This window comes from Chelativorans composti (genome assembly GCF_039541695.1).
Taxonomy (GTDB): domain Bacteria; phylum Pseudomonadota; class Alphaproteobacteria; order Rhizobiales; family Rhizobiaceae; genus Chelativorans; species Chelativorans composti.
Genome location: NZ_BAABGS010000021.1, coordinates 1 through 112301 on the forward strand (window position 1 = coordinate 1; position 112301 = coordinate 112301).

103 protein-coding genes and 1 pseudogene (1 of these 104 running past the window's edge) are annotated in these 112301 nt (G+C 62.9%); 60 read left to right on the forward strand and 44 right to left on the reverse strand.

What is annotated here, in order from left to right; all coding sequences use genetic code 11:
• Positions 1-102: 102 nt before the first annotated feature.
• The 4 genes from ABD906_RS08475 to ABD906_RS08490 form a co-directional block, all read right to left on the reverse strand.
• Complete coding sequence (locus tag ABD906_RS08475; protein WP_345099078.1) at positions 103-915, reverse strand: TrmH family RNA methyltransferase; 813 nt, start codon at positions 913-915, stop codon at positions 103-105.
• Between the two features lie 7 nt (positions 916-922).
• Positions 923-2140 (reverse strand): choline ABC transporter ATP-binding protein, encoded by a 1218-nt coding sequence (choV, locus tag ABD906_RS08480; protein ID WP_345099079.1) that lies wholly within the window; start codon positions 2138-2140, stop codon positions 923-925.
• Entirely contained in the window at positions 2137-2994 is an 858-nt protein-coding gene (gene choW, locus ABD906_RS08485) for a choline ABC transporter permease subunit (RefSeq protein ID WP_345099080.1), read from the reverse strand. Before choW ends, choV begins: the two co-directional genes overlap by 4 nt.
• 216 nt (positions 2995-3210) lie before the next feature.
• On the reverse strand, positions 3211-4158 hold the full coding sequence (locus ABD906_RS08490; protein ID WP_345099081.1) for a choline ABC transporter substrate-binding protein: 948 nt from the start codon (positions 4156-4158) through the stop codon (positions 3211-3213).
• Between the two features lie 356 nt (positions 4159-4514).
• On the opposite strand from ABD906_RS08490, the gene ABD906_RS08495 reads away from it, so the two are divergent.
• Together ABD906_RS08495 and ABD906_RS08500 are read left to right on the forward strand one after the other, a co-directional pair.
• A complete protein-coding gene (locus ABD906_RS08495; protein WP_345099082.1) occupies positions 4515-5600 on the forward strand; it encodes a DUF2333 family protein in 1086 nt (361 codons plus the stop codon).
• Between the two features lie 16 nt (positions 5601-5616).
• Positions 5617-7293 (forward strand): formate--tetrahydrofolate ligase, encoded by a 1677-nt coding sequence (locus ABD906_RS08500; RefSeq protein ID WP_345099083.1) that lies wholly within the window; start codon positions 5617-5619, stop codon positions 7291-7293.
• Here ABD906_RS08500 and ABD906_RS08505 read toward each other — a convergent pair.
• From ABD906_RS08505 to rnk, 3 genes are all read right to left on the reverse strand, one after another.
• Positions 7272-7835, reverse strand: coding sequence for an ATP-binding cassette domain-containing protein (locus ABD906_RS08505; protein WP_345099236.1), 564 nt, complete (start codon positions 7833-7835; stop codon positions 7272-7274). The genes ABD906_RS08500 and ABD906_RS08505 overlap by 22 nt on opposite strands.
• Positions 7832-8980: an ABC transporter transmembrane domain-containing protein gene (locus ABD906_RS08510; RefSeq protein WP_345099084.1), complete on the reverse strand. Its 1149-nt coding sequence runs from the start codon at positions 8978-8980 to the stop codon at positions 7832-7834. Before ABD906_RS08510 ends, ABD906_RS08505 begins: the two co-directional genes overlap by 4 nt.
• A 345-nt stretch (positions 8981-9325) precedes the next feature.
• Entirely contained in the window at positions 9326-9754 is a 429-nt protein-coding gene (rnk, locus tag ABD906_RS08515) for a nucleoside diphosphate kinase regulator (RefSeq protein ID WP_345099085.1), read from the reverse strand.
• Positions 9755-9929: 175 nt separating this feature from the next.
• Between rnk and ABD906_RS08520 the strand changes: the two genes are divergently transcribed.
• The 3 genes from ABD906_RS08520 to ABD906_RS08530 all read left to right on the forward strand — a co-directional run bounded on the left by ABD906_RS08520 (position 9930) and on the right by ABD906_RS08530 (position 14403).
• Positions 9930-10775, forward strand: a complete 846-nt coding sequence (locus ABD906_RS08520; protein WP_345099086.1) for a phosphatase PAP2 family protein — start codon at positions 9930-9932, stop codon at positions 10773-10775.
• A 274-nt stretch (positions 10776-11049) separates the two neighbouring features.
• Positions 11050-13239, forward strand: a complete 2190-nt coding sequence (locus tag ABD906_RS08525; RefSeq protein ID WP_345099237.1) for an anthranilate synthase — start codon at positions 11050-11052, stop codon at positions 13237-13239.
• A gap of 285 nt (positions 13240-13524) precedes the next feature.
• Entirely contained in the window at positions 13525-14403 is an 879-nt protein-coding gene (locus tag ABD906_RS08530) for a cation diffusion facilitator family transporter (protein WP_345099087.1), read from the forward strand.
• Positions 14404-14511: 108 nt separating this feature from the next.
• Here ABD906_RS08530 and ABD906_RS08535 read toward each other — a convergent pair whose 3' ends face one another.
• A complete protein-coding gene (locus tag ABD906_RS08535) occupies positions 14512-14913 on the reverse strand; it encodes a YciI family protein (RefSeq protein WP_345099088.1) in 402 nt (133 codons plus the stop codon).
• A 1226-nt stretch (positions 14914-16139) separates the two neighbouring features.
• On the opposite strand from ABD906_RS08535, the gene leuA reads away from it, so the two are divergent.
• The 5 genes from leuA to ABD906_RS16105 all read left to right on the forward strand — a co-directional run bounded on the left by leuA (position 16140) and on the right by ABD906_RS16105 (position 20779).
• Positions 16140-17846 carry a 2-isopropylmalate synthase gene (leuA, locus tag ABD906_RS08540; RefSeq protein WP_345099089.1) on the forward strand — a complete coding sequence of 569 codons (1707 nt, stop codon included), beginning with the start codon at positions 16140-16142 and terminating at the stop codon, positions 17844-17846.
• A gap of 106 nt (positions 17847-17952) precedes the next feature.
• A complete protein-coding gene (locus tag ABD906_RS08545) occupies positions 17953-18753 on the forward strand; it encodes an alpha/beta fold hydrolase (protein ID WP_345099090.1) in 801 nt (266 codons plus the stop codon).
• A gap of 127 nt (positions 18754-18880) precedes the next feature.
• A complete protein-coding gene (locus ABD906_RS08550; protein ID WP_345099091.1) occupies positions 18881-19444 on the forward strand; it encodes a hypothetical protein in 564 nt (187 codons plus the stop codon).
• A gap of 530 nt (positions 19445-19974) precedes the next feature.
• Entirely contained in the window at positions 19975-20208 is a 234-nt protein-coding gene (locus tag ABD906_RS08555; RefSeq protein ID WP_345099092.1) for a hypothetical protein, read from the forward strand.
• A gap of 274 nt (positions 20209-20482) precedes the next feature.
• Positions 20483-20779 carry a DUF3955 domain-containing protein gene (locus ABD906_RS16105; protein ID WP_378188518.1) on the forward strand — a complete coding sequence of 99 codons (297 nt, stop codon included), beginning with the start codon at positions 20483-20485 and terminating at the stop codon, positions 20777-20779.
• Here ABD906_RS16105 and ABD906_RS08560 read toward each other — a convergent pair.
• The gene (locus tag ABD906_RS08560) at positions 20742-21674 is read right to left on the reverse strand and encodes a metallophosphoesterase family protein (RefSeq protein WP_345099093.1); all 933 of its coding nucleotides are present in this window, start codon (positions 21672-21674) and stop codon (positions 20742-20744) included. The two genes, ABD906_RS16105 and ABD906_RS08560, sit on opposite strands and share 38 nt — an antisense overlap.
• A gap of 113 nt (positions 21675-21787) precedes the next feature.
• Here ABD906_RS08560 and ABD906_RS08565 point away from each other — a divergent pair, with 113 nt between their 5' ends.
• A complete protein-coding gene (locus tag ABD906_RS08565; RefSeq protein WP_345099094.1) occupies positions 21788-22264 on the forward strand; it encodes an NUDIX domain-containing protein in 477 nt (158 codons plus the stop codon).
• A gap of 61 nt (positions 22265-22325) precedes the next feature.
• On the opposite strand, the gene ABD906_RS08570 is transcribed toward ABD906_RS08565, so the two are convergent.
• The gene (locus ABD906_RS08570; protein WP_345099095.1) at positions 22326-22811 is read right to left on the reverse strand and encodes a tRNA (cytidine(34)-2'-O)-methyltransferase; all 486 of its coding nucleotides are present in this window, start codon (positions 22809-22811) and stop codon (positions 22326-22328) included.
• Positions 22812-23455: 644 nt separating this feature from the next.
• Between ABD906_RS08570 and ABD906_RS08575 the strand changes: the two genes are divergently transcribed.
• From ABD906_RS08575 to ABD906_RS08585, 3 genes are all read left to right on the forward strand, one after another.
• Positions 23456-25333 carry an ABC transporter ATP-binding protein gene (locus tag ABD906_RS08575; protein ID WP_345099096.1) on the forward strand — a complete coding sequence of 626 codons (1878 nt, stop codon included), beginning with the start codon at positions 23456-23458 and terminating at the stop codon, positions 25331-25333.
• Positions 25330-27210 carry an ABC transporter ATP-binding protein gene (locus ABD906_RS08580; RefSeq protein ID WP_345099097.1) on the forward strand — a complete coding sequence of 627 codons (1881 nt, stop codon included), beginning with the start codon at positions 25330-25332 and terminating at the stop codon, positions 27208-27210. The genes ABD906_RS08575 and ABD906_RS08580 overlap by 4 nt, the downstream gene beginning before the upstream one ends.
• A 190-nt stretch (positions 27211-27400) precedes the next feature.
• A complete protein-coding gene (locus ABD906_RS08585; protein WP_345099098.1) occupies positions 27401-27583 on the forward strand; it encodes a DUF1059 domain-containing protein in 183 nt (60 codons plus the stop codon).
• Between the two features lie 161 nt (positions 27584-27744).
• Here ABD906_RS08585 and ABD906_RS08590 read toward each other — a convergent pair whose 3' ends face one another.
• From ABD906_RS08590 to ABD906_RS08600, 3 genes are read right to left on the reverse strand one after another with little or no spacing between them, the layout of a single operon-like run.
• Positions 27745-28992, reverse strand: coding sequence for a CCA tRNA nucleotidyltransferase (locus tag ABD906_RS08590; protein WP_345099099.1), 1248 nt, complete (start codon positions 28990-28992; stop codon positions 27745-27747).
• Positions 28989-29618, reverse strand: coding sequence for a CoA pyrophosphatase (locus ABD906_RS08595; RefSeq protein ID WP_345099100.1), 630 nt, complete (start codon positions 29616-29618; stop codon positions 28989-28991). Before ABD906_RS08595 ends, ABD906_RS08590 begins: the two co-directional genes overlap by 4 nt.
• 14 nt (positions 29619-29632) lie before the next feature.
• Positions 29633-30235 carry a DUF1285 domain-containing protein gene (locus ABD906_RS08600; RefSeq protein ID WP_345099101.1) on the reverse strand — a complete coding sequence of 201 codons (603 nt, stop codon included), beginning with the start codon at positions 30233-30235 and terminating at the stop codon, positions 29633-29635.
• A 177-nt stretch (positions 30236-30412) separates the two neighbouring features.
• On the opposite strand from ABD906_RS08600, the gene ABD906_RS08605 reads away from it, so the two are divergent.
• From ABD906_RS08605 to ABD906_RS08625, 5 genes are all read left to right on the forward strand, one after another.
• Complete coding sequence (locus tag ABD906_RS08605) at positions 30413-31435, forward strand: AAA family ATPase (protein WP_345099102.1); 1023 nt, start codon at positions 30413-30415, stop codon at positions 31433-31435.
• 113 nt (positions 31436-31548) lie between these two features.
• Complete coding sequence (locus tag ABD906_RS08610) at positions 31549-32448, forward strand: DUF58 domain-containing protein (protein WP_345099103.1); 900 nt, start codon at positions 31549-31551, stop codon at positions 32446-32448.
• Positions 32445-35282, forward strand: a complete 2838-nt coding sequence (locus tag ABD906_RS08615) for a DUF4159 domain-containing protein (RefSeq protein ID WP_345099104.1) — start codon at positions 32445-32447, stop codon at positions 35280-35282. The genes ABD906_RS08610 and ABD906_RS08615 overlap by 4 nt, the downstream gene beginning before the upstream one ends.
• A 1-nt stretch (position 35283) precedes the next feature.
• Positions 35284-37356 (forward strand): hypothetical protein, encoded by a 2073-nt coding sequence (locus ABD906_RS08620; RefSeq protein WP_345099105.1) that lies wholly within the window; start codon positions 35284-35286, stop codon positions 37354-37356.
• Positions 37357-37501: 145 nt separating this feature from the next.
• Positions 37502-37924 (forward strand): VOC family protein, encoded by a 423-nt coding sequence (locus tag ABD906_RS08625; RefSeq protein ID WP_345099106.1) that lies wholly within the window; start codon positions 37502-37504, stop codon positions 37922-37924.
• Between the two features lie 88 nt (positions 37925-38012).
• Here ABD906_RS08625 and ABD906_RS08630 read toward each other — a convergent pair whose 3' ends face one another.
• The 3 genes from ABD906_RS08630 to ABD906_RS08640 all read right to left on the reverse strand — a co-directional run bounded on the left by ABD906_RS08630 (position 38013) and on the right by ABD906_RS08640 (position 39618).
• Positions 38013-38495 (reverse strand): hypothetical protein, encoded by a 483-nt coding sequence (locus ABD906_RS08630; RefSeq protein ID WP_345099107.1) that lies wholly within the window; start codon positions 38493-38495, stop codon positions 38013-38015.
• Positions 38496-38505: 10 nt separating this feature from the next.
• On the reverse strand, positions 38506-38928 hold the full coding sequence (locus tag ABD906_RS08635) for a hypothetical protein (RefSeq protein ID WP_345099108.1): 423 nt from the start codon (positions 38926-38928) through the stop codon (positions 38506-38508).
• A 165-nt stretch (positions 38929-39093) separates the two neighbouring features.
• Positions 39094-39618 (reverse strand): GNAT family N-acetyltransferase, encoded by a 525-nt coding sequence (locus tag ABD906_RS08640; RefSeq protein ID WP_345099109.1) that lies wholly within the window; start codon positions 39616-39618, stop codon positions 39094-39096.
• A gap of 254 nt (positions 39619-39872) precedes the next feature.
• Here ABD906_RS08640 and ABD906_RS08645 point away from each other — a divergent pair, with 254 nt between their 5' ends.
• Positions 39873-40853 carry a glutathione S-transferase family protein gene (locus tag ABD906_RS08645; RefSeq protein ID WP_345099110.1) on the forward strand — a complete coding sequence of 327 codons (981 nt, stop codon included), beginning with the start codon at positions 39873-39875 and terminating at the stop codon, positions 40851-40853.
• A gap of 12 nt (positions 40854-40865) precedes the next feature.
• Here ABD906_RS08645 and ABD906_RS08650 read toward each other — a convergent pair whose 3' ends face one another.
• Positions 40866-41126, reverse strand: a complete 261-nt coding sequence (locus ABD906_RS08650; RefSeq protein WP_345099111.1) for a hypothetical protein — start codon at positions 41124-41126, stop codon at positions 40866-40868.
• 109 nt (positions 41127-41235) lie between these two features.
• Between ABD906_RS08650 and hemF the strand changes: the two genes are divergently transcribed.
• The 6 genes from hemF to ABD906_RS08680 all read left to right on the forward strand — a co-directional run bounded on the left by hemF (position 41236) and on the right by ABD906_RS08680 (position 46534).
• Positions 41236-42150: an oxygen-dependent coproporphyrinogen oxidase gene (gene hemF / locus ABD906_RS08655; RefSeq protein ID WP_345099112.1), complete on the forward strand. Its 915-nt coding sequence runs from the start codon at positions 41236-41238 to the stop codon at positions 42148-42150.
• A gap of 163 nt (positions 42151-42313) precedes the next feature.
• Positions 42314-42616 carry a DUF6665 family protein gene (locus ABD906_RS08660; RefSeq protein WP_345099113.1) on the forward strand — a complete coding sequence of 101 codons (303 nt, stop codon included), beginning with the start codon at positions 42314-42316 and terminating at the stop codon, positions 42614-42616.
• A gap of 370 nt (positions 42617-42986) precedes the next feature.
• Entirely contained in the window at positions 42987-43547 is a 561-nt protein-coding gene (gene petA, locus ABD906_RS08665; protein ID WP_345099114.1) for a ubiquinol-cytochrome c reductase iron-sulfur subunit, read from the forward strand.
• 22 nt (positions 43548-43569) lie between these two features.
• A complete protein-coding gene (locus ABD906_RS08670; RefSeq protein WP_345099115.1) occupies positions 43570-44856 on the forward strand; it encodes a cytochrome b in 1287 nt (428 codons plus the stop codon).
• 24 nt (positions 44857-44880) lie between these two features.
• Positions 44881-45708, forward strand: coding sequence for a cytochrome c1 (locus tag ABD906_RS08675; RefSeq protein WP_345099116.1), 828 nt, complete (start codon positions 44881-44883; stop codon positions 45706-45708).
• A gap of 280 nt (positions 45709-45988) precedes the next feature.
• Positions 45989-46534 carry an adenine phosphoribosyltransferase gene (locus ABD906_RS08680; RefSeq protein WP_345099238.1) on the forward strand — a complete coding sequence of 182 codons (546 nt, stop codon included), beginning with the start codon at positions 45989-45991 and terminating at the stop codon, positions 46532-46534.
• A gap of 45 nt (positions 46535-46579) precedes the next feature.
• Here the strand turns inward: ABD906_RS08680 and ABD906_RS08685 are convergent, their stop codons facing one another.
• From ABD906_RS08685 to ABD906_RS08695, 3 genes are all read right to left on the reverse strand, one after another.
• Complete coding sequence (locus ABD906_RS08685) at positions 46580-47062, reverse strand: MaoC family dehydratase (protein WP_345099117.1); 483 nt, start codon at positions 47060-47062, stop codon at positions 46580-46582.
• Positions 47059-47532 (reverse strand): MaoC family dehydratase, encoded by a 474-nt coding sequence (locus tag ABD906_RS08690; protein ID WP_345099118.1) that lies wholly within the window; start codon positions 47530-47532, stop codon positions 47059-47061. Before ABD906_RS08690 ends, ABD906_RS08685 begins: the two co-directional genes overlap by 4 nt.
• 117 nt (positions 47533-47649) lie before the next feature.
• Positions 47650-48621, reverse strand: a complete 972-nt coding sequence (locus ABD906_RS08695) for a magnesium transporter CorA family protein (protein WP_345099119.1) — start codon at positions 48619-48621, stop codon at positions 47650-47652.
• Positions 48622-48785: 164 nt separating this feature from the next.
• Here ABD906_RS08695 and ABD906_RS08700 point away from each other — a divergent pair, with 164 nt between their 5' ends.
• The gene (locus ABD906_RS08700) at positions 48786-49460 is read left to right on the forward strand and encodes an outer membrane protein (protein ID WP_345099120.1); all 675 of its coding nucleotides are present in this window, start codon (positions 48786-48788) and stop codon (positions 49458-49460) included.
• Between the two features lie 81 nt (positions 49461-49541).
• On the opposite strand, the gene ychF is transcribed toward ABD906_RS08700, so the two are convergent.
• The 3 genes from ychF to ABD906_RS08715 form a co-directional block, all read right to left on the reverse strand.
• Positions 49542-50645, reverse strand: coding sequence for a redox-regulated ATPase YchF (gene ychF / locus ABD906_RS08705; protein WP_345099121.1), 1104 nt, complete (start codon positions 50643-50645; stop codon positions 49542-49544).
• Positions 50646-50789: 144 nt separating this feature from the next.
• A complete protein-coding gene (pth, locus tag ABD906_RS08710; protein ID WP_345099122.1) occupies positions 50790-51527 on the reverse strand; it encodes an aminoacyl-tRNA hydrolase in 738 nt (245 codons plus the stop codon).
• A gap of 41 nt (positions 51528-51568) precedes the next feature.
• Positions 51569-52186 (reverse strand): 50S ribosomal protein L25/general stress protein Ctc, encoded by a 618-nt coding sequence (locus ABD906_RS08715; protein ID WP_345099123.1) that lies wholly within the window; start codon positions 52184-52186, stop codon positions 51569-51571.
• A 316-nt stretch (positions 52187-52502) separates the two neighbouring features.
• Here ABD906_RS08715 and ABD906_RS08720 point away from each other — a divergent pair, with 316 nt between their 5' ends.
• Entirely contained in the window at positions 52503-52889 is a 387-nt protein-coding gene (locus ABD906_RS08720) for a DUF488 domain-containing protein (protein WP_345099124.1), read from the forward strand.
• 8 nt (positions 52890-52897) lie between these two features.
• On the opposite strand, the gene ABD906_RS08725 is transcribed toward ABD906_RS08720, so the two are convergent.
• On the reverse strand, positions 52898-55837 hold the full coding sequence (locus ABD906_RS08725; protein ID WP_345099125.1) for an autotransporter family protein: 2940 nt from the start codon (positions 55835-55837) through the stop codon (positions 52898-52900).
• 606 nt (positions 55838-56443) lie between these two features.
• Between ABD906_RS08725 and ABD906_RS08730 the strand changes: the two genes are divergently transcribed.
• Positions 56444-56668 carry an ECs_2282 family putative zinc-binding protein gene (locus tag ABD906_RS08730; protein WP_345099126.1) on the forward strand — a complete coding sequence of 75 codons (225 nt, stop codon included), beginning with the start codon at positions 56444-56446 and terminating at the stop codon, positions 56666-56668.
• A gap of 178 nt (positions 56669-56846) precedes the next feature.
• Here ABD906_RS08730 and ABD906_RS08735 read toward each other — a convergent pair whose 3' ends face one another.
• The 8 genes from ABD906_RS08735 to lgt all read right to left on the reverse strand — a co-directional run bounded on the left by ABD906_RS08735 (position 56847) and on the right by lgt (position 65313).
• On the reverse strand, positions 56847-57779 hold the full coding sequence (locus ABD906_RS08735) for a ribose-phosphate pyrophosphokinase (protein WP_345099127.1): 933 nt from the start codon (positions 57777-57779) through the stop codon (positions 56847-56849).
• A 205-nt stretch (positions 57780-57984) separates the two neighbouring features.
• Positions 57985-58554: a hypothetical protein gene (locus ABD906_RS08740; protein ID WP_345099128.1), complete on the reverse strand. Its 570-nt coding sequence runs from the start codon at positions 58552-58554 to the stop codon at positions 57985-57987.
• A 49-nt stretch (positions 58555-58603) separates the two neighbouring features.
• Positions 58604-59755: a M24 family metallopeptidase gene (locus tag ABD906_RS08745; RefSeq protein ID WP_345099129.1), complete on the reverse strand. Its 1152-nt coding sequence runs from the start codon at positions 59753-59755 to the stop codon at positions 58604-58606.
• Positions 59755-60540: a peptidoglycan editing factor PgeF gene (gene pgeF / locus ABD906_RS08750; RefSeq protein ID WP_345099130.1), complete on the reverse strand. Its 786-nt coding sequence runs from the start codon at positions 60538-60540 to the stop codon at positions 59755-59757. The genes ABD906_RS08745 and pgeF overlap by 1 nt, the downstream gene beginning before the upstream one ends.
• Before the next feature lie 414 nt (positions 60541-60954).
• Positions 60955-61737, reverse strand: coding sequence for an omptin family outer membrane protease (locus ABD906_RS08755; protein WP_345099131.1), 783 nt, complete (start codon positions 61735-61737; stop codon positions 60955-60957).
• Positions 61738-62196: 459 nt separating this feature from the next.
• Positions 62197-63180 (reverse strand): omptin family outer membrane protease, encoded by a 984-nt coding sequence (locus ABD906_RS08760; protein WP_345099132.1) that lies wholly within the window; start codon positions 63178-63180, stop codon positions 62197-62199.
• Positions 63181-63365: 185 nt separating this feature from the next.
• Positions 63366-64433, reverse strand: a complete 1068-nt coding sequence (locus ABD906_RS08765) for a class I SAM-dependent methyltransferase (protein ID WP_345099133.1) — start codon at positions 64431-64433, stop codon at positions 63366-63368.
• 22 nt (positions 64434-64455) lie between these two features.
• Positions 64456-65313 (reverse strand): prolipoprotein diacylglyceryl transferase, encoded by an 858-nt coding sequence (lgt, locus tag ABD906_RS08770; RefSeq protein WP_345099134.1) that lies wholly within the window; start codon positions 65311-65313, stop codon positions 64456-64458.
• A gap of 197 nt (positions 65314-65510) precedes the next feature.
• Between lgt and ABD906_RS08775 the strand changes: the two genes are divergently transcribed.
• From ABD906_RS08775 to ABD906_RS08810, 8 genes are all read left to right on the forward strand, one after another.
• Positions 65511-65792, forward strand: coding sequence for an accessory factor UbiK family protein (locus tag ABD906_RS08775; RefSeq protein ID WP_165278634.1), 282 nt, complete (start codon positions 65511-65513; stop codon positions 65790-65792).
• Positions 65793-66123: 331 nt separating this feature from the next.
• Positions 66124-66624 (forward strand): type III secretion system chaperone family protein, encoded by a 501-nt coding sequence (locus ABD906_RS08780; protein ID WP_345099135.1) that lies wholly within the window; start codon positions 66124-66126, stop codon positions 66622-66624.
• Positions 66625-66951: 327 nt separating this feature from the next.
• Entirely contained in the window at positions 66952-67305 is a 354-nt protein-coding gene (locus ABD906_RS08785; RefSeq protein WP_345099136.1) for a tRNA-binding protein, read from the forward strand.
• Positions 67306-67793: 488 nt separating this feature from the next.
• Entirely contained in the window at positions 67794-68045 is a 252-nt protein-coding gene (locus ABD906_RS08790; RefSeq protein ID WP_345099137.1) for a GlsB/YeaQ/YmgE family stress response membrane protein, read from the forward strand.
• Positions 68046-68306: 261 nt separating this feature from the next.
• Positions 68307-68828, forward strand: coding sequence for a SixA phosphatase family protein (locus ABD906_RS08795; RefSeq protein WP_345099138.1), 522 nt, complete (start codon positions 68307-68309; stop codon positions 68826-68828).
• Between the two features lie 26 nt (positions 68829-68854).
• Complete coding sequence (locus tag ABD906_RS08800) at positions 68855-69400, forward strand: hypothetical protein (RefSeq protein WP_345099139.1); 546 nt, start codon at positions 68855-68857, stop codon at positions 69398-69400.
• A gap of 88 nt (positions 69401-69488) precedes the next feature.
• The gene (gene uvrB, locus ABD906_RS08805; protein ID WP_345099140.1) at positions 69489-72419 is read left to right on the forward strand and encodes an excinuclease ABC subunit UvrB; all 2931 of its coding nucleotides are present in this window, start codon (positions 69489-69491) and stop codon (positions 72417-72419) included.
• 352 nt (positions 72420-72771) lie between these two features.
• The gene (locus ABD906_RS08810) at positions 72772-73305 is read left to right on the forward strand and encodes a cytochrome b (protein ID WP_345099141.1); all 534 of its coding nucleotides are present in this window, start codon (positions 72772-72774) and stop codon (positions 73303-73305) included.
• Between the two features lie 171 nt (positions 73306-73476).
• Here ABD906_RS08810 and ABD906_RS08815 read toward each other — a convergent pair whose 3' ends face one another.
• Together ABD906_RS08815 and ABD906_RS08820 are read right to left on the reverse strand one after the other, a co-directional pair.
• Positions 73477-74463, reverse strand: coding sequence for a hypothetical protein (locus tag ABD906_RS08815; protein ID WP_345099142.1), 987 nt, complete (start codon positions 74461-74463; stop codon positions 73477-73479).
• A 167-nt stretch (positions 74464-74630) separates the two neighbouring features.
• Positions 74631-74846 (reverse strand): hypothetical protein, encoded by a 216-nt coding sequence (locus ABD906_RS08820; protein WP_165278626.1) that lies wholly within the window; start codon positions 74844-74846, stop codon positions 74631-74633.
• A 331-nt stretch (positions 74847-75177) separates the two neighbouring features.
• Here ABD906_RS08820 and ABD906_RS08825 point away from each other — a divergent pair, with 331 nt between their 5' ends.
• From ABD906_RS08825 to ABD906_RS08840, 4 genes are all read left to right on the forward strand, one after another.
• Positions 75178-76398, forward strand: a complete 1221-nt coding sequence (locus ABD906_RS08825; RefSeq protein WP_345099143.1) for an NAD-dependent epimerase/dehydratase family protein — start codon at positions 75178-75180, stop codon at positions 76396-76398.
• Positions 76399-76429: 31 nt separating this feature from the next.
• Positions 76430-77233, forward strand: a complete 804-nt coding sequence (locus tag ABD906_RS08830; RefSeq protein WP_345099144.1) for a glycosyltransferase — start codon at positions 76430-76432, stop codon at positions 77231-77233.
• Positions 77230-78132 (forward strand): NAD-dependent epimerase/dehydratase family protein, encoded by a 903-nt coding sequence (locus tag ABD906_RS08835; RefSeq protein ID WP_345099145.1) that lies wholly within the window; start codon positions 77230-77232, stop codon positions 78130-78132. The genes ABD906_RS08830 and ABD906_RS08835 overlap by 4 nt, the downstream gene beginning before the upstream one ends.
• A gap of 79 nt (positions 78133-78211) precedes the next feature.
• Positions 78212-78598, forward strand: a complete 387-nt coding sequence (locus tag ABD906_RS08840) for a hotdog domain-containing protein (protein WP_165278622.1) — start codon at positions 78212-78214, stop codon at positions 78596-78598.
• 173 nt (positions 78599-78771) lie between these two features.
• Here ABD906_RS08840 and ABD906_RS08845 read toward each other — a convergent pair whose 3' ends face one another.
• The 3 genes from ABD906_RS08845 to ABD906_RS08855 all read right to left on the reverse strand — a co-directional run bounded on the left by ABD906_RS08845 (position 78772) and on the right by ABD906_RS08855 (position 81980).
• On the reverse strand, positions 78772-80079 hold the full coding sequence (locus ABD906_RS08845; protein ID WP_165278621.1) for a CNNM domain-containing protein: 1308 nt from the start codon (positions 80077-80079) through the stop codon (positions 78772-78774).
• 87 nt (positions 80080-80166) lie between these two features.
• Positions 80167-80886: an extensin-like domain-containing protein gene (locus tag ABD906_RS08850; protein ID WP_345099239.1), complete on the reverse strand. Its 720-nt coding sequence runs from the start codon at positions 80884-80886 to the stop codon at positions 80167-80169.
• 203 nt (positions 80887-81089) lie between these two features.
• Positions 81090-81980: an EamA family transporter gene (locus ABD906_RS08855; protein ID WP_165278620.1), complete on the reverse strand. Its 891-nt coding sequence runs from the start codon at positions 81978-81980 to the stop codon at positions 81090-81092.
• A gap of 298 nt (positions 81981-82278) precedes the next feature.
• Here ABD906_RS08855 and greA point away from each other — a divergent pair, with 298 nt between their 5' ends.
• From greA to ABD906_RS08875, 4 genes are read left to right on the forward strand one after another with little or no spacing between them, the layout of a single operon-like run.
• Positions 82279-82752: a transcription elongation factor GreA gene (greA, locus tag ABD906_RS08860; RefSeq protein ID WP_165278619.1), complete on the forward strand. Its 474-nt coding sequence runs from the start codon at positions 82279-82281 to the stop codon at positions 82750-82752.
• A 10-nt stretch (positions 82753-82762) separates the two neighbouring features.
• Positions 82763-83866: a glycosyltransferase gene (locus ABD906_RS08865; RefSeq protein WP_165278618.1), complete on the forward strand. Its 1104-nt coding sequence runs from the start codon at positions 82763-82765 to the stop codon at positions 83864-83866.
• Positions 83863-84627 (forward strand): glycosyltransferase family 25 protein, encoded by a 765-nt coding sequence (locus tag ABD906_RS08870; protein ID WP_165278617.1) that lies wholly within the window; start codon positions 83863-83865, stop codon positions 84625-84627. The genes ABD906_RS08865 and ABD906_RS08870 overlap by 4 nt, the downstream gene beginning before the upstream one ends.
• A gap of 27 nt (positions 84628-84654) precedes the next feature.
• The gene (locus ABD906_RS08875) at positions 84655-85344 is read left to right on the forward strand and encodes a glycosyltransferase family 25 protein (protein WP_345099146.1); all 690 of its coding nucleotides are present in this window, start codon (positions 84655-84657) and stop codon (positions 85342-85344) included.
• 255 nt (positions 85345-85599) lie between these two features.
• Here ABD906_RS08875 and ABD906_RS08880 read toward each other — a convergent pair whose 3' ends face one another.
• A complete protein-coding gene (locus ABD906_RS08880) occupies positions 85600-86073 on the reverse strand; it encodes a winged helix-turn-helix transcriptional regulator (protein ID WP_165278615.1) in 474 nt (157 codons plus the stop codon).
• Between the two features lie 236 nt (positions 86074-86309).
• Between ABD906_RS08880 and trxB the strand changes: the two genes are divergently transcribed.
• Positions 86310-87290 (forward strand): thioredoxin-disulfide reductase, encoded by a 981-nt coding sequence (gene trxB, locus ABD906_RS08885; protein ID WP_345099147.1) that lies wholly within the window; start codon positions 86310-86312, stop codon positions 87288-87290.
• 126 nt (positions 87291-87416) lie between these two features.
• On the forward strand, positions 87417-88313 hold the full coding sequence (locus ABD906_RS08890; RefSeq protein WP_345099240.1) for a LysR family transcriptional regulator: 897 nt from the start codon (positions 87417-87419) through the stop codon (positions 88311-88313).
• A 380-nt stretch (positions 88314-88693) separates the two neighbouring features.
• Here the strand turns inward: ABD906_RS08890 and ABD906_RS08895 are convergent, their stop codons facing one another.
• Both ABD906_RS08895 and ABD906_RS08900 read right to left on the reverse strand, forming a co-directional pair.
• Positions 88694-90706: an elongation factor G gene (locus ABD906_RS08895; RefSeq protein ID WP_345099148.1), complete on the reverse strand. Its 2013-nt coding sequence runs from the start codon at positions 90704-90706 to the stop codon at positions 88694-88696.
• 230 nt (positions 90707-90936) lie between these two features.
• A complete protein-coding gene (locus ABD906_RS08900; RefSeq protein ID WP_345099149.1) occupies positions 90937-92139 on the reverse strand; it encodes a pyridoxal phosphate-dependent aminotransferase in 1203 nt (400 codons plus the stop codon).
• A gap of 248 nt (positions 92140-92387) precedes the next feature.
• Here ABD906_RS08900 and ABD906_RS08905 point away from each other — a divergent pair, with 248 nt between their 5' ends.
• Both ABD906_RS08905 and ABD906_RS08910 read left to right on the forward strand, forming a co-directional pair.
• Positions 92388-93278, forward strand: a complete 891-nt coding sequence (locus ABD906_RS08905; protein WP_165278611.1) for an EAL domain-containing protein — start codon at positions 92388-92390, stop codon at positions 93276-93278.
• Positions 93279-93353: 75 nt separating this feature from the next.
• A complete protein-coding gene (locus tag ABD906_RS08910) occupies positions 93354-94019 on the forward strand; it encodes a glutathione S-transferase family protein (RefSeq protein ID WP_345099150.1) in 666 nt (221 codons plus the stop codon).
• Between the two features lie 40 nt (positions 94020-94059).
• On the opposite strand, the gene ABD906_RS08915 is transcribed toward ABD906_RS08910, so the two are convergent.
• Positions 94060-94293: a hypothetical protein gene (locus ABD906_RS08915; RefSeq protein ID WP_165278609.1), complete on the reverse strand. Its 234-nt coding sequence runs from the start codon at positions 94291-94293 to the stop codon at positions 94060-94062.
• Positions 94294-94578: 285 nt separating this feature from the next.
• On the opposite strand from ABD906_RS08915, the gene ABD906_RS08920 reads away from it, so the two are divergent.
• From ABD906_RS08920 to ABD906_RS08930, 3 genes are all read left to right on the forward strand, one after another.
• On the forward strand, positions 94579-95373 hold the full coding sequence (locus ABD906_RS08920) for a transglycosylase SLT domain-containing protein (RefSeq protein ID WP_345099151.1): 795 nt from the start codon (positions 94579-94581) through the stop codon (positions 95371-95373).
• A 185-nt stretch (positions 95374-95558) separates the two neighbouring features.
• A complete protein-coding gene (gene carB / locus ABD906_RS08925) occupies positions 95559-99062 on the forward strand; it encodes a carbamoyl-phosphate synthase large subunit (protein ID WP_165278608.1) in 3504 nt (1167 codons plus the stop codon).
• A gap of 262 nt (positions 99063-99324) precedes the next feature.
• Positions 99325-100773 (forward strand): phospholipid carrier-dependent glycosyltransferase, encoded by a 1449-nt coding sequence (locus ABD906_RS08930; RefSeq protein ID WP_165278607.1) that lies wholly within the window; start codon positions 99325-99327, stop codon positions 100771-100773.
• Here the strand turns inward: ABD906_RS08930 and ABD906_RS08935 are convergent.
• Together ABD906_RS08935 and ABD906_RS08940 are read right to left on the reverse strand one after the other, a co-directional pair.
• On the reverse strand, positions 100770-101573 hold the full coding sequence (locus ABD906_RS08935) for an ABC transporter permease (protein WP_165278606.1): 804 nt from the start codon (positions 101571-101573) through the stop codon (positions 100770-100772). The genes ABD906_RS08930 and ABD906_RS08935 overlap by 4 nt on opposite strands.
• Positions 101570-102580, reverse strand: a complete 1011-nt coding sequence (locus ABD906_RS08940) for an ATP-binding cassette domain-containing protein (protein ID WP_345099152.1) — start codon at positions 102578-102580, stop codon at positions 101570-101572. Before ABD906_RS08940 ends, ABD906_RS08935 begins: the two co-directional genes overlap by 4 nt.
• 255 nt (positions 102581-102835) lie before the next feature.
• Here ABD906_RS08940 and ypfJ point away from each other — a divergent pair, with 255 nt between their 5' ends.
• Together ypfJ and ABD906_RS08950 are read left to right on the forward strand one after the other, a co-directional pair.
• A complete protein-coding gene (gene ypfJ / locus ABD906_RS08945; RefSeq protein ID WP_165278604.1) occupies positions 102836-103714 on the forward strand; it encodes a KPN_02809 family neutral zinc metallopeptidase in 879 nt (292 codons plus the stop codon).
• A 33-nt stretch (positions 103715-103747) separates the two neighbouring features.
• A complete protein-coding gene (locus ABD906_RS08950) occupies positions 103748-104251 on the forward strand; it encodes a DUF2937 family protein (RefSeq protein WP_165278603.1) in 504 nt (167 codons plus the stop codon).
• A 44-nt stretch (positions 104252-104295) separates the two neighbouring features.
• Here the strand turns inward: ABD906_RS08950 and carA are convergent, their stop codons facing one another.
• Positions 104296-105498 (reverse strand): glutamine-hydrolyzing carbamoyl-phosphate synthase small subunit, encoded by a 1203-nt coding sequence (gene carA, locus ABD906_RS08955; protein WP_165278602.1) that lies wholly within the window; start codon positions 105496-105498, stop codon positions 104296-104298.
• A gap of 281 nt (positions 105499-105779) precedes the next feature.
• On the opposite strand from carA, the gene ABD906_RS08960 reads away from it, so the two are divergent.
• From ABD906_RS08960 to ABD906_RS08985, 6 genes and pseudogenes are all read left to right on the forward strand, one after another.
• Positions 105780-106229 (forward strand): GatB/YqeY domain-containing protein, encoded by a 450-nt coding sequence (locus ABD906_RS08960; RefSeq protein ID WP_345099241.1) that lies wholly within the window; start codon positions 105780-105782, stop codon positions 106227-106229.
• A 231-nt stretch (positions 106230-106460) separates the two neighbouring features.
• Positions 106461-108413, forward strand: coding sequence for a DNA primase (gene dnaG / locus ABD906_RS08965; RefSeq protein WP_165278654.1), 1953 nt, complete (start codon positions 106461-106463; stop codon positions 108411-108413).
• Between the two features lie 286 nt (positions 108414-108699).
• The gene (rpoD, locus tag ABD906_RS08970; RefSeq protein ID WP_165278653.1) at positions 108700-110706 is read left to right on the forward strand and encodes an RNA polymerase sigma factor RpoD; all 2007 of its coding nucleotides are present in this window, start codon (positions 108700-108702) and stop codon (positions 110704-110706) included.
• A 345-nt stretch (positions 110707-111051) separates the two neighbouring features.
• Positions 111052-111644 (forward strand): annotated as a pseudogene (locus ABD906_RS08975) (carbonic anhydrase).
• 61 nt (positions 111645-111705) lie between these two features.
• A complete protein-coding gene (locus tag ABD906_RS08980) occupies positions 111706-112125 on the forward strand; it encodes a secondary thiamine-phosphate synthase enzyme YjbQ (RefSeq protein ID WP_345099153.1) in 420 nt (139 codons plus the stop codon).
• Between the two features lie 7 nt (positions 112126-112132).
• A protein-coding gene (locus ABD906_RS08985) for an HlyU family transcriptional regulator (protein ID WP_345099242.1) crosses the window boundary here: on the forward strand, positions 112133-112301 show its 5' portion. It continues 125 nt past the right edge of the window; the window shows 169 of its 294 coding nt (coding positions 1-169); its start codon is at positions 112133-112135; its stop codon lies beyond the right edge, outside the window.

Sequence of the window (112301 nt, forward strand, 5' to 3'; positions counted from 1 at the left end):
TTTTACACCGCCCGCAGCAGCTCCATGCCGCCGCTTCCGTGGACTAGTTTCTCACCGCCGTTCTCATCCTGACCGAGCTGACTTTGCATTCTCTGGCGATGTTCAGCGCTTCTCTCCCCGCCACAGCCGGTGCAACGCGATGGCCGAGGCCGCTGCCACGTTGAGACTGTCGAAATCGTGCCGCATGGCGATCCGCACGCTGGTGAGCCGCTCGAGGAGGTGAGGGGGCAAACCCGGCCCTTCAGCGCCGAGCAGCAGCGCCATCCGCTTGCTGGGCTTCACCTCTGTCATGTCAACCGTCCCGTGCGGGCTCATCGCCAGCACCTCGAAGCCGCGCGCCATCAGAGCATCCACCATCCCTTCGGCAGAACCCTCGCGCGCGAAGGGCACCTTGAGCGCGGCACCTACGGATACCCGTATCGCCTTCCGGTACAGCGGATCGCACGACCCCTGGTCCATCACCACCGCATCCGCGCCGAAGGCGGCCGCGTTGCGGAAGATCGAGCCCATATTGTCGTGGTTGGCGATTCCGGCGAGCGCCACCACCAGCGCATCCTCCGGCAGGCTGTCGAGCAGATTTTCGACGCCGGGTGTGTCCACCCTGCGACCGATGGCAAGCACGCCCCGGTGCATATGGAACCCGGCGATCCGGTCCATCACCTCGCCGCTCGCGACATAGACTGGCACGTGCTGCGGAACCCGTTCGAGCAGGGCCTGAGCACCTTCCACCCGGTTCTCCCGCAGGAAGACGGAATCCGCCTCGAACCGGGCATTGGAGAAGAGAACGTTTAGGACCGTCTTGCCCTCAGCGACGAACTTGCCCTCGCGCCCCACGAGATCACGCTCGCGGATGTCGCGGTAGGCGGCTATCCGCGGGTCGTCTGGGTCGGTGATCAGGATCAGGTCCCGTGCCAAGGCCTGGTCAGTCCTCAAGAATGATGCCGTCGTCGCGCGTCCGCATGACGGCCCGCAGCGTGTCGCGCACGCCGATCGAGCCCAGGAAGCGGCTGGCCTCGTCGAACACCGCAACCGGCGCCGTCTGCGACTGGTGCATGGCGTGCATCACGATCTTGAGCGGCGTTCCCGCCTGCGCCCAGTACACGACATTGCGGCCGGGAGGGATCATGCTCTTGTCCTCGCAGGAGATCCAGTCCGCGGGCCTCCCGTTCGACTCGGCGCCGACCACAAGCATGTTCCTGTCGAGCCTGAAGCGTGTCGTTCTGCGGCGGTCCAGCCACACCCAGCTGTCACCGGCGGGTTCCAGCTCCTTGACGTCGCGCATCACGTTGGCGGCGGTCAGCACCGACAGCGGGTTCACATGCGAGACGAATTCGCGCACGTAATCGTTGGCCGGATTGAGCACGATCTCCTCCGGCTTGCCCGACTGCACGATCCGCCCGCTCTGCATGATGGAAATGCGGTTGCCGATCTTGAGCGCCTCTTCCAGGTCGTGGCTCACGAATAGGATCGTCTTCTTGAGCCGCTGCTGCAGCTGCATGAGCTCGTCCTGCAGCTTGGCGCGGATCAGCGGGTCCAGCGCCGAGAAAGGCTCGTCCATGAGCAGGATCGGCGCCTCTGTCGCCAGCGCCCGGGCAAGCCCCACGCGTTGCTGCATGCCGCCCGAAAGCTCGTGCGCGTAGCGGTTTGCCCAGTCCTCAAGGCCCACCAGTTTCAGCTGTTCCATCACGCGTTCCTGCCGCTCCGGCTTGGAGAGGCCGGCGAGCTCCAGCCCGAAACCAACGTTCTGCGCCACCGTCCGCCAGGGCAGCAGTGCGAACTGCTGGAATACCATGGCCACGCCTTCGCGCCGGAGCTTGCGCAGCTCGTCGTCCGAGGCCTTGCCGACGGAAATGGCCTTGCCGCCGCCCCCGTCTACCAGCACTTCGCCGCGCTCCACCCTGGTCAGCCCGTTGACCGAGCGCAGCAGCGTTGACTTGCCCGAGCCGGAAAGCCCCATCAGCACGGAAATCTCGCCGTGCTTGACCGTGAGGTTGATGCCCGCGCAGCCGACCACGGCGCCGGTCTCCTGCGCGATCTCCTCACGGCTCTTGCCGGCGTCGATGAGAGGCAGCGCAGCCTTGCGCTGATTCTCGCTGCCGAAGACTACATCGACGTTGCGGAATTCGATGGCCGCCTTCATTTCACCGGCCTCCGGCCCAGCCGGGTGATGCGGTCAAGGATGATGGCGAGGACGACGATCGCCAGTCCCGCCTCGATGCCGAGCGGAATGTTGACGCTGTTGAGCGCGCGCACCACGGGCTTGCCGAGGCCGTTCGCGCCGATCAGCGCGGCGATCACCACCATGGAAAGCGACAGCATGATGCACTGGGTCATGCCGGCCATGATCGAGGGCAGGGCAGCCGGCAGTTCCACCTTCCGCAGGAGCTGCATCTTGGTCGCGCCAAAGGCGACACCTGCCTCGCGCAGCGGCGCCGGTACCGAAGTGATCCCCAGGTAGGTCAACCGGATGGGCGCGGGAATCGCGAAGATGACGGTGACGATTAGCCCCGGTGCCGCGCCCAGCCCGAACAGGATGAGTACGGGAATCAGATAGACGAAGGTCGGCAGCGTCTGCATGAGGTCGAGCACCGGCCGGATGATCCCGTAGATGCGCTCGCTGTGGGCAGCCCAGATACCGACCGGAACGCCGATCATCATCGACACGGCGGTTGCCGCCACCACGAGCACCAGCGTCTCCACGGCCTCGCGCCAGAGCCCCTGGTTGATGATGAGAAGCAGCCCGATCAGGGTTCCGATGGTGAGCCGCCAGGATCGCTGCAGCAGGAAGGCAAACCCAGTCACCGCGATCACCACCACGGACGCCGGCACCGCCAGCAGCAGTTCCACCAGCCCGCTGAGCACGCTGTCCAGACCGGCGGCGAGATTGTCGAAGAACCAGGCGAAATGCGCAGTCAGGAACTCAAAGAACTCGCGCCCCCACCGGCCGAGCGGGATTTTCCAGGTGGAGATCCAGGCAGTTATCGGGTCATCCATTGGCGGTGCGCATCCTTGAGGCCGTTGAAAGCCCTCATTCCTTTAGTTGGAGCGTTCGAGCAATTCCAGAAAACCGCAAGCCGGTTTGCGTGGATAAACCACGAATTAGACCATTTGAACCCCTGGAGGGAAGGTCCGGCGCTCATTTGCCGCCGTGGGGAGGAAGGGATGCGGCCCCGCGCGCAGCCGCGCTGAGCCGCAAGAAACAGTGCAGGATCAAAGTCCGAGAGCCTGTTTGACGGCCGCCACCGCATCGCCGCCGTCGAAGGTGGTCACGCCGTTGAGCCAGGGCTCGATCGCATCCGGATTGCGCTGCAGCCAGGCGGAGGCAGCTTCCTGCGGATCGGCGCCTTCGTCGAGGATGGCACCCATGATCTCGTTCTCCATGTCGAGCGAGAAGACGAGATTCTTCAGGAACTGTCCGACGTTCGGGCACTGTTCGGTAAAGCCGGTCCACACATTGGTGAGCACCGTCGCGCCGCCGTAGTCAGGGCCGAACACATCGTCCCCGCCTTCCAGATAGGCCATGTCGAACTTGGCGTTCATGGGATGCGGCTCCCAGCCCAGGAACACGATGGGCTCCTTGCGCTGGATGGCACGGCTCACCTGCGAGAGCATGCCGGCTTCCGAGCTCTCCACCAGTTCAAAGCCGGCGAGGCCGAACTTATTTTCCTCGATCATGCTGAGGATCAACCGGTTGCCGTCGTTGCCGGGCTCGATGCCATAAATCTTGCCCTTCAGCTCGTCCTTGAACTTGGCGATGTCCTCGAAGGATTTCAGCCCGGCGTCATAGGTGTACTGCGGTACGGCCAGCGTGTACTTGGCGCCTTCGAGATTGGTGACGAGCGTCTCCACCGAGCCCTTTTCGCGGTAGGGCGCGATGTCGGCCTCCATGGTCGGCATCCAGTTGCCGAGGAAGACGTCGATGTCCTTGTTGGCGAGCGAGGCATAGGTGACCGGCACCGACAGCATCTGCACCTCGGGCTGGTAGCCGAGCGCCTTGAGGATCACGGATGCGGTCGCCGTGGTGGCGGTGATGTCCGTCCAGCCCACGTCGGAGAAGGTGATCGACCGGCATTCTGCAGGCTCTGCCGCGAATGCGGAGCTCCCGAGCAGTGAAAGCACCAGTCCGAAACCTGCACCCAAACCCATCTTGCCTGCCATGACGATCTCCCGAGACTTTGGTTCGGCGGAATAATCGGTATGGCAGCGCCTCAACGCAAGCGCGAATTTGGCCTTGCCACAGGCAAGAGGGACAACGGGATGGCTATTTTTCGAAGGCCGGGCCGCGGCAGCCTCCCCGATTCCGCCCCCAGTCTGCCGGTTTCAGGGGGAGAAGTTTCAGGAGCCGCGTGGCACATGCCCAAGCCCTCACTCCACAGCCTGGAACTTCGGGCTTACGCTGCGGGTGACGCCGGTTGTTGCTTTGATGTAAAAGACATATGTCAGTGTGCAGCAAGGTCCACGGGGACAGGTTCTTGCGCGTTTGATGCCGTTCCCCTTCGCCGCAGGAGGCGTATTTGTTCGCAGCGATCGGTCGTTTCTTTTCGCGTCTTCTCCACTGGATCCTCTCTCCTTTCGCTGCCGTCGGGCGCTGGTATACGCGCCGGGGGTGGATTCTTCGGATCGTCGTCGGCTTCCTGGTTGTGCTCTTCGTGGGCCTCAACATCTACTTCATGGTACAGACGCAGGTCTGGACCAACTTCAACCCGGACTACCCGGAGCAATACGGCTTCGATGAGCGCAACACGTCCGCCGGCATGCAGCTTGCCGACACGGGCGCCGGTGCGCAGATCTGTTCGCCTTCGGCGATCGCGCAGGTCGCAGCCGACCTGATCGACTTCAACGTCGACCAGAACGCGTGGATCACTTCGATGCTGTTCTACAAGCTGGGCTTCTTCGGCATTGATTGGACCCACACGCCTTTCTTCGACAACAAGGCTGCCTTCCAGCGGGGCGTGAACCAGACCATCCGCCGTACCGCCGTGGAGCTCGTCGACACGCTGGGCCGCGTCCGCGGCACGTCGCAGATCGACAACGACCTGCAGAAGGCCCGCGAAAACATCCAGTTCAGCGAGGATGCCTGGTACTTCGGCCTGAACCCGTTCGGCCCCAAGACCCCGACCCCCTCCTTCTACCGCACGGCGGGAAGGGCTCTGCGCGACTTCAACGCCCGTCTTGAGCGCTGCGAGGCGGTCTTCGACGGCCGCGCCGACAACCTCATGCAGTTCCTCGACCGCATTGCGGGCGATCTCGGCTCCACCTCGGCGATCCTGCGCGAGCGGTCGGAAAACCACAACGGCGGCTGGTTCGACTTCCGCGCCGATGACCGCTTCTGGTTCGCCTACGGCCAGCTCTACGGTTACTACGGCTTGCTCAAGGCCGCCCACGCCGACTTTCGCGAGGTGATCCAGCAACGCAACCTGGGGACGCTCTGGAAGGACACCGAGCAGCAGTTGCGCGCGGCCCTGAACATCACGCCCTTCATCATTTCCAACGGCCGGGAAGACGGCTGGATCATGCCGACGCATCTTGCCACCATGGGTTTCTACATCCTCCGCGTCCGCTCGAATCTGGTCGAGCTGCGGCAGGTTCTGGATCGCTGACGAAAGAGGGCTGTGCATGGCGCACGTGAAGACCGACATCGAAATCGCCCGTGAGGCGTCCTGGAAACCGATCCAGGAAATCGGCGCTGGGCTGGGCATCCCGCAGGAGCATCTTCTTCCCTACGGGCACGACAAGGCCAAGGTGTCGAGCGCGTTCATCGCCTCGCTGGCCGACCGGCCGGACGGCAAGCTCGTCCTCGTCACCGCCATCAACCCGACGCCCGCGGGCGAGGGCAAGACAACGACCACGATCGGCCTCGGCGACGCCCTGAACCGCATCGGCAAGAAGGCCATCATCTGCGTGCGCGAACCCTCGCTGGGCCCCAGCTTCGGCATGAAGGGCGGCGCGGCCGGTGGCGGCTATGCGCAGGTGATCCCGATGGAGGACATCAACCTTCACTTCACGGGCGATTTCCACGCGATCACCTCCGCCCACAACCTGCTCGCGGCGATGATCGACAACCATGTCTACTGGGGCAATTCGCTCGGCATAGACACGCGCCGCATCACCTGGCGCCGCGTGATGGACATGAACGACCGCGCCCTGCGCGACATCGTTGTCGGACTGGGGACCGGCAACGGCTTCCCGCGCGAGACCGGCTTCGACATCACGGTGGCCTCCGAGATCATGGCCATTCTCTGTCTCGCGCGCGACCTGAAGGACCTCGAGGAGCGGCTCGGCAACATCATCATCGGCTACCGCTACGACAAGACGCCGGTCTATGCCCGCGACCTAAAGGCCGATGGCGCCATGGCCGTGCTGCTGCGTCAGGCCATGCAGCCGAACCTCGTCCAGACCATCGAGAACAACCCGGCTTTCGTCCATGGCGGTCCCTTTGCCAACATCGCCCATGGCTGCAACTCGGTCATCGCCACCACCACGGCCCTGAAGCTGGCCGACTACGTGGTGACGGAGGCGGGTTTCGGCGCTGATTTAGGCGCGGAGAAGTTCTTTGACATCAAGTGCCGCAAGGCGGGCCTCAAGCCTGCCGCCGCTGTGATCGTTGCCACCGTCCGCGCCCTCAAGATGAACGGCGGCGTGAGGAAGGAAGACCTCGGCACCGAAAATGTCGAGGCGGTTATGGCCGGGTGCCCGAACCTCGGCCGCCACATCGAGAACGTGCGGCAGTTCGGCGTGCCGCTCGTCGTCGCCATCAACCACTTCCACTCCGATACCGAGGCAGAAATCCGTGCGGTGAAGGACTATGTTGCCCGCATGGGCTGCGAGGCCATTCTTTGCAACCATTGGGCAGAAGGCTCAGCCGGTGCGGTCGAGCTTGCCCAGAAGGTGGTGGAGCTCGCGGAGCATGGGGCCTCCAACTTCGCTCCGCTCTACGTCGACGAGATGCCGCTGCTTGAAAAGATGGAAACCATCGTCAAGCGCATCTACCGCGGCGCTGGCGTGGTGGCCTCCGACACGATCCAGGCCCAGTTGCGCCGCTGGGAGGAGGAGGGCTACGGCCATCTCCCGGTCTGCATGGCGAAGACGCCTTACTCCTTCTCGGCGGATCCGTCGGTTCTCGGAGCTCCGACCGGCCATGTGGTGCCCATCCGCGAGGTGCGGCTGTCGGCGGGTGCAGGGTTCGTCGTCGCCATCTGCGGTGACATCATGACCATGCCCGGCCTGCCGCGGGTGCCCGCGGCAGAACGTATCTTCCTCTCGCCCGAGGGCTATGTGGAGGGGCTTTCCTGAGCACTGCCCGGCGCTGCCCTCTGGGCCGCGCGGGCAGCTGCGCGGGCGCGTGAGAGGGAGAGGCTGGCATAGCCGCTGACCCGCGCGTGGGGATGGTGGCTGACGGCCACGATCGAACAGCCGGCCAGTCGGTCATGGATGATCTCCAGCACCCTTTTCTCGGTCTCCGGGTCCAGCTCCGAGGTCGCTTCATCGAGCACCAGGACGGGCCGCGCGGCAAGGATTGCCCGTGCGATCAGCACTCGCTGGCGCTCACCGCCGCTGAGTCTGCATCCGTTCCGGCCGAGGGGTGTGTCGAGCCATTCTTCCTCGTCCTGGCCGGGCGGTGGACGAAGGCCGAGCTCCCTGAGCAACTGCAGGATTACGGCCCGGTTCTGGTTCGCATGTCCGTAGGCCACGTTCTCGTGGAGCGGACGGTCGAACAGGGGCGCCCCCTGGGAGACGATACAGAAGGTTTCCGCCTTCTCCCGCGTGGAGAGGTCCTGCACGTTCCTGCCTGCCACGAGTACCCGTCCGCCGGTCGGCGTGAGCTGTCCGGTCAGGAGCTTGAGGAAGGTCGTTTTTCCGGCGCGCTGCTGCCGTGGATCAGTTGATGCGAGCCCGGCCGGATCTCCAGCTCCACACGATCCAGGATTTGCTCCCTCGGACGATAGCCGAAGCTCACTTTCTCGGCCTGGATGAGGGGAGGGGTGGCTCTCTTCCGTGAAGTCGATGCCGGTACTGACCCCGCGCCGCGCCGTCGGGTATCGCCTTGCCGGCGGTAACCGATGGAGGTGAGCACCGAGGCGAGGTGATGATAGTGCTCGAAGAAGGAATTGAGCGCCCGCCCGGTGCTTTCCAGTTGTCCGTAGGTCAGCATGGTCAGGACGAACAGGGCGAGGAACGTGCCGTCTCCCGCCGTCCTCGCGCTGTGGCTGATCATCAGGAAGGCCCCCAGTACGCCCGCAAGGATCAGCCGCTGGGTGGCGTCAGCCCGGTCCACGGACGCCTGTGACGCGCGATAGGTGCTCTTCTCCAGTCTGAGAAAGCGGTCGAGCCGCCGCCGCTCATGGTCGAACGTGTTGTTGTGCTGTATGGCGGTGACATTGGCGATCGCGTCGGCGATCTGCGCGGACACGGCCGCGGTCGACTGCACGGCCTGCTGTACGCGCTCCGCATTCCGTTTGAACAGGAAAAGGGACAGCCAGAGATAGGCGAGCAGGACCACAAGGAAAATCGTACCGGAAAACGGGCTCATCCAGATGGCGAACAGCACGGCCGCGCCGGCCAGGAAAAGCAGCCGTGAAAAGATGGCGATGGATTCGTGAACAAGTGTCTGCGCCGCGTGCGACCCGGTCGAGAGGCTCGATTCGACCCATCCCTCGTTGTGATCGTGGAAGAATGTGAGCGGCTTGCGGATGATGGAGTCGAACAGGATCTCCTTGCTTGCTTTGCGCACATGCTGAAGTAGTGCGTTGTTGGCTGAAGCCGAGGCATAAAGGGCTACCGGGGTGGCCACGAGCGTCGCGACGAGCAACGTGACGATCTCCTGCCGGTTCGTGAGGGTACGGACGAAGGCCGAGACCAGCACCGGCTGGAGCAGGATGACCGAGATTGACTGCACCGACGTCAGCACGCTGAGGAAGGTCAGCCAGATCCCTTGGCGCGTGCGCGAAATCTCGGCGAGAAACGCAAGGGAGGCTTTCATGCCCCGTCTGTTCCCCAATCCGTCCCGGCTCGTGCCTTTTCGGACCGGCTGCAGGGATGGAGGCTAGGCGGAAATTCTGTGGTGGTTTTCTGGCCGATACATCTCATGAACATGATTACTTCTTTATAAAGCAAATAAAAAATTGTACGTATTGCAAGAAGAGTAGACGGTAAGATGTTGATAATATTCAATTATTGAACGGGAATATTAGTTGTCGTCACACTTGGCTGCCATTGTGTATGGCCGGCCTAGACTGGCGGTGAACGGGCAAAAAGCAAAACCCCTGCCGGGCGGCAAGGGCTACGGATGAAACCTGGAGTTGAGACGGACCGAAGCGTGCAGCAGCTATCGCGCTGCCGCTTCTGCCTTTTCCGGTGCGCCTTCGGGTTGGACAGACACGATTTTCAGCCGGTGCAGCTTGCCGCTGCGATCCGTCCAGTCGATGGACTGACCGACGGACAGGCCGATCAGCGCGGTGCCGACGGGCGTGGTCACGGAAATCTTGCCCTTCTGGATATCGGCCTCGACAGGGAAGACCAGCGTCACCGTCTGCGGCTCGCCGTCATCGGCCGTGTAGGTCAGCGTCGATCCCATGCGCACCACTTTTGCGGGCAGCGCGTTGTCATCCACGACATGAGCGCGCTCGAGTTCAGCGATCATGGTTTCGGCGAAGGTGGGATCCTTTGCCTCCATGGTCTCCGCGAGCCCGAGAAGGCGGTCGTGGTCGGTTCTGCAAAGCGTGATGCGAGGCTTGGGCCCGGGTTTCCTGTGCATTCGTCAAACTCACTTTTCCGGTTGATCCGGTGATGGAAGTTGATGCGCCTTCGGATAGACTTGCCGCCACGTTCAGGCGATTATCTGCGCCCCCGTGGTTCGGAGGCGCGGCCGAACCCCGGGGCTAGTGTCCGGCGATCGGACACACCCTGACAAAGCAACGATTCTGCGAAACGTGGGTCACCATGACCTCAAGGTGGTGCAGGAACCGGGTCTTGTCAAGAATAGCAAAAAAGTTGTTCTGAATAACATTGCCTCCAGGGGGGTGCGATTATTCAATAAGGTACGGTTGCAAGAAATGAATTTTGAGAACGAGAAACTTACTCCGCCGAAACTGCCGCTTTTCAAGGGAATGCGCTTTGGCCGGGATGCCGTGGTGCCTGCAATCGTGTTCGGCTGCCTCGCGCTGGGGATCTATTTCTTCTTGGTCATCGCCGGCAAGGTTGCGGACGGGGAGATCCGCAATTTTGACGTCTCGCTCCTGCTTTTCTTCAGGGATGCCTCGGACCCGTCCCGGCTGATCGGTCCGCCGTGGCTGCCGAAGAGGGTTGTCGAGCTGAGTGCCCTGGGAAGCACGTCAGTCGTCATCTTGGCGCTCGTGCTGGTGGTTGGTTTCCTGCTGACCCTGCGGCGGTATGGGCCCGCGCTGTTTATGTTCCTGTCCGTGGCGCTCGGCTGGCTCATTTCGTCCGCGCTCAAGCAGTTCTATGACCGCCCGCGCCCGAACATTGTGGAGCATCTGGACAGCGCATCCTCGGCCAGCTTCCCGAGCGGCCATGCGATGATGAGCACGGTGATCTATCTGACCATGGCCGTCGTGGTGGCGCATTTCTACCGGGAGACGCGGGTGCGGGTTTATGTCCTGTTCGTAGCCGTTCTCGTGCCGGCGCTTGTGGGGATCACGCGCATCATGCTGGGAGTCCATTGGCCGAGCGACGTGCTGGCCGGTTGGTCGTTGGGCGTGGCATGGGCCAGCTTCCTGTGGCTAGTGATGCGATTTCTTGGACACCGGCAGCAGTGAGACCGACAGCTCCGTGTGATGGCCCTGGCTGATCCCGCCGTCGTCGGATTTGCGCGGGAACCTCGCAATTCCTGTTGCGCGAACGTGCGTTCAAAGCTATGGATTGGACCATGATGACGACGATCGCAATCCTCGGCTGGTGGTGGTGGGCTCGCTGAACAGCGGCCACGCGATCGTTTGCGCATCGTTTCGGGAAATCGGATGGCCGCTGGTAGTGAACCAGGCGGCCATTTTTGTATGGCTTCCTGGGAGCAGCGCAGGAAGGGAGAGCATGATGACTGTTGAGACGTTGCCGGATGGCACGGAGCGCTTTGTGACCAAGGGGGGAGTTGTCATTCTCCGGTCCCGGCAGGGGGTGAACTACGCGACTGCGATCGACGAATGCGTGGATGCCCTGGACACCCGCCGCGGGGCGGTATTCTCCTCCAACTACGAATATCCGGGCCGCTACACCCGCTGGGACACCGCTATCGTCGATCCTCCCGTCGCCATCTCTGCCCGCGGACGCGCCATGAAGCTCGAGGCGCTGAACCGCCGCGGCGAGCAGATGCTGCGCCCGATTGCGGCCGCGGTTGCCGCCCTGCCGGTCGTGACCATCACCTCGCGCTCTCCCTCGCTGGTTGAGCTCACAGTGGCGGAGCCCGATCGCGTCCTGACCGAGGAAGAACGCTCCCGCGCCCCGTCCGTCTTCACCGTCCTGCGCGCCATCACGGACCAGTTCCGCACCGACAACGACAGCAATCTCGGCCTCTATGGCGCCTTCGGCTATGATCTCGCCTTCCAGTTCGATCCGGTGAAGCTGCACCTGGAGCGCCCCGCAAGCCAGCGCGACCTGCTGCTTTACATCCCCGACGAGATCCTGGTGGTCGACCACTACAACGCTTCCGCATGGCGCGACCGTTACGAGTTCTCGGGCGAGGACTTCACGACCGAAGGGCTTCCCCGCGAGATCAGGGAAGTACCGTATGTACCGTCCACGACCATTCCGCCGCATGGCGATCACCAGCCCGGCGAATACGCGAAGCTGGTCGAGAAGGCCAAGGAAAGCTTCCGTCGCGGCGACCTGTTCGAGGTCGTTCCCGGCCAGATGTTCTTCGAGCGCTGCGAGAACAAGCCTTCCGCCATCTCCCGCCGCTTGAAGGAGATCAATCCGTCTCCCTATTCCTTCTTCATCAATCTCGGCGAGAACGAGTACCTCATCGGCGCCTCGCCCGAGATGTTCGTGCGCGTGAGCGGTCGCCGCGTCGAGACCTGCCCGATCTCCGGCACCATCAAGCGCGGCCAGGACGCCATCGAGGACTCCGAGCAGATCCTCAAGCTCCTCAACTCCAAGAAGGACGAGGCTGAGCTGACCATGTGCTCGGATGTGGACCGCAACGACAAGAGCCGCGTCTGCGAACCGGGCTCTGTCCGCGTGATCGGTCGCCGCCAGATCGAGATGTATTCGCGCCTGATCCACACGGTGGATCACATCGAGGGTCGCCTGCGCGAGGGCATGGACGCGTTCGACGCTTTTCTGAGCCACGCCTGGGCCGTGACCGTCACCGGCGCGCCGAAGCTCTGGGCCATGCGCTTCATTGAGGAGCACGAGAAGAGCCCGCGCGCCTGGTATGGCGGCGCCATTGGCATGGTGCACTTCAATGGCGACATGAACACCGGTCTCACCCTGCGCACCATCCGCATCAAGGACGGCATCGCCGAGGTTCGCGCCGGCGCGACCCTTCTCATCGACTCCAATCCGGAAGAGGAGGAAGCCGAGACCGAACTCAAGGCATCCGCGATGCTTGCCGCGATCCGTGACGCCGGCAAGGTTGGCGCCGCGCCGGAGACCCGCGCCGTGAAGAAGGTGGGCGAAGGCGTGAAGATCCTTCTGGTGGACCACGAGGACTCTTTCGTCCACACGCTGGCGAACTACTTCCGCCAGACGGGCGCGACCGTGACCACCGTTCGCACGCCGGTGCCCGACGAGATCTTCGACCGGCTGCAGCCTGACCTCGTGGTGCTTTCGCCCGGACCTGGCACACCGCAGGACTTCGACTGCACGGCCACGATCCGTAAGGCGCGCAGCCGCAACCTGCCCATTTTCGGCGTCTGCCTTGGCCTTCAGGCCCTGGCGCTCGCCTTTGGCGGCGAGCTGCGCCAGCTGCATGAGCCGGTCCACGGCAAGCCGTCGCGCATCCGCGTGGACAACAGGAGCATCGTCTTCTCGGGCCTCCCGCAGGAGGTGACGGTCGGCCGCTATCACTCGATCTTCGCCGATCCCTCGACCCTGCCGCGCGAGTTCAACGTCACCGCGGAGACCGACGACGGCATCATCATGGCGATAGAGCACGTGAGCGAGCCGATTGCCGCGGTTCAGTTCCATCCCGAGTCGATCATGACCCTCGGCCACAACGCCGGCATGAAGATGATCGAGAATGTCGTCGCGCATCTTCCCCGCAAGGTGAAGGTCGCGGCAGCCTGATGGGTCTTGGGGAAAGGCGGTGCATCCGCCTTTCCCCAACATCGCCTTCACGCGACGGACACGATTGTCGAGCGCAAGCGCCGGTGTCAGTGCGGGAAGAGGTGGGCACGCTTGTTTGGGTTCAGTTACGACTGCTGCACTCTGCGCATGGGTGGTCGCTAATTTCGCTCTTGTGAATCGGGTCGGCAGGGATTAGGAAGCGCGCATTCTGAACCTATCAATTGATCCGGGCCCGGCCTTGCGGCTGGGTCTTTGTGCTTGGAAGAACGGAAGGACAGAGCCAGCATGTCAGCCAGGACGGTCCGTCGCCTGTCCTTCTGGACGATCATCGTCGGAACTGCGGTTCTTGCCCTCAAGCTCCTGGCCTGGAAGCTCACGGGCTCCGTGGCCCTGCTCTCCGACGCGCTGGAGTCGATCGTCAACGTCGTGGCGTCCCTGATGGTCTTCTATGCCATCCGCCTCGCGGCCAAGCCGGCGGATGACGACCATCCCTTCGGGCATTTCAAGGTCGAATACTTTTCGGCCGTGATCGAAGGCATCCTGATCCTGATCGCAGCTGCTCTGATCGCTCGTGAGGCCATCATGGCCTTCAACGAGCCGCGCATCCTTGATGCGCCGGTCGAGGGCATTGCCCTCAACCTGCTCGCGAGCGTCATCAATGGCGCCTGGGGAACCCTGCTCATGCGCATGGGGCGCAAGGCGCGTTCGCCCGCGCTGGCCGCCGACGGCCGCCATCTGTGGACAGACGTTCTGACCTCCGGCGGTGTCGTCCTCGGGCTGCTGCTTGCGCTGGCCACCGGCTGGCTGTGGCTCGACCCGCTGCTCGCCGTCATCATGGCCATCTCGATCATCTTCCACGGCGGGCGGCTGGTGATTTCTTCCGTCCAGGGACTGATGGACGCCGCCATGGAAGCGGAGGACCTGGCTCTGGTCGAGCGGATAATCCGCGAGGAAAGCGCCGGTGCCCTTGAGTTCCACGACCTCAGGACGCGTGAGGCCGGTCGCGCCCGCTTCATCGAATTCCATCTTGTCGTACCCTCCGACATGACCGTGGAGGAGTCGCACGCGATCTGCGACCGCATCGAGGATGCCCTGGAAGACCAGCTGCCGGGGGCGCGTGTAACCATTCACGTCGAGCCGGAATTCAAGGCGAAGCACGTCTGACAGGACCGCCGCCATCCACGGCGGTCGAGTTCACGGCGACTAATGGGAGCGGCCCGACGGCCGCCCCTCCCACGGCTCCGCGGGATTTCCGGCAAGCCTGTCGCCGGCCTATGGCATGTCCGGATATTTTTCCACCAGCTCGCGGATCTCGTCCGGATAGTCGTCGTCGCCCATGATTTGCCGGATCTCGATCGTCTCGTTGGGCCGGGCAGGGCACTTCCTGGCCCATTCGATGGCTTCCTGAAGCGAGCCCACCTCGATGATCCAGTAGCCGCCCACCACCTCCTTGGCCTCGGCAAAGGGGCCGTCGGTCACCACCGGCTTGCCGCTGGCGAACGACACCCGCGCCCCCATGGACGGCGGATGCAGGCCGTTGATGTCGCGCAGGATGCCCGCCTTCTGCAGCTCGTCGTTGTATTTCATCATTGCCTCTACGGCGTCCGCAGGCGGCATGGTCCCGGGTTCTGCCGTTTCGTACCCGGCGGGTATCATCAGCATCATGAACTTCATTCGCTCCTCCTGTTATCATTGGCTGTCCTTGCCGCAGGATACGCATCCGGCGGACGTTTCCTCCTCAGGACGATCCTGTTGCCTCGGACCCGACATGTCGAGGGCGGCCAAAAAATGCGGATGCCCTTTCCGTATTCGTTTCAGGTTGCTTCTTCTCCGAACTATCGTATAAGTTGTATTATACACTGAATTTGACGACAAATGCGTGTGTATGTATGAGCAACCGATCGGGGACTGGACGTTGCGGTATGGGCGTTGGCCGTTGCCGAACGCGCCATGAAGGTCGGACGCTGTCAGTTGGAAATGAGGCTCGAGGTGGCGCCAACGATCCACACGTTCGTGGCACGCTTCGCCTCGGCTGTATTCGCGGATTGCGTGATCGCCCCGTAGCCGGATGGGTGCTTGGCACCGCCGTGGGCTCGACCGACTTGGTTCTCGGGAGCGTGCCATTCTGTGCGGTGGTTCCTGCGCTTCTGCATTTCGGGGCTGAGAATGAGGTTGAGGCCGTCTCTGAGGGTCGGAAAGGAGCAGAATGATGCCTGACGGATGGGAATTTCTAGCCATTCAGTTCTGTTGTTGTGCAACCGGTCTTGCATTTTTCGGGCTGGTTCACCTGCACCATCGTTGCGAATGCCGTCGCGTCCCTATCAGTCTGAGGTCGCTTGCGAACCAGCGCGCCGGAGTCCTTGAGAAAATTCAGCACATCCGTGAAGCGAGAGCGGCAGCTCAGTGCGAAGCGTGCAGGTCCGCGAATGGGCGTCCACGGCATCACATCGGTGTGTGACTGCAATGTAACCGGCGTTTACGGCTCGGGGAATGATTGAACACAAGTCAGGCCACGTTCCTTCTTGGCCAATGCCTGCATTTTTCAGGCAGTCATGCCGGTGTCTTGTCGCTGTCCGGTGATGGCCCTGCCACCTTTACAATTGTTACCAACAACACGCGAACGACGAAAAAAACTTGCGTCCCTCGACTGGCTCCGCTATCAAGCTGACCATGACTTACCGGGAACGCACAGACGGGTTCTATCCTGACGCCGCAGCGATGGCTGCGGGCACGCTCCCGCTTTCTCCGCTTCTTCTTCTCGGCCTTATTGGCGATCGCCGGGTCCGTTGAAGGAGCGCCCGGCGGTCGATCGCCGGCGCGGCGCAGCTCCTTCGACGAGTCGAACCAGCAATCCAGACATATTCGGAAGGCGCGGGCATCTGCCCGCAAGGAGTAAGCGAATGGACGTGAAGAATCCGCACCCGCAGGTTGGCCGCAAGGGCATGCCGAACGCGAGCTGCAAGTATCAGCCCTATCCCCTGGTCAACCTGCCGGATCGCACCTGGCCGTCGAAGCGTATCGAGAAGGCGCCGATCTGGTGTTCGGTGGACCTGCGTGACGGCAATCAGGCGCTGATCGATCCCATGGGGCATGACCGCAAGGCGCGCATGTTCGCGCTGCTGCTCGACATGGGCTTCAAGGAAATCGAGATCGGCTTTCCGTCCGCCTCGCAGACGGATTTCGACTTCACCCGCTGGGTGATCGAGGAAGGCAATGTGCCGGATGACGTCAGCCTGCAGGTGCTGGTGCAGTGCCGTCCCGAGCTGATCACGCGCACCTTCGAGGCGCTGGAAGGCGCAAGGAACCCCATCGTGCACTTCTACAACTCGACGAGCGAGCTGCAGCGGCGCGTCGTGTTCGGCAAGGATGTGGCTGGCATCAAGGAGATCGCCACCGACGCGGCCAAGATGATCACCGATATGGCGGCCAGGGCGGGCGGCGGCTACCGCTTCGAGTATTCTCCGGAGAGCTTCACCGGCACCGAGCTGGAAGTGGCGCTGGAGATCTGCAACGCCGTCATCGAGATCGTCAATCCGACGCCGGACAACAAGATGATCATCAACCTGCCGGCGACCGTCGAGATGTCGACGCCCAACATCTACGCCGATCAGATCGAGTGGATGTGCCGAAACATCGACCGCCGCGATTCCGTGATCATCTCGCTGCATCCGCATAACGACCGCGGCACGGCCGTGGCCGCCACGGAACTGGCGCTGATGGCTGGCGCCGACCGCGTCGAGGGTACCCTGTTCGGCAACGGTGAGCGCACCGGCAACGTGGACATCGTCACCCTGGCGCTCAACATGTATACCCAAGGCATCGATCCGGAGCTGGATTGCAGCCAGATCAACCGGATCAAGGAAGTCTTCGAGTACTCGAACCAGCTGCGCATCCACGAGCGTCACCCCTACGTGGGCGAGCTGGTCTACACGGCCTTCTCCGGTTCGCATCAGGACGCGATCAACAAGGGCATGAAGGCGCTCTCCGCCTCCAACAAGGAGCTGTGGGAGGTGCCCTACCTGCCGATCGATCCGCAGGACGTGGGCCGCACCTACGAGGCGATCATCCGCATCAACTCGCAGTCTGGCAAGGGCGGCATCGCCTACGTGCTGCAGGCCGACTACGGGCTGAATCTGCCGCGCAACCTGCAGATCGAGTTCCGTGAGGACATCCAGGCCATCGCCGACGCCGAGGGCAAGGAGTTGCCGTCCGCCCGCATCTATGAGCGCTTCCTGGATCTCTACGTGCGCCAGCCGGATGCCCGCCTGAAGTTCGTGGAGCACCAGACGTTCCCTGATCCGGAGGTCAAGGGCCGCCGCATTGTCGAGGCCACGATTACCGACAATGGCAAGGAGGTGACGATTACCGGTCACGGAACGGGTCCGATCGACGGCTTCATCAACGGCCTGTCGAAGTATCTGGGCGTCCCGATGACGGTGGTCGACTATTCCGAGCATTCGCTTCAGAAGGGGGCCGATGCTGCCGCCATCTGCTACATGGAGGTGGAGCACCCGGGCGGCCGCCTGTTCGGCGTGGGCATTAACACCAACATCGTCGTTGCCTCGCTCGAGGCGGTGGTTTCCGCCGTCAACCGCGTCATCGGCTGACCGCTCACGGATGAATTTGGTCGACTCGGCTCCGACAGTGGGGCCGGGTAGGCTTGCGTCATCCCGTTGGACCTGCTTGGATCGCCCGATGAGGCAGGATTGCAGCATGTCCAGAGGGGACGACAATCGTCGGGCCGCCGGTGCCGAAACCGGACCGGCGGGCCTTTATGCGCGCGAAATCCCGGGCGAGGGCGATGAAGCCCTCGTTCTGCTGCACGGCTTCGGCGGCAGCCACCACATCTGGGATGAAGTGATCGCGCACCTCGATTCATCCCGTCCGATACTGGCCTACGACCTTCCCGGACACGGTAAGTCCCTCGACGCTTTCCGCGACGGTGCGGCCGCGTCCTTCGCCCGGATGATCCTGGCCGATCTCAATGCCCGCGGGATGGTATCCGTTCACCTAGTCGGGCATTCGCTGGGCGGAGCGGTATCGGTCCTTGTGGGGCTGTTTGAACCGCAGCGGGTTCGCTCCATGACGCTGTTGGCGCCCGGCGGATTCGGGCCTGAAATCAACGCGTCGCTGTTGCAGCAGCTTGCCCGCTCGGAAACGGAGGAAGATATCGCCAGCAGCCTTCGCGCCATGGCGGCGCCGTCCTTCGCGCCTTCGGAGACACTTGTCCGGCAGACATGGAAGGAACGTTCCGTACCGGGCCAGCGCGAAACGCTTGAACGGCTCTTTGCGCGGATCGTGCGCGATGGCCGCCAGGGGGCCTTCACCGCCGCGCAGCTCGCAACCCTCACGATCCCGGTTCAGCTCGTCTGGGGCGAGCTCGATCCTGTGTTGCCTGTGCAGCAGGCGGCAAACGCTCCGGCGGATTTCCAGGTGAAGCGTCTTCCTGGCCTCGGCCATATGCTGCCGCTGGAGGCCCCGCGTGAAATGGCACGCCTGATTTGCGGCATTTAGGGCTAAATTCCGGTTCCGCGGTCGCAAACGGCACACGCCTCACTGGTCTTGCCGTTATGTCGTGCTACCTCGTAACCAGGGTGACTGCATGGAGTTGGATCCCATGAATGAGGCGGGTGGAAGTCTGTTGCGGAATCTGAAGGGCGGTCGTCTCGCCGAGGCGATGCGCGAGGTCAGGGACATAGCTGCCGAACGAGAGGATGTCGTTTCCGACATTCGCGAGGCGAGCCGGAGCCGCCTGGAACTGCTGGCCGTGGAGCTGGAACCGGTGTTTGCCGAAGTCCCGGCGGACGATCCATCGTTCGATTTTGTTATCTCGAACGGCGAGCAGCCGAGGCTCTGGATCGACGCGGTCGCTCACGTGGCGCTCGGGCGCGACCGCCGTACCTACCGCTTCGTCCGTGACACGCGCATGGGACGGGTGGTGCTGGTGGAATCCGCCGACGTGAAGACGGTAGCCGAGCGGGTGACCTTGTATATTGCGGAACGCATGGTGCAGCGCCAGCGGATGATCGAAGGAGATGTCGAACCCGTTGTGAAGCGGAAGGATCCATCCGCGGACACGGACGGACCCTGGGAAAACGCATGGAAAAGCCTCCTGGCTTTGTTGCTGGGCGCAGTCATCGGTGCCAGTCTGGTTCTGCTTGTTCTGAAGGGCCAGGTCTTGGAGCGGATTCTGCAGGCGCTTTAGATGTGGATGCCTGAAAAGGGCTGATTGCCGTTTTCTGTCCAACCGGCGTTGTACCTTAAAGCACACCTGTGAATTCGTTTCGTGCTACTCTTTTTCACTGAAGGGCGTTCTGATTATCTGTGAAGTGAATGCGGACTTTAAAGTTAGTTTCTCTAATATTATCTGGGATTGTTTTCAGTGTCGCGGCGCTCTTGGCTTTGTCCGTCATCTATTTCGCGAACGGGTGAGAATGGCAGGCCCAGGCCGAAGAGGGATCTGACGTGGATCGCCTTCGCCATCTGTCTTCTCTCGGGCATGGTCTTTTTCCATGCGCCCATGTCCAGGAACTGGATTGGACCGGATGGGGCCGTGCATGAGCCTTACCTTTGTCTGGTGATTCCCGGGACCTTGCTGGCATTGACCGGATTGCTGGGCCTGATCGCTTGCGGGGCCGTTGCAGTACTTCGCAGAGTGCGGCGAGGTTGGAGGAACTGAGCGGTTTGAGGCTCAAGAAATTTGCGGCTGTTGGAGTTTGAACAGGAGCACGGATCATGTCGGATGCGGATGGGCCCGAGGCCACAAACAACTCCAGAAGCTGCATTGTGTTTGCGCTTTTCACGCTCGCCGGAGCGGTGCTCGCCCATCTGGCTGTTTCCCGAGCCGAATTTGACGGCAATGTCCTGCGGGCTCCCTACGAGAGCTATTTGATACCCCCGGCCGTGCTGTTGACGGTTACCGGTATGCTTGGCCTTGCGCATGGCCGCTTTTGTGCGCAAGACCTGTGAATGGTCGCAGCGGCAGGACCGGTTTCCCCGGCGCTGAATTGCTTTGATATCGCCCGCGCAGAGGGAAGCCCGGTGGGCGCAATGGGCCCGCGATTGTTGATACGGAATGCCGTCAGGCTGACCTGTTGGCTGTTAGTAGATGGCCGACACAGACTTATTCTTTTAATTTGATTTTGTATTTCTTGTCAATTTTCATATGAAAATTTCTGATATTTTGTTCTTTATAGTATTTTTAATGCTGTATATAGCATCGCTATATGGATAGGTTATTATTGTGAGAGTTCGAATAAGAAATACGGGCGATTGGATATCGTCCGTATTCTTTGCGGCGATGGGGCTGATCTTTCTGAGGATCCATGCAAACAATTCATGGGTCGATGCCTCGGGTGAACTGCAAGAGCCCTATTTCTTCCTCGTGATACCGGCACTCCTGCTGGTCTCGATAGGTCTCGTGGGACTTTCTGCGAATGGCATCGTTGCAGTTGTGCGCGCGGTGCATAGGCGTACGCCGCCTGGCGGCGGGGAGAACGAGCTCAACGGTCGAGGTGATCGGGGCCGTCAGAGCCGATGATCCACTGGCGTGATAGCTCGACGACGTCGCCGCCCGGCATGATGCTGCCGCGGCGGGTCAGCAGCACCCGCCAGTGGCCTGCTTCGCCGTCTATGTGGAACAGGTTGTAGTGCGCCGGCGGCTTGGCCGAACCATGTGCCTGACCGGCTGCCGCGACACCGACCACCGGCACGCGGGCCCCGCCCGGTCCCATGATGGTGTGAATGGTTGGAAGGTGCGTGTGCCCGTGCAACACCAGTTCGGCCCCATGCTCCCATACCATTTTCTGGAACCGCGTGATGCCGAACAGCCGCTTGTGCGGGTGCGTCGCGCCCTGAATGGGCGGATGATGGATCATCAGCACCCGAAACAGGCCCATCTCGCGTGTCCTGTCGAGAAGTTCCGCCGTGGCCCTTGCCTGCCGCTCGCGGAAATAGCCGGTGGCCATGAACGGAGCGGTCGCCCGAGCGGAGGAGAGGCCGATAAGCGCGATGGGCCCGCGGATGCGCAAATACGGAAAGCTGTCGGGCCGCACCGGTCCGCTGTCGCCGTCTCCCCGCATGTAGGGACCCCATGCCTCGCAGGCCTTGCGCAGCGAGCTGCGGACATAGGCGTCATGGTTGCCGGGCACCACGGAGATGTAATCCGGCGCCCCAAGGCTCTGGAGCCAAAGCCCGGCGACCTCGATCTCCCTGTCGAGGCCGAGGTTCACCAGGTCGCCGGACAGAGCGATATGGTCCGGCTTCATGGCGAGCATGTCGGAGCTCAGCGCGTCGATGATCCCGTTGTCGAGATTGATCTTTCGGTGCCTGTGCCAGTTGATGTAGCCGGTGATGCGTTTCGACAGCAGCTCCCGGAGACGAACCTCCGGCAGCGGTCCGAGATGGATGTCGGAAAGATGGGCGAGCTTGAACATCACCGCTGTCTACCCCAGCCGTGTCGGAATCGGAATCCATTTTTGCTTGACGGCCGGCGCTGTCCCGATCCTTTTGATGGGGCAGGTCTCAGGCGCAAACCGTAAGGCTGTCAATGTCGCGCAAACTTCTCTGGTCGCGGGCTCTTCATCGGCTGATGCACGTCTGGTTTCTTCTCTCCAGGCCGATGACGCTGGGAGTGAGGGCCGTCGTTTACGATGCGGACCGTGACGCGGTTCTCCTTGTGCGCCACACTTATGTCTCCGGCTTTCATCTGCCGGGCGGCGGGGTGGAGCCGGGCGAGACCATGGAGGACGCGCTTGAACGTGAGCTGAGGGAAGAGGGCAGGGTGGTACCGGAAGAGAGGCCGAAGCTGGTCTCCATCCATCTGAACCGGCAGGCAAGCCGCCGCGATCATGTGGCGGTCTACCTGGTTACGCGATTTCGTTCGCTGGGCCCGGTGACCGCCAACCGCGAGATTGCCGAGGCCGGGTTCTATCCCCTTGACGCGCTTCCCCCTGAAACCACCGCCGGGACTCGCCGCCGCCTGGCGGAGATCTTTGACCGTCAGGAACCTGCCGCAACGTGGTAGCTTGCGGCCCGCTCTGGATCGCTGAGGGCAGGGCGCTTCGGCTCTGCCCTGCTGTTTTCCTTCACCCGGCCACCGGGGGCTGGGCTGACCGGATCTGCCGCAGTGCCTCGCTGCTGCCGATGGCTGCGGCCATGGCGAGGTTGAGGCTGCGCGCGCCCTCCCGCATGGGGATGATGACCCGCTCGTCGGCCGCCTTGTGTACGTAATCCGGCACACCTGCCGATTCACGTCCGAACAGTAGGATGTCCCGTGGCTGGAACGCGAAGTCCGTGTAGACCGTCCCGCCGGAAGTGGTGAACAGGATGAGCCGCCGGCCCTCCTGCCTACGCCAATCCTCGAAATGTTCCCAGGAGCGGTGCCGCACCAATGTCGCGAGCTCCAAATAGTCCATGCCTGCTCGTTTGAGGTTTCGGTCGGAGAGGTCGAAGCCCGCCGGCTCGATGATGTCGACGGCAAGCCCGAAACACGCCGCAAGGCGCATGATCGCGCCAGTGTTGCCGGCGATGTCGGGCTGAAACAGCGCAATGTGAGGTGAGTCGTTTGTCATGGGTTGTCTGTAATCATGGCGTAACGGCGGGTTGCAAGCCCGCCTGGCTTGCCCAAATTTCGACAATTGTTTATAATTTATACTGTTTTTGCGGCTGGCGATGGTTTATCTGACCTTTCACCTGCCCGAAATATCAACTCGAACCGCTGGAGGCGGCCGTGGACAACCAAGTCATGGTCATCATGACCGTTGCGCGCCCCTGGATCAGGGCCGCAGCAGCCTGACGGCGGTTTCGCATCACATCCATACAGACTGAGCGAATCCGCCGAACCGGTTCTCCGGACACGAAGGATTCAACCATGCCGAAAAAACTTGAGACCGGGCGCTTTACGCCCGTGTGCGGGTCTGTCATGGACCGTGAACCACACGTTGCCCTGCCGGGCGTGTTCGCATCAGCAATTGGACGCAAGCCTTGGTTTGAACTTCCCGCAAAGGATGTCCGATCGGCGTGCGATGCAGTGTTGACCAATGCGGTCAAGGTCGGTCTGAAACGGCCTCTTCCGGTTCAGAGACCACATATCCCGGGCAGGGGTCACAAGTAATGCTTATCGGGGGCGTAAAGTGAAACCTTACCATGCCCCCGGTTGGAAAATATTGTCACCGGGACGGCGCGGCCGTCCCGGCATTAGTTCGAGAGAATTTCCATGCGTGCATGGCAAACGTTTCTTGATTCGATCTACAGCTATTATGAGAAGCGGCTGAATCCGTTCCCCGACGAGGAGCCGAGGGAGCCCCCACGCACGCTGCTGGCCTTCTGCATCCACTTCACGCGCGGCGCCTGGCCGTGGATTGCTCTGTCCACCGTCCTGATGGCGCTCATCGCGATCATCGAGGTGTGGATGTTCGCCTTCCTCGGCAACATCGTGGACTGGCTGGCCGAGCATGACCGCGCGAACTTCTTCTCGCAGGAGGGCTGGAAGCTGGCGGGGATGGCTGCGACCATCGTGATCCTGCTGCCGCTGGCGGTGTATGTGCAGTCGCTGATCTCCCAGCAGGTGCTGATGGGCAATTACCCCATGCGCATCCGCTGGATGGTCCACCGTTACCTGCTCAAGCAGTCGATGACCTTCTACCAGGATGAGTTCGCCGGCCGTGTCGCCACCAAGCTCATGCAGACGGCGCTGGCGGTCCGCGACTTTGTCATGAAGCTGGTGGAGGTGCTGAACTACGTTGTCGTCTACTTCTCCGGCATCCTGATCATCGTCGCAGCGCAGGATACGCTCCTGCTGATCCCGATGCTGGCCTGGCTCGCGGGCTACGTGGCGCTGCTCTGGTACTACATCCCGAGGCTGGGCAAGGTTGCCGAGCAGCAGGCAGATGCGCGTTCGGCCATGACCGGCCGCATTGTCGACAGCTACACCAACATCCAGACGGTCAAGCTGTTCTCCCATGCCGGCCGCGAGGCTGCCTACGCTCGGGAAAGCATGATGGACTTCCTGCGCACGGTCTACGCGCAGATGCGGATGGTCACAGGCTTCTATGGCCTGCTCTATCTCCTGAACGGCGTGATCCTCTTCGCGGTCGGCGGCCTCTCGCTCTATCTCTGGACCGTTGACGCGGTCTCCATCGGCGCCGTCGCGGTTGCCATCGGGCTGGTGCTGCGCATCTGGAACATGTCCCAGTGGATCATGTGGGAGATGAGCCAGATGTTCGAGCATGTCGGCACCGTGCAGGACGGCATCGCGACCATCTCGCTGCCGCGTCTGGTCGAGGACAAGCCTGGCGCGAAGGCGCTCACCGTCGCCCGTGGCGAGATCGTCTTCGAGAACGTGAGCTTCCACTATGGCCGCAAGGGCGGTGTGATCGAGAACCTGTCGCTGACCATCCGGCCGGGCGAGAAGATCGGCCTCGTGGGCCGCTCGGGCGCGGGCAAGTCCACCTTCGTGAACCTGCTCTTGCGCTTCTACGACGTGCAGTCCGGCCGCATCCTGATCGACGGACAGGACATCGCCGACGTCACGCAGGAAAGCCTGCGCGCGCAGATCAGCGTGGTCACCCAGGACACGTCTCTCCTGCATCGCTCGGTCTGGGAGAACATCGCCTATGGCCGTCCCGACGCCACTGACGAAATGGTGATCGAGGCCGCCCGCAAGGCGAAGGCACTGGAATTCATCGAGAACCTTGCCGACATTAAGGGTCGCACCGGTTTTGCGGCCCATGTGGGCGAGCGCGGCGTGAAGCTGTCCGGCGGGCAGCGTCAGCGCATCGCGATCGCGCGCGTCATGCTCAAGGATGCGCCCATCCTGATCCTGGACGAGGCGACGTCCGCCCTGGACTCGGAGGTGGAGGTTGCTATCCAGGAGAACCTTTATGAGTTAATGGAAGGCAAGACCGTCATCGCCATCGCGCATCGCCTGTCCACTATTGCCGCGATGGACCGTCTGATCGTCCTCGACAAGGGCAGGGTGGTGGAGCAGGGCACCCACGAGGAACTCCTGGCCCGCGGCGGTCTTTATGCCCGCCTGTGGCAGCATCAGTCCGGCGGGTTCCTGGACGTGAACGTATCGGAGGCAGCCGAGTGACAGGTAAGGATGAACGGACTGGTTTCTGGGACCGGTTCTGGAGCAGGGCGGAAAACGCCATCGATGCCTTTGGCGATACCGACCGCCCTGTTCTGCCCAGGGAAGCGGCCCGTTTCATCCTGTTCTTCGCTTTGCAGGCGAAGGGCGCCTTCCTCCTCCTCCTGATCCTCGGCGGCCTGTCTGGTGCGGTCGATGCCGGCCTCTACTGGGGCATGGGCCATTTGATCGACCTGATGGACACGTCGACGCCGGAGACGCTGATCGCCGATCACTGGCATGAATTGCTGGCGCTCGCCCTCCTGGTGCTGGTCGTCCGTTCCCTCGTGATGGTGGCCAACACGGTCATCGAGGAGCAGATCATCACCCCCGCCTTTTACCAGCGCGTCCGCTGGCAGGCCTTCCGCCGCGTGATGGACCAGCCCTACGAGTTTTACCAGAACGACTTTGCCGGCCGCATCGCCACCAAGATCATGCAGGGTGGCGAGGCCACCGGCGACTTCATCATTTCCATCCTGCAGACGCTCTGGAGTTTCCTGACCTTCCTGATACTGGCGGGAACGATCCTGACGGCCCTCGATCCCATCCTGGGACTGGTCCTCGCCGTCTGGTTCGGGGCCTATCTGCTGATTGCCCGCTATCTGCTGCCGCCGCTGCGCGAGGCTGGTCGCCGCCGCGCCGACGAACGTTCGATCCTGAACGGTCGCATGGTTGACGCATTCACCAACATCATGGCCGTCAAGCTCTATGACAGCGGCCGCCGCGAACACGGCTACGTGCGCGATGGCATGGCGCGCCTTCTGCGAGCGAGCCAGATTGCCGGCCGGGCGATCACCCGCGTCCGCGCCGCGGTGTTCATCGTCAACGGCATCATGATGACCACGGTGGGCGCGATCTCCGTCATGAGCTGGATGGAAGGCAACACCACCAGCGGCGCTATCGCAGCCGCTTTGGGCTTGGTCCTGCGCCTCAACCAGATGTCCGGCTACATGATGTTCAACATCAACGGTCTCATCCGCTCCTATGCGACGGTTCAGGATGCGACGGGCGTCATTTCCCAGCGGCCGGCCATCCAGGACAAGCCGGGCGCTCTGGTCCTCGATCATGCGAAGGGCCACATTCGCTTCGAGAACGTCACCTTCAACTACGGTAAGGACGGCGGCATCATCGAGAACCTGAATCTCGAGATCCGCCCCGGCGAGCGCGTGGCGCTGGTGGGCCCCTCGGGCGCAGGCAAGACCACCGTCGTCAATCTGATGCTCCGCCTCTTCGATGTCGAGGGCGGGCGGGTGACGCTCGACGGTCACGACATCCGCGATCTGACCCAAGCCTCGTTGCGCGCCCAGTTCGGCGTCGTGAGTCAGGAGCCGATCCTGATGCACCGGTCGATCCGTGACAACATCGCCTACGGGAGACCGGGAGCCACGGAAGAGGAAATTATCGCTGCCGCCAAAAGGGCTTCCGCGCACGACTTCATCCTGCAGGTGCGCGATCCCAAGGGCCGCATGGGCTACGACGCCCATGTGGGCGAGCGCGGCGTGAAGCTCTCCGGCGGCCAGCGCCAGCGCATCGCCATTGCCCGCATGATGCTGAAGGACGCGCCAATTCTCATCCTGGACGAGGCGACCTCGGCCCTCGATTCCGAGATCGAGGCGGTGATCCAGGAGAACCTGGGCAAGCTTATGGAGGGCAAGACGGTGATCGCCATCGCCCACCGGCTCTCCACCATCGCGGCGCTAGACCGCGTGATCGTGCTCGACAGAGGGCGCATCGTGGAGGAGGGCCGCCACGAGGATCTTCTGCGCAGGGGCGGTCTCTACGCAAGCCTCTGGAAGCGCCAGTCGGGCGGTTTCCTGAGCGACCGCATCGCCGCCGAATAGGCGGCTATCCCCAGGGCTGTTTTCGCACAAATTCCGCGAAAATCCACGTTTCCCGGCCTTGTGTGGAACCGGAGGGAAACCCGAAGGCTTGCACGGGCGTTGATGAGGTCCCACATTTGCCCAAAGGGGACCGATAATCGAACCTGATCCGAGGATCGATCGGCTGCACATTCAAACGAAGGAGGATCGGATGAAGGAGTTCCATTGCGGTTCACTGGTGCCGGGTTGCAATTGGCACACACGGCATGAAGAGGAAGCCGAGGTCATCCGCCGTGCGGTGGATCACATGCGCGAGACCCACGGCGAGACCATCATCCGCGAAAGCATGGTCGAGGCCATCCGTTCCCGCATCCAGTCGAGCAACGCGGCCTGACAACTTTTTGCCCTGTTGCCCTTCGCATCCTGACCTCTTCGAAGGATGAGCTTCGTCGAAGAATGGTCTGTCGAAGGGCGATGGCGTTAACTCGTCGAATGAAGGCTGCTACGGGTACCTGACCCTTTCATGAACCGACAGGCTCCCCGTGAGGGAGCCTGTCATCTTGCCGCTGCCGCCATTTCCAGCAGCTTTTCCCTCGGGAGTGAGAAGCCGGACTCCACCCATTTCCGCTCGAGGTCGGCGAGCGTCTGGCCGATGGTCACGCCAGGCTCGAAGCCGAGCGCCAACAGATCTTTTCCCGATACGGGAAATTGCGGCTTCCGCCAGCTATTGGCGATGGAAAGCAGCCGTTGGAAGCCTGCAAATTTCTCCAGCGCCTTTCCCTCATCCGCAGCCCGCGAGCGGCATGCAACGATGGCGAGCTTCAGCCGCCAGATGATCCCCTCGGCGCCCTCACGGTAGAGCAGCTTGCGGAATTCGCCTTCGCCCATGTCATGCGGCGGCTCGGGCGCAGTGGCCCACATCTCCAGTCGCGCGGCTTCCTGGTTGGATAGCCTGAGCCGCTTTGCGAGCTCCCGCACGCGCTCCACGTCCGGCGGGATCATGGCGGCAAGCCGCAGCATGGCGTCCGGCGTCCAGCCGAGGGCGCGTTCCGTGTCGATCAGCCCGTGGATCGTGTCGATGCCCCATTTCTCCGTCTCGGGGAGGATGACGGTCAGTACTCCCGTCTGCCGCATCCACAGCAGCGCGCGAGAGGAATCGGGCGCCGACAGCAGCTTCTTGAGTTCCGCCCATACACGCTCGGCGGAGAGTTTCTTCATCCCGTCCCTGAGCTTCGCGCAGGCCTTGAGCCCTTGCGGATCGGGCCGTCCGCGTCCGTACCAGGCGTAGAAGCGGAAGAAGCGCAGTATCCTCAGGTAGTCCTCGGCGATCCGCTTTTCCGCATCGCCGATGAAGCGCAGGGTTCCCGTCTCGATGTCCTGCAGGCCACCGACCAGGTCGACGATTTCGCCGTCCGCCCGGGCATAGATCGCGTTGATCGTGAAGTCGCGCCGCGCGGCGTCCGCAGCCCAATCCCGTCCGAACTGAACCTTCGCGCGGCGCCCGTCCGTCTCCACGTCGGCGCGCAGCGTCGTGACCTCATAAGCCTTGCCCGCGTCGATGACCGTAACCGTCCCGTGCTCGTATCCCGTCGGCACGACCCTGAATCCGGCTGCCTTCGCGCGCCGGATGGTTTCGTCGGGGACGGTGGTGGTGGCCACGTCCACGTCGGCGACGGGTTCGCCCAGCAGCGCGTTGCGCACGGCACCGCCGGCGATCCGGGCCTCTTCGCCCCCTTCGGAGAGGGCGGCCAGCAGCTTCTGCAGGCTTGGATCTTCAAGCCATGCAGCTTCGATGCGTGTCATGGATGGTAGAGCCTTTCATAAAGCACCCGGATAATGCCGGCGGTGACCCCCCAGATATTGTACTGCAGATAGGGCATGCGGAAGAAGAAGCGTTCCTTCTGCTGCCAGATACGGCTGCCGCGGACATGGTTCTTCTCGTCCATCAGGAAGGACAGTGGCACCTCGAAAGCATCCTCCACCTCGTCCTGGTTTATGGTGAGCAGGAAGTCCGGCCGCACCACGGACAGAACGGGCAGGATGCGGAAACCCGAACCGGTGTGGTAGTAGGGCAGGCGCCCGACGATCTCCACGAAAGAGGCGTCGAGGCCGATTTCCTCTTCCGCTTCCCGCAGGGCGGCCGCCTCCGGCGACGGATCTCCGGGATCGATCCGCCCGCCCGGGAAGGCCACTTCGCCCGCATGGGCGCGCAGGCTGCTGGACCTCTGGGTGAGCAGCACCGTCGCCTCGTCCCCCCGGTCCACGACCGGGATGAGCACCGCCGCGTCACGCAGTTTCTGGTTCAGGAACAGCTCGCGCAGGGAAGGGTTCAGCCGGTGGTCGCCGTATTCCTTCGTTTCCTCGTCCGACCGGTGCAGGCGGGCGCGCTCGCGGAAGTCGCTGGCCGTAAACGGTCTGATCCCTGTCATGCCTGGACACGCACTCATTGGGAAAGCATCTCCAGCCTGTCCTGCTCCATGATCGGAAAGACGGCTCCACCCGATCGCACCGCGATCACCTTACGGCCGTTTATAGTCGTTTCCTCGCCGAGCTCCAGCAGGTCGTAGGTCACCGAACGGGTAACCAGAGCCTCGAGCCGCCCGCGCACGGCAAGATAGGGCTTGATACCGCCCGTTGCTTCATCCTCCATGAAGCGCAGCGGATGTTCGGGCCCCGCCTCCACAACGTCGCCAACGTTGGTGCGGAAGGTGAGCACCTGGCTCTCGCCGCTGCCGGTGACCGCCATCTCCACCGCCAGAAAATGCGCGTCCGCTACCCGGATGCCCACCTTTTCCACGGGCGTGACGAGATAGGTCCTGCCATCCTCATCCTTGCGCAGCACGGAGGAAAACAGCTGCACCAGCGGCATGCGGTTGATGGGCGTGCCCATGTACCACCAGCTGCCGTCGCTGCGGATTTCCATGTCGATGTCGCCGCAGAAGGGCGGGTTCCATTTCTCGACCGGCGGGGCTCCCTTGCCGGCGCGGGCCGCGCGCTCGATCAGGGCTGAAAGCGCTCCTGCTTCCCCTGCTTCGGCAAGTCCCATTGCATCCTCCTTCATTCGCGGTTGCCCTGCGATCCTGTCCCGGCCACGAAATAGTCACTGTTGTCGGGATTGTCAGCAGAGGCTGAACGTTTCACCATTCCTTTTGGAATATCTCCATCCTGTGCTTTAATGGCGAGAGGGCAACGGAAAGTTGCCGCACCAGCAAGGGTAGACCGCATGAGCATCATCTCCAGGGATCAAAATTCCGGGATCGAGACGGCAGACGAAAGGGAGATGGTCGCTCTGGCCGAGGCTGCTCTTGCCGACATCGCCCGTGTGCGGGAATCGGTCGGCCGGGTGATTTTCGGTCAGGAAGCGGTGATCGAACGCTCGCTCGTCGCCATTCTGGCGGGCGGCCATGCCCTGCTGGTCGGCGTTCCGGGTCTTGCCAAGACGAAACTTGTGGACACGCTCGGCATCACCCTCGGCCTTCTGACGCGCCGCGTCCAGTTCACGCCCGACCTGATGCCGTCGGATATTCTGGGCTCCGAGGTGATGGAGCAGGATGAGAACGGCCGCCGGTCGTTCCGTTTCATTCCGGGGCCGATTTTCGCCCAGCTTCTGATGGCCGACGAGATCAACCGCGCGAGCCCGCGTACCCAGTCGGCGCTGCTGCAGGCCATGCAGGAGTATCACGTCACCGTCGCCGGCCAGCGCTACGACCTGCCGGCGCCTTTCCACGTTCTAGCCACCCAGAACCCGTTGGAACAGGAGGGCACTTATCCGCTCCCCGAGGCGCAGCTTGACCGCTTCCTGATGCAGGTGGACGTTCTCTATCCGGAACGCGAAGCCGAGCGCCGCATTCTCCTTGAAACCACGGGCGTTGGCGAGGCGAGGGCGAAACAGGTCATGACGCCGGAGCGCCTGCGCGAGATCCAGCATCTGATCCGCCGCATGCCGGTACCCGAAAGCGTGGTGGAGGCGATCCTCGACCTGGTCCGCTCCGCCCGTCCCGGCAATGGCCTCGCGGACATCGACCGCAACGTAAGCTGGGGTCCGGGCCCGCGCGCAAGCCAGGCGCTCACCCTGTGTGCCCGCGCCCGCGCGCTCTATGACGGCCGCCTCGCGCCCTCCATCGACGATGTGCGCGCGCTGGCTGAACCCGTCCTTCAGCACCGCATGGCGTTGACCTTTGCGGCGCGTGCGGAGGGCATCCGGGTCCGCGACGTGATCGCGGGTCTCGTCGAGCGGCTTGGCTGACGTCAAAAAAACACAGCCGCGTGGCATACGCTTGTAGAAGTTAAGGTAAAGCCGGGGGCAGACCTCCCAAGGGAGGGGGGAGTGCCCGAGGCTCCTGAACCAAGTCAGGACCGATGCGAATAGGTGAGGTCACAACTCCGGTCGCTCTGCAGGACGCGCTTGTGCGCGGCCGCACCGGCGCGTCGCTGCTTCCTGACCTGCTTGTCGAGGCACGCCGGGTTGCCAGCAACATCACCGCCGGCTGGCACGGCCGCAGGCGTCGCGGCATTGGCGAAAATTTCTGGCAGTTCCGCCCCTATGTCGAAGGTGAGGCCGTCTCCCGCATCGACTGGCGCCGCTCGGCCCGTGATGACCATGTCTACATCCGCGACCGCGAATGGGAAGCCGCCCACACCGTCTGGCTCTGGGCGGACCGTTCGCCCTCCATGCTGTACCGCTCGCGCCAGGCGGAGGTATCGAAGGAGGAACGCGCGCTGGTCCTCGTTCTTGCGCTGGCGGAGCTGCTCGCGCGCAGCGGCGAACGTATTGCCTGGCCGGGTCTGATGGGTCCTGTAAGCGGGCGGGACGCGGCCGAGCGCCTGACCGGGCACCTCATCCACGCGGATGCCGGCGCCCCGCGGCCGGACATGTCGGCCATCCGGCAATTCAACGATGCTGTCATCGTCAGCGACTTCCTCGACGCAGGGGAAACCATGCGCTGGCTCACGCCGCTCACCCGCGCGGGCGCTCGCGCCCATCTGATCGAGGTTGCCGACCCCGCCGAGGAAAGCTTTCCCTATACCGGGCGCACCGAGTTCCGCGATCCCGAAACGGGCGAGAAGCTCACCGCGGGCCGCGCCGAGGTGATGGCCGAGGACTATCGCCGCCTCTATCTCGCCCGCCGCGAGGAGTTGATGGCGTGGTGCCGCAAGCTCGGCTGGAGCTACACGGTCAACCACACGGACCGCCCGGCCTCCGAGGCGCTGGTCCGTGTCCAGATGGCCATGGCCGAAGGAATGGATAGCCCGCCATGAGCTTCCTGCCGCTCTCCTTCGCTTCGCCGATGATCCTCTGGGGGCTGCTCGCGCTTCCGGTGATCTGGTGGCTGCTGCGCATGACGCCGCCGCGTCCGCAGGAGGAAGTCTTTCCGCCGCTGCGCATCCTCGCCCGCGTGCTGCGCCCGGAGGAAACACCCAACAAGAGTCCCTGGTGGCTGACGCTGCTGCGCCTGCTTCTGGCCGCACTCGTCATCCTCGCGCTTGCCGACCCGGTGCTGAACCCGCGCGAGCGCACCTCCGTGCAGGGCAGGGCGCTTGCCATCGTGCTCGACAACAGCTGGTCCTCAGCGCCCGACTGGGACCGCCGTGTGGCGACCGCCGCACGCCTGATCGAGGACGCCCGCGCCGGCGACACGCCCGTCATTCTGGCGCTCACTGCAGAGCGTCCGGGGCAGGAGATCGGCCCCTTCGATGCCGCTACCGCGCTCGACCGCTTGAACGCTGCCGAACCGCAGCCCCTTCCGCCGGACCGGCCGGCAGTTTTCGGCCGTGTGGCTGGCGCGCTGGACGAAACGCCGGGCGCCACGCTCGCGCTTCTCACCGACGGCCTTGCCGCCGCGGGCGATGAGCAGGCTTTCGACGAGCTTCTGTGGGCGGATCTGGCCGAAGTCCTTTGGTTCGATCCCGGCACGCCCGATCTCTTCACCATCGTTGACAGCTCCAACGAGCCGGAGCGCTTTGTTCTGCGAGCTCTTCGGCCGGCGGGGCAGGACATGCCCGTCCGTGCCACGGCCGTCGCCCTCGACATGCAGGGTCGCCGCCTGGCCGAAACGCCCGCGTCCTTTGGCCCGGGTGACGTTTCCGTGCTTGCGGAAATGCGCATGCCATTCGAGCTGCGCAACGACTTCGCCTCCATTGTCATCGAAGGCCAGAACCATGCCGGCGCCGTCCACCTTCTGGACGAGAATGCGCGGCGCCGCCGCATCGGCCTGCTCTCGCAGGCGGAGGCCGACCAGGCACAGCCGCTGCTGTCGCCGCTCTACTACATCCGCCGCGCGTTGGCGCCTTTCGCGGACCTGCTCGAGCCCTCGAACCCCGATCTCACGAAGGCCCTTCCGGAGCTTCTGGAACAGCAGCCGGCCATGATCGTCATGGCCGACGTGGGCACGCTCGTTCCCTCCGTGCATGAGCAGCTCGAGGAATGGGTGAGGAAGGGCGGCACGCTGGTCCGCTTTGCCGGTCCCCGCCTTGCCGCCGCGGAGGGTGACGACGTCCTGCTGCCGGTCCGCCTCCGCACCGGCGAGCGTTCCCTGGGCGGCGCGCTTTCCTGGTCCGAGCCGCAGCCGGTGACGGAGTTTCCGCCGAACGGTCCGTTCTCGGACCTGACGCCGCCGCGTGAGGTGACAGTCACCCGTCAGGTTCTGGCTGAGCCTTCGGTTGACATCGCCGACCGCACTTGGGCCAGCCTCGCCGATGGCACGCCGCTCGTCACTGGTGCCGAGCTGGGCGAGGGCAGGGTGGTTCTGTTCCATGTGACGCCCGAGGCCACCTGGTCCAACCTTCCGATCTCTGGTTCCTTCGTGGAAATGCTGCGCCGCCTCGTGCAGATTTCCCGCAATCAGGGCGCTGCCGCCGCGAGCCGTAACAACGGCGGAAGCCTTCCGCCCTATCGCATGATTTCCGCCACCGGCGCGCTGGTCCCGCCCGGACAGGATGCCGAACCGCTGGCGCCGGGCCGCGACGTGCCCGTAACCCGCGCCAATCCCCCCGGTCTCTATGGCTCCGAGGAAGGCTTCGTGGCTCACAACCTACTGAAGCCGGATGCGGCGCTGGAACCAATCCGGGTGCCGGAGGCGCCCGTACCGGTTACCCGCGCGGCCTATGCCTTCGACACCGCTAGGCCGCTCAAGGGCATGCTGATGGCAGCCGCGCTCGGGCTTCTCGCCCTCGACACGCTTGCCATGCTCTGGCTCGGTGGCGCGGGAAGGCGCTTCCGCCTGAGCAGGGCACGCGGCACCGGCGCCGCGGCGGCCCTCGTGGCTGCCGTTCTGGCCGCATCGCTGGTCGCTCCGTCCGACGGCCTTGCCCAGAGCGCGCAGCCTCCGCAGGAAGTCTCCGACGCCGAGGCGATCGACGCGATCTCCAAGACCCGTATTGCCTATGTGGTGACAGGCGTTTCCAGCACGGACGCCATCACGCGCGCAGGAATTGAGGGTCTGAACCGCTTCCTCGCCGACAAGACCGCCTTCGTGCCGGGCGATCCTGCTCCGGTCGACATCGCGACCGACGAGCTTTCCTTCTACCCGCTCATCTACTGGCCGATCGATGTCAACGCACCCATCCCGTCCGAGGAGGCAATCACCCGCATCGATGCCTACATGCAGCAGGGCGGCACCGTGCTCTTCGACACGCGCGACGAATTTTCGGCCGGCTTCGGCAGCGGCGATGCTGTGACGCCGGAAACGCGCCGCTTGCGCGAGATCCTTTCCGGCCTCAATGTCCCGGCTCTCGAGCCCGTGCCCGAAGACCACGTGCTGACCAAGGCCTTCTACATCCTCAACGAATTTCCGGGCCGCTACCGTGGCGGCGAGCTATGGGTGGAGGCATCCGTCAACGCGCAGAGCCGCGTCGACCGTCCCGTGCGCACCGGCGATGGTGTCACACCCATCATGATCACTTCCAACGATCTCGCGGGCGCCTGGGCCATTGACGACAACGGCCAGCCGCTGCTGCCGACGGTTCCGTCCGATCCGATGCAGCGCGTCTACGCCTTCCGCGCCGGCGTCAACATCATGATGTATATGTTGACCGGCAACTACAAGTCGGACCAGGTCCACGTGCCGGCACTCCTCGAACGGCTGGGGCAGTAAGATGAATTGGTCCGTCAGCTTCGAGCCGTTCTTTTCGCTGACCACGCTGGCGCTGATCCTGGTGCCGATCGCGCTGCTGGTTCTGGTCGGCCTCGTGCTGCGCCAGCGCGGCTCGTTTCTGCGCCTTGCCGCCTCCATCGCCATTGCGCTTGCGCTGCTCAATCCCGTTCTGCTGGAAGAGCAGCGTGATCCTTTGAAGAGCGTTGTCGCCCTCGTGGTCGACCGCAGCCAGAGCCAGAACATCGGCGACCGCACGGAAGTGACGGATGAGGCTGCCGCAGCCCTTCGCGCCCGTCTCGAGCGCTTCGACCAGTTCGAGGTTCGTGTCGTGGAGGCCGGCCGCGCCGAGGCCGCCGAGGAGCGTGCCGAAACCCGTCTCTTCGAGGTGCTGGAAGGGGCGCTGCAGGACGTTCCGCCGTCACGCATCGGCGGCGCCATCATGATCACCGACGGCCAGGTTCACGACGTGCCGGAGAATGCGTCCCGCTTTTCCGCGCCGATCCACGCGCTCATCACCGGCCACCCGGACGAGAAGGACCGCCGCATCCGTTTCGAGCGCGCGCCGCGCTTCGCCATTGTTGGCCAGCCGATGGACATGGTCTACCGCGTGCTCTCCGCCACCGGCGAGAAGGGATTTGTGGAGGTCGAGGTCTTCGTCAACGGCGAGCTGCAGGCCATCGAGCAGGCCGAGATTGGCGCCGAAATGCCGCTCACCGTCACCGTGCCCATCGCCGGCCGCAACGTCGTGGAGCTGCGCATTCCGGTCGAGGAGGGGGAGCTTACCGAAACCAACAACCGCACCGTTGCGCTGGTGGATGGCATCCGCGAGAACCTGCGCGTGCTGCTGGTTTCCGGCGAGCCGCATTCCGGTGAGCGCACCTGGCGCAATCTCCTCAAGTCCGACGCCTCCGTCGACCTCGTCCACTTCACCATTCTCCGTCCGCCGGAGAAGCAGGACGGCACGGCGATCCACGAACTGTCGCTGATCGCCTTCCCGACCCGCGAGCTGTTCGTCGAGAAGGTCGACGACTTCGACCTCATCATCTTCGACCGTTACCAGCACCGGGACGTGCTGCCGCTGCTCTATTACGACTACATCGCCGAATACGTGCAGAACGGCGGCGCGCTGCTGATCGCGGCGGGGCCTGAGCTCGCGGGCGATCAGTCCATCGCCCGCACGCCGCTCATCTCCGCGCTTCCGGCCATGCCGAACGGCGAGGTGCTGGAAACAGGCTTCCGCCCGATGCTGAGTGAGGTGGGCAAACGCCATCCCGTCACCCGCGGCCTCGACGGTTCCGAGCAGGATCCGCCCAATTGGAGCCGTTGGTTCCGTCTCATCGGTGTCGATGAAACCGAAGGCCACGTCGTCATGGAGGGCCCCGACAACCGTCCGCTGCTCGTGCTCTCCCGCATCGGCGAGGGCAGGGTGGGCATGTTCCTGTCGGATCAGGGCTGGCTCTGGGCGCGCGGCTTCGAGGGCGGCGGCCCCTATGTCTCGCTCTACCGGCGCATCGCTCACTGGCTGATGAAGGAGCCCGAACTCGAGGAGGAACGCCTGACGGCGACCGGACGCGGCATGACGCTGGAGATCACCCGCCAGACCATGGCCGACGATCCCGGTCCCGTGACGGTGACGACACCCTCAGGCGCCACCCGTGAACTGCAGCTTGCCCAGACCGCTCCGGGCCTGTTCGATGCCGTGATGGAGACCGACGAGATTGGCCTCTTCCAGGTGCAGAGCGGCGATCTTTCGGCACTCGCCCATGTCGGCCCCGTCAACGCGCCGGAATTTGCCGCCACTGTCTCGACCGAGGAGATCCTGCGCCCGATCGCCGAAGAGACCCGTGGCAGCGTTCGTCGCATCGAGCGCGGTGTTACCGGCATCAGTTTGCCGAATATCGTGCCGGTTCGCGCCAATGCCTCCGTCGCCTCTGGCCGGGACTGGATCGGCCTGCGCATGACCAACGACAGCGTCCTGAGGTCGGTCCAGCGCGTCCCGCTCTTCACCGGCTTCCTGGGCCTCGGCGTCCTGCTGCTAGCCTTCGGCGCCATGTGGTACCGCGAGGGGCGGTAGCGGATTCGGGGTTCTCGGCATCTCCGGCGAAGGTCAATGGCGTTGGCATGTAACCCCCGAAAGCGCTGGACGTATGCCGCGGAAAGCGGCCAACCGAATGCGCCAGCCTGCGTTGGGTACGCCAGGCTACCGGAAGGAGGAACCGATGCGGCAGCAGATCTCCGTCATCACCCTTGGCATCCGGGATCTCGAACGCTCCCGCCGCTTCTATGAGCACGGCTTCGGCTGGACGCCGGTTTTCGCCAACGAGGAGATCATCTTCTACCAGATGAATGGCTTCGTGCTCGGCACGTTCCTGCTGTCCTCGCTGGAAGCGGACATGAACGGGACGGGCCTGCGCACCCCGGGCGCCTTTTCGCTCGCCCACATTGTCCGCACGAAAGAGGAGGTTTCGCCGCTCATGGATCGGCTGCTGGAGGCGGGAGGCCGGCTTCTGCGCGCGGCGGATGCGCCGCCCCACGGCGGCTTTCGGGGCTATGTAGCGGATCCCGACGAACACGCCTGGGAAATCGCCTGGAATCCGGCCTGGACCATCGCGGAGGATGGACGCGTGACCTTTGGGGTTTGACCATCCGCGCGGCGATGCCCGGCCGCGCCCAGGCTGCGTGCTGGACCGGACAGGGAACGCCGGGCCCGTCGGCAGTCCGGTATCGAAGCTACGCTTCGGCGGGGCCGCAGAAGCTTGCGGATAGCACATTCACGCGACCGTCCGGCGCGATCGCAAGGGTGAACTCGGTGACCTTGCTCAGCATCATGGGAGATGTCTTGAGGACATCGCCGTCCGGCAGGCTGATGTCGCCCTTCACATTCTTTCCGTGAAGGATGATGTCGTCGCCGGATCGCGTGATGTCGAGGCGCAGTTCGATCTCGGGGCCGACCATCATGTTTGCTGCTTCCGTTGCATCGAACTTGCCGCCATTGTGCTTCATGGCGGAAGCGGCGACGTCGGCGAACACGCCCTGCGAGGCAAGGACTTCCACAGCGGTGTGCTGCCGTTCCGTCACCGTGCCTCCGGAAAGAAGCACTCCCCGGAAGATCTGCAGCATGAGCTGCGGATCGTTGGGCTTTCCGCCCTCCGGCGCGGCGAAATCGAGCCGGTCGCCGTCGATCGAATAGGTCGTCCGGGGAAGATCCCGCATGAGCTGCGCTTCATGCTGACGGAAAAAGGCGCTGTCTGTCCTCCCGCGCCCTGCCTGGATCGAGCACGTCACCAACCAGCCTGTTCCAGGTCGTGGCCAGGTACTCTTGGCTGCAAACCGTGATCTGCTGGTGATAGGCGGGCAGACCGCCTCCGAAGTTGATCTCCAGCGCGAAACCGAATGCCTGTGGGACGATCGAGAAACGGTCTTGGAAGGCCCCGCCGGCAAGCCGCTGCAGCTCCCGGAAGCTCATGAAGCGTTCATCGTCCGGGGCCTTGGGGGCGTAGAGTCGGGCCAGGTGGCGCTTTGCCTCCGCGAGATGTGTCCCGAGGAACCAGTCCATGATCCGGTCCCAGATCTCTTCGATCCGTGAAGCGCCGGGCTTGCCCCGGGCAGCGCGTGCCGCGAGCGCTTCGACCTCCCTTGCGGTCAAGTCCAGCTGCCCTCCAAGCCGGGTCTGAAATGAGATGAAGGCAGTCATTGGCAACGCCTGAACAGTGATAGCTGTGTCCCTTATAGGCTGTTGCCAGTTTCCATCTGTAATAGATGTGACAGATTATGCAGATTTATCAGTATGTTCTGTCATGTTTTCCGCGCGTTACGTCGTCTGGGGCGTTGACGCCAGCCGCGCATGGATGACTGAGCCCTTGAGCTCGGAAAGCGCCCCCGGGATGTGTTCCACGGCCAGCATCCGGTTGGGGTCGGTTGGCCGCGGCATGACGACCTGGCCATAGGGAATGCGGCGGAAGCCGAGCGGCTCGTAATAGGGCGCGTCGCCTACAAGCATGGTCACGCCCACGCCCGCCTTCTGCGCCGCCTCCAGCGCCATCCGCACCAGCGCCTTGCCGAGGCCCTGGTTCTTGAACTCGGGCTTGACCGCCAACGGACCGAGGAGCATTGCACGTCCCTTGCCGGCGGCAATCGGAGTCATGCGGACCGAGGCTATGACGTGCCCATCCTTCACCACGACGAAGGACATCGAACGGTCGTGCGGCCCGCCCTCGCGGATCTTGTAGGAGGATTTCACGAACCGGCCGGGGCCGAAGGCTTCGGCATTGATGGCCTCGATTTCGGCGTCATGCGCCGGAGTTTCCTGCATGAAGGTGACGTCGGAGATGGACATGCGGTGTATCCGATGAGCGTGGATTGACTTGAGGCGTGCGGAAACGCCCGCGGTTCAGCGGGTCCAGCCTTATCGTCGTCGCTCAATCGGATAGTGCGTCACCTGAGTTTTCTCCCCGAATTGCGCTCCGGTATCATCAAATTCATTGCTCGTCCATATGCTTCTTTCGATCTGTTGACGCAGCGTTCATCGCGGCGGCCCTTGTCCTTCCGGCGCAAGCCCGTACATCAAGGTCAAAGACAGGGAGAAAAACGATGGGCCTTCTCGTGGATGGCGTCTGGCATGATGAGTGGTACGATACTTCCAGTACGGGAGGGCGTTTCGTACGCTCGCAGTCACAATTCCGCGACTTCGTGACTCCAGGTGGCGAACCCGCCGAGGGGCGCACCCGTGGGTTCAAGGCGGAGCCCGGCCGCTATCACCTTTATGTCTCCTGGGCCTGCCCTTGGGCGCACCGCACGCTGATCTTCCGCAAGCTAAAGAAGCTGGAGGATGTCGTCACCGTGTCGGTCGTCCACCACTACATGGGGGCGAACGGCTGGACTTTCCTGCAGGAAGACGGCGCGACCGGCGACCACCTCTATGGGTCCGATTATCTCTACCAGATCTATACCCGCGCTGACCCGCATTACTCCGGCCGCGTGACCGTTCCGGTCCTCTGGGACAGGAAGACGGAGACCATTGTCAACAATGAGTCCTCCGAGATCATCCGCATGCTGAACGAGGCCTTCGACGAGTGGGGCGACGCGTCTGTCGACTTCTACCCGAAGGAACTGCGGGCCGAGATCGACGCCATCAATACGGTGGTCTACGACAACGTCAACAACGGCGTCTACCGTGCCGGTTTTGCCACCACCCAGGAGGCCTATGAGGAAGCTGTCACCCAGCTTTTCGCCACGCTGGACGAGCTGGAAAAGCGCCTGTCACGCCAGCGCTACCTGGTCGGCAACCGCCTGACCGAGGCGGACTGGCGGCTCTTCACCACCCTCGTGCGCTTCGATCCCGTCTACGTCGGACATTTCAAGTGCAACATCCGCCGCATCGCCGATTACCCCAATCTTTCCAATTACCTGCGGGATCTGTTTCAGGTGCCGGGCGTGGCCGGGACGGTGAATATGCAGCACATCAAGGCCCACTACTATGGCAGCCACAAGACCATCAATCCGACCGGCATCATCCCCCTTGGACCGGAAGCCGACTACTCGAAGCCGCACGACAGGGGAAGGTTTGGCTAATCTTCAGTCGCCTCAATCGGCGTTCGGCAGTCTTCTCATCGTGAACTCGATCTGGCCGCCGGGGCGTTCGGCCCATCTTTCGACTTCGGTCCAGTAGGCCTGCTTGGGCCAGCGTTCCAGCCATTCCCGCGCCTTGGCCCGGGCCTGTTCCCGCGGAAGGGAGAAGGTTTCGCGGATGAATCCGTCCCGCGGCAGCCGTCCGGCCGGCTGCGCTCGCTTCTTGTCGAGGCTCTTCTTCAACCCCTCGAGCGGCGGTTTGGCGGGCATACGCACGAAAGAACTCCTTGACCCGTCTTGCAATGAGATTACGGATCAAAAATAGAAATTGCGAGTCAAAATGTGCCGCGGGGCCCGGCTGGCCCCGCTTGCAGGAAGGAGTTCCATGGAACCGCACGAGATCCTCGTTGGCCTGCCCGAAGGCATCGAGCAGAAGAAGGAGATTGCCCGGCAATGGTTCGAGGAGCTGCGCGACAGGATCTGCGCGGAGTTCGAGCGGCTCGAGGACGAGCTGACCGGCCCGCTCTCGGATCTCGCCCCGGGCCGTTTCGAGCGCACGCCCTGGCAGCGTGACGAGGGGCGCGGCGGTGGCGGTGTCATGTCCATCATGCATGGCCGCGTGTTCGAGAAGGTGGGGGTCCACGTCTCGACGGTCTATGGCGAGTTCTCGCCCGAGTTCCGCCGCAACATTCCGGGAGCCGAAGCCGACCCGCGCTTCTGGGCATCCGGCATTTCGCTCATCGCCCACACCTACAATCCGAACGTGCCGACCGTTCACATGAACACCCGCATGGTGGTCACCAGCCGCCAGTGGTTCGGTGGCGGCGCCGATCTCACGCCGATGCTGAACCGCCGCCGCACCCAGGAGGATCCGGACTCGGTCGACTTCCACCAGGCCATGCGCGACGCCTGCGAGAAGAACAGCGGGGTAGCGGATTACGCGAAGTTCAAGAAGTGGTGCGACGACTATTTCTACCTGCCGCACCGCAAGGAACCGCGCGGGATCGGCGGCATCTTCTACGACTGGCTGCACTCGCCGGAAGAAAAGGGCGGCTGGGATGCCGACTTCGCCTTCACGCAGGATGTTGGCCGCGCCTTCCTCGACATCTATCCGAAGCTCGTGCGCCGCAACTTCACCACGCCTTTCACGGAAGAAGACCGGGAAGAGCAGCTCATCCGCCGCGGCCGCTACGTGGAGTTCAACCTTCTGTATGACCGCGGCACGACCTTCGGCTTGAGGACGGGCGGCAACGTCAATTCCATCCTGTCGAGCATGCCGCCTGTCGTGAAGTGGCCGTGAGCGGCGGCGAAACTGGAACCGAAGCCTGGCGCCGTAAGGTTGCCAGGCTTTCCTCTCGCGACTGTCCAGCTTATTCTGTCCATGTCCGACGGCCCCGGCGCGTGGACTTCTGAGACGCAGAAGCCGCAAGACTTGTACCCGCACTGAACGGGAGAAATGCCCCATGTTCCGACTGCCCGGACAAGGCTCCCGCCAGCACACCGGCCTTTCCGCCCTGGACCAAGAGATTGCCGGCGAGATTGCCGCTGCCCTGGGCCATGCCGGTCGCCGGGCGGAGAAATGGGTGGCGGCTTTGCTTGCCTTCGAGGGGGATGAAGCCGAGCGGCTTGCCCTGTGCAAGAAGGCCGTCGATGCGGTTTATGCCTATTTCGTGCAGCGTGAGCTGGCCGGGATGCGCAACCACGATGAGGTCATCCGGTCCCTGCGGATCCCGCGTGAGGTTCTGGCCCGGCTTGGCCAGAGCTGAGCGCCGTGTTCCGTCGTCTCGACCCCGGACCCGTGTCACGCGGCAGGGAAGGGCCCAGATCGGCGCCGGCATCCCGGTGCTTTGTGATCGACTCAGCGGCCGGGTAAGCGACTCGCGTGAGTCGCGCGTTCGTCCTTGGGGCTCGCTGCATTGTCTTGGGGCGTCAGGTGTTTATTTTACCAACCATTTTCCCCGCGACAATCTGCCCAAAAAAACGGGTGCGACTGGACAAGCGCTTATGTCGAGCATAGAAACCAACGCAAATTGCCGGGGGAAGGCTTGATCTAAGTGGTGGAGTCCATCCATCGCGAGGATAAAATGATATAAACTGTCCTTCGGTTTCAGCCTGAGGTGAAAGGATCGAGGTCTCGTGAGCGCTACCGAATCCCAACATACTCGCCGCGATTTTCTCTACGTCGCCACCGGTACTGCCGGTGCAGTAGGTCTCGCTGGCGCTATCTGGCCTTTCATTGACCAGATGCAGCCCGACGCATCGACACGTGCCCTTGCTTCGATCCAGGTGGACGTGTCCTCCGTCGAGCCTGGCATGTCGCTGACCGTCAAGTGGCGTGGCCGCCCGGTGTTCATCCGCAACCGGACCGAGCAGGAGATCGAAGAGGCTCGCAGTGTTCCCCTGGCGGAACTCAAGGATCCGATCGCTCGTAACCAGAATCTGGCTCCGGACGCTCCCGCCGACGACCTGAACCGTTCTGCAGGCGAGGGCAAGGAGAACTGGCTGGTCATGCTAGGTGTCTGTACGCACCTGGGTTGCGTTCCGATCGGACAGTCCGGCGACTTTGGCGGCTGGTTCTGCCCGTGCCACGGCTCGCACTACGATACGGCTGGCCGTATTCGTAAGGGGCCTGCGCCGGAAAACCTTCTCGTTCCGACCTATTCGTTTGTTTCCGATACCGTGATTCAGATCGGTTAAGGGCGTAGGGAGCACATTTTTCATGAGCGGTGGACACTCGACCTATACACCCAAGACCGGCCTGGGGCGCTGGATGGACGCCCGTCTTCCCCTGCCGCGTCTGGTCTACGATTCCTTCATTGCCTATCCCGTTCCGCGTAACCTGACATACGCCTATACGTTCGGCGGCATTCTCACGCTGATGCTGGCGGTGCAGATCGTTACCGGCGTGGTCCTGGCAATGCACTATGCCGCGAACACGGGTATCGCCTTCAGCTCCGTCGAGAAGATCATGCGCGACGTCAACTCCGGTTGGCTGATCCGCTACATGCACGCCAACGGCGCGTCGTTCTTCTTCATCGCAGTCTACATCCACATCATGCGCGGCCTCTACTACGGCTCTTACAAGGCCCCGCGCGAGATGCTCTGGATCCTCGGGTGCGTGATCTATCTCCTCATGATGGCGACCGCCTTCATGGGCTACGTGCTGCCGTGGGGCCAGATGAGTTTCTGGGGCGCGACCGTGATCACCGGCTTCTTCACGGCCATCCCGCTCGTGGGTGACTGGATCCAGCAGCTGCTGCTCGGCGGCTTCGCGGTGGACAACCCGACGCTGAACCGCTTCTTCTCGCTGCACTACCTGCTGCCCTTCATGATCGCCAGCGTTGTGATCCTGCACGTCTGGGCGCTGCATGTGACGGGCCAGACCAACCCGACGGGTGTCGAGGTGAAGCACAAGACGGACACGGTGCCGTTCACGCCCTACGCCACGGTCAAGGACGCCTTCGCGATGGTGGTGTTCCTCCTGGTGTTCGCCTACTTCATCTTCTACATCCCGAACTACCTGGGTCACCCGGACAACTACACCGAGGCCAACCCGCTTTCGACGCCGGCGCACATCGTTCCGGAATGGTACTTCCTGCCGTTCTACGCGATCCTGCGTGCGATCACCTTCAACATTGGACCGATCGACTCCAAGCTGGGCGGCGTTCTGGCCATGTTTGGCGCCATCGCGGTTCTCTTTGTGGTTCCGTGGCTCGACACGTCGAAGGTTCGCTCCGCCGTCTACCGTCCGTGGTACCGGCTGTTCTTCTGGATCTTCGTCGCGGACTGCCTGTTCCTCGGCTGGCTCGGTTCGCGTCCGGCTGAAGGCGTGTATGTCGCCATGGCCCAGGTTGCGACGCTGTACTACTTCGCCTTCTTCCTGATCATCATGCCGGTCCTCGGCCTGATCGAGACGCCGCGCCGCCTGCCGAACTCCATCACCGAAGCGGTGCTGGAAAAGAACAAGGCTGCCGCGCCTGCCGCAGCCACCGCAAACGAAGGCTAAGCGATGCGCAAAGGGATTAAGTCGATGAACACGTTTATCCGCACCTTGGCCGCGCTTGGCATCGGTCTGTCGCTGGCCGGTACTGCTGCTGCCGCCGAGTTCCCGCATGAGAAGCCGGTCGAGCAGAGCTGGAGCTTTGCCGGCCCCTTCGGCAAGTACGACAAGGCCCAGCTGCAGCGCGGCCTGAAGATCTACCGCGAGGTCTGTTCGTCCTGCCACTCGCTGAGCCGCGTGGCGTTCCGCAACCTCGCCGACCTCGGCTATGATGAAGCCCAGATCCGCACCCTCGCGGCGGAGTACGAGATCCAGGACGGCCCGAACGAGGACGGTGACATGTTCACCCGTCCGGGCACCCCGTCGGATTACTTCCCGTCTCCGTTCGAGAACGCGAATCAGGCCGCTGCCGCCAACAACGGCGCGGTTCCGCCGGATCTCTCGCTGATCGCGAAGGCCCGCGCGGTGGAGCGTGGTTTCCCGACCTTCATCTTCGACATCTTCACCCAGTACAACGAAGGTGGCGTGGACTACATCTACAGCCTGCTGACGGGCTACGAGGAAGCGCCGGAAGGTGTCCAGGTGCCGCCGGGAACCTACTACAACCCGCACTTCATCAACGGCATCTCGCTGTCGATGGCTCCGCCCCTTTCCGACGGTCAGGTGACCTATGACGACGGTTCGCCGGAGACGCTTGACCAGTACGCCCGTGACATTTCCGCGTTCCTGATGTGGGCTGCCGAGCCCCATCTCGAGGCCCGCAAGTCCACCGGCTTCGTGGTCATGGTCTTCCTGATGCTCTTCGGCTGCCTGATGTATCTGACCAAGCGCAAGGTCTGGTCGAACATCGAGCACTGATCGGCTTTGAACGAAGGTTTGGAAGGGCGCTGTCATGGCGCCCTTTTTTCTTGCTCTGATGGATGTGTCGTCTATTTGTGGAGCTGGACGGAAGACGGAACTGCGGGCGCTGCCGCCTCTGCCTGTTGTCGGCCTCTGCCTCGGTGCAGGCGGCAAGGAACGGGCGGTTCGGGAAAGGGTGGTGTCGTCTTTCCGTTCGGAACCGCGAAAGACCAACCATTGGAACAGTTGGCGAAGATCCCGGCTGCTCTTAGCCGCTTGAGAGGGTGAGGACTTGATGATGACGAGGGCGCTTGAAGAGGTTTTGCGCGATGCCATTCGCACGATTCCGGACTATCCGAAGCCGGGCGTCCTCTTCCGGGACATCACCACTCTCCTGGGCAATGCGCAGGCGTTTCGCCGCGCGATGGACGAGCTGGTTGCGCCCTATGCCGACAGCCACATCGACAAGATCGCCGGCATCGAGGCGAGGGGCTTCATCCTGGGCGGCGCCATGGCGCACCAGCTCTATGCGGGCTTCGTGCCGATCCGCAAGAAGGGGAAGCTGCCCCATGAGACCGTCCGCGTCGCCTACAGTCTGGAATACGGACTGGACGAGATGGAGATGCACGTGGATGCCGTTTCACCCGGCGAGAAGGTCATTCTCGTCGACGATCTGATTGCCACCGGCGGTACGGCCGAAGCCGCCTGCCGTCTCCTGAAGCAGCTCGGCGCGGATATCGTCGCGGCCTGTTTCGTGATCGATCTGCCTGACCTCGGCGGCCGCGCCAAGCTGGAAGCGATGGGCATAGACGTCCGCACCCTGATCGCCTTCGAGGGCGAGTGAGGCTCCTCCCCGGCGGTCGCGTTCGGGCATAGACTTTGGATCGCTCTAGGGCAGGCTGGCCCTCACCAGCACGGCGTTCTCCATCTCCAGCACAAGGTCGCCGTTCTGGTTCACCGCCTCGCCCTTGAGCGTCAGGACGATCCATCCCGGTCGCGACCTGACCGGACGGTACTCGATATTTGTCCGGAAGAAGGTTATCCGGTCGCCCGCATAAACGGGTTTCACCCAGCGGAGGTTCCTGAAGCCCGGGGAGGGGCCGAACTCGGGCTCGGATCCTTCGCCATGCCAGGGGATTCGTATTGTGCGCTCGCGCGCTGCGCAGTTGTAGCGCATCCACATAGCACATGTGTGCCAGCCCGAGGCGCAGAGCCCGCCGAAAAGGGTGTGGGCGGCCTTCTCCGCGTCGACATGGAAGTCCTGCGGATCGAACTCGCGGGCAAATTCCACGATCTCGTCGGCCGTGAACTCGTGTGTGCCGAGCTCGATCCGCTCGCCGATCCTGAAGTATGTGTCGAGGGCCTGGCTCATGGGGCTGCTCCTGCCTCCGGTTCGCGCAGGGCGAAGAGAATCGGGTTTTCCAGTTCGAGGACCGTCTCGCCGCGCTGGTTGGTCAGCACGTGGCGGAAAGTGACGAGGCCGACATTAGGCCGCGACCGGAGAACCCGTTTGGACAGCACCGTGGAAGAGCCGCTCAGTTCGTCGCCGGCCAGCACCGGCCGCTTCCAGCTGAGTTCGGAAATGCCCGGCCCACCCTGTGATGTGGAGTGCTTCAGGAAAGCCTCATAGGCGAGCCGCATGAAGATGCTGCACGTATGCCATCCGGATGCCGCGAGTCCGCCCAGGAGGCTGGCCCTGCCGGCTTCCTCGTCGAGGTGCATAGGCTGCGGGTCGAACTGGCTTGCGAAGCGAACGATGTCCTCCGCCGTCACCTTCACCGTGCCGAAGGGCAGCGTCATGCCCTCGGTGAAGTCCTCGTAAGCGCGTATCGTTTGCGTCACGTCCCCCTCCAGTGGATTGTCTGCCGAACCGCCTCTTCGGCGAAAGCCGAGGCGGCAGGGTCCATCAAGCCTTCCCGCGGCGTGCCTGCCCCTGCTGACCTCCAGGCAATGCCGCGATCAAAGCCATCCGCGCCGCTTGAAGTAGAGATACGGCAGCAGCGCGGAGACAACCATCAGGCCGATAGCCCAAAGGTAGCCGAACTTCCAGTGCAGCTCCGGCATCAGCTCGAAGTTCATGCCGTACATGGATGCAACGAGCGTCGGCGGCAGGAAGACGACCGCTGCCACCGAAAAGATCTTGATGATGGCGTTCTGTTCGATGTTGATCATGCCGAGCGTCGCGTCGAGCAGGAAGTTGATTTTCTGCGACTTGCTGATCGCGTGGTCCGAGAGGGACATGATGTCCCGCGAAAGCACGCGCACCCGGGCGGTCAGATCCACCTCGCGCGCGGAGAGTTGCAGGGTGCTCAGGTAGGCTGAGAGGCGGCGCAGCGTCAGCAGGCTTTCCTGAACGTTGGAAAGCAGATGCTCCTTCCTGCCAAGCTGATGCAGGATTGCATGAAACTTGGTGTCGCGCGTCGAAGCCTTTCTGTCCCTCGTATGGAAGATCTTGATGGACAGGTCGAGGATGTCGCGGCTCGCGCGCTCGAGTATGTCGGCGATGCGGTCGACGATCACCTCCAGCAGACCGATCAGCACCGACTGGCCGGTGTCGCTGCCGATCGGCGTCTTGCAGGCGATCTCCGGAAAGGTCTCAAACGCATAGGGGGTATGGAAACGCAGCGTGAGTAGCCGGTTTCCGGCCAGGATGAAGGTTACAGGTCCCATCTCGGGAGAGTCGTCGTCACTCTTGGCGGGCAGGGTGGCCGTCATGTAGTGAACGCCGTTTTCAGCGTAGAGACGGCTGGAAAGTTCAATTTCTTCCATCTCCTCCCGGCTTGGAAACTCGATGCCCAGCCACGCCTCCACGGTGTGGCGTTCCTCGTCGGTGGGTGCCAGAAGGTCAGCCCAGACAATCTCGTCCCTGTGGGCTGCTGGGTCGTTCACGGCGCGCAGGCAGCCATTGTCCGGAACGTAGGCGGTGAGCATGCTTGTCTCCTCTGGCGCGACCATCAACCTCTACCGGTTCGCGGGCTGCGAAGGCTTTCGGTACCGCTACCCCGGCGTCATATGTGATTTTCTCTCGTTGTCATCTGGAACTGAGAAAGATCAAATTTTATACATGACGGGCAAGTCTATGTAGGCGGGATATTATGATAGCCCGTATTGTAGCGTGTGTCGCCCTGGTGTCGGCTTCCACCGCCGCACCGGCGGCTGACATGTCCACGGGAACCGGGTCGTCGCTGAACTGGTCCGGTTTCTATGCAGGTGCCCAGATCGGCTACGATGTCGGTGGCCGCGCCGAATACACCTACTTCCAGACTCCTGGTTCCGATTACAACTACAACCATGGCCTGCGCGGCTTCCTGGGCGGCATCTACGCTGGCTACAATCACCAGTTCGACAACGGCGTGGTTCTGGGCGTGGAAGCGGATGCCTGGTTCGGTGATGTCCACGGTTCGTCCCATGCGCCGGGCGACGACGAGTTCCGGGCCAAGACGAAGATCGACCGGGCCATCAGCGCCCGTGCGCGGTTGGGTTTTGCGGTTGACCGTCTCATGCCCTATGTGGCCGGCGGGGTGACCTCCGCGCACATGAAGTTCAACGAGCATCTGAACGCGAGCCACTACGCCAGCGCGAAGAAATCCCTGATCGGGTGGAACGTTGGCGTCGGCGTCGAATACGCGCTCACGGACAACGTGTCCCTGCGCGGCGAGTATCGGTACACGCGGTTCAGCAAGAAGGACTTCATGACAGACATCACCGACGAGTATTCGCTGAAGTCGTACACCCACGACATCCGTCTGGGCGTGTCCTACCGCTTCTGACAACTTCGGCAAACGGAAAAGAAAACCCCGGCCTGAGCCGGGGTTTCTTGTATCGCATTGCGTGTCTGGAACCGCGCCGTCTTAGACGTTGAACTTGAACAGCATCACGTCGCCGTCCTGGACGACGTAGTCCTTGCCTTCGTCGCGGGCCTTGCCGGCCTCACGGGCTGCCGTTTCGCCGCCCAGTGAAACGAAATCGTCATAGGCGATGGTTTGGGCGCGGATGAAGCCGCGCTCGAAGTCCGAATGGATCACGCCGGCTGCCTGCGGAGCCTTGGCGCCCCGTCGCACGGTCCAGGCGCGTGCCTCCTTCGGACCCGCGGTGAAGAAGGTGATCAGGTCGAGTAGCTGGTAGCCGGCCTGGATGAGTCGGTTGAGGCCCGGCTCCTCGAGACCCATCGCCTGCAGGTATTCGGCTGCTTCCTCGTCGCTGAGCTGCGCGATCTCGGCCTCGATGGCCGCCGATATGATGACGACGCCAGCGCCCTGTGCCGCCGCCATTTCCTCCACGGCCTTCGTATGCTCATTGCCGGTGGCGGCATCGCCTTCGGCGACATTGCAGACGTAGAGCACCGGCTTCGACGTGAGCAGGTTGAGCGAGCGCAGGATGCGCAGCTCCTCTTGGTCGAGGTCCTTGAGCAAGAGGCGCACCGGCTTGCCGTCCTGCAGCAGCGCGAGAGCCTTTTCCATCACGGGCAGCACGGCCATGGCTTCCTTGTCCTTGCCGGATGCCTTCTTGCGCAGGGGCACGATGCGCCGTTCGAGGCTTTCCAGGTCGGCGAGCATCAGCTCGGTTTCCACCGTTTCAGCGTCCGCGACCGGGTCGATGCGGCCCTCGACATGGGTGATATCGTCATCCTCAAAGCAGCGCAGCACGTGGACGATGGCGTCCACCTCGCGGATGTTGGCGAGGAACTGGTTGCCTAGGCCCTCGCCCTTGGAGGCGCCGCGCACCAGACCGGCGATATCCACGAAGGAGATGCGGGTCGGAATGATTTCCTTGGAGCCCGCCGCTTCGGCAATCTTCTTCAGCCGGGGATCCGGCACGGCGACTTCACCGGTGTTCGGCTCGATGGTGCAGAACGGGTAGTTCGCAGCCTGCGCTGCGGCCGTCTTCGTAAGCGCGTTGAAAAGGGTCGACTTGCCGACATTCGGCAGTCCGACGATCCCGCATTTGAAACCCATTATGCGTGTCCTGTAGCGTTCAAGAATGTTGCCTTGGCTATGGGGTAGGGGAGGGAGCGCGTCAAGTCCGGATCTGCCGGCATCGCTTCGCCGGAGCCAACAGCCGTGACCTGTCCCCTGCGGGCCCTGTATGACGCGCCTGCGCTATTCGTCCTTTGGGCCGAACAGCTTCTTGAGCATGGCTGCCATCGGCCCCGTTTCGGGAACTTTCACGGCGGGTTTGTTCGGACGCGTCTGCCGGATATGGCTCTGTCCCTTGGGCTTTGGTTCGGCAGCGGCTGCCGCGCCCGTGCTCTCTTCGGCCTTGTTCCTGGGAGGCTGCACCGCCAGGCTCACGCGGTTCATGAAGCCCGCGTCGTCGCCCTTGCAGATGAGCTCGATATTGTCGGCAATCGCTTCGAGTAGCGGTTCCAGCCACTCGCGGTCCGCCTTGGAGAAGTCGCCCAGCACGTAACCGGTGACCCGCGATTTGTCGCCCGGATGCCCGATGCCGATCCGCACGCGCCGGTAGTCGTTGCCGCAATGGGCGTCGATGGACTTGATTCCGTTGTGACCGCCCGAGCCGCCGCCGCGCTTTACGCGCACCTTGGACGGGGCGAGGTCAAGTTCGTCGTAGAGAACGATGAGATCCTTCGGCTCCAGCTTGTAGAAGCGCATGGCTTCGCCGACCGCCTGGCCGGAAAGGTTCATGTAGGTCTGCGGCTTGATGAGGAGGACCTTTTCGCCGCCGATGCGGCCTTCAGCGACCAGTGCGCTGAATTTCCTGGCCCAGGGGCCAAAGGAATGGCGGCGGTGTATCGCATCCGCCGCCATGAAACCGACGTTATGCCGCTGCCCCGCATATTGCGGCCCGGGATTTCCAAGCCCAGTGATCAGCAGCATGGTCGATGATCCCTGTATGCGACCGGGAGCGGTGCGAAGCCTTATTCGACCTCGGCAGCATCCTCGGTCTGCTCAGCTTCCTCGGACTTGAGGCCGGCCGGAGCAGCGATCGTGGCGATCGTGAAGTCGCGATCGGTGATGGTCGGCGTGACGTTCTTCGGCAGCGCGACGGCCGAAATGTGGATCGAGTCGCCGAGATCGACGCCCGTGAGGTCCACGACGATGTGCTCCGGAATCGCGTCGGCCGGGCACTCGACCTCGACCTGGTGACGCACGACGTTCAGCACGCCGCCGCGCTTCAGGCCGGGGGACTGCTCTTCATTGATGAACTGGACCGGCACCTCGACGGTCACCACGGCGCCCTTGCTGATGCGCAGGAAGTCCACGTGCAGCGGCATGTCCTTGACCGGATCCATCTGGTACTCGCGCGGCAGGGCGCGAATGGTCTTGCCATCGACCTCGATGTCAACGATCGTGGTCGTGAAATGGCCGCGATAGATGCGGTGGTAGATCTCGTTTGCGGAAACCGTAATTGAGAGCGGGGCCTGCTTGTCGCCGTAGATGACGGCTGGGATCTTTCCTTCACGGCGAAGCGCGCGGGCGGACCCCTTACCGACCCGTGTGCGCGGCTCAGCCTTAAGCGTCGAGCTCTGGCTCATGGTATTATCCTTTCGGTTACTGGAGTATCCCCGGGCGACTGTCACGCCGGCCCGGAAACGGAAAAGCCGCCCTGACGGCCTGCCGTCGGGCGAACTTCCATCCACGCTGCCTCCAAGGGTGTCTACGTGGACGCGGCTCTATAGCTCACGCAGTCGTTTTGCGCAAGCATCACGGGCCGGAGCCCTTCATTTTCAAGGAAATTCCGCTTGCGGCGAAAGGTTGCGGGCAGACCGGATTCTGGGCACCATTGCCGTGGCCGGAATGGTACGGTGAGCTGTCTCCCCGCATGACCGGCATCCGGCCAGGAGGAAGGTCATGGTTGTACATATCGTCCGTCTCGGCACGCCCCGGCTGGAGAACGAGGGGCTTCGCATCGGGACGGTACGCCGTCCGCCCCGGGGCGTGCCGAAGGAACGTTTCGCGGCCGACGACTGGTATGACGTCTGGTATCCTGAACTGTCCCCGAGCCCCGACCTGGTGTCTGAAGCCCTGAAGGCCCGGACGGATGCCGAGTGGGATCGCTTCGTCCGCGCGTTTCGCAAGGAGATGAAGCAGCCGGCCGCGAGCCGTACCCTGGACCTTCTCGCTGCCCTCTCGCGCACCGCCAACTTCTCCGTTGGCTGCTACTGCGAGAACGAGGCCCGCTGTCACCGCTCCGTCCTGCGAGATCTGCTGAGGGAGAGGGGAGCCGATATCGCTTAGGGTTCGCTTCACCATTTCATGCGGAAGCCCACTGTCCCGGCATAGGCATTCGCGGAGCCGATACGCTCGAGATTGGTGCTGGCATTGGCTTCACCATAGATTGCAAAGCGTCCGTCCGCCCAGCTGAATGTTCCGCCGATGCCCAGTGCGCCGTCGAGCGACTGCTTGTCCCGCAGGAAACGAACACCCTCCACATTCACCTGCGACTCGTTTCGGATATCCTGCATGAGGTTGGAAATTCCGTAGACCTGCAGGCGTCGCTTGCCATTGGGACTTTGCCACTCGGAATCGCGGTTGATTGCGATACCTGCCCGTCCAACGAGCCAGCTGCCGGTGTCCAGCTTCACGGATGCTCCAAAGGCATCGGTGAAGGGGTCGAAGCTCACCGTTGAATGGATGAGCTGGGCTTGCGGAGTGAGCGACCAGCCGTTGGAGAGTTCGAACCGTTGCCCGAGTTCCAGGCTGAAGCTTTCGCCTCTGCCGCGATTGTCGCTTACAAGGCGGCGACCCGCCGTGCTGGAGTGAAGGTGGCTGTCGAACCGGCTGAACAGCGCCCTGCCATCCGCGTAGAAACCATTCTCTCCATACCAGGTGAGTGTCGCCCCGAAACCAAGGCCGGCCGTTTCGATCGTTCCGTTGCCATGGGGCGACTGGACCTGCGAGGCGACGGTGCCGTGTTGGACGTAGAGGCCGCCGATCAGTGTGCCGAGTGCGTTCTCGAACATGCTGAAGTCGGCTCCGGCGCTGAGTTTTCGGCTGCTGGCGTCATAGGATGCTCGGCTGGTGGACCCGTAGGCATCGGAGGTTGCGTGCCTGGCTCCAATCCGTGCCCATACGCCATCCAGCCGGTCGAGACGCGAAAAGACGCCGGTTGCGGTTCCCCAGAAATGTGTACCCAGGCGTTGCTGCAACGTGTCCGGTTCGAGGACCTCACGCAACACTCCAGCGTAGCTTTCGTAGAGCGGTACGCCCGGCTGATAGAGCGGTTCCGTGCTTGGCTGCGGCCGAAAGCCTGAATTCGGTCCGGCACCCGTGCCATTCCCGCCGCCTGTGCCAGAACCACCACTTCCACCGTTCCCACCACCCGAACCTCCACCGGTATTGGGATCGGACCCGCTGGCTGTCATTTGTGAACGCAGGTACCAGTCTCCATCGTTTGGATCGGTGATGCCGTTCTTGTAGAGGCGGTAGGCATAGGCGCCGGCCACAACCGCAGGTTCGCCATCGAGGACATAGTCGCCGTTGAGTGTGAACACGCCGTCCGAATTGCCAGCGACATCGATGATCTTGATGCCCTCCTGGGTAGGCGCACCGAGTCCGCCGTTGTTGATGACGGTTACGGTTGTCGATCCGGACGTGTTGCCGTTCACCACCAGCATGTCGGTAGGCGAAGTGTCGTCACCCAGTACGGTTTCGATCTCGATCGTGCCGCCGTTGCCGACATAGTCACCGGCGACGATCAGCGTGCCGATGCTGTTTCCGGGGGCGACGATACCGGCATTATCGACGTTTCCGACTTCCCCCGTGCCACCCAGCCGTCCGGCAGCTCCGACGCTGACCAGGCCGCCCAGCCTGCCGTTCACATAGAGAGCGCCCCCCTCGATGGATGTCGTGCCGGAAAAGGCCGAACTGTCGCCCGTGAACCGCGTCACGCCTGACAAGATGTTGATGCGTCCTTGCCCGTCCGCGGTTGAGGACATGGCGGATGACAGTTCGTAGTCGGTGTCGGTGTGGTTGAACGTGATCGTTCCGATGCCCTCCCCGAAAATGATGGATGGAATGATGACTTCGCCGGAGGCCGTGGCCGCTTCTCCAGCAGCTGCGCCAATATTGAGCGTCCCGACGCCGGTGGCGTCTTCTGCCAGGAACAATGTGCCCGCGCTCAACTTTCCGTTGTTGGTGACCGTTACGGAGGCTTCTCTGGCTGCCGTTCTTCCAATTCTTAGGTTGTTGCGTACCGTGAACTCCGAACCAGCGCCGGAGATGATCCCTTGCGATGCCCCGGCCGTCGTTCCGGTTGTCCAGAATGCCATGTTTTCGGTATCAAACCGCCCGCCATCCACGACAGAAATCGTTCCAAGATATGCCTCTGTTGCCTCGCCGACAGCCCAGCTTGACCCTTGCCCGGAGATGATGAGTGCCACCGGACAGGTGGCCGTATGAAACGGTCCGCCGATGGTCAGGCCCAGTGAGCGGACCTTTCCCCCATCTGTCACGTTGAAGGTGTTGGTGTGATGCCCGAACGCAATGTAGATGTCGGAATTGGAGGCATCGAGCTCCGAACCCTGACCGGCGACGTTCGTTGTGATCGTCATCGCGTAAGGCCCGAACCTCCCGAAGAAGTTTGAGTTGTTTCCCGTTATGATCAGCTTCCCGCCATCGACGATGTTCAGCGAAATCTCATCGTCGCGATTGATCCAACCAAGCTGCAGGCCCCCCGTTGTCAGCACCGATCCAGGCCCTGTCACCGTGAGGGAGGAGGAGCCGCGGGGTTCGTTCAGAGCAATGGCGAGAAGCGTGTTGGTGGCGTTGATTTGCCCCCCGCCTTCCAGCCTCACATGGGCACCGGCAATACGTGCAAGGCCGTTTGTTGTGGTATTGCCGGTCAGTACGAGCGTGCCCCCGCCCCTTATGATCAGCGCATCACTGGTTTCCGGATCGCTGATGATTGCATTGCCGATGATGGTTGAGCTTATGGACACCCGGGTATCGGCTCCATTGATGGTGATGGCTGGTGCAGTTCCCGTGAATGTCAGCGTGCCATTGGAGAGGCTGTAACCATCGGTCTGGAAGGTGAGGAAGCGGGTCGAGACCGCTCCGCCGATCGTGACCGCACCGGCTGTTCCCCCGAAGATTGCGGTGTCATTGGCTGCACTGTTCCACAAGACATACGGACCGGTGGTTCCGTCGCTGCTCTGGCTCCAGTTTGTGGAGGTCGTATCCCACACGCCGGCGCCACCCAGCCCAGAGGCCGTGCCGTTTGGATCCCAGTGACGGTCGGCTGCCGACGCCCCGCTGGCAGCAACAACCGCGTAAAGGAGACTGGCAGCTGCGTGTATGTTGAAAGGAAGATCAGAAGTCTTTGTGGTTGGCTTGTTTCCTGGCGCAACGTGTTCGCTGTTGGTTAATGTGACAGAAGATAACAAAAGAATTCTGTTGGATGGATCTTGATATCTTAGTATCATTTATCCCGCATCTCCCTGTTATGTATTTGAGATACTTGCCGTATTCAGTTCATGTCAGCTGTAGGCTGAAGCCTTTCCGGTCGTGCTGGATGACCGGTCCCCGTGCGGGAGCAACTGGTTTCGTAACCGGGAAGACAGAATCGTGACGGCAGGACTGGCAGGACGCAATGCGGGGCAGACTAAGTGCCGTATCAGTACAGGGGAGGGGGGATTACGGGCGCATTACGGGAGACTGCTGCGTCAGCGCCTTTGCGAACTGCTTGGAAATGTCTGGGCGGGACGAGAATACGTAAGAAAAGCGATTATACACTTTACAAACAGGCGATTGAGGGTCACCGTCCCCATCACTGATGGAGACGGGGGCTATCGATGTCAGGCGACCAGATCACTATTAAGTTTGAATGCCTCAAATGCGGCGGAACCGTTCTCGAACGCCCTGACGACTATACCGATGACTCCATTGCTAAATGCAAATCCTGCGGGCAGGAGTTCGGGCGTTTCGGAGACGTGAAGGCCAAGGCGATGGATGTCGCCAAAGCGGAGGTCAGGGCGCACTTCAAGAACCCTTCAAGGGCCTTAAGAGCCGGAAGATGAAATGAGTTCGAGCGGATAATCATTGGCATTCCATTGAAAGAGCCCGCCTTACTTGGCGGGCTTCCTTGCTGTCGACTTCTTGGTCGGTTTCGGTTCGCGCGGCGTTCGCGCCAGCCGGCCCATCAGCAGTTCGGCAGCGGACTTAACTTCGTCCGCGCCGATCTCGCGGTTCGGCCTGTCAGTCGAACAGGCTGGACACCGATTGTTCGGAGGCCGTGCGCAGGATGGCTTCACCGATCAGGTCGGCGATGGTCATCACGCGGATGTTCGGCGCGGCCTCGACCGCAGAAGTCGGCTGGATCGAGTCGGTAATGACAAGCTCCTTGAGCTTCGAGCTGGTGATGCGCGAGACCGCGGCACCCGACAGCACGCCGTGGGTGATGTAGGCGGTGACGCTCGTCGCGCCGTTCTCGAGCAGCGCCTCGGCGGCGTTGCAGAGCGTGCCACCGGAGTCGACGATGTCGTCCACCAGGATGCAGTCGCGGCCCTTCACGTCACCGATGATGTTCATCACCTCGGACTCGCCGGGACGGTCACGACGCTTGTCGACGATTGCGAGCGGGGCGTCGATGCGCTTGGCCAGCGAGCGGGCGCGCACCACGCCGCCTACATCCGGCGAAACCACCATGACGTTCTCGGCCTTGTAGTTGACCTTGACGTCGCGGGCCATGACCGGGACGGCGAACAGGTTGTCCGTCGGGATGTCGAAGAACCCCTGGATCTGTCCGGCGTGCAGGTCGAGCGTCAGCACGCGGTCAGCGCCGGCCTGAGTAATGAGGTTGGCGACCAGCTTGGCGGAAATCGGCGTGCGGCCAGAGGTGCGACGATCCTGCCGTGCGTATCCGAAATAGGGGATGACCGCCGTGATGCGGCGAGCCGACGACCGACGGAAGGCGTCGATCATGATCAGCAGCTCCATCAGGTGGTCATTGGCCGGATAGGACGTCGACTGCAGGATGAACACATCCTGGCCGCGCACATTTTCCTTGATTTCAAAGAAGATTTCCTGGTCTGCGAACCGCTTCACAACGGCCTGGCCCAGGGGAATGTTCAGGTATCGGGCAACGGCTTCCGCAAGCACCCGGTTTGAATTGCCCGCAAAGAGCTTCATGGGAGATATCCTCGGCAACTGCCTTCGTTGAGGGCGCTTTTACCGCCAAAGAGCGGCAATGCAAGCTTTGCGTTCCAAAAATCCCCTATTGCATAGCAGCCGTGACTTTCTCGTCACGTCTCAAAATGTGTGCGGTGCGCTCCGGGTTCCGCCGCGGCGCGACCAGGACGCGCGACGTCGCCGATGCGGAGCCGGCCGCTGGGGCTCATGTCCTGCTGCGGGACAGCCAATCGAGCAGACCGTCCACCGTCTTCTGGCCGATCCGGGTCATGGTCTCGGCGTCCACTGCCTGCCATCCGGAGTCGTTGCCGCTCACTCTCTCCTGGCCCTGCAGGCGGTGCAGACGGTTGCCAGCCTTGTCGGTCACGTCCCACACATAGATGACGAGCGTCTGACGATCCTCGTCAACGGTCGAGAAATAGCCGTTCACGACGAGCGTCGCCTTGTCGGAGGTTTCGATCGAAAGACCCCGTTCGCGGGCCCGCTGGTTGAGGCCATTCTGTAGGGGCGAGAGCGCCTCGGCCGGCGTTCCCAGCGCCGAGGCGAAATGCACCCTGGCGACTGCGATGGCTGCCGCCGCAGCCTGCGGGTTGGCGGGGGTGGACTGTGTTGGCATGGCGGCATCAGCCGTTCCCGCAGCAGCATCTGGCGCGGTGGACGTCTCGGCACCCGCCTCGCCGTTCTCCTTGTTCAGGTTGATGGCTTCGGTTCCGGAACACGCGGTCAGAACGAGACTGGCCACCACCAGGCAGCTGGTCAGATACAGTCGCTTCATGCGCTAAAGCCCCCGCTCCAACATTCCTGCGACATCACCCCTCGAACGCTTATTTGACAATCAGATCAAGGCCGTATCGTGACAGGCGGCGAGGTTCTCCCGTCGTGGTGAGATAGGTGCGGCCGAGGGTCATGGCGCAGCCCTGCTCGGAATCCATGATGATCATGTGTGCGAACAGCGTCATGTCCGGTCCGATGGGCTCCGGGTTGCCTGAGTAGAACATCTGCGGCTCCATCCACGACGGGGCGAACCGGGCTCCCACCGAGTAGCCGCAGGCGTTGAGACGATGCTTGGTGAGGCCGTGCGCCTCCATTACCTTGGCATGGGTCTCGAAAACATCGCCGAACGTGTTGCCAGGGGTCAGCACCTTTTCCACCGCCGCCAGCGCTGCAGCAGCGCCCTCATAGAGCTCCTGGTGGGCCTTGGAGACCTTGCCGGTGAGCACGGTCTGCATCATCGGTGCGTGGTAGTGGTGGTAGACGCCCGCCCATTCGAGCGTCAGCTGGTCGTTTTTCGTCAGCTTGCGCCGTCCTGCCTTGTAGCGGCAGAGCAGGGCATCCGGTCCCGAGCCGATGATGAAACCGTTGGCCGGATAGTCGCCGCCGCCGGCGAACACGGCGCCCTGCATTGCCGCCAGAATGGCGGCTTCGTCCGCGCCGGCCTTGATCACCTTGAGGCCGGCGTCGAACGCTTCGTCCGAAAGCTCGGCCGCCCGGACCACCTTCTCGATCTCTGCCGGGCTCTTCACGAGCCGCAGCTTGGGAACGATGGACGAGGCGTCCTCAACCTTGGCGAAGGTCTGGAGCTGCTCGTCGAGCGCTCTCGCATTCCTGCCCGTGAGGCCGTGCGTGTCATATTCGACGCCGATCCTCATGCCGAGAAGGTCGAGATCGTTCAGCAGGTTGCGCAGGTCGGCCGCTGGGTTGGCGCCGTGCCGGTCGTTCCAGAGGACGATGTTCTCGATGATGGAGGTGTGCCGCGCCTGGCGCAGGTCGGCCGAGCGCGTGAGCAGGACCATCTCGCCGTTCGACTTGACCACCAGGCACTGGAAGAAGCAGAAGCCGAACGTATCGTAGCCCGTCAGCCAGTACATGCTCTCCTGGGCAAAAAGCAGGATGGCGTCGAGCTTGCGCTCTGCCATCTCGATCAGGAGGCGATCGCGTCTCGCGTCGAATTCCGCACGGTCAAAGTGCAACCCCATCAACTGTCTCCCAATACAATGACCGAGATCTGTCGGCCGTAGTCCTGTTCACCTCTGTGGGTCGTGCGGCGGTAGGAAAAGAACAGGTCTTCCTCCGCATAGGTGCAGCGCCCGAGACACGAGGCGGTGACTCCGGCGCGGCTCAGGCGGTCGATGGTATATGCGTTGAGGTCGAACAGGGCATGTCCCTCCCGCCCCGAAGGCGCCAGGTAGGCGTCGTTGGCAGGGCTTTCCGCGGTGAGCCGCTCGATGAACTCTGGCCCGACCTCGTAGTTCCGTTGTGAAATGGAAGGTCCCAGCACGGCAATGATGCGACTGCGTTTGGCGCCCAGGCGTTCCATGGCCGCCACGGTGTTCTCCAGCACGCCGCCGACCGCGCCCTTCCAGCCGGCGTGCGCCGCGCCGATCACGCCCGCTTCGGCGTCAGCGAACAGCACGGGGCCGCAGTCGGCGGTGAGCACGCCAAGTGCAAGGCCGGGTGTGGCGGTGACCATGGCGTCCGCCTTCATCTCCTGGGCGCCGACGGGCTGGCTGACGGTCACCACGTCCGGCGAATGGCACTGGTAGACGGTGCACAGCCGGTCCGCCCCGACCCCCATTGCCGCCGCGACGCGGCGACGGTTTTCAAGGACCAGTTCGCGCGCATCGGAGGAGCCCAGGCCAACGTTCAGGCTTGCGTAAAGCCCGCCCGAAACGCCGCCGTTTCGGGTGAAGAAGCCATGGCGGATTCCCCGAACATCCAGCTCTGGCGACCGGATTGGCTCCGGTTTCAAGGCATCCTGCATCAACCGCTCCAGCTTTTCCTCACAAGCGCGGGATCGTGGGGCAGGGGTGTCCGGCTGTCAATCCGGCAGATGGGACTGAGATGTGGGCAAGGGCGAGGCAGCCGTAGGGAGAGACCGTTCTCCCGGAGGAGGGGTTCCTCCGCGTGCGTTGTCTGCCAGATCCCCAAAGCGCCTGTCTCAAGCAAATGTTGCCGGGGTTTCGCCCCGGCGGCGGCCAATACCCCTCCGCCGGCGGCGGCGCTAGAACCCCACCTTCAGTCCGAACGATACCGTGAGGTTCTTTAACGCTGCTCCCCCGGTGCCGTGACTCTGCGTTGTGAAATTCTCCTGCAGGTCCGTTACCCAGAAGTTGCCTGCCATCTCGTCGAATCTCTCGAACTGCGCCGCAGCAAACATTGTCGCCTGAGGGGACAGCTAGTGGTGAACCTCGCCCCTGATCTGCACGAAACGGGCATTATTGTAATCCGTGCTGTAGATCACCTGGCGGCGCCAGTGGCGGTCAGCGTCCTGCGCGCCCACGGTGGCGCCCAACCGTGCCTGGATGGTGATAAGTGTTTGTGCGAACTCGCCGGCCCAGCTTGCGCCTATGAATGCGGCAGGGATCCGTTGTTCGTAGGTCACCCCCAGCATATCCGGGAAGGACCCGGTAAAGTCCCTGAAATCGTTACGGCTGTAAATATATCTTCCTCCGTAACAATTGAACTTGATGGTCGCATATTTCAGGCCGCCATGCAGGTTGATCCTCTGGGCATGGCCTACGTTGAAATCCTGCCCTAAGGCGAGATCGGCGTCGAAGTACCGTTCGACGTCCACGGCTTCGTGATGGGAATAATCCGTCCACTCTTCAAAGCGGAAACTTCTGAACTGGGGTTTGTTGGACAGCCAGTCATAATCGTCCATGCGGGTGGTCGCGAACAGGCCGATCCGGGATCTGACGTCCACCGTCAGTCCTGACGTAGATCTGAAGTCAATCCCGCCAATGAAGACCGGCATCTGGGATTTCCAGATCAGGTGGCTAATTCTGTCCCCGTCCACATAAACCTTCTCGTCAGCCCGAATCCATGAATAGCCGATCTCATAGGCTGTTCTCACATCCTCGATGCCCCAAGTATTCGCGGGGCGGGGGCTGTAGTCAGCGGCGTGGGCGCCTTCCGAAAGTGCAATTGTAAAAATAATTGTTTTAAGAATTTTTCGCATTATATATTATTTTGTAATAGTATGTTTCTGATTATATTAAAAAAACAACATCATAAATACCTCTGGTATTCTAATTTGTTTTGCCGTGCAAGCATTCATTGTCCAGGCGCGCAGACGCCTCGGAAAAAGCTGTGTGCGTTTTACCTGGAACGCCAGGCGAGAGTGGATCAGAGCGGGTTTTGGTTCAGGATCGGCGCCTGAACGGGATGTCCATCGGGGGGCAAGGCGTTCGTTCGACCGCATGGCGGCCGGCCGGCAAGAGCATCCGCTTCTGTAGCAGGATCAGGCGGCCGGCGGGGGACGGGGCGCGTCTCCCGCGCGAAGGTGGCTCGGGCTGGGTCACGATGCCCAGCAGAGTCTTCACCTGCGTGCGGCTGTCGCCCGACGAGCGCAGATGTCGGCGCAGTTCCGGGACAGGAGGAAACCAGGTTTCACCCGGAACTGTACCGGAATGAAGCTCTAGAACCTGACCTTGAGGCCAAACGAGACAGTGAAGCTCTGTAAAGCCGCTCCTTCCACGGAATCCGAGTCCGGGTCGCGCCGGTTCGTCCGCATGTCCGTCGCCCGGTCAATTCCCAACATTTCAAAATGTCGTTCGAAGTCTGCCGCGGCGAAGATCGCGGCTTGCCCGGACAGTTGGTGTTGCATCTCGGCTCGAAGCTCCAGAAAGGGAGCACTCTCAAGCCGGGTCTGAAAGAGAAGGGGGCGCAGCCAGTGCCAGTCGGTGTCCCGCGCATGGAATGTCGCGCCGGCGCGAGCCTCGGCCGTGAGCCGGATATTCGTGAACGTTCCGCTCCACCGCAGGCCGGCGAAGGCAGCCGGGATCTTCTGTTCGTAGAAGATGTTCGGCACATCGGGAAAGGTGCCGCTGACGTCCCTGAAACCGTCTTTGCTGTAGGTGAAGGTGCCCCCGTAGCTGTTGAACTTGATGTTCGTGTACTTCAGACCGCCGCTCAGGTTGAGAGTGTTGTCGTCGTTGAGGACAAAGTCATAACCGATCGCTATGTCTCCGGTGAAATAGCGCTCCAGCTCGACGGAGTGATGGGAGTGGTGCGTCCAGTCCTCGAAGCGATAACTCTTGAAATAGTCGTCGATCCAGTCGTAGTCGTCCATCTTGCCGGTCCCGGCGACGCCGACCCGGGCTCTGGCGACCACCGTCAGCCCCGTGTCCGATCTGAAGTCGATTTCCCCACTAATGACGGGTGTCTGTGACTTCCAGATCAGATGGCTGATCCTGTCGCCCTCGGCGTAAACCCTTTCGTCGGCCCGTATCCACGCATAGCCAATACCCGCGGAAAGCCTCAGGTTTCCTTCATCCTTGGGCTGGAATAAATGGTCTGCAGCTTGAGAATGTCCTGAAAGAGCAACAGTCGACAATATGACGGGTAGCAATATCTTCGTTGTTGCAGAAAAGCTTTTACCGAAGGATCTGACTCCTTTCATGCAGCCCGGCCCCCATACAAATGGTTTTGCAGAAGTGTTTCGTTGTGCGGTTGACCTTCTTGCCATAAAATCATTGCGCGCGGAATCGTCTGGCGCGAAAACTTCGTTGATGGATCGTGACAGGATATGCAGTAGCCGTCAGGATCTGCGAAGCGGCTCGCTGTTCCGGCATGTGGTCGGATGGATCAGAACGGGTTGTTGGTCACCATCAGCACCTTGAACAGGGTGCCCATCTGGTCCGGCCCGGCGAGGCGTTCGACCGCGTCGCGGATCGATTCCTGCACGGTTTTGCTCTTGCCTGCGCCAAGCCGCCCGGCGCGCTCGAGCAATCCGAGCCCGAGCAGGAAATCGCCCTGCGTTGTGAGCGCCGTTGCGAGGCCATGCCTGCGGGCGACGCGGGCAAGCGCCTCGAAGTCCACATGGGACGTGACGTCGGCCTCGCCCGGGTGCGCCAGCACGTCGTCATAGGCATGTCGGCGGACCGCCTGCAGGGTGTCGCCCACGCCGCTGCGCTCGTAACCGTAATCGATGAACAGACCGGCGCCTCCCTGGCGGCCGAGCCGCTCGGCGATCACGTCCATCAGCGCCTCCCGCGCCGGTGAAATCTCCATGACGGAGCCTTCCGGGGTCCCGGTTACGCCGGGTGGAAGCGCATTGGCGTCGAGCCCGGCCGCACCGGCGAAGAATGCGAGCTCTCCCTGTTCGTCGAGGCCCACGACCCGCTCGCGCCAGCCATTCGCCGTCTTCACGAACTGCCGCATCGGCAGCGCATCGAACAGTTCATTGCCGACGATGAACAGAGGCCCCAATGGCAGGGCCCCAAACCGGTCGTACCATTCGAGGGAAATGGTGCGGGCGGCTTCCGCCAGCGTCCGCTTCTGCACCTCGATCAGCCGGCTGCTTGCTTCCACCAGCGCGAAACGGGCCTCACGCGCGAAAGCGGGGTCGAGGCGGCTCACGGTGCGCAGGAGATCCTTCATCAACGTGCCGCGGCCGGGACCGATCTCGGCGATGATGGGATTGCGCGGCGATCCGGCAGACTTCCACCGGGAATAGATCCACACGCCGATCAGCTCGCCGAACATCTGGCTGATTTCCGGCGCGGTGATGAAGTCGCCTTCCGTCCCGAACGGCTCCCGCGTCGTGTAGTAGCCAAACTCGGGGTCGAGCAGGCAGTGCGCCATGTACTCGGCCACGCTGATGGGCCCTGTAGCCTCGATCAGCCGCTTGAGCTTTTCCTTCAGTTTCGTCACGCCTCACCTGCTCCCAGCGGGTTCAGTGCTGCTCTGCTGCCGCAGGCTCAGGCCGCGGGGCGCTGAGCATCGCCCACAGGCCGATGAGCACCATTGGCAGGCTCAGCACCATGCCCATCGTCAGCCAGCCGCCGGCGAGATACCCGATGTGTGCATCCGGCTCGCGGAAGAACTCGACGAAGATGCGCGCCAGCCCGTAGCCGAACACGAAGGCGCCGCCGACGAACCGCGGGCGCTTCAACATGTGGAAGCGGTGCGTGAGCACCCGCAGCGCGAGGAACAGCGCCAGCCCTTCCAGCGAGGCTTCGTAGAGCTGGCTGGGATGGCGGGGCAGGGGACCTCCATCCGGGAACACGATGCCCCACGGCATGTCGGTGGGCCTTCCCCACAACTCGGAATTGATGAAATTGGCGATGCGCACGAGGCCAAGTCCGACCGGTGCGGTGGCCGCTACCACGTCGATCATGCTCCAGGGATTGATCTTCCTGCGGCGAGCAAACAGCACCATCGCCAGAATTGTTCCGATGAGACCGCCGTGGAAGGACATGCCGCCATTCCACACCTCGATCAGCGAAACCGGATTGGCGAGGAACCTTTGCAGGTCGTAGAACAGCACATAGCCGATCCTTCCGCCCACGATCACGCCGATCGCGGCCCACACCACGAAGTCGTCAAGGTCGATGGGCTTCATGGGCGGTGCGTTGTTGGCCCACAAGGCCGGCGTGTTCACCATCCGCTTGGCATACCACCAGGCGAACAAGATGCCGACGATGTATCCCAGCCCGTACCACCGGATGCCGAGCGGTCCGATCTGAACGATGACGGGATCGATGTTGGGAAACGGCAATGCCGCCAGGTGTAGCAGGAGGTAGTCGCTCAAGTCGGTGGCTCCGGTTTCCGTGTGCAGGAAGCTTATGGCCTTCCTTCAGCCTATGATCAACCCGCCGCACGCGGTCAAGGCGCCGGGCCTCCCGGCCGGTAACGTCTGGTAAAGCCTGAGTGGTTGCAGCCGTCTGGCGGCCTTGCATTCAATGCTTTTCGGCCCTACTTGCACGTCAGGATCAGGAGAAAACCACCATGACTAACGGCCCCAATCGTATCCTCGATGAATTCGCGAAATTGGTGACGGACGCGGCGGGCGCCGCCCAGGGCGTGCGCCAGGAATTTGAAGCGGTCTTCCGCAGTCAGATCGAGCGCCTTCTCAACTCGATGGACCTCGTGAAGAGGGAAGAGTTCGATGCCGTGCGCGACATGGCCGTCAAGGCGCGTGAAGAAAACGCGATTCTCGCTGCCCGCGTGACGGCTCTGGAAGAAAAGCTCGCCCAGATTGCTCCGAAGAGCGAAAATTCAGAAGTCTGAGGAAAAATTTTCGTTATCCCGCGCGCCTGTGAACAGTCCTGAAAAAGCGTTCTGCGAGAGTCGCTTAGGGTTCCTCTGAAGTCCCGTTACGGTAGCCAATATCCACATACATAACCCTCCATAAGCAAAAAAGGGGCTGTTCACGGACTCTCGCTTCAATACACTGAAAACACTGCATGATTCGATATGCGTCGGGTTGGGGCGGAGCCCGTTTGTATTGTGTCTCCTCTCGCTCCGCTTCGTGCACAGAGTTTGTGTCGTGAGTTGAAGCTGCCGGTCATAAGGCGGGGCGTGCCTGCGTGCGCTCCGGCAAAACGGGATAACGAATTATATGAGCCTTGTTGAATTTGACATCGCCAGAGATGCCCACCCAGTGGACATTATCGAGCATGTGGCAAGCACAAACGACTGGAGCTTTGAGCGCAACGGGGAAGACGAAATCTCGATTTCCGTCGCGGGCACGTGGACGGATTACCAGGTTTCGTTCTCTTGGATGGAGGAGTTCGAGGCGCTCCACATAGCCTGTGCGTTTGAGCTCAAGGTTCCGGCGGGCCGTCAGCTTGAGGTCATGCGCCTCATTTCCCTGGTGAATGAGCAGATGCTCTTCGGCCATTTCGACCACTGGGAGCGCGAAGGCGTGATCATGTTCCGCCAGGCGCTCATGCTGCCGGGCGGGCTGGAGCCGACGGGGCATCAGGTGGAAGTGATGCTCAAGAGCGCCCTGGAGGCTTGCGAGGCCTACTATCAGGCGTTCCAGTACGTGACCTGGTCCGACACGACGGCCCAGGAGGCGCTGAAGAGCGTCCTTTTCGAGGTTTCCGGAACCGCCTGAGCCCGGCATCGCCCTTCACGCAATCGGCTCGGGGTGAGGGGCGGAAACAGATTGGCACGGCGGAGGGGTGCACACCGGGCCAAAGAGGTTTCCTGTAGCAATCATCTCGTCCCCACGGCCTGCCTCGGGCAGTCCACCGTCTTGGCGTGGCTGGGACGTTTGTCCTCGGCCCTTCTTTCCGCCGTGGTCACGTTGGAGCAGGGTAGGGAGATGGCTGATGCCAATCTACGGCGCTGCTGAAGCGGTGGCCTGTTCATTTCGGCGGTTTGGCAGGCGGGGCCGGATTGCGCTACAAGGCTCCAACGATTGCAATAACACGGGGGAACCATGAGCGAGACACTTGCGCCGCAGATCGTCTTCGACGACTTTCTGAAGGTGGATATCCGCGCCGGAACGGTAATTCATGCCGAACCTTACCCGGAAGCGCGCAAGCCCGCCATCAAGATGCAGATCGATTTCGGTCCGGAAATCGGCGTCAAGAAATCATCTGCCCAGATTACCGCGTATTATACGCCTGAGCAGCTTATCGGGCGCCAGGTCATGGCCGTGGTGAATTTCCCGCCGCGCCAGATCGGGAAGTTCATCTCCGAAGTTCTTACGCTCGGTTTTGCCGATGAGACCGGCGCCATCGTGCTGGCCAATGTCGACCGGCCGGTGCCGAACGGGGCGCGTCTCTGCTGACTCGGTTTCGGGATAGTCGGAGATCGCTCCCGCCGCTCTGGCGACGGGGGCAGCTTCCGGCAGGCAGATTTCCTTGAAACACTTTGAGAGGCAACAGGCTCTCCCGTTGACGGAGGGGCTTGGTGTCGTTTCCCGGCCTTGGGAAAGGGGATGCTTGCCCTTTTGTTCGACGCCGGACGATCCAGCACGAGGAGAGCCCTTCCGCATTTGGGGCGCAGATGCCGTGAGCGCACCGTCGTAAATCGTTGCCGCGTTGTGGCGGAGGTTTTGGCGGACCTCTCGGGCATTTGATCAGGCCGCCTTTTCTCGCCTGATCCTGAAAAATCTTTCCCGATGCTCCGCCCGATTGAAACCAATCGGCCGCCTGCGCGTTAAAATCGCCGGAAAAGCAAGTGTTTAGGGAAGGACGAAATTCCTCGTTATTTGGCTTGCTAAATATTTCCGTTGTGTCTGAATGGACAGGTTTCAGCAGGAGGGAGTGAAATCACATGGACGACGCAGGTATTGGCTGGATTGCCGCCATCATTATTGGCGGACTGGCAGGTTGGATTGCATCCAATTTCATGAAGAGCGATACCGGAATCTTCATGAATATTGTTCTCGGTATTGTTGGAGCTGCGGTCGCCAGCTTTCTCTTCGGGTTGCTGGGCGTTTCGTTCGGCGGCTGGCTCGGCTATCTGATTGCCGGCTTCATAGGTGCGTGCATCCTGATCGGTGCTGCGCGCGCCATACGGGGCTGATCGACCGCAACCGTTCCGCCCCCGGCATGATCTGTCGGGGGCTTTTTCTTGTCGGAAATTCCCGCAGGAGGGGGAGGCTCCCGCTTTTCCATTCCCGCCCGCCGTCTCCCGCGCGATCCCGTTTGGACCGGTATTGTGGCGGGTTTGCCGGCGGCGTTGTCAGCAGTTGCAGACTTACGTTTAAGCAAGCATTGTGGTAGCGAACTTCAGATGATCGGCGTCGGCGGGTCATCGGACCGGCTGACGATTGGAGTGCCAGACGTGCGCGAACTATTGTTGTTGCGCCATGCCGAGGCTTTGAACGAGAGTCCCACCGGGGACGACATCGGACGTCCGCTTTCCGCGCGCGGGCACGACATCGCGCTGCGTCTTGGTCAGGCTCTCGCGGGCAGGGGGTGGATACCGCAGCAGGCACTCGTGTCCTCGTCGGTACGTACGCGCCAGACCTGGGCAGGAGTGTCCCAGGGCGTCGGGGATCGTGCCCCGCAGGCGGTGTTCGCCGACCGCCTCTATGATGCAACCGCGGGCCGCATTCTCGATCTCATCCGTACCATCTCCGACGATGTGAGCTCCCTGGCGGTCGTCGGACACAATCCCTCGATGCACGAGCTGGCACTGCGGCTCTGTGGCGATGACTCGGAGCCGGAGGCGGTCCGGCGACTTCGCTTGCCGTTTCCGGCTGCGGGGCTGGCCCGGTTTGAATTTGACGGTCCCTGGGAACACCTTAACCCTTACGCGGCACGGCTCACTCACTTCCTGCATCCGCAGGACATTCCGGATTAGATCGCAACCTAGGCGGGACATGTGTCATGACGACGATCCGAACAAGCCTCGATCTTCTGAAACGTTTGTCGGTTGCTTTCCTCATCGTTGCCGTGGCCTCCACCGCCCATGCTGCCCGCTGGGAACTGGAAAATGGAATGGCGATCACGCCGCCCGCGGTCACGAGCAGCAATATCCTTCAGCTCGAGATCGGCTGCGGCGATCCCTATCACATTGCCGTTTTTGCGGAGCATGGGCCGGTGCTGACGAAGGACGGCAGGGGAGAGCCTGACTATTTCTACGAGCGCGGCCGCATCCTGGCCGTGATCGACGGCTCGGAATTTCCGCTTGTGGCTGCCGGCTCCGGCGACGCGGTGATCCTCCTTTCGGAGGGCCCGGCCGAGGACAACTATCTGGCCGATATCGACGAGGAGTTCATTGAGGCCCTGCTCAACGGCTCGGAGCTTTTGCTGCGCTTCGATCTCCTGCCGGAAAACGCTGCCGATGACTCGCCCTACGAGACCTACGCGCTGTTCGCCCTGGCTGGCGGCAGGGAACTGATCGAAGAGGCGCTGAAGGAGTGTCGGCACTGACACCCTGCTGTCAGCAGGATTGGCCGAGGCTGGGGGTGGGCTCCCTCAGCCCCTTTCCATTTCCGTGTTAAGTCCCCATATTCCGCGCATGGCTAAATCATCCTCTCCCAAGAAAGTCTCCGGCTTCGCGGAACAACCGCAACCGCCGCTCTCGGGCATTACGTTGTCCGGATCCATCTCCGACTGGGCGGAAGAGATAACGCGTGCGGCGGAAGAGCCTGTTGCCCCCCCCGCACGGGAGAGGAAATCCGCGTCGGGACAGTCTGCCTCCTCAAAGGCGTCGTCCCCGAAGTCTGCCGCGAAATCGGTAAAGAAGGCGCTTGAGCGCTCGACGGCGCCGGGCCGCACGGCCCGCGGCACCTCCATGGGGGGCGCCGCCACGGCGCGGGAGCGCGCGGCCGCCGGCCTCAACCCCGTGCCCGGCCTTGACATATCTCTGGAAGAAGCGGAGTCGCTCACCCCGGGCAGCGGCGTAACCGCCACCGTGGCGGCGCTAACCCGTCTGATCGAAGGGGGAGACCCGAACCTCAGGGCCAACTGGAAGCCGCACCGGCCTGCCCGTCCGCCGAAGACGGAGGGCGGCATTCCCTTCCGCATGGTCACCGACTACAAGCCCGCCGGCGACCAGCCGCAGGCCATTCAGGATCTGGTGGAAGGTCTGAAGAGCAATGAACGCACCCAGGTACTTCTGGGCGTTACCGGTTCCGGCAAGACCTTCACCATGGCGAAGGTGATCGAGGCGACGCAGCGCCCGGCGATCATCCTCGCGCACAACAAGACGCTTGCGGCTCAGCTCTACGGCGAGTTCAAGTCCTTCTTCCCGAACAACGCGGTCGAGTACTTCGTCTCCTACTACGATTACTACCAGCCGGAGGCCTACGTCCCGCGCACGGATACCTATATCGAGAAGGAATCCTCGATCAACGAGCAGATCGACCGCATGCGCCACGCGGCCACTCGCGCGCTGCTGGAGCGCGATGACGTGATCATCGTCGCCTCGGTCTCCTGCATCTACGGTATCGGCTCGGTGGAAACCTACACCGCCATGACCTTCCAGATGGAGGTGGGTGATCGTCTGGACCAGCGCCAGCTTCTGGCCGACCTCGTGGAGCAGCAGTACAAGCGCCGCGATGCCGACTTCACCCGCGGCTCCTTCCGTGTGCGCGGCGACACGATCGAGATCTTCCCGGCTCACTTGGAGGACCGCGCCTGGCGCATCTCGCTGTTCGGCGACGAGATCGAGGCCATCACCGAGTTTGACCCGCTCACGGGCAAGAAGACCGGCGACCTGAAGTCGGTCAAGATCTACGCGAACTCGCACTATGTGACGCCGCGGCCGACCCTCAACCAGGCGATCAAGAGTATCAAGGAGGAGCTGAAGCAGCGCCTCGACGAGCTTACCCGCGCTGGTCGTTTGCTGGAGGCGCAGCGCCTGGAGCAGCGCACGCGCTTCGACCTCGAGATGCTGGAAGCGACCGGCTCATGCCCCGGCATCGAGAACTATTCGCGCTACCTGACCGGCCGCAAGCCGGGCGAGCCGCCGCCCACCCTCTTTGAATATGTGCCGGACAACGCCATCGTCTTCATCGACGAGAGCCACGTCACCATCCCGCAGATCGGCGGCATGTACCGCGGCGACTTCCGCCGCAAGGCGACACTGGCCGAGTACGGCTTCCGCCTGCCGTCCTGCATGGACAACCGCCCTCTGCGCTTCGAGGAATGGGACGCCATGCGCCCGCAGACCATCTGCGTGTCGGCGACCCCCGGCGCCTGGGAGATGGAGCAGTCCGGCGGCGTGTTCGCCGAGCAGGTCATTCGCCCGACCGGCCTCATCGACCCGCCCGTCGAGGTCCGTCCGGCCAAGAGCCAAGTGGACGATGTGCTGGGCGAGATCCGGGAGACCACGCGGCGGGGCTACCGTTCGCTGGTCACGGTGCTCACCAAGCGCATGGCCGAGGACCTCACCGAGTACCTGCACGAACAGGGCGTCAAGGTTCGCTACATGCACTCGGACATCGACACGCTCGAGCGCATCGAGATCATCCGCGACCTGCGTCTCGGCGCCTTCGACTGCCTGGTCGGCATCAACCTGCTGCGTGAGGGCCTCGACATTCCGGAATGCGGCCTGGTCGCCATTCTCGACGCTGACAAGGAAGGCTTCCTGCGTTCCGAGACCTCGCTCATCCAGACCATCGGCCGCGCTGCCCGTAACGTTGATGGTCGCGTAATTCTCTACGCCGATCAGATGACCGGCTCCATGGAGCGCGCCATCGCCGAGACCAACCGCCGCCGCGAGAAGCAGCAGGCATACAACGAGGCGCACGGCATCACGCCGGAGAGCGTGAAGAGAAGCATCGGCGACATTCTGGACTCCGTCTACGAGCGCGACCACGTCCGCGCCGACATCCCGTCGGTCGGTGGCCAGCCCGTCAACAACCTGGTCGGCAACAACCTGCAGGCCCACCTCGAATATCTCGAGAAGGCCATGCGTGATGCCGCCGCGGACCTCAATTTCGAGGAGGCCGCCCGCCTGCGAGACGAGATCAAGCGCCTGCGCGAGCTGGAACTCGCCGTCCTCGACGCCCCCCTCGCGCGCAATGCAGGCGTGGAAAACACCAGGTCCGCCCGCCGCAATGCGGCGAAGGGCAGGGAGGGTGACGCCAGCATGGCTGCGGAAGCCGGGATGGCTGCAAGCCCTAGTACCGCCGCGAAAACCACGACGACCTACTCTGCGCCGGCTGGCACAAGACCAAGTCTTTTCCGCAAGCCCGACCTCGACGAGATGGGCACCTCGGGTGACCATGCAGTCCCTGCGGGACGCGGCTCGCTCTTCCGCAAGAACACGCTGGACGAGATGACCGTCCGCCGCACGGAGAAGCCGCTGGGCAAGCCTCAGCCGGACCAACCGGACGACCCGATCCTGCGTCGCGGCCGCATCGGCATTGGCTCCTACGAGGACCCGGTCGAGGAAAAGGCCCGCCGTCGCCGCCCGAAGAAGACCGGACGTCCTGGGCGCTGAGATCTTCGCGGCCGCGGCTGCGGCGCGTCAGGCCGTATCGGCATTGGCTCACGCGGCGAGCTGGTCGAGGAGAATACCTGCCGCCAAAGAAGGCCGCCGACGTGTTACCGCCCTTATCGGCGGGTATTCTTCGGCGGCGGCGGGCCTTCTCCTCGACCGTCCCTCAGGAACCGAGCCCGATGTTGCAGCGCCCCAGCACGCCACGGTGTTTCAGCGAGAGATCGGAAGCCTTGCCTCTAGGGTTGGCCGGTCTTCGCCGGGAGGAGCGTTGATTAGTTCGCATGTCGCTTCCTTGACTCGATACACGCGATGATTGAAGATTGTCGATGGCAGGTTGTCCGGAGACAGGGCAATGCTCAAGAGCACGGCGGATCATTACGGCTCAGTGGCGGTCACTATTCACTGGCTGACGGCCATTCTGATTGTCATCGTGCTGGGCACTGGCTTCAACGCGGCGGACCGCTTGGACGACGCGGGCAAGGTCCAGCTATTGCGCGTCCACATTCCCGCGGCGGTTTTGGTCCTGCTGCTGACCCTGTTCCGCATCTTTTGGTGGGTGGCGTGGGACCGGAAGCCAGATCCCGTGGCGGGTATTCCACCGTGGCAGGAGGCGACTGCGCGACTCGTCCATGTTCTGCTGTATGCGCTGGTCTTCGTGATGGTCGGGAGCGGCATCGGCATGGTAGCGTTGAGCGGGGCGGGCGAAGTGATCTTCGGCGGAGCCGCGCTGCCGCTGCCCGATTTCCGGCACTTTGCGCCCCGTGCGCCCCACGGCATTGGTGCCAATCTGCTTGTGCTTCTGCTGCTTCTACATGTTGCCGCGGCGCTTTATCACCAGTTCATCCGCCGCGATGGTATGCTCGCCCGCATGTGGTACCGCCGCTGAGCCGGCGGGCTTTCCAGAGTCTTGGGCCCGCCAGCTGAACCCACGGGAACGGCAAGGCCTGGGGCGGCTGCATGGCCATGGCAGCGGACGGTCCGGTTGGCGCCTAAGGGAAGGATCGCACCCGGCGCTCCGTTCACCGCGCCTAAATAGAGGCAAGCTGGAGAGACCGGCTCACGCCCGCCGCAGGTCGGAACTGCCGGCCTCGGGCTGCTGCCGCCCGGCGCCCAGCGCCCGGGCCTTGAGTTCGCGGAACTTTCCGGACAACTGCTCCAGCTTCGCCTCCCATTCGGGATCGGGCGTCTGGCCCTCGATAGTCGTGAAATAGACCTCCATCAGGCAGGTGATGGCGAAGGGCTCCAGCAGCGCCGCCTTGACGCTCCACGCGAAGATCAGCGCGAAGATGAAGCCGCCTGCCGCCCACGCACCCGGCATCAGGTAGACGACGAGGGCCGCCGGTGCCAGCATGATGACGAAGACCACGATGCTGAGACCATACACGATGACGGCGAGCCAGGCGGCATTCTTGAGCAACGTCTTGTAATTCTGGCCGTAGAGCACGAGGGCCGTCCTGGCGGAATCCCACGGATTGGCCGAACGGGTGCGGATCGCATAGGCGAGGATCACCTCGTCGATGAAGCCCACCGCCACTCGCAGGAAACCGTGGATGATGTCGGCGAGCTGCTTGCCGCCGGGAATCGGCAGAATGCCGAGGATCCCCCGCGCCAGTCCGGTGATGGCGCGGATCACGCCCTTCACCAACTGGTCGATTGCGAAGAGCACGTTGGCCTGGACGAACCGCTCCTTCACCACCGCGGTGGCGTGCGCAACCTGCGACTGGCCGGCGGGCAGCGGCTTGCCGTCCAACAGCTCCACCAGCACGGCGATGTGCCCGGCCTTGACCATATACAGGATGTACTCCCGCGCCCAGTAGAGCGCCGCGCTGAACAGCCCGAGCCCGATCAGGCCGCCCCAGACCGAACTCGTCGTCCGGAATTCTTCATCGCCAAACAGCCCGAACGTATAGCCGGCGCCGGCGCCGACGCCGGTTGCAAGCACATACCCCACCGCAATTCCGAAATAGACCGCGATCCTGAGCAGGATAAAGGGTGCTGTTTGCGCCATTAGGCCGAGCGCCCGGCCAATGCTGAAGTCCCACATGGCTCCCCCCCGGAGGTTTTCTTGTCCATCAGAGTAATCCATAAAACAATTGACCGCAAAATAGGCAATGTTTCAGCCAAGGCATGTAAACAGTACGGTGTGCATGTGCCTGGAGGATAAAGAAAAGCCCGGCGGCGACCGGGCTTTGTCATGAAACCGGTATTCTCTTACACGTAACTGTCCAGACCCGCCCTCACCAGGTCGAGGGGAGTGCGTTGCCCTGCCTCCCAGGACCGCATGATATGGGTGGCGATGCGTTCGCGGGCGATCCGGTCGTCGCGGGCGATGCCGAGTTCTCCGCATACGGCTTCGACCACCGCGCGAATGCTGGCCATGTCATTGGCATCGTAAATGCCGGCTTCCTTCAGCTCGGATGCGATCATTTCACGGCCTCCTTCCGAGATGCCGGCGGTAAACACGGTTCTCATCCCGCTACGGCAACCAGAAAAATGCGTTCACATCGGTATGTGCTCGTCTTTTTCAGGCAAAATTATCGTTGATTCGCGGAGATTTCGCGTCAAGCCAAAAAATTAAGGAATGGTTAACGCAATGATCAAATCTTTCCTTTATCGCGTTGCGTAATGTGACGTGATGAACTGCCTTGCCGCGAAAGAATGCGCGCGGCGAAACTTTCCATACTGAACGGCATTGCCTACAAATGGTGACGGAAAAGTCGGGGGGCGGGGAGCCGGCTGTTCACGAAAGGGAGGACACATGAAGATTGCGGTTCTCGGCGGGGATGGTTTCATCGGTTGGCCGACCTCACTGCACCTTTCGGCTCGCGGCCATGAAATCCACATCATCGACAATCTTTCGAGGCGCTGGATCGACACCGAACTCGGCGTTCAGTCCCTGACGCCGATGGATTCCATCCAGGAGCGCACGCGGGTCTGGCATCAGGAGACGGGGCGGCGCATCCATTTCCATCTGCTCAATCTGGCGAGCGAGTACGAACGGCTGAAGGCGTGGCTTGCCGAGCACCGGCCCGACGCGATCATTCATTTTGCCCAGCAGCGCGCCGCGCCTTATTCGATGAAGAGTGACCGGCACAAGAATTACACGGTCAACAACAACGTCAATGCCACCCACAATGTGCTGAACGCCATCGTGGAAGTGGGGCTTGACGCCCATCTCGTTCATCTCGGCACCATGGGCGTTTACGGCTATTCCACCATTGGCGCGGCCATCCCGGAGGGATACCTGAACGTGGGCATCGAGGCCGCGTCGGGTGAGGTGGTACAGCAGGAGATCCTGTATCCGGCCAATCCCGGCTCGATCTACCACATGACCAAGTGTCTGGATCAGCTGCTTTTTCAGTTCTACGCGAAGAACGATGGCGTGCGCATCACCGATCTTCACCAGGGCATCGTCTGGGGAACCCATACGGAAGAGACGCGCTTCCATCCGCAGCTCATCAACCGCTTCGACTACGACGGTGACTACGGCACGGTGTTGAACCGCTTCCTGATCCAGGCGGCGATAGGCTATCCGCTGACAGTCCACGGCACGGGCGGGCAGACGCGCGCCTTCATCCACATCCAGGATTCGGTCCGCTGTATCGAGATTGCGCTCCAGAACCCGCCGAAGCGCGGCGACCGCGTAAAGATCTTTAACCAGATGACCGAAACGCACCGTGTTCGCGATCTCGCCGAGCTGGTCGCGAAGCTGACCGGTGCACGGGTCGCCTACCTGCCAAACCCGCGCAAGGAAGCGCCGGAGAACGACCTCATCGTGCGCAACGATCAGTTCCTCGCGCTCGGTCTCAACCCGATCACACTTCAGGAAGGACTACTGGCCGAAGTGGTCGACGTGGCGCGCAAGTATGCCTATCGTGTCGATCGTTCGCGGATACCCTGCGTGTCGGCCTGGACGAAGGACATCGCCCCGACCATCGAACGTGATCCGGAAGGCAGGCGCCTGAAGAGTGTCGGTTAGGCCTGTCACAGTTCCTGAAGCGGAGCGCCTCTTGCGATACGCCTATGTCACGCTGGTGACCAACGCCGATTACGCCAAGGGCGCGCTGGCGCTGGTCCATTCCTTGAGAAACACGGGCACCGGGGCGGACATCGTCGTGCTGCACACCGGAGGTGTGGAAGGAAATGCGCTCCGTCCCCTCGAGGTCTTGGGTGCGCGCCTGGTGGAAGCGGATCTGCTGCCCACATCCACCGAATTCAACGAACGCCACCAGCGCGAACGCATTCACGCGCTCGCGCCGTTTACCAAGGGCGGCAAGCCGGCCTTTCACACGCCGCTCGACAATTTCGTCAAGCTGCGCCTCTGGACGCTGGTGGAATACGACCGCGTGGTCTTCATCGATGCCGATGCCATCGTCATCCGCAACATCGACCGGCTGTTCACCTATCCCGAGTTTTCCGCCGCGCCGAATGTCTACGAAAGCCTGAAGGACTTCCACCGGCTCAACTCGGGCGTCTTCGTCGCCGCCCCGTCGATGGATACATACGACGCGATGCTGAAGGCGCTCGACGCGCCGGGCGCCTTCTGGCCGCGGACGGACCAGACCTTCCTTCAGACCTACTTCCCTGGCTGGCATGGCCTGCCGGTCTTCTACAACATGCTTCAGTATGTCTGGTTCAACCTGCCGGACCTGTGGGACTGGCGGTCGGTCCATGTTGTCCATTACCAGTATGAGAAGCCCTGGCAGGAGAACCATCCGAAGCGGGAACGGCTCCGGCCCCTCATTGATCTCTGGTTCGCCTGCTATGAGGGCAGGGCCATTCCCGATCCTGATCGGCTTCCCAATCCGTCATGAAAAAGGCAGTTGTCTCCGGTGGAACGGGTTATGTCGGGCGGTTCATCGTCGAGGATCTGCTCGCCGCCGGCTATGACGTGACGGTGCTGAACCGCACGGCCCCGCCGGTGGGCTATTTCTCCGGGGCAGTGGCCTTCGCGCGGCTGCAACTCGGCGATACCCCGGTTTCACCAACGCTCTTCGATGGAGCGTCCTTCTTCGTCCACGCGGCGTTTGACCATGTTCCCGGCAGGTATCGCGGCGGGGAGGGGGATGATCCGGAAGGTTTCCGCCGCCGCAACGCGGCGGGTAGCATTGCGCTCTTCGAGGCGGCAAGAGCAGCGGGTGTCAGTCGCGCTGTTTTCCTGTCGAGCCGCGCCGTCTACGGTCCGCGTCCGCCCGGCGTGCTGCTTGATGAGGATGATATGCCACGGCCCGACACACTCTACGGTTTGGCGAAGCTCGAGGTCGAACAGGCACTTGCCGCGCTGGGTGGGGGCGCTTTTCATGGCGTGACCCTGCGGGTAACCGGGGTCTATGGACCCGCCGGTCCGGGGCGGGAGCACAAATGGGCCTCCCTCTTTGCGGATTATCTCGCCGGACGGCCGCTCCCCCCGCGCGCGGGAACGGAAGTGCACGGCAGCGATGTGGCGTCTGCTTTTCGCCTGGTATTGGAGATGCCCGACCCGCCGCCGCCGGTTCTCAACGTCTCGGACCTTCTGCTGGACTGGCGCGACCTGCTCGCCATCGTGCGCGACCTTTCCGGCAGCTTGCACGAACTGCCGCCCCGCGCGGACGCTTCGGCGGTCAACGCCATGCGGACGGATCGCCTGCGGGCGCTGGGCTGGAAACCGGGGGGTATGGCGCTGCTGCGGTTGACTGTTGCACGGCTTCTCGGATCTTCTATGGGGGTTGGGTAAACGGATTTGCAGCAGCAGGAGGATGTTCCGCGCTCAAACGGAACGTGTCTCCATTGATTGAGAACAGAGGATTTCTTGAATGTCCGAAGCTTTTCCGCAGGGTGAGCTGACCTTGAGAACGCAGGCCATGCCTGGTGACGCCAATGCCGCCGGCGACATTTTCGGTGGCTGGGTGATGTCGCAGATGGATATTGCCAGCGGCATCCGCGCGGCCGAACGCGCCAAGGGGCGCGTCGTGACGGCGGCCGTTCGTGAGATGGCCTTCCGCAAGCCCGTGAAGATTGGCGATACGCTGGCGGTTTACACGCAGATTTCCAGGATCGGCCGCACGTCGATCACCTTGCAGGTGGAAGCCTGGGTGCGCCGTTACCTCACGCATCGGCTTGAACTGGTGACGAGCGCGGAATTCGTGATGGTGGCGCTGGATGAAACAGGTCGCCCGACTCCGGTTCCGCCGGAGGGATAGGACCATCGCCCGCCCATGGGCTTGCGCTGAGGGCCGGGCGACCGTCACCCGGCGGCCGCCCGCGGGGCTCGGGTGAGCCCCGAAGGGCTCTGAGATATTTTTGATCGGAATGGCGGCTTCTGGAGTCGGCATCAATCCCGTGGCCGCCCGGCCCCTTCTGAGGGTGGTGCCGGTCAGCCGGCGGCGGTGGCGGCTGCAGCCCCCTCCCGCCGTGCGATGACCCGGTCGATGCGGCGGCCGTCGAGGTCGACGATTTCGAACTCCCAGCCGAGTGCATTGACGATCGTGCCGGTGCGCGGCAATTCCTGCGTGTAGGACAGCAGGAAGCCTGCCAGCGTGGCGTAGCTGTGGTCGGACGGCAGTGTGATGCCCAGCAGGTCGGCCATTTCGTCGGCGGGCATGAGCCCCGGCAACAGCCACGAGCCGTCGGCGCGCTGGACGACGTCGACATCGTCCTCGTCCTGGTCCGACTTGAAGGCCCCGGCGATGGCCTCGAGAATGTCGGCAGGCGTAATGATACCCTCGAAGGAACCGTATTCGTCGTGGACGAGCGCCACCGGCACTTCCGCCTCGCGCAGGGTCTTCAGCACGTCCAGCGCATCGACGAAATCCAGCACGACGGGGGCCTGCCGCACGTGCTCGCGCAGGTTCAGCGGCTTGCCCGAGAGTTCCGCGGTCAGCAGCTCGCGGGTGTTGATCACGCCCAGCATCTGCTCGATGGTGCCATCGCCCGCGGGCAGACGGGTATGTTCAGTGTTGCGCAGCGTCTCCCGGATCTTCTCCTGATCCGCGTTGATGTCGATCCACTCGACCTCGTTGCGCGGGGTCATGATGGCGCGCGCCTTGCGGTCGGCAAGCCGCATGACGCCGGAAATCATCTGCTTTTCCTCGACTTCGATGGTTCCGGTGCGGGCGGCCTCGGCGATAAGGCTACGAATCTCCTCGTCCGTCACGTTTTGCGAATCGTCCGCGCTCTGGCCGAGCAGCTTCAGGACGAACCGTCCCGAAATGTCGAGCAGCCATACCAGCGGAAGCGCTACCTTCGACAGGCTAAGCATGAAGGGCGCCACGAGAATCGCGATGTCCTCGGCCTTTCGCAGGGCGATCTGCTTCGGAACGAGCTCACCGGCCACGAGCGACACATAGGTGATGATGGCGACCACGATACCGACGCCCAGGGCGTTGGCCATGGTGGCGGACATGCCGATGCTCATCAGCCACTCGCCGAGCCGGACGCCGATGGTGGCGCCCGAGAAGGCACCGGACAGGATGCCGACCAGCGTGATGCCGATCTGCACCGTCGAGAGGAAGCGGCCGGGGTCTTCGGCCAGCTTCAGGGCTCGCGTCGCCCCCTTCTCACCCCGTTCGCTGCGGGAACGCAGCAGGGCGGGACGGGCGGAGACGACCGCCAGCTCGGACATGGCCATGAAGCCGTTGAAAAGGATGAGCAGTACGAGGATCGCAATTTCAATTGCGAGCATGAGGTTTCTCTGGAACAGCCGCGCTCCTGTGCGCCGGCACTACAATTAGAGCATTCGCGTCCGGAACGCTACTACCGGCAGACGCGGTTACCGGCAGGCGCGGTAACCGTTTCGCCGGTTCTTGATGTCGAAATGGAAGTGGTCCGCGTGGTCACGGTTGTAACCCGGTCCGAGGACGGTTGTGAAATAATCGCATCCTTCCGATCGGACCTTGTTGAGCAGGCTGCGCTGGCGGAACGCGAACAGGCCGGGCTTGCGCACGTCGATGGTCTTTCCATTCTTCAGCGTGATGGACATGATGTCGATTGCGTTGCCGGTCGAGTGCTCGGACGCCACCGATGTTCCGTTGATCTTCCTGCAGGAATAGCCCGATCCTTGGCGTATGGTCCGGATACCGGAGAAGTAGCGCCAGCGCGCGGCGGGCGCGAGCTCTCGCTTCGTCCACGTCGCAAAGGCGACGGCCATCTGGCAGTTGAGCGTGACCGCAGGCTTGATCTCGATGCCGCCGGAGAGCGAGATCACCTGGACGGGATGGTCGATGCGGCAGGCACCGCCCTCGTCGATCGGCGGCAGTTCGCGGAATGTCACGCCCAGCCGCTTGAGCTGCTTGCGGCAGTCAACCTCGTCGGCTGGCATGTAGGCGTTCGGCGAAAGCGGAGGCATCGGCGTCATGTAGGCGCGTGAGGTGGCTGCGGGCATGTGCACGGCGGTGCTGACCACCCCGGCATTGCCTAAGCCCACATCCGCCGAGGGGCGCAGCAGATCATCCACCGAGCAGGCGGAAAGTCCGCTCGCAAGCAGCGCCATGGACAGCGCGGCCGCCGCGCGTGCGGATGATTTCCGGTTGCTGAAGGGCTTGTCGCTGTGGGAGGTCCGTTCGGCCACTGGATTGCCTCTGAACGCAGGTACTGATGCTTCGATAATCGTTTGGCCAAAAACTCTAGCGGCCAACGGTAAACGAAAGCTCTGTGCCCGCGTTCAGGAGTGTGGCGGAAAGATGGTCTGCGCCGTCAGGTCGTGGCGGGTTTGCTCCTGAGCGCGGGCAGCACCTCCACCATCAGGATCGCGATGAAGATCAGTCCGCAGCCGAGGAGGCCGATGGGCGGGACGCGGTCGCCGAGGAAGATGGCGCCGAAGATGGCGGCGAACACGGCTTCCGACGAAAGTAGCAGCGCGGCCTGCGGTGCTGTCGTGTGGCGCTGTCCCACGACCTGCAGCGTGAAGGCAATGCCGCCGGAGAAGACGCCGGCGTAGAAAATCTCCAGCATCGCATCGTGCAGGGCCGTGAGATGGATCGGCTCGAAGAACGGAGCGAGCACGAGGGCGATTGCGCCGGTCACTCCGAACTGGGTCACCGCCAGCGTCACCGGCCTGCCGGTGTGGGACGCGCTGCGGGCGATGAAGAACACCTGCAGCGCCCAGATTCCCGCGCACAGGATGGTCAGCCAGTCGCCGGTGGTGAGGCCTTCCACGGTATTCGCTCCGGACAAAAGCCAGATGCCGAGAAGGGCGAGCAGGGCAGCCGGCCACACGATCGGCGCGGGCCACTGCCGGAACAGCAGAACGCCCACGAACGGCACCATCACCACGTAGAGGCCGGTGAGAAAGCCCGAGTTGGTGACCGTGGTGGTGAGCAGGCCGATCTGCTGGGCCGTCATGCCGCAGAACATCAGGAACCCGATCAGCCCGAACATCTGCCAGTCCCTTCGCGTCAGCCGGTGCCGGGCCCGCGCGCTTTCCCTCAGGGCGAACGGCAGAATCAGGATGAAGGCGAGCAGAAACCGCGAGCCGATGAAGGTGAGCGGTCCGATCGCGTTCATCGCGCTGGATTGCGCGACGAACCCCATGCCCCACAGGGCGCCGGCCAGGAGAAGCATCAAGTTTGCTTGATAACGCGGCATGGGAGACTCTTTGAGCCGGTTTGGAAGGGACGCCGTTGAATAGCGAAAGTTAAGCGGAACTGGTAGGGGGCACGAGCGCACATTGTTAAGGATCTGCCCAGGGAGCAGGCAGCAGCCGGCGGGGGGCTTCCGTCTGTGTCTAACGCCAAAAAATGCTGATGAAAAATTCTCAAAGCTTGCTATATTGATGCGCGAGTGAATGAAGCGGGTCCGTAGCCATTGGTTTCGGACCGTTTTCTTTTTGTGTGTCGTCGCATGCGCAATGGTGCGTAGCGGTCAGAACTAAGGTGATGCAGATATGAACAAGGTCCCGATGACTCTTTCTGGCTACGAGGCGCTGAAGGAGGAACTTCGCTGGCGCCAGCAGGAAGAGCGTCCGCGCATCATCGACGCCATTTCGGAAGCGCGGGCCCATGGCGATCTTTCCGAGAACGCGGAGTATCACGCCGCGAAGGAGGCGCAGAGCCTCAACGAGGGTCGTATCGCCGAGCTTGAGGATCTCATTGCGCGCGCCGAGGTGATCGACGTGAAGAAGCTCTCCGGCGACACGGTGAAGTTCGGTGCCACGGTGGTCCTCGTCGACGAGGAGACCGAGGAGGAGAAGACCTACCAGATCGTCGGCGATCAGGAGGCCGACGTGAAGGCCGGTCGCATCTCCATTTCTTCCCCGATTGCGCGCGCCCTGATCGGCAAGTCCGTTGGCGACACGATCGAGGTCAACGCTCCGGGCGGCGCTCGTGGCTACGAGCTCGTCAGCATCCAGTACATCTGATCGTTTTCCCATGAACGAGACTCGCAGAGCAGGGGAGGGGGAAGCAGCTGAAGCTTCTCCGGCCCCTGATCTGCGCCGGACCTATGTCATCGCGCCGAACTTCAAGCGGCGCCTCTCCGGCGTGACCAGCACCATCATCCAGCTTCTGCCGCTGCAGTCCCGCATGACCGGTATCGCGGCGCTGGGGCCGGGTCTGCCGGACAATTTACCCAAGCTCCGGTGGTGGCAGGTTCCGGGCCTGCTGCTCAGGCCCGAAGGCAAGCCCTTTCGCATCTGGCACGCCCGCCGTAACCCGGAAATGCTTGCAGGAATCATCCTCAAGCATGTCTTCCGCGCTCCGCTGCGGCTGGTCTTTACCTCGGCCTCCCAGCGCCACCACACCCGTTACACCCGCTGGCTCATCCGGCATATGGATGCGGTGATTGCCACGAGCCACAAGTCGGCCCGTTACCTGCTGGTCGAAAACACCGTCATCATGCACGGGGTGGACGTGGATCGCTTCTCGCCGCCCGCCGACAAGGCGGAGGCAATCCGCTCGCTCGGGCTCGATCCGGCGCAGCGTTATGTCGGCTGTTTCGGGCGCGTCCGCCACCAGAAGGGCACGGACCTGTTCGTCGACACGATGATCCGGGTGTTGCCGGATCGTCCGGGCTGGTCGGCGATCATCACCGGCCGCACGACCGCGAGCCACGCCGAATTCGAGTCCGATCTGCGCGCGCGCGTCGAGAAGGCGGGCCTCGCTGACCGCATCCTCTTCCTCGGCGAGCGCAAGGACATTCCGCGCTATTACCGGGCCCTGAGCCTTTTCGTGGCGCCCCAGCGCTGGGAAGGCTTCGGTCTGACGCCGCTGGAGGCTATGGCGACCGCCGTGCCCGTTGTCGCGACGGATGTCGGCGCATTCTCGGAGCTGATAGAGCCTGGAGTTACCGGCGAAATCATTCCTCCGGACGACCTCGATGCGATGAGCACGGCCGTCGCCGGCTGGATGGATGATGAGGAACGGCTGGCGCGTGCTTCCGACGCGGCGCTGGGGTTGGTCCATTCCAAATTCCGCCTTGAAGGCGAGGCAAGCCGGATCCTGGAGGTCTACGAAAAGCTCTGGCGGATGCAATGAAACTGGAGGCGTTCATAATTCACCTGCAGCGCGCCGAAGGTCGCCGGGCGCAAGTGAGCGAATTGTTTCGACAGATCGCCCCGCTGCCGGTTGAAATTTTGGACGCCGTCGATGGCATGAGCCTGACCCGCGAAGAGATCGAGCACGTCTATCGGCCCGAGCTGCTGAAGCCGCTTTACCCCTTCGCGCTACGTCCGGCGGAGATCGCCTGTTTCCTGTCGCATCGCAAGGCCTGGCGCCAGATCGTCGATCGCGGGCTCGACGCCGCGCTGGTGCTGGAGGACGACATTTCGATCGATCCAGTAATCTTCGGCAACGCCCTTCGGCTGGCGCAGTCCCGGTGTGATGGCAGCTCTGCCACGATGATCCAGTTTGGCCTTAGACCGCCTCGGGGCAGGGGAACCGTGATCGCTTCCGATGGCGAGACACGCATCGTCTGCCCGCAGACGGTGATGCTTGGGGCGCAGGCACAGCTCGTCTCCCGCGAGGCGGCCAAACGTCTTCTCGCGAGCTCGGAAATCTTCGATCGGCCCGTGGATGTGCTCTTCCAGATGTTCTGGCTCACGGGCGTTCATCCCTTGGCTGCCGTTCCCTCAGGCGTCTTCAGCCGGTCCGCGAAGGTCGGCGGAACGACGATCCACGCCCCGAAACCTCTGCTGGAGCGGGTTTACCGCGAATGGCAGCGGTACAGGTTCCGCAGCCAGACGCGAAAGCTTTCCCGTTTGCACGGTGGCGCCGGGGAAACGGATAAGGCTGCCTGATCCGCCGGCGCGAGGGATGAGGCGTCCATGAAGGTTCTGTTGATCAATCTCGACCGCGCGACGGATCGTTTGGAACGCATGCGCCGGGTCTTTGGCGAAGCCGGCATCGAATTCGAGCGCGTTTCCGGCGTTGATGGCAGCCAGCTGTCTGCGGAAGAACTTGAGCGTTGCCAGCCGCAGCCAGGTTATTTCGGCTGGCTGGCGAAGGGCGAGCTGGGCTGCTTTCTGAGCCATCGGCTGTGCTGGAAACGCATCGCGGAGGGCCCGCACGAGCATGTGGCTGTCTTTGAGGACGATATTGTTTTCGGCTCGGATGCCGCCGCACTCCTTGCCGATACGCAGTGGGTCCCTGCCGACGCGGACATCGTCAAGCTGGATGCGGCACCCTTCCGGACCTACATCGGCCGTGACGGAAAGGATCTGCCCGGCGGACGGCGCCTACACCGTCTCTGCTTCAATCACTATTGCACCGGCGGCTACATCATCTCGAAGCGGGCCGCGGCCTATTTGCTCAAGGAAAGCGAGATCCTCCGCGCGCCGGTGGACGAGTTCATGTTCAACGTCGTGTCGCCGGCATTCCGCCGCTCCCGCGTTTACCAGGTCGTTCCGGCCCTCTGCACGCAGGAGCGTTACGTTTTCCCGCAGAATGACGGGGAGCCCGGAGCTACATCGAGGGGCGGCAGTTCAAGCGCCGGCTGCGGCTCGGGCGGAAGCTGATCCGTGAGCTATACTCCGGCTTCAATCGGGTGTGCTCCTGGTTCGGCCTGCGTCAGCGGCGCAAGATAGGCTTCGACCTCCCGTACCTCTGAGACGGCGCACGGGCGGGGCTATTGCCGGCGGCCTCGCCGGGGACGGCCCGCAGCATCGGTCAGGGCGCCGCCGGATTGAGCCGTGCTGCAGACAGGACGGACGGTCTGGAATGCCGGTAGATTGACGGGGTTCGGGAATGTGCGGGGAAGGATCAGTTCCAGGTCAGTCGATCGGGACCAAGCCTTCGTCCTTGACCTGGCGGATCGTGAGGGCGGTGCGTACGGTGTCCACATTCGGCACGGACGTCAGTTCGTCGATGACGAACGTCTGGAAGGTCGCCAGATCCGGAGCCACGCAATGCAGGAGGAAGTCGGAGTCCCCCGACACGATCCATGCGCGGCGGACGATGGGCCACGCCTTCGTGCGCTCGGAGAAGTTCTTGAGTTCCGCCTCTGACTGGTGATTGAGGCCGACCAGGCAGAACGCCACGACGTCGAATCCTAGGGCGGGGCTGTTGAGCAGCGCGCGATAGCCCCGGATGATCCCGTTGTCCTCGAGCCACTTCACGCGCCGCAGGCACGGGGGAGCTGATATCCCGACACGGCGCGACAGTTCGACATTCGTAATCCGACCGTCTTTTTGGAGTTCGCGCAGGATTTTCCAGTCTATGGCGTCGAGTTCGGCCTTAAACGGCATTGAAGCCTCACAGTTTCTGCACTGCAGAGTGATTCCGTTGTATTCGATACGGCAGGCTAAGGCATGTTGCGAGCTGCGCCAACAAGTCCCCGAAAGCCATCTTTTCCACAGCTTCGGACACGATTGTGGCCTCCAGCCATAACTATTGGAATTTGGGCACGTCGCCTTGTAACAGGGGGTATGGGATACTTATGTCTAACGGCCGTTTGAGAAGCCGTGAGAAAGGAATTTGCTCAATGTCGACGCGTCACGCTCCTGTCCTCATCATCGGATCGGGTCCGGCGGGGTATACTGCGGCCATCTATGCGGCTCGTGCAATGCTGAAGCCGCTCATCGTCACCGGCCTGGATCAGGGCGGGCAGCTGATGATCACCACCGAGGTGGAAAACTATCCCGGTTTCGCCGAGCCGGTCCAGGGGCCGTGGCTGATGGACCAGATGCGCCAGCAGGCCGAGAATGTCGGTGCGGAGATCGTCAACGACATCGTCGTGGAGGCCGACATCTCCGCGCGTCCCTTCCGGCTCCGGGGTGACAGCGGCACGGTCTACACCTGTGACGCGCTCATCATTGCCACCGGCGCCAAGGCGAAGTGGCTGGGCATTCCCTCTGAACAGACCTTCATGGGTTACGGCGTTTCGGCTTGCGCCACCTGCGACGGCTTCTTCTACCGCGGCAAGGACGTTGTGGTCGTCGGTGGCGGCAACACGGCCGTCGAGGAGGCGCTTTATCTGTCGAACCTCGCGCGAAAGGTTACGGTTATTCATCGCCGCGACGAGTTCCGCGCTGAGCGGATCCTGCAGGAGCGCTTGATGCAGCGTGACAACGTCGAGATCCTCTGGGACTCCGTTGTCGAGGAGATTGTTGGCGACACGAGCCGCGCACCGCTGCCGCCGTCCGTCACCGGAATTCGCATCCGCAACGTGAAGACGGGGGAGGTCTCGGAACTGTCCGTGGATGGCGTGTTCATCGCCATCGGCCATGCGCCGGCAGTGGAGCTGTTTGAGGGCAAGCTCAAGCAGAAGCCGGGCGGCTATCTCTGGACCGAGCCGAATTCGACGAAGACGAGCGTCGAGGGCGTCTTCGCCGCTGGCGACGTTGCTGACGACGTTTTCCGTCAGGCCGTCACGGCGGCGGGCATGGGCTGTATGGCGGCTCTTGAAGTTGAACGATATCTGGCCGAAAAGGGAGCTGTTCGGGAGGTCGCAGAACAGGTTTAGCGACAGTGTGCCGGCGCGGGCGGTCTCGCCCGTGCGGGGGGTGGTGCGGCTGGTCGCACATCACGCAGGGCGCCGGACAAGTGCCAGCAATAGGCATGCGGCGCTTTGCGATTCTAAAGAGGGAAACTGAAGTTGGATTGGGACAAGCTCAGGGTATTCCACGCGGCCGCTTCGGCCGGCTCGTTTACGCATGCAGCAGAGATATTGCACCTTTCTCAATCCGCAATTTCACGGCAGGTAAGCGCGCTTGAGCAGGAGGTGGGCGTCCCCCTGTTCCACCGTCACGCGCGCGGCCTGGTGCTCACGGAACAGGGAGAAATCCTCTTCCGCACGGCGCATGAAGTCTTGATGAAGCTGGAAAGCGTGAAGATGCGCCTGTCCGAAACGAAAGACAGGCCGTCTGGCATGCTGCGCGTATCGACCACTGTCGGCCTGGGCACCGGCTGGCTGGCCGAGCGCGTGCCTGAGTTCGGCGAGCTCTATCCTGACATTCAGCTCCAGCTCATCCTGGACGACCAGGAGCTGGACCTGACCATGCGCCAGGCCGATTGCGCCATCCGCATGCGCCTGCCGCAGCAGCCGGACTTGATCCAGCGCAAGATGTTCACGGTGCACTTCCACCTCTACGCCTCGCCGGCCTACATCAGCCGCTACGGCAAGCCGAATTCGGTGGAGGATCTCGACCGCCATCGCCTGGTCATCTTCGGCGAGACGGTTCCCCCGCACCTGAGCGACATGAACTGGCTGGAGACGGCGGGCAAGCCCGAGGGCGTCAAGCGGCCGGCTGCCCTGCAGATCAATAGCATTCCGGCGATAAAGCTGGCGGTCCAGCGCGGCGCGGGAATCGCCATGCTACCGGACTACGTGGTGGACGAGACGAGCGGCCTCGTGCGGATCATGCCGGACACGGAAGTGCCGTCCTTCGACACCTATTTCTGCTACCCTGACGCGATGAAAAATCAGGCAAAGCTGCAGGTCTTCCGCGACTTCCTGATTGCCAAGTCGCGCAGCTGGTCCTTCTGAATCGAGAGGGGGCGGATACCATTGTCTCCGGGTGGCGGCGCGTTGCTATCCGTTCCGGTCCGTAAATGTTATTGAAAAAGAACATTTTTCCCGGGCGGGAGCGACCACGTGCGGCCAGCGAGGGGGAAAAATAATTAGCCAGCCATGCGGACAGCGCATGGCTGAGTTGCGTTTCACCGTGCTTGTTATTTCGGCAGATCCAGCCCATATGGAGGGCACTCGCGGAGGCGTTCTCCTCCCATTTTCCTCCGTGAGTGTTCCCCTCTGGAGGTTTTGCCTAACGGCACTCCATCTAACTTAGCCGGATCATTCGATCCGGCTTTTTTTTGTTTGCAGATTGAATCTACCGCCTCAGTCCTCCCGTCGTTCCGCCATAGGGATCAGGCTGCGGATCTGCCCTGCGCTGCAAGCACATCATCTGCCAGCCGCCCGGTCAATTCGGCCATATGGTTAAGCTCGGCGCGATAGGTGCCTGCGCCGGCTGTCGCCGAGCGAAGCTCGATGATGAGATTGCCCATCTCCGCTTCCGGCACCAGCGCTTCCACCACGTCCCATCCAGGCAGGTCGGTGCGGGTTTCGAAGCCCAGGATCTGTCCGCGCCGTTGCGAAAGGATCGCCGTGACCTTGGCCGTCGCGTCCGAGGGCGTGTCGATGGAAACCTTGAGGATCGGCTCCAGCAGGACCGGGCTCGCGAGTGGCAGGCCCTCCCGCATGGCGAGCTTCGCCGCCATCTGGAACGCCATGTCGGACGAGTCGACCGAATGGTAGGAACCATCGGCGAGGTTCACCCGAATATCCACCACCGGAAAGCCCAGCGGTCCGCGCTGCATGGCTTCGCGCACGCCGGCCTCGACCGACGGAATGTACTGCTTGGGCACGACGCCGCCGGTGATGGATTCCGTGAACACGAAGCCGCTGCCGCGTGGGAGCGGCGCGATCTCCAGCACCACGTCGCCGAACTGGCCGTGGCCCCCCGATTGCTTCTTGTGGCGTCCCCGCTGCGTCACCTCCCTCCGGATCGTCTCGAGGTAAGGTACGGCTGGCATCCGCATGTCGACCACGATCTGATAGCGCCTCTCGAGCTGCTCCTTCGCGTGGCGCAGGTGCATCTCGCCCTGGCCGGACAGCAGCGTCTCGCCCGTCTCCTTCCTCTGAACCAGCGCAAGCGACGGGTCCTCCTCGATCAGCTTCTGCAGGCAGGCCGAAAGTTTCGCTTCGTCCTTTCGGTCCGCCGGGCGCACTGCCATGGAAAACACCGGCTCGGGCCGCTTCAGTTCGATCCGGCGCGGCGCGCTGACGGCCTTGCCGGCGCCGAGCACGTCGCCTGTCCGCGCGCCCTCGATCTTGCCGAGCGCCACTGTCTCGCCTTCATCTGCAGAGGAAATCTTCGCCTGTTCCTTGCCGTTCATGCGGTAGATGCCGGAGATGCGGCCCGCCGCGCCGAAATCCGCGCCGTCGCTGATATGTCCCGAAAGCACGCGCGCAATCGAGACCTTGCCGCCGTGGCTCGTATGCACCGTCTTCATCACCTGGACGAGCGTTCCGTTGCCGTCGACACCAAGGCGGCGGCGTGTCGCCGTCACGTCCGGGGCGTCGTGCCGCAGCGTCTTGAGGAGGCGCAGCACCCCGTGGCCCTTTTCGGCGTTACCGATCAGCACCGGCGTCACCGTGCCCGCGCGCAGGTCCGATGCGAGGTCGTTGAAGATGGCGTCACGCGGCGGCTCGATTTCCTGCAACAGTTGCTCGAGCAGCGCGTCATCCTGATCGGCCAGCGTTTCCAGCATCGAGAAGCGTGCTGCCACCTCGCGCGCCTTTTCCTCGTCAGGGATCGGCGCGATCTCGCTCGGTGCATGCTCCTGGTAGATGTAGGCCCGTTCGAGTGCGAGGTCGATCGACCCCACCACGATGCCGTCCTTTCGCAGCGGAATCTGCCGCAGCAGCAGGGGCGTGGAGCTGATCGGCTGGAAGATCTGCAGGGTCTCGCGCACGCCCGCCGTGCTCTTGTCGATCTTGTTCAGGAACAGGATGCGGGGGATTCCGAGCTCCTCCAGCTGGCGCATCAGTAGCTGGAGCTGCGGCAGTTTCTTGTCATCTGCATCGGCCACTATCACCGCCACGTCCGCCGCTGCGATCACGGGGCCCGCCTCGTGGGCGAATTCGACCGATCCCGGGCAGTCCACGAATGTCATGCTCTCGCCCATGAAGCTGGTGGTGGCGAAGCAGGCCTCCGTTGTCATGGAATGCGTTGCGGGACCGGATGTCGGGGGAGTGAAGGGCTGCGCGCCCGTTCGCATGAGGATGGCGTTGAGCAGGGTACTCTTGCCGCTTTCCAGGGGACCCACGATGGCAATGCACTTGGGTCCCGTAAATCTTTCGCCTGGGTGTGTCTCCATGTTGCCGGCCTCCTCTCGGCTCTTGCTCGAGCGGCGGCCGGCCCCCGTCGGCCGTCGCACTGTCACGGGCGCATCTTCGGCGCCTCATGTCGGTTATGGTCACATGATGGCGCGTTGAGAGCAAGTCCGGAAACGTCCGGATCGGACGGGAAAAGAAAAGGCCGTCCCGGATCTCTCCGGAACGGCCCGAGCGGTTGGGAGCCGGATCAATCCGGCACCCGTGAAAGCTTTTAGCGCAGCGACGCGGCGAAGCGCTGGATGCGACGGCAGGCTTCCTCCAGCAGGTCCTCGGACGTCGCGTAAGAGATGCGGAAGTTCGGGCCGAGGCCGAAGGCAGAGCCGTGCACCACGGCCACATGCTCGGTCATCAGCAGCTCGGTCACGAAGTCCTCGTCCGTCTCGATCACCTTGCCGCTCGGCGTCTTCTTGCCGATCAGTCCCTCGCAGGACGGATAGACGTAGAATGCGCCTTCCGGCGTCGGGCACTTGATGCCCGCGGCCTGGTTCAGCATGGACACGACCAGGTCGCGGCGGGACTGGAAGATGGCCTTGTTCTTGGCCACGAAGTCCTGCGGGCCGTTGAGCGCCTCCACGGCGGCCCATTGGGCGATGGAGCAGGTGCCGGAAGTCTGCTGGCTCTGGATTTTGTCCATGGCCTTGATGAGCTCGATCGGGCCGGCGGCATAGCCGATGCGCCAACCGGTCATCGCGTAGGCCTTGGACACGCCGTTCATCGTCAGCGTGCGGTCATAGAGGTTCGGCTCCACCTCGGCGATGGTGCGGAACTTGAAGTCGCCGTAGGTCAGGTGCTCGTACATGTCGTCGGTCAGCACCCAGACGTGCGGATGCTTGAGCAGCACGTCCGCGATCGCCTTGAGCTCGTCGCCCGTGTAGGCAGCACCCGACGGATTCGACGGCGAGTTCAGGATCAGCCACTTGGTCTTCGGCGTAATGGCCGCCTCGAGCACGTCCGGCTGCAGCTTGAAGCCGTGCTCGATCTTGGTCTGCGCAAAGATGGGCGTGCCGCCGCACAGCGCGACCATCTCCGGATAGCTCACCCAGTAGGGCGAGGGGATGATGACCTCGTCGCCCGGGTTGATGGTCGCCATCAGGGCGTTGAACAGGATGTGCTTGCCGCCGGTGCCGACGATCGTCTGTGTCCAGTCATAGTCGAGGTTGTTCTCGCGCTTGAACTTGGCAGCGATGGCTTCGCGCAGCGGCTTGATGCCCGCGACCGGCGTGTACTTCGTCTCGCCGCGGCGGATGGCGTCGATGGCCGCCTGCTTGACGTTTTCCGGCGTGTCGAAATCCGGCTCACCCATTTCCAGGCCGATGACGGTCAGTCCCTGCGCCTGCAGCTCTCGTTTTTTCTGGGAGACGGCGATGGTGGCGGAGGGCTTAACACGTGAAAGGGCGTCGGCGAGGAAAGCCATGATATGGAGCTCCATTGGGAATGTTACGCACGCCCGCAGTGTGCCTGAGTGCGGGTCAGCCGCCTTAATGTCCGATCGGAAGAAAATCCGCAAGAGCCTGCGGTGAAGACTTGCATTAACGGCGGGTCAATTCTTGTATGTCATCCTCGATCCGGTGGAATGATGAATGATTTTGGTCATGGCGCTTCCGGCAAAGTCTGTTACCCGGCATGGAACCGTTGAACCTCTGCAATCGGGACAGCCATAGCATGTCGCGCGTCAAGCTTCTCCCGGATCAGATATACGAAGCGATTCACGTGGACGAGGTAGGCCTGGAAACGGGCCTCTGCGGCCCGTTCAGGCTTCGCACCGTGTATCATCCGATTTTCCGCCGCCATGGCAGGGAGGCGGCCACGCCCTGGGGTGCGGCCGGTCGCATCGAGGCGCTGAAGGATGGCGAACCTGTCTCGGAGGAGGTATTCCGGGCGAGCATGTCGCCGGAGGACGAGCTTCTGGCGGCTGCCCTGCGGGGACTGCTGCCGGTCCGCAACTATCTTCATCTCGGCATTGACGGTCTTGCTGTTCTCTCCGGCTGCGGCGCCCCCGCCTATGGCGACCTTGACAGCGCGGTTCACTGCCTGGATGGCCTGGTGCAAGCCATTGCCGACGTGTGGCTGGAGCCGTCGCTGGTCTATTTCTCCGTCGGTCAGGAGGTGCCCGAGGCGACCTTTGCCTGCGTGGCGAACGAGCTGAAATTCCGCGGCATCCAGCCCGCTCTCGGCGATTTTGGAACGGACCAGTCCTCCATCGCCAGGGTGGAGGTTCTGTCACCGCGCATCGTCGCGCTCGACCGCAGCATGTTTGAGCGGATCGCCCTTGTGCCCATCGCCGTCCGCCTGATGACGTCAATCGTTGAACGCCTGCAGCGTGAGGGCCGGGATGTGCTCGTCACGGGCATTGCGACGGTGGAGGAGCTGCGCGTCGCCGTGGACATGGGCGCGAACCTGCTGGAAGGTCCGCTGCTGCGTCCGGCCCGCCAGGCCGGGGTGCTGTTCGACATGTCGCCGATCAATCTCGCCGCGCTTCTTTCCGACAGCGAGAACGTGGTCCGTTTCGTCTCCACGGTCCGCGGCTGCCGCGACATGCCTCAATCGCACTGATCGATTGCATCAGCCCAATTGAATCGCCTGATCCTCGCTTCTCCCCTATTCTCGTGTCGAACAGGGGAGGGGCTCATGAAGCTCTACAGCATGATCGGGAGCGGAAACTCCTACAAGGTGCGCCTGCTGCTCTCGAAGCTTGGTCTTCCATATGTCCATGTCGCGATGAGCTCGCGCGACGGTTCGACGCGCACGCCGGAATTCCTGGCCATCAACCCGATCGGCAAGCTGCCCGTGCTGGAGCTAGACGATGGCCATCACCTTGCCGAGTCCAACGCCATTCTTCTCTATCTGGCGGAGCTGCACCACACTGAACCCACGTGCTATCTGCCCCGGATGCCTTACGAGCGCGCGCTGGTTTTCCAGTGGCTCTTCTTCGAGCAATACAGCCACGAGCCCAACGTGGCGGTGAGGCGGGCGCTGCTGACCTATCCCGAAAGGGCCGCCCGGGCCACACCGGAGCGCCTGGCGCAGACGCTGGCGGGCGGCAATCACGCTCTTGGCGTGATGGAGCAGCAGCTAGCAAGAACGCCCTATCTGTCGGGCGATTGCCTGACGGTCGCGGACATCTCGCTTTATGCCTATACCCACGACGCCGATGTGGGCGGGTTCGACCTGAACGGATTTCCGGCCGTCCGGCGATGGCTTGATCGCGTGGCGGCGGAGCCCGGCCACGTACCGATGATGGACCCGAGGCTCCTGGAGGCGCCGGAAGTCTTCATGCCGGGGCGCGCGGAGTAGCTGTGTCACCTCCGCTCGCTGGCTGGTGTCTCGCTGTCTCTTAGGCGGTTTGCTGGAGAAGGGTCTCCACGGACGAAGTCTTTGCCTGCTGCGCCTGGGCAATGGAGCGAAGGACGGAGTTGAGTTCGTCCATGTCGACATAGAAGGCGCGAACCAGATGCGTGGGTATGAGATCTTCGGATATGCCCGCGGCCATCAGTTTATGGACGGCCTTCATGAGCTGGTCGCGCTCGGTCAGGCGCAGCTTGATGTTCTCGTACGGTCCGTAACCCATTTCATCCCCCAACGTGCATAGAAAGCCCTTGGACGGCGTATCCCCGAATGTTTCCTGTGCACGGGACGGATCCTATGGGGCGTTGGTTATCATTGCGTGAATCATTGTCCCGTTAACCCCTCTCCAACCATGCTGCATTAAGGTCCGGAACGTGGCAAGACGGCAAATAAGGCCGTTTCGTTTAGCCGGCTTCCCGCTGTTTCGGCTGGCTTGGTTGAAAACCGGGTCGTCTTGTTGTATCGACCCCATTGGGCCGGGAACATTAACCATATGCGGAGATACAGTTTGACGCCCTGGACCTCTTATCGCCGCGCCGTGCTGGTTTCTGTGATGGCCGGTATGCTTGGCGCCTGCAATTCGGCCGGCGGCCTTGATCTGATCGCCTCCGATCTGACCGCCACAGACGGCACTGCAGCCCAGACTTCCCCAGAAGGCGAGACTGCATCGGATTCCGGTAAGACCGCAGCGACAGCGGCTCAGGAGGTAGCCTCCGCCGACGCTGAGGCAGCGCAGAGCAGGGTGATTGCCGCTGCCGGGGAGGGCAAGGCTGCCCAATCTGGCGCTGAGCCCGCCGTCATTGCAGCGGTTCCCGTGCAGCGCCCGGGGCAGGGCGTCGTCGAGGCGTCGCTGGTTGCCGTCAGCGCCTATGCCGAGCAGAAGCAGCCTGGATCGCTGGCGACCGCGTTGGTGGAACCGGTTCCTTCGGGCCGGAAGGTCGCTCCCAACAGTCCCGAGCTCCATGCGCTCATCTCACACTATGCGGCCCATTACAATGTGCCCGAGCGGCTCGTTCATCGCGTGGTAAAGCGTGAGAGCAATTACGATCCCTCCGCCCGCAACAAGATCTACTGGGGTCTGATGCAGATCCGTCACGATACCGCCCGCACCATGGGCTATCGCGGCTCCCCCGAGGGTCTTCTCGATGCCGAGACCAACCTGAAATATGCGGTGAAGTACCTGCGCGGCGCCTATATCACTGCGGAAGGCAATGAGGATCTTGCGGTGCGCTTCTACTCGCGCGGCTACTATTATGACGCGAAGCGGAAGGGGCTGTTGAAGGTGACTGGCCTGCGTCCCTAGGACGCGCCGGGTGAGCCCTCTTCAAGTTATCCAATAAAAGCGGCATTACACCGCTATTTTCGGGGTTCCTTATGGCACGGCCATTGCCTATAAGGCTCGCTTAGCCCCCAAACGAATTTGCCTCGGCGGCTCCTCACCGTTCCGGTGAGGTGTTTTCGCCTGAGCCACGAACGGACGCTAAAAATATGCCCAAACGTACCGACCTTAAGTCGATCCTGATCATCGGGGCCGGCCCGATTGTCATAGGCCAGGCCTGCGAGTTCGACTATTCCGGCACCCAGGCCGTGAAGGCGCTGAAGGAAGAGGGCTATCGCGTCATCCTTGTCAATTCCAATCCGGCCACCATCATGACGGATCCGGAACTGGCGGATGCCACCTATATCGAGCCGATTACGCCGGAAGTTGTCGCCAAGATCATCGCCAAGGAGCGCCCGGACGCCATCCTGCCCACCATGGGCGGCCAGACGGCGCTGAACACGGCCCTGTCGCTGCGCCGCATGGGGGTCCTGGACCGCTACAACGTCGAGATGATCGGCGCCAACGCTGAGGCGATCGACAAGGCCGAGGACCGCGCGCTGTTCCGCGAGGCCATGGCCCGCATCGGCCTCGAGACCCCCCGTTCGATGCTGGCGAACGCCACCGAGGTCAAGGAAGCCGACCGCAGGAAACATGAGGCTGAGCGCGAGGAGCTTCGCGGCAGGCTCAGCGGCGCGGAGCTGGACGCGGCCCTCGACGCGCTCGAGGCCGAGTGGCAGCGCGGCGAGGGCGACCGCAAGCAGCGCTACATGGCGCACGCCATGGGTATTGCCGCCCAGGCGCTGGATTACGTCGGCTTGCCGGCCATCATCCGTCCGTCGTTTACCCTAGGCGGTACAGGCGGCGGCATCGCCTACAACCGCTCTGAATTCTTCGAGATCGTCGAGCGCGGCCTCGACGCCTCACCGACCACCGAGGTGCTGATCGAGGAATCGGTGCTCGGCTGGAAGGAATACGAGATGGAGGTTGTCCGTGACCGCAAGGACAACTGCATCATCGTCTGTTCCATCGAGAACGTCGATCCGATGGGCGTTCACACCGGTGACTCGATCACCGTCGCGCCGGCGCTCACGCTGACCGACAAGGAATACCAGATCATGCGCAACGCCTCGATCGCGGTGCTGCGCGAGATCGGCGTCGAGACGGGCGGCTCCAACGTCCAGTTTGCCATCAACCCGAAGGACGGCCGCATGGTCGTCATCGAAATGAATCCGCGCGTGTCGCGTTCGTCGGCGCTCGCCTCCAAGGCGACCGGCTTCCCGATCGCCCGCATCGCGGCCAAGCTCGCCATTGGCTACACGCTGGACGAGCTTGAGAACGAGATTACCGGCGGTGCCACCCCGGCCTCTTTCGAGCCGTCCATCGACTATGTCGTCACCAAGGTTCCGCGCTTCGCCTTCGAGAAGTTCCCCGGCACCGACACCACGCTGACCACCTCGATGAAATCGGTGGGTGAGGTGATGGCCATTGGCCGCACCTTCGCCGAATCCCTGCAGAAGGCGCTGCGCGGCCTCGAGACGGGCCTGAACGGCCTCGACGAGATCGAGATCCCGGGCTACCGCGAGGGTGGCGATCCGTCGGAGAACAAGAACGCCATCCGCGCCGCCCTCGGCACGCCCACGCCGGACCGCCTGCGCATGGTGGCCCAGGCTTTCCGCCTCGGCATGTCGCTGGAAGAGATCCATTCGATGTGCCACATCGACCGCTGGTTCCTGGCGCAGATCGCCAACATCGTGGACATGGAGAAGCGCATCCGCGAACACGGCCTGCCGCAGGATGCCCATAACCTGCGCATGCTGAAGAGCATGGGCTTCTCCGACCAGCGCCTGGCCTCGCTCACCGGCACGGATGCCCAATCCGTCCGCAAGCTTCGCCATCAGCTCGGCGTGCATCCGGTCTACAAGCGCATCGACACCTGCGCGGCCGAGTTCGCGTCGCCCACCGCCTACATGTATTCCACCTACGAGACCCCCTTCGCCGGCACGCTGTCCGACGAATCCCAGGTCTCCGACCGCAAGAAGGTGGTGATCCTCGGCGGCGGTCCGAACCGCATCGGACAGGGCATCGAGTTCGACTACTGCTGCTGCCATGCCGCGTTCGCGCTGGCTGAAGCAGGCTACGAGTCGATCATGATCAACTGCAACCCGGAGACGGTCTCCACCGACTACGACACCTCCGACAGGCTCTATTTCGAGCCTTTGACCGAGGAGGACGTGCTGGAGATTCTCCGCATCGAGCAGTCGAAGGGCGAGCTCATGGGCGTCATCGTCCAGTTCGGCGGCCAGACCCCGCTGAAGCTGGCCGACGCGCTGGAGCGCGAGGGCATTCCGATTCTCGGTACGTCGCCCGACGCGATTGACCTCGCCGAGGACCGTGACCGCTTCCAGAAGCTTCTGATCAAGCTCGGCCTCAAGCAGCCGAAGAACGGCATCGCCTACTCGGTCGAGCAGGCCCGCCTTGTGGCAGCCGAACTCGGCTTCCCGCTTGTCGTCCGCCCGTCCTACGTGCTTGGCGGCCGTGCCATGCAGATCATCTATGACGAGGCCCGCCTGCAGAGCTACCTGCTGGACACGGTTCCCGGCCTTGTTCCGGAGGAGATCCGCCAGAAGTATCCGGCCGACAAAACCGGCCAGATCAACACGCTGCTCTCCAAGAACCCGCTTCTGTTCGATACCTATCTGACGGAAGCGACCGAGCTCGACGTGGACTGTCTGGCCGACGGCAAGGAAGCCTATGTCTGCGGCATCATGGAGCACATCGAGGAAGCCGGAATCCACTCCGGCGACTCGGCCTGTTCGCTTCCCGAGCATTCGCTGCCGAGGGAGATCATCGAAGAGGTCGCCCGCCAGACCAAGGCTCTGGCCAAGGCCCTTAATGTCGGCGGCCTGATGAACGTGCAGTACGCTGTGAAGGATGGCGAGGTCTACGTCCTCGAGGTCAACCCGCGCGCTTCCCGCACGGTCCCCTTCGTGGCCAAGACCATCGGACGCCCGATCGCCAAGATGGCCGCCCGCGTCATGGCCGGTGAGGGCCTGCAGGACGTCTTCCGCGTCTACGGAGAGCTTCCCGACATCGGCAAGCTCGGCCATATCGCGGTGAAGGAAGCTGTATTCCCGTTCGCCCGCTTCCCGGGCGTCGACACCCTGCTCGGACCGGAGATGAAGTCCACCGGCGAAGTGATGGGCCTCGATCACGACTACGCTCTGGCCTTCGCAAAGTCCCAGCTTGGCGCCGGCGTTGACCTGCCGCTCTCCGGCACGCTGTTCGTGGCGGTGCGCGACGAGGACAAGGCGCGCGTCCTGCCTGCCGTCCGCAAGCTGGCCGACCTTGGGTTCAAGGTTCTTGCCACCAGCGGCACGGCGCGCTTCCTGCGCGAGCATGGCGTCGAGGCGGAGAAGATCAACAAGGTGCACGAGGGCCGTCCGCACATCGAGGACGCCATCCGCAACCGCCAGGTGCAGATCGTCTTCAACACGACGGACAGCCAGAAGGCGGTATCGGACTCCAAGTCCCTGCGCCGCGCGACCCTGATGCAGAAGGTGCCGTACTACACCACCATGGCGGGCTGTGATGCGGTCGTGGAGGCCATCGCGGCCCTGAAGGCCGGTAGCCTCGAGGTCCGTCCGCTGCAGAGCTATTTCGCGCGCCAGTAACCGGGCTTCGCCGCCCGTTTACCCGTTACCGGATCTGATGAGAAAGGCCGGCGATACGCCCGTATCGCCGGCTTTCTGTTTTTCTCCGAGATATTAGCGCACGCTATTTGAACGGCCGTGCGTTTCCTGTAGATATTGCGCGACGCTTCTGCTGAGCGTCCTTTGTTTATCGTGCCGATTACTTTGATCGTTTCTGGGTTAGGCTCTTTTGGAAACCGGGCAGCAGGACGTGCCGGGCAGGTCCTGCGGGGTGGAGGGGAAAATGAAATCAGGCCTGCCGAAGGCGGAGCGCCTGCTTGTCGTGTTGCTAGCCGGTCTCGTGCTGGCGCGTCTCGCCACCATGGCGATTCTACCTCTCATGGACACGACCGAGGCCCGTTATGCGGAAATCGCCCGCAAGATGGCGGCTCTTGGCGACTGGGTCACACCCTGGGCGGACGATGATGTTCCCTTCTGGGGCAAGCCGCCATTTTCCTTCTGGATTACCGCGCTGAGCTTCCGCCTATTGGGCGTGTCCGAATTTGCCGCACGCCTGCCGCATCTCCTGTGTGCGGTGCTGGTCGGCCTTCTCGTATGGGACATCTCGCGCCGAGTCGAGGGCAGGCGGGTGGCGATCATTGCCGTCTCCCTTCTGGCGGGTTCCACTCTGTTTCTGGTCTCCGCCGCCGCAGTCATGACCGACATGGCGCTGGTGCTCGGCACCGCCGCCGAGCTTTATGGCTTCTGGGGCGGCCTGTTCGGAACCTCCGAGCGTCACCGTCGCCTGAGCGCCTGGATCTTCTTCCTCGGCCTCGCTGTCGGTCTGCTCGCCAAGGGGCCTGTCGCGCTGGTCTTGAGCGGCGTGCCCATCGGACTCTGGGTGCTGATCGAGAACCGGTGGAAGGAGACCTTCACCCGCTTGCCGTGGATCCCCGGCGCGCTGCTGGTCGCCGTCCTCGTGTTGCCGTGGTACTGGCTTGCAGAGGAGAAGACACCGGGCTTCCTCGAATATTTCATCGTCGGCGAGCACTGGAAGCGCTTCGTCGAACCCGGCTGGACGGGAGACCTGTACGGTCGCGCCCACAATTTTCCGATCGGCACCATCTGGCTCTTCGCGCTGATCGCCGCGCTGCCCTGGCCGTTTACGGTGCTGATCGTCACCTGGGAGGCGCGGGGCAGGAAGCCGTTGCCCCGCGAGCGCTCCTGGGCACGATACACGCTGCTCTGGGCGCTGGCGCCGCTTCTCTTCTTCACGGCCTCGCGCAACATCATCTGGACCTACGCGCTGCCGTGCCTCCCGGGCGCAAGCCTGTTCATGGCCGGCTGGTTCGCCGCGCGTTCCGAGCGGATCGAGCAGTGGGTCGCAAGCGGCCTCGCCATCATGATAGCGCTCACGATCGGGGCAGGGACGGGGGCCGCCTTCTTCCCGCAACTCCTGGACGATGTGACGGCCCGCGCCGTTGCCGTCGCCTACCTTGGCCGCCGGCAGGCTGACGAGCCGCTCTACTTCGTTAAGCACCGCCCGTTCTCGGCCACCTTCTACAGCCAGAACGCCGCCCGGGTACTGCGCGAGGATGAACTGGCCACGGCCCTGTCGGAAAAGAGTGGCTACCTGGCTGTGCCGGCGGGCTTGCCCTTGCCGAAGCTTCCGCCCGACCTGGAGGCCGACGAGACACCCGGCAATCACGGGAAGTACCGGTTGCTCCACGTCCGCCGAAAGCCCGCGGACTAGTTACCCCGCCGGTAGAGCCAGAGCGTCACCGGAGCGAGCAGCACCGTGAGCACCACGGGGGCCACCAGCGCCAGCAGGATGTCCGGCGCCGACGCCGTCCCGTTCATCAGCCCGCGGATGGCGGTCGTCATGTGCGACACGGGATTGCGCACCACAAAGGCTTCCAGCCATCCCGGCATCGTCTCCGGCCGCACCATGATGTTCGACGCGAAGGCCAGCGGCATGATGAGCGTGAAGCCAAAGGTCATCACCGTCATGGGCGAGCGGATCAGCAGTCCGAGCACGAGGAAGATCCAGCCCACGCCGAAACCGATGATCACCAGCAGCACGAACGCGCCGATAACACCCGTCACTCCGCCCTCCGGCCGGAAACCGAGAATGAGGCCGATGGTGAGAATGATCAGCCCGGCGATCGTGTGCCGCAGCACGTCGCCCACCATCAGCCCGGCGAAGGGAGCGAGCGACCAGATCGGCAGCGACCGGAACCGCTCGAACAGCCCCTTGGAGAGATCCGTCGAAAGGCCCATGCCGGAATAGACCGAGTTGAACACCACCGTCTGCACAAGGATGCCCGGCAGCAGGTATTGCAGGTAGCTGTCGGGTGAGCCCGCCAGCGCGCCGCCGAACACGAAGGTGAACAGCAGCGTGAACATGATCGGCGTCATCACCAGGTCGAACATCTGCTCCGGCACGTGGCGGAACTTGAGCACCGCCCGCCAGCCGAAGACGAGCGCGTTGGAGAGCGCCGACGGCTGTGGCGGTCGCTGGACCCGAATCGTGTTGGCGGTGATCCCGTTCATGGCTGAACCTCCTGTGCCGAAGCCATGTCGCTTTGTCCGGTGAGGGCAAAGAACACCTCGTCGAGGCTCGGCGAGCCCATCGAGAAGTCGGCGATGTCGATGCCCGCTTTGATCAGCGCCGCGATGGCCGCGTTCGCCGCCTTCGGCGATCCGGCGATGGCCGAGATTTCCCCGCCCTCAGCGTTCCGGTGCACCGTGGTCCGAAGCTGGCCGGCGAGAATGTCTGCGGCCTGCTCGAGCTGGTCCGGATCAGGGATCGAGACATGCAGCACCGCCGAGCCGATCTGCGCCTTGAGTTCGCGGCTCGTGCCTTCTGCGATCTTGCGGCCCTTGTCGATCACGGCGATGCGCGCGGCGAGCTGGTCCGCCTCTTCGAGATACTGGGTGGTGAGCAGAATGGTCACGCCCGCTGCCGCCAATTCCCGGATCATCCGCCACACGCCCTGACGTGCCGTGGGGTCTAGGCCGGTCGTCGGCTCGTCCAGAAAGAGTACGCCAGGCGTCACGATCAGTGATGCCGCGATGTCGAGCCTGCGCCGCATGCCGCCGGAATAGTCCTTGACCTGCTTGCGCGCCGCGTCCGCAAGGTCGAATGCGTCGAGGAGTTCGTCCGCGCGTGCCGCCGCCGTGCGCCCGCGGAAGCCCCACAGGCGGGCAAGCATGATGAGGTTCTCCCGGCCCGTGAGATCCTCGTCAAGCGAGGCGAACTGGCCGGTGAGAGCTATTTCGCTGCGCACCTTGTGCGGCTCCGTCGCCAGGTCGTGCCCCATTAGCGTTGCCGTCCCGGCGTCTGCCTTGATGAGCGTTGCGAGGATGCGGATCAGCGTCGTCTTGCCGGCGCCGTTCGGGCCGAGCACTGCGAAGATCATGCCGCGCGGAACGTCGAGGTCGATTCCGTCGAGCGCCTTCACGCTGCCGAACTGCTTGGTGAGTCCGCGTGCCGTGATCGCGAAGGGAAATGCGGACGCTTCCGAAATGAAGTTCCGCGCAGGTGCTGTCGTACTCATCGAAACCACCGTGTCTGGTTGCAACATGAAATGGACGTTGCTGCCTGGTTCAGGCCGACAGCAGGCGCTGGAATATAGACATTACGAAGAATTTTATCAGCGATCGCGGACGCTGGCCCATCACATTACTGCCACCAGATGACATCAAGGCGGTCATTCGTTCGCACGGAACGGCGGAATTTCCGCCAATGACATTGTCCGGTTATTCGACTAGTTCTAAGTTGCAGGCAAACATGACCACGAGTGAGGACGTTCATGCGCTGGAGAGGCCGCCGGGAAAGCAGCAATGTCAGTGATCAGAGAGGACGCGGCGGTTTCTCAGGAATGCCGCGCGGCATGCCCGTTCGCATTCCCATAGGCCGTGGTGGCGGTGGACTGTCCACCATCATCGTCCTGGCCGTGCTTTTCGTCGGCGCGCGGGCGCTCGGCATCGACCCGATGGAGCTTCTGACGGGCGTCCCCGGCGAGCAGCCGCGTGTCGAGCGCACCGCCCAGAATGACGAGAGCATGCAGTTCGCCCGTGTCGTGCTCGCTGAGACGGAGGATGTGTGGACCGACATTTTCGCCGCCGCGGGGTCAGATTATCCGGAACCGACCATGGTCGTCTTCTCCGGCGCTGTTCAGTCAGCCTGCGGTTTCGCATCCGCCGCCAGCGGCCCCTTCTATTGCCCAGGCGACCGGAAGGTTTACATCGACCTCGACTTCTTCAACGAGCTCGCCACGCGCTTTGGCGCTGCGGGCGACTTTGCGCAGGCCTACGTGATTGCTCACGAAGTCGGCCACCATGTGCAGAATCTGACCGGCGTGCTGCCGCGCTTCAACCAGGCGCGCCAGCGCATGAGCCAGGCGGAAGCCAACGCCATGTCGGTGCGTGTGGAGCTGCAGGCGGACTGTTATGCGGGCGTGTGGGCCAACCACACCGACCAGAAGGGGCTTCTGGAGGAGGGCGATCTGGACGAGGCGCTGAACGCCGCCTTCCAGATTGGCGACGACACGCTGCAGAAGCGTACCCAGGGCTACGTCGTGCCGGAAAGCTTCAATCACGGCACTTCGGCCCAGCGCAAGACGTGGTTCCTGCGAGGTTATCAGTCTGGTGATGTCACGAGTTGCGACACCTTCAGCGGGGACATCTGACCGCACGAACCTCGGGGAATGTCATAGGCAGCCATGCGACTGGTTCAGCTCATCACCCTGGTAGTCACCGGCGCCGGAGCCGTTGTTATGTCGCAGGCGCCTGAATTTGCTCAGCAATACCGGCAGCGCCTGGGCGGCGCGCTGGAGGAGCTTGCCGAGGTGGTAGCCGGCTTCGATGCGGATGCCGCCCGATACAACCTCGACCGCGAGCAGGCCCTTGAGATCCATCGCCAGGCCACCGAGCCTTTCCTGCGCGACCGCGGCGTGTCCATGGAAGCGGTGCTGCGCCGGCTCGACCGTCTGCACGCCCAGGCCAGGCATTTCGAGGAACTGCCGCCGTTCCTGAGGCCGGTCGCGCTTGCCTATCCTCCTGACGAGCGCGTGCTGGAGGGCACCTTCCAGGACTTCCGGCCCGCCGTGCCGGTGACGGCGGATGGCACCGTCTGGGCGGGCGCTGGCGGATTTGTCGGCTGGCTGATCGGGCGCATCCTCACGCTGCCCTTCAGACGCAGACGGCGGGCTCTCGCCCGCCGCTGAAACACTTTTGCTAGGTTTTTCTTGACTTGGTAGCAGCCGGAGGTTCAGGCGTTCTCGAGCAGCGGCTCGCCCTTGCGCTCGCGGATCAGGTTGATGAACCGGCGGAACAGGTAGTGCGAGTCCTGCGGGCCGGGCGAAGCTTCCGGGTGGTGCTGGACGGAGAACACCGGCTTGCCGACGACCGCGAGACCGCAGTTCGAGCCGTCGAACAGTGAGACATGCGTCTCGACCACGCCCTCCGGCAGCGACTTGGAGTCCACCGCGAATCCGTGGTTCATCGACACGATCTCCACCTTGCCCGTCGTGTGATCCTTCACCGGATGGTTCGCGCCGTGATGGCCCTGATCCATCTTCATGGTCTTGCCGCCGAGCGCGATGCCGAGCAGCTGGTGGCCCAGGCAGATGCCGAACATCGGGATGTCGGCCTCGAGCAGCTTGCGGATCATCGGCACGGCATATTCGCCGGTGGCGGCTGGGTCGCCCGGGCCGTTGGACAGGAACACGCCGTCCGGATTGAGCGCCAGAATGTCTTCCGCCGAGGTCGTGGCGGGCACGATCGTCACCTTGGCGCCGAGCCCGGCGAGCAGGCGCAGGATGTTGCGCTTCACGCCGAAGTCGACGGCGACGATGTGGTACTTGGTGTCCTGTGCCTCACCGTACCCCTCGTTCCAGACCCACGGGGTTTCGGTCCACACCATGGACTGGCCCGAGGTCACCTCCTTGGCGAGGTCCAGGCCCACCAGGCCGCTCCACTCGCGCGCCTGCCGGTGCAGATCCTCGATGTCGAACTTGCCGTCCGGCGAATGCGCGATCACCGCATTCGGCATGCCCTTTTCGCGGATGAGCACGGTCAACGCGCGCGTATCGATGCCGGTGAGCGCGATCACGCCGCGGCGCCTGAGCCAGGCGTCCAGGTGCTCGGTGGCGCGGTAGTTGGAAGGATCGGTGACATCGGCGCGGAAGATGGCGCCAACGGCGCCAGCGCGCATGGCCGGATGCAGGTCCTCGATGTCCTCGTCGTTGGTGCCGACGTTGCCGATATGGGGGAAGGTGAAGGTGACAATCTGCCCGCTGTAGGAAGGATCGGTCAGGATCTCTTCGTAACCGGTAAGAGCGGTGTTGAAGCACACCTCACCGACGGCGCTGCCCGTCGCGCCAAGGCCCGAACCCTCGATGACCGTCCCATCCGCCAGCACAAGAACAGCCGTGACCTTGGGAGCGATCCAAGGGCCGCTTGCAGTCGTCATACAAAGTCTCCATCTTACAGAGGCAGCCGAAAAGATCGGTGCGGTCACTACCGTGAGTGCTTGTTGCGCGCAAGGGTAGCGCGGACCGCGACCAGCCAGCGTCTCGTGTTAGTTAATATGCTTGCAGGTGGCGAACAATAGTTCAGGCAGCGCGCGTGGTCAATTGACGCGGTGCAAAGCCGGCCTGTTCGGAAAGTTACGGGCACTTTGAGTGAACCCACCTACAAAATCCGATCCGTTTGGGATATGTGCCGGTTCCTCTCTGGAGACCTTAAATGCCAATTCGCGACGATATCGCTCAAGCCCTTGTGGATGCCGTTAAGCACCAGGATAAACGCCGGACCTCGACGCTCCGGCTGATTCAGGCTGCCATCAAGGACCGTGACATCGCGCATCGTTCGGCCGGCAAGGACCCTGTGACCGATGCGGACGTCCTGGAAATCCTCACCCGGATGGTGAAGCAGCGCCGGGAATCGGTTCAGATCTATGAGCAGAACGGCCGCGCCGACCTGGCGCAGGAGGAACGTCACGAGATCGCCATCATCGAGGAATTCCTGCCCAAACCGCTGGACGAGGCGGAGTTGAAGCAGGCCTGCGAGCAGGTGGTGCGCGAGATCGGCGCGGAAGGTCTGCGCGACATGGGCCGCTGCATGAACGCCCTGAAGGAGCGCTATCCGGGCCGCATGGACTTCAGCAAGGCCAGCGGCGTGGTTCGCGAGCTGCTGAAGTAGCCGCGAGAGCCGCGGCGCCTTGGTCGCAGTTCCCGCGAAGCGAAGGGTTTCTTTCGCGATGGTTTGTGATGGCTGCCCTGTTGGCTCTTTCCAGGGTCGGGTTGTCCACATGCTGTGAATTGCGGGAATAGCGTGCACATTTCCGGTGGCATCCGGCCGATCCGGAAAGCTCGGGCAAGCTTTCTTCAAGCGGCGTTGATTTGGGGTGCGGTTCGTGAGAAAGCCTTGACCATGCGCTTTTCCCAGAGTTTCCTTGATGAAATCCGTGACCGCGTGCCCATTTCGCAGGTGGTGCGCATGCGCGTCTCCTTCGACAAGCGCAAGACCAACACTGCCCGCGGCGACTACTGGGCCTGCTGCCCCTTCCACGGTGAAAAGTCGCCGAGCTTCCACTGCGAGGACCGCAAGGGGCGCTACCATTGCTTCGGCTGCGGCGTCTCGGGCGATCATTTCCGATTCCTGACGGATCTCGATGGCATCAGCTTCCCCGAGGCGGTCGCCATCGTCGCTGAGATGGCAGGCGTTCCCATGCCCGCCCGCGATCCGGAGATGGAGCGCCGTGAACAGGTGCGCGCGAGCCTCACGGACGTCATGGAGATGGCGGCGCAGTTCTATGAGAAGTGCCTGCAGGAGGCCGTCGGCGCGGAAGCCCGCGCCTATCTGCGCAATCGCGGCATTTCCTCGACCACGCAGCGGACCTTCCGCATCGGCTTCGCGCCCGATTCGCGCAATGCGCTGCGCCAGCATCTCGCCCAGAAGGGCGTCACGGTCGATCAGATGGAGGCCTGCGGCCTGATCGTCTCTGGCCCGGATGTGCCCGTGGCGTTCGACCGCTTCCGCGGCCGCATCATGTTCCCGATCGAGGATTCGCGCGGTCGCGTCATCGCCTTTGGCGGCCGGGCCATGTCGTCCGACGTGCCCGCGAAATACCTCAACTCGCCGGACACCGAGCTCTTCCACAAGGGTAACGTGCTCTACAACTTCGCGCGCGCCCGCAGGAACGCCAAGGATACGCCGCTGATCGCTGTCGAAGGCTACATGGACGTGATCGCTCTAGCCCAGGCCGGCATCGACACGGCCGTGGCGCCGCTCGGCACGGCGCTCACCGAAAACCAGCTTGAGCTGCTCTGGCGTGTCACCGGCGAACCCATCCTCTGCTTCGATGGCGATGGCGCGGGTCTTCGCGCCGCCTGGCGCGCCGCCGACCTCGCCCTGCCGCTCGTCCAGCCCGGCCGCACGGTGCGCTTTGCCCTGCTTCCGGAAGGCAAGGATCCTGACGACATCGTGCGGGAAGGCGGCCGCGAGCCCTTCGACACGGTGATCGCCCAGGCCCTTCCGCTCGCCGATCTCATCTGGATGCGCGAGACCTCGGGCGGCGTCTTCGATACGCCCGAGCGCCGCGCTGAGCTCGAGCAGCGCCTGCGCGCCCTCACCAGCCAGATCAAGGACGAGAGCGTCCGCCGCCACTATGCGCAGGAGCTGCGCGACCGCATGGTAAGCTTCTTCGGCGCGCCGAAGCCGGCAGCTAGGGGAGGGGACCGTGCGGGCTCTTCCTATGGCGGTTCCTATGGCGGCCGCAACAGACCGGGCTCGCGGCCGGGAGCGGCTTCCGGCCGCCTGCCCGTCTCGCAGAGCCTTGCCCGCTCGTCCCTGGTGAGGGCCGTTCCGGGTACGGCGATGCCGCTGCGGGAGGCCACCATCATCGTCATGTTGGTCAACCATCCCGCGCTGATCGAAGAGCACTTTGACGCAGTCGAGCCTCTTGAGCTGACCAGCAACGATCTTGTGCGCCTGCGGCGCGTAATCCTGGACCAGTTCGCCTTTGGCCGTGCGGTTGACCGTGAAAAGTTGATTTCTGCTATTGAAGAAGCGGGCTTACGTCCTATCTGGGCCGAGGCGGAGCAGCGCGTGAAGGCTGCCTATCTGTGGCCGGCGCTGCCCGAAGCGGCGATCGAGGATGCCCGCGAAGCGTTCTCGCAGGTGTTGCACTTGCATAGGCGAGTTCGCTCTCTACATAGGGAGCTGAGAGCAGCCGAGGCCGAGATGGCGGCGGCGGAAGTCTGGACGGAAGAGGATGCGCGCCATCTGGCTGAACTTCAGGCTGAGCTGCACAACATCGAAGCCACCAATGCGCTGATCGACGGTTTTGGTATCGCGTCGGGGCGTGTCGGAGGACGGTCATGAGGGGTGAGACTGCGTTTGATTCGCTTTTTCGAGCGAATCATGTCACTGCACCTTGACCTGGATCACGAATGAAGGAATCAACATTGATTCTGCGCTGCCACGGCACAGCTCGCTCCGAATGGAAAAAAGATCCGTATCACAAGGCATGGACCGTTCGACACTTCGCATTAGATGACAGGGTTAATCGTGCGTTTACGGGAGCGCGATAGAGGCGACTCACGCGCGAGGGAGCTGCGCGCAACCAATGTGATTTTCCGGCACGGCGGCCGGTAGGAGATTGCAAGGCATGGCGACAAAGGAAAAGGAAGAGGTCGAGACCGAGCGCGACGACAGCCCGCTGCTGGACCTTTCTGACGACGCAGTCAAGAAGATGATCAAGGTCGCCAAGAAGCGCGGCTATGTCACGATGGACGAACTCAATGCGGTTCTTCCGTCGGGCGAGGTGTCTTCTGAGCAGATCGAGGACACCTTGGCCATGCTGTCCGACATGGGCATCAACGTCGTCGAGGATGAGGAAGCGGGCGAAGAGGCTGAGGCCGAGGACGACGAGGGCGGCGAGCTCGCTGAAATCGGCGGCGGCGGTCCTCTTGCTGTTGCCCAGAAGAAGGAGCCGACGGACCGCACCGACGATCCGGTTCGCATGTATCTGCGCGAGATGGGCTCCGTCGAGCTTCTGTCCCGTGAGGGCGAGATTGCGATCGCCAAGCGCATCGAGGCTGGCCGTGAGACCATGATCGCCGGTCTCTGCGAGAGCCCGCTCACTTTCCAGGCTCTCATCATCTGGCGCGACGAGCTCAACGAAGGCAAGATCCTCCTGCGCGAGATCATTGACCTTGAGGCCACTTATGCGGGCCCGGAGGCGCGTCAGGCGCCGGTCATTGCGCGCCCTGACGAAGAAGAGAAGAAGCCTGCCGCTCCCGAGAAGCCTTCCCGTGCCCGCCGCAATGACGATGATGATGTGACGAACGTCGGCGGCGAGCCGATCCAGGAAGAGGAGGATGAGGAAGAGGACGAGAACAACCTGTCGCTGGCGGCCATGGAGGCCGAGCTCAAGCCCAGCGTCATGCAGACCCTCGACTTCATCGCCGACACCTACGCTAAGCTGCGCAAGCTTCAGGATCAGCACGTCGAGAACAAGCTGAACGACGGCGGCAAGGAGCTGTCGACGGCCCAGCAGCTTCAGGCCAAGCAGCTCAAGGACGAGCTGATCAAGGCCGTGAAGTCGCTGTCCCTGAACAACCAGCGCATCGAGACGCTGGTCGAGCAGCTCTACGACATCAACAAGCGCCTCGTTCAGAACGAGGGCAGGCTGCTGCGCCTGGCCGAGAGCCACGGCGTGCGCCGCGAGGATTTCCTGCGCGCCTATCAGGGCTCGGAACTCGATCCGAACTGGATCAAGACCGTTGCCCAGCTTCCCGAACCCGGCTGGAAGCAGTTCGTTGAGAAGGAAGCCAGGACGATCGAGGAAATCCGCGCCGAGATCCAGAACCTTGCCCAGGAAACCGGTATTTCGATCGGTGAGTTCCGCCGCATCGTGAACCAGGTGCAGAAGGGCGAGCGCGAGGCGGCAATCGCCAAGAAGGAGATGGTCGAGGCGAACCTGCGTCTCGTGATCTCCATCGCCAAGAAGTACACGAACCGCGGCCTGCAGTTCCTTGACCTCATTCAGGAGGGCAACATCGGCCTGATGAAGGCCGTGGACAAGTTCGAGTACCGCCGCGGCTACAAGTTCTCCACCTACGCCACGTGGTGGATCCGGCAGGCGATTACCCGTTCTATCGCCGATCAGGCCCGCACGATCCGTATTCCGGTGCACATGATCGAGACGATCAACAAGATCGTCCGTACCTCGCGCCAGATGCTGCACGAGATCGGCCGCGAGCCGACCCCTGAGGAGCTGGCCGAGAAGCTGGCGATGCCGCTGGAGAAGGTCCGCAAGGTCCTGAAGATCGCCAAGGAGCCGATCTCCCTCGAAACCCCGGTGGGCGACGAGGAGGATTCACATCTCGGCGATTTCATCGAGGACAAGAGCGCGATCCTGCCGATCGACGCGGCAATTCAGGCCAACCTGCGCGAGACGACCACGCGCGTTCTGGCCTCGCTCACGCCGCGTGAGGAGCGCGTGCTGCGCATGCGCTTCGGCATCGGCATGAACACCGACCACACCCTTGAGGAGGTTGGCCAGCAGTTCTCGGTGACCCGCGAGCGTATCCGACAGATCGAAGCGAAGGCGCTGCGCAAGCTCAAGCACCCGAGCCGCAGCCGTAAGCTGCGCTCGTTCCTGGACAGCTGATCCGGGAAGCCTCGAAAGAAAACGGTTCAGAAGCCGGGCTTTGCAGCCCGGCTTCTTGCTTTTTGTGACATTCCATCACGATGATCGCGTATACGCGATCAAATTGCGTACCTGTTCGCCGGTAACCCTCCGCCCTGGCAAAAGCGGTTTCTTCTGATGGTGTGTCATGAAACGGACTTCTCTGCCCGCTCTTGCGTTTGTCATCTGCCTGGCTGGCGCTTCCTGGACGCTGGCGGACGGGGGCCATACGGCCCTGCACTGGGGATATGAAGGTGCGACCGGCCCCGCGCACTGGGGAGACTTAAGCCAGCCTGCTCAGTCGGCGCGCGGCAGTCTCCCGTCGACATTGAAGAAGCCACGCCCGCCGGTCTGCCGGCCATCGATATCGAATGGGGGGCGGGCGAGACCCGCATGGTGAACAACGGCCACACGATCCAGGTTGATGTGCCCGCGGGCAGCTTCCTTCGCCGCGGGGGCGAGACCTACGAGCTTCTTCAGTTTCATTTCCATGCGCCGAGCGAGCATGAAGTCCAGGGCAGGCGCTTCCCAATGGAGGCTCACTTCGTGCATCGCCGCGTCGGCAGCGACGATCTCGGCGTGCTCGCCGTGTTTCTAGATTCTGGCGGAGAAAATGAGAGCTTCGCTCGTCTGGCCTCGCACTTTCCGGCGAAAGAGGGAGTGAGCGTCGAGGTCAATGATGTCGATATAACCGGACTTTTCCGGACGAACGGGAATACTGGTTCTACGACGGCTCACTTACGACACCGCCCTGCAGCGAGAAGGTGTCCTGGATGGTGCTGCAGCATCCGGTGAAGGTGAGCGGGGACGACATTACCCGCTTCCGCGCCCTTTATCCGATGAATGCGCGACCCGTCGCTCCGGCCAACGGCCGCCCGATCCTTTCCTCGTCCGCTTCCCCCGTCGCCGCTCACGACTAGGGGCGGCCGCGCAAGGCCGCGCCCGTTGACAGGCGGCGGCAAACATGTTCCTGCTTCCGCCATGCCCCAGCAGCAGTTGACGATAAACACCTCCGGTCAGGGCCTTTACGAGTTTACCGACAGGGTGAGGGCTTTCGTCCGCTCGAGCGGCGTCGATACGGGCTTGCTCACCGTCTTCGTGCGTCACACGTCTTGTTCGCTGCTGATCCAGGAGAACGCGGATCCGGACGTGCGGCGCGACCTCAGGGAGTTCTTCCGCCGTCTCGTGCCGCCCTCTGATGATCCGTCGATGCGCTGGATCGTGCATACGCTGGAAGGGCCGGACGACATGCCTGCCCACATCAAGGCCGCGATGATGCCCGTTTCCCTGGCCGTACCGGTCGGCAACGGCCAACCATTGCTTGGCACCTGGCAGGGTATATATCTCTTTGAACACCGCGACCGGCCCCATAGCCGCACGGTTGTGCTTCATATAGCATGACGGATTGATTGTCCCGGGCCGGACGCGTTACGGGCGGCCTGCAGAACGAGGAGCGNCGGGCGGCAGCGAGACCGTCGGCGAGGCAGTGGAGCACAAGGGCTTTCTGATCCGCGCGACGCCCTACAAGGAGCAGGGCCAGTTCCAGACCTGCGGCGTGATCACCAAGGAGGTGAATG

What these genes read in the sequence shown, in the direction of transcription:
- choV (WP_345099079.1), bottom strand. Translation starts at nt 2,140, where the DNA reads ATGAAGGCGGCCATCGAATTCCGCAACGTCGATGTAGTCTTCGGCAGC.
- choW (WP_345099080.1), bottom strand. Translation starts at nt 2,994, where the DNA reads ATGGATGACCCGATAACTGCCTGGATCTCCACCTGGAAAATCCCGCTC.
- ABD906_RS08490 (WP_345099081.1), bottom strand. Translation starts at nt 4,158, where the DNA reads ATGGCAGGCAAGATGGGTTTGGGTGCAGGTTTCGGACTGGTGCTTTCA.
- ABD906_RS08500 (WP_345099083.1), top strand. Translation starts at nt 5,617, where the DNA reads ATGGCGCACGTGAAGACCGACATCGAAATCGCCCGTGAGGCGTCCTGG.
- ABD906_RS08510 (WP_345099084.1), bottom strand. Translation starts at nt 8,980, where the DNA reads ATGAAAGCCTCCCTTGCGTTTCTCGCCGAGATTTCGCGCACGCGCCAA.
- rnk (WP_345099085.1), bottom strand. Translation starts at nt 9,754, where the DNA reads ATGCACAGGAAACCCGGGCCCAAGCCTCGCATCACGCTTTGCAGAACC.
- ABD906_RS08525 (WP_345099237.1), top strand. Translation starts at nt 11,050, where the DNA reads ATGACTGTTGAGACGTTGCCGGATGGCACGGAGCGCTTTGTGACCAAG.
- ABD906_RS08530 (WP_345099087.1), top strand. Translation starts at nt 13,525, where the DNA reads ATGTCAGCCAGGACGGTCCGTCGCCTGTCCTTCTGGACGATCATCGTC.
- ABD906_RS08535 (WP_345099088.1), bottom strand. Translation starts at nt 14,913, where the DNA reads ATGAAGTTCATGATGCTGATGATACCCGCCGGGTACGAAACGGCAGAA.
- leuA (WP_345099089.1), top strand. Translation starts at nt 16,140, where the DNA reads ATGGACGTGAAGAATCCGCACCCGCAGGTTGGCCGCAAGGGCATGCCG.
- ABD906_RS08545 (WP_345099090.1), top strand. Translation starts at nt 17,953, where the DNA reads ATGTCCAGAGGGGACGACAATCGTCGGGCCGCCGGTGCCGAAACCGGA.
- ABD906_RS08555 (WP_345099092.1), top strand. Translation starts at nt 19,975, where the DNA reads ATGTCGGATGCGGATGGGCCCGAGGCCACAAACAACTCCAGAAGCTGC.
- ABD906_RS08560 (WP_345099093.1), bottom strand. Translation starts at nt 21,674, where the DNA reads ATGTTCAAGCTCGCCCATCTTTCCGACATCCATCTCGGACCGCTGCCG.
- ABD906_RS08565 (WP_345099094.1), top strand. Translation starts at nt 21,788, where the DNA reads ATGTCGCGCAAACTTCTCTGGTCGCGGGCTCTTCATCGGCTGATGCAC.
- ABD906_RS08570 (WP_345099095.1), bottom strand. Translation starts at nt 22,811, where the DNA reads ATGACAAACGACTCACCTCACATTGCGCTGTTTCAGCCCGACATCGCC.
- ABD906_RS08575 (WP_345099096.1), top strand. Translation starts at nt 23,456, where the DNA reads ATGCGTGCATGGCAAACGTTTCTTGATTCGATCTACAGCTATTATGAG.
- ABD906_RS08585 (WP_345099098.1), top strand. Translation starts at nt 27,401, where the DNA reads ATGAAGGAGTTCCATTGCGGTTCACTGGTGCCGGGTTGCAATTGGCAC.
- ABD906_RS08590 (WP_345099099.1), bottom strand. Translation starts at nt 28,992, where the DNA reads ATGACACGCATCGAAGCTGCATGGCTTGAAGATCCAAGCCTGCAGAAG.
- ABD906_RS08595 (WP_345099100.1), bottom strand. Translation starts at nt 29,618, where the DNA reads ATGACAGGGATCAGACCGTTTACGGCCAGCGACTTCCGCGAGCGCGCC.
- ABD906_RS08600 (WP_345099101.1), bottom strand. Translation starts at nt 30,235, where the DNA reads ATGGGACTTGCCGAAGCAGGGGAAGCAGGAGCGCTTTCAGCCCTGATC.
- ABD906_RS08605 (WP_345099102.1), top strand. Translation starts at nt 30,413, where the DNA reads ATGAGCATCATCTCCAGGGATCAAAATTCCGGGATCGAGACGGCAGAC.
- ABD906_RS08610 (WP_345099103.1), top strand. Translation starts at nt 31,549, where the DNA reads ATGCGAATAGGTGAGGTCACAACTCCGGTCGCTCTGCAGGACGCGCTT.
- ABD906_RS08615 (WP_345099104.1), top strand. Translation starts at nt 32,445, where the DNA reads ATGAGCTTCCTGCCGCTCTCCTTCGCTTCGCCGATGATCCTCTGGGGG.
- ABD906_RS08620 (WP_345099105.1), top strand. Translation starts at nt 35,284, where the DNA reads ATGAATTGGTCCGTCAGCTTCGAGCCGTTCTTTTCGCTGACCACGCTG.
- ABD906_RS08625 (WP_345099106.1), top strand. Translation starts at nt 37,502, where the DNA reads ATGCGGCAGCAGATCTCCGTCATCACCCTTGGCATCCGGGATCTCGAA.
- ABD906_RS08630 (WP_345099107.1), bottom strand. Translation starts at nt 38,495, where the DNA reads ATGCGGGATCTTCCCCGGACGACCTATTCGATCGACGGCGACCGGCTC.
- ABD906_RS08640 (WP_345099109.1), bottom strand. Translation starts at nt 39,618, where the DNA reads ATGTCCATCTCCGACGTCACCTTCATGCAGGAAACTCCGGCGCATGAC.
- ABD906_RS08645 (WP_345099110.1), top strand. Translation starts at nt 39,873, where the DNA reads ATGGGCCTTCTCGTGGATGGCGTCTGGCATGATGAGTGGTACGATACT.
- hemF (WP_345099112.1), top strand. Translation starts at nt 41,236, where the DNA reads ATGGAACCGCACGAGATCCTCGTTGGCCTGCCCGAAGGCATCGAGCAG.
- ABD906_RS08660 (WP_345099113.1), top strand. Translation starts at nt 42,314, where the DNA reads ATGTTCCGACTGCCCGGACAAGGCTCCCGCCAGCACACCGGCCTTTCC.
- ABD906_RS08670 (WP_345099115.1), top strand. Translation starts at nt 43,570, where the DNA reads ATGAGCGGTGGACACTCGACCTATACACCCAAGACCGGCCTGGGGCGC.
- ABD906_RS08675 (WP_345099116.1), top strand. Translation starts at nt 44,881, where the DNA reads ATGAACACGTTTATCCGCACCTTGGCCGCGCTTGGCATCGGTCTGTCG.
- ABD906_RS08680 (WP_345099238.1), top strand. Translation starts at nt 45,989, where the DNA reads ATGACGAGGGCGCTTGAAGAGGTTTTGCGCGATGCCATTCGCACGATT.
- ABD906_RS08685 (WP_345099117.1), bottom strand. Translation starts at nt 47,062, where the DNA reads ATGAGCCAGGCCCTCGACACATACTTCAGGATCGGCGAGCGGATCGAG.
- ABD906_RS08695 (WP_345099119.1), bottom strand. Translation starts at nt 48,621, where the DNA reads ATGCTCACCGCCTACGTTCCGGACAATGGCTGCCTGCGCGCCGTGAAC.
- ABD906_RS08700 (WP_345099120.1), top strand. Translation starts at nt 48,786, where the DNA reads ATGATAGCCCGTATTGTAGCGTGTGTCGCCCTGGTGTCGGCTTCCACC.
- ychF (WP_345099121.1), bottom strand. Translation starts at nt 50,645, where the DNA reads ATGGGTTTCAAATGCGGGATCGTCGGACTGCCGAATGTCGGCAAGTCG.
- pth (WP_345099122.1), bottom strand. Translation starts at nt 51,527, where the DNA reads ATGCTGCTGATCACTGGGCTTGGAAATCCCGGGCCGCAATATGCGGGG.
- ABD906_RS08715 (WP_345099123.1), bottom strand. Translation starts at nt 52,186, where the DNA reads ATGAGCCAGAGCTCGACGCTTAAGGCTGAGCCGCGCACACGGGTCGGT.
- ABD906_RS08720 (WP_345099124.1), top strand. Translation starts at nt 52,503, where the DNA reads ATGGTTGTACATATCGTCCGTCTCGGCACGCCCCGGCTGGAGAACGAG.
- ABD906_RS08730 (WP_345099126.1), top strand. Translation starts at nt 56,444, where the DNA reads ATGTCAGGCGACCAGATCACTATTAAGTTTGAATGCCTCAAATGCGGC.
- ABD906_RS08735 (WP_345099127.1), bottom strand. Translation starts at nt 57,779, where the DNA reads ATGAAGCTCTTTGCGGGCAATTCAAACCGGGTGCTTGCGGAAGCCGTT.
- ABD906_RS08740 (WP_345099128.1), bottom strand. Translation starts at nt 58,554, where the DNA reads ATGAAGCGACTGTATCTGACCAGCTGCCTGGTGGTGGCCAGTCTCGTT.
- ABD906_RS08745 (WP_345099129.1), bottom strand. Translation starts at nt 59,755, where the DNA reads ATGGGGTTGCACTTTGACCGTGCGGAATTCGACGCGAGACGCGATCGC.
- pgeF (WP_345099130.1), bottom strand. Translation starts at nt 60,540, where the DNA reads ATGCAGGATGCCTTGAAACCGGAGCCAATCCGGTCGCCAGAGCTGGAT.
- ABD906_RS08755 (WP_345099131.1), bottom strand. Translation starts at nt 61,737, where the DNA reads ATGCGAAAAATTCTTAAAACAATTATTTTTACAATTGCACTTTCGGAA.
- ABD906_RS08760 (WP_345099132.1), bottom strand. Translation starts at nt 63,180, where the DNA reads ATGAAAGGAGTCAGATCCTTCGGTAAAAGCTTTTCTGCAACAACGAAG.
- ABD906_RS08775 (WP_165278634.1), top strand. Translation starts at nt 65,511, where the DNA reads ATGACTAACGGCCCCAATCGTATCCTCGATGAATTCGCGAAATTGGTG.
- ABD906_RS08780 (WP_345099135.1), top strand. Translation starts at nt 66,124, where the DNA reads ATGAGCCTTGTTGAATTTGACATCGCCAGAGATGCCCACCCAGTGGAC.
- ABD906_RS08785 (WP_345099136.1), top strand. Translation starts at nt 66,952, where the DNA reads ATGAGCGAGACACTTGCGCCGCAGATCGTCTTCGACGACTTTCTGAAG.
- ABD906_RS08790 (WP_345099137.1), top strand. Translation starts at nt 67,794, where the DNA reads ATGGACGACGCAGGTATTGGCTGGATTGCCGCCATCATTATTGGCGGA.
- ABD906_RS08800 (WP_345099139.1), top strand. Translation starts at nt 68,855, where the DNA reads ATGACGACGATCCGAACAAGCCTCGATCTTCTGAAACGTTTGTCGGTT.
- uvrB (WP_345099140.1), top strand. Translation starts at nt 69,489, where the DNA reads ATGGCTAAATCATCCTCTCCCAAGAAAGTCTCCGGCTTCGCGGAACAA.
- ABD906_RS08810 (WP_345099141.1), top strand. Translation starts at nt 72,772, where the DNA reads ATGCTCAAGAGCACGGCGGATCATTACGGCTCAGTGGCGGTCACTATT.
- ABD906_RS08815 (WP_345099142.1), bottom strand. Translation starts at nt 74,463, where the DNA reads ATGTGGGACTTCAGCATTGGCCGGGCGCTCGGCCTAATGGCGCAAACA.
- ABD906_RS08820 (WP_165278626.1), bottom strand. Translation starts at nt 74,846, where the DNA reads ATGATCGCATCCGAGCTGAAGGAAGCCGGCATTTACGATGCCAATGAC.
- ABD906_RS08825 (WP_345099143.1), top strand. Translation starts at nt 75,178, where the DNA reads ATGAAGATTGCGGTTCTCGGCGGGGATGGTTTCATCGGTTGGCCGACC.
- ABD906_RS08835 (WP_345099145.1), top strand. Translation starts at nt 77,230, where the DNA reads ATGAAAAAGGCAGTTGTCTCCGGTGGAACGGGTTATGTCGGGCGGTTC.
- ABD906_RS08840 (WP_165278622.1), top strand. Translation starts at nt 78,212, where the DNA reads ATGTCCGAAGCTTTTCCGCAGGGTGAGCTGACCTTGAGAACGCAGGCC.
- ABD906_RS08845 (WP_165278621.1), bottom strand. Translation starts at nt 80,079, where the DNA reads ATGCTCGCAATTGAAATTGCGATCCTCGTACTGCTCATCCTTTTCAAC.
- ABD906_RS08850 (WP_345099239.1), bottom strand. Translation starts at nt 80,886, where the DNA reads ATGGCGCTGCTTGCGAGCGGACTTTCCGCCTGCTCGGTGGATGATCTG.
- ABD906_RS08855 (WP_165278620.1), bottom strand. Translation starts at nt 81,980, where the DNA reads ATGCCGCGTTATCAAGCAAACTTGATGCTTCTCCTGGCCGGCGCCCTG.
- greA (WP_165278619.1), top strand. Translation starts at nt 82,279, where the DNA reads ATGAACAAGGTCCCGATGACTCTTTCTGGCTACGAGGCGCTGAAGGAG.
- ABD906_RS08865 (WP_165278618.1), top strand. Translation starts at nt 82,763, where the DNA reads ATGAACGAGACTCGCAGAGCAGGGGAGGGGGAAGCAGCTGAAGCTTCT.
- ABD906_RS08870 (WP_165278617.1), top strand. Translation starts at nt 83,863, where the DNA reads ATGAAACTGGAGGCGTTCATAATTCACCTGCAGCGCGCCGAAGGTCGC.
- ABD906_RS08875 (WP_345099146.1), top strand. Translation starts at nt 84,655, where the DNA reads ATGAAGGTTCTGTTGATCAATCTCGACCGCGCGACGGATCGTTTGGAA.
- ABD906_RS08880 (WP_165278615.1), bottom strand. Translation starts at nt 86,073, where the DNA reads ATGCCGTTTAAGGCCGAACTCGACGCCATAGACTGGAAAATCCTGCGC.
- trxB (WP_345099147.1), top strand. Translation starts at nt 86,310, where the DNA reads ATGTCGACGCGTCACGCTCCTGTCCTCATCATCGGATCGGGTCCGGCG.
- ABD906_RS08895 (WP_345099148.1), bottom strand. Translation starts at nt 90,706, where the DNA reads ATGGAGACACACCCAGGCGAAAGATTTACGGGACCCAAGTGCATTGCC.
- ABD906_RS08900 (WP_345099149.1), bottom strand. Translation starts at nt 92,139, where the DNA reads ATGGCTTTCCTCGCCGACGCCCTTTCACGTGTTAAGCCCTCCGCCACC.
- ABD906_RS08905 (WP_165278611.1), top strand. Translation starts at nt 92,388, where the DNA reads ATGTCGCGCGTCAAGCTTCTCCCGGATCAGATATACGAAGCGATTCAC.
- ABD906_RS08910 (WP_345099150.1), top strand. Translation starts at nt 93,354, where the DNA reads ATGAAGCTCTACAGCATGATCGGGAGCGGAAACTCCTACAAGGTGCGC.
- ABD906_RS08915 (WP_165278609.1), bottom strand. Translation starts at nt 94,293, where the DNA reads ATGGGTTACGGACCGTACGAGAACATCAAGCTGCGCCTGACCGAGCGC.
- carB (WP_165278608.1), top strand. Translation starts at nt 95,559, where the DNA reads ATGCCCAAACGTACCGACCTTAAGTCGATCCTGATCATCGGGGCCGGC.
- ABD906_RS08930 (WP_165278607.1), top strand. Translation starts at nt 99,325, where the DNA reads ATGAAATCAGGCCTGCCGAAGGCGGAGCGCCTGCTTGTCGTGTTGCTA.
- ABD906_RS08935 (WP_165278606.1), bottom strand. Translation starts at nt 101,573, where the DNA reads ATGAACGGGATCACCGCCAACACGATTCGGGTCCAGCGACCGCCACAG.
- ABD906_RS08940 (WP_345099152.1), bottom strand. Translation starts at nt 102,580, where the DNA reads ATGAGTACGACAGCACCTGCGCGGAACTTCATTTCGGAAGCGTCCGCA.
- ypfJ (WP_165278604.1), top strand. Translation starts at nt 102,836, where the DNA reads ATGCGCTGGAGAGGCCGCCGGGAAAGCAGCAATGTCAGTGATCAGAGA.
- ABD906_RS08950 (WP_165278603.1), top strand. Translation starts at nt 103,748, where the DNA reads ATGCGACTGGTTCAGCTCATCACCCTGGTAGTCACCGGCGCCGGAGCC.
- carA (WP_165278602.1), bottom strand. Translation starts at nt 105,498, where the DNA reads ATGACGACTGCAAGCGGCCCTTGGATCGCTCCCAAGGTCACGGCTGTT.
- dnaG (WP_165278654.1), top strand. Translation starts at nt 106,461, where the DNA reads ATGCGCTTTTCCCAGAGTTTCCTTGATGAAATCCGTGACCGCGTGCCC.
- rpoD (WP_165278653.1), top strand. Translation starts at nt 108,700, where the DNA reads ATGGCGACAAAGGAAAAGGAAGAGGTCGAGACCGAGCGCGACGACAGC.
- ABD906_RS08980 (WP_345099153.1), top strand. Translation starts at nt 111,706, where the DNA reads ATGCCCCAGCAGCAGTTGACGATAAACACCTCCGGTCAGGGCCTTTAC.